This is a genomic window from Bacillus cereus (assembly GCF_015071065.1).
GTDB classification, from domain to species: Bacteria; Bacillota; Bacilli; order Bacillales; family Bacillaceae_G; genus Bacillus_A; species Bacillus_A cereus_BA.
The window spans coordinates 57,672-173,014 of record NZ_VOVA01000003.1 but is presented as its reverse complement, the minus strand read 5'-3'; the positions used below and the strand labels follow the sequence as shown (position 1 = coordinate 173,014).

Sequence of the window (115,343 nt, the reverse complement as noted above, 5' to 3'; positions counted from 1 at the left end):
ATTCACAAACTTAACGATAAGTTAGTTGGTGGAAGTATGCGATCTAGGCGATATAAACGTGGTGATCGAGTGAAAATTAATATTAATAAATCAGTATCGCCTGAAATGATTGCTTGGCTTAATAAACAATCCAATCCAACTAATTTCTTTTTCTTTGCAGCCCAGCAATTATTTAAACAAGTAGGAGATATTGATGTATCGAAAACCTTGCCAAGTAGCCATGTTTTTTCTTTATATGTAGAACCATCATCTCTATTAAAAGTTGAAATGAATCCATTTAAAAACGTACCACTAGAAAATAGTAAATCCACCGAAAGCGTAAAAAAAAAATCGTGGGAATCTGTTGATCAATTAGATTGTCCATTCTTTTGAACATAGAAAAATATAGGTAGAACCCATCACTATACATAAGGACACAGTGATGGGTTTTTGTTATTGTATCGTAATCTTTATAAATAGAAGGGGCAAAACAATTTGTGCCCCTTCTATTAGTTGTTCTTATCTTATATGGGATATATGTTCTGAAACTGCTTTAATAATTTTATCCCAGTCATCGGGATGATTCTCGTGTCCTGTACCTTCAAGGGGGAATAGCTTTGAGTTCGGAATTTCATCAATAAGTGCGAGTCCATGTTCAAGTGGAAGAGCTGTATCGTCCGTACCATGAATTACTAAACTAGGTACTAGTAATGATTTAAGTATACCTTCATAAGAATCATCACCTGTAAGGAGGGCATGATTAAACATGCTTAATAAATTGTTAGCACGTTCTATTTCTTGTTTTACTTGTTTCAAAGTTCTTGCTTCATCAAATATACGCTTTGATCCACAGAGTAGACGTGATCCTGTAACTAAATATTTCGCTATAACATCTTTATTTGTCCAATCTAAATTCGCACCAATAGCATGATGTGTCAAAATTCTTTCATCCATTGGAGGTAAATCACGAGTATTGTTATCAGATCCAATAACGCTTGTTGCTAGTAATGTTAAGGTTAAAATTCTTTCTGGGTGTTTTACTGCAGCAATTTGAGCAATCATACCTCCTAATGACATACCAAAAAGGTGTGCCTTGTCAATATGATACGCATCGAGTACCCCAATTGCATCTTCAGCCATGTCTGCTACAGTGTAATTAGAAGTCCCAGGCTCATATGTAACAGAGCGCCCAACATCACGGTTATCATAGCGAATGACAAACCTTCCTGTGCTAGCCAATCTTTCACAAAATTCTTCATCCCAATAAACCATTGAACACGTAGCTCCCATAATTAATAAAATTGCTGGATTGTTAGGATTGCCAAAACTTTCTGTACATATATCAATACCGTTTACTTTGAAAACTTGTTCACTCATAGTACACTCTCCGTTTCAATTAAAGTTCATTTCCAAATAAAGAAGGTATAATTTTGCGTTTTTCTTAACCGTAAGTTAGATTGTATGAAAGTAAGGTAAATGTTTTTTGTACCCTGGACTCTTAGTTAGTAGAGTAATATACATAGCACCTCCAAATATATTTATTTTCATTCAAAACAAAATATTTTGAAAAATAATTGTAAGTGATTAAAATAAATAACAAGGAGGCGAGGAAATGAAAGCAATTGTTATTAATCAATATGGTAGCGTTGAAGAATTACAAGAAAGACAAGTTCCAAAGCCGGTTGTTAAATGTAATGAAGTATTAATACGCATACATGCAACATCTGTAAATCCTGTTGATTGGAAAATTAGAAAGGGAGACTTACAAGAAAAATTGCGATTTTCATTTCCGATTACTTTAGGATTAGATGTCGCTGGAGTAATTGAAGAAGTTGGAGAAGATGTGAATCGTTTTAAAATAGGGGATAAAGTGTTTACGAAACCTGAAAATATAGGGAAAGGCTCTTATGGTGAATACATTACAGTAAAATCAGATTTAGTAGCACGTATGCCTGATAATCTTAGTTTTGAAGAAGCAGCATCTATACCTCTTGCAGGACTTACAGCTTGGCAAAGTCTTGTGGATTATGCACAAATAAAAGAAAATAATCGAGTATTAATTCATGCTGGAGCTGGCGGAGTAGGAAATTTTGCAATTCAAATTGCGAAATCATTTGGAGCTTTTGTCGCAACAACTGCAAGTAGTAAAAATGAAGAGTTTTTAAAGTGTTTAGGGGCTGACCTCGTTATTGATTATAAAAAAGATAAATTTGAAGAGCTACTATCAGATTATGATATTGTATTAGACACAATCGGCGGAGAAGTACAAGAAAAAAGTTTTCAAGTTATTAAATCTGGTGGCGTTCTAATCTCTATCGTCCATGAACCGCTTCATGAAGTAAAGGGCATAAAATCAGGGTTTTTATGGTTAAAACCATGCGGAAAGCAATTAGACGAATTAACTAGTTTGATCCAAGCTGAAAAAATCAAACCGATCATTAGTAACGTTGTGCCGTTTAATGAAAAAGGAGTTAGAGAAGCTCATATTTTGAGTGAAAGTCAGCATACTAGAGGGAAAATTGTAATTACAATGGAATGATATTTACATAAATATACGAGTGGTGACTATAAAAAACAAAATTTTCACTACTCGTATAAACTACAATTTTTGCACGACAAAAGTAATCGCATTCGTATTTAATTGAATGTGTGTACCGTTTCGTACAATAGCATACGTTAAATGTTTTATTTCAACTTTTACTTCTTGCCATTCGGTATAAGTGTCTTTTAGTGTACGTATCATTTCTTCCGTAGAAAGGTTAATTTCAATTAAAGCATCTAATTCTTGATTCGTTTCCAAGTCAATTTCTTGAATGTTAGAGTTAACTATTAAACAGTTGATACCGCCACTCTTTGTCCCATTTTCCATAGAGTGAAGCACTTTTTTAAAATCGTCTATTGATCTAACATGTTCCAAACTTGATACCGCAACGATGTAGTTATAAGTATTAAAGGGAATATAGTAGTCTTCAAGTGCTGATTGTTCCATTTTTATGTATTCAAATACACTATGTTCTTTGCTGTAAATTTGTAACTTCGTTAAAGCTGAATCAAGTAAATCTACACAAGTAATAGTGCCACCAGCACTCATGATTTTTTGTGCAATCGGAATACTGTTTCTGCCTACACCACAACCGAGATCCAGTACTTGTAAATTGTTCTGTTCTTCAAAAAAATCCATCATGTCCATAACTGTTTTGACAGGCTTATAAAGCCAAGATCCAGCTTCGAATAATTTATATTGATCATAGCAAAGGTTGTGATATTTTTTCTCTTCTTCTCTTATGTATTTAATTCGGTTCATTGTGTTTCAGCTCCTATATTTTTATAGCGAAATGAATATGTTGGACAACCTTTAACGTTCGTTTGAATTCGAAATATACCACCAGCATGTGGGTACTGTTTTAATTCCTCATCCGTCATTCTTGTTCTGGCTGTTGTGATATATAAATCGGTTAAATTTGGCCCACCAAATGTACACGACGTTACATATAACGCAGGAATCGGAATACTTAAAATTTGTTCTCCAGTCAAGGGATTCCATCTAGTAACCTTCGATCCTCCCCAATGAGCAATCCATAAACAGCCTTCTTCATCTATTGTCATCCCATCTGGTAAACCGTCATTTTCAGGGAAGATGATAACATCTGTTGGATTGCTAATTACACCAGTATGTATATCATAATGAAAACGGACTACTCTTTTTGTAGGTGTATCAATAAAATAAAGGTATGTATCGTCAGGAGACCATGCTATACCATTTGACGTATTTACATGTACAATTTTTTTATCTACGTTGAAATTATTGTTTAAACAATACAAGGAACCAGCCGCATTAATACCGTATAAGTCTGTAGTGCCTGCCCAAAAGCGGCCAGCTGGATCGCATTTTCCATCGTTAAAGCGGTTTTCTAATAAGTCTGGTTCAGGGTCATAAATATGTGTAAGTTTTTCTGTATTTAGATTAAGAGAATAAAACCCTTTTTCCATAGCTAAAAGTACTACACCATCTAGATATGGAACGACACAACCGATTTGTTGATCGAGAGTAATCACTCGGTTCGTATTTTCAGCAGGATTATAAATGCATAGTTTTTTCTCAATAATATCAATCCAATATAAAAGTTGCTTTTTCTCATTCCAACATGGTCCTTCAGCTAAACTTGCTTTTACATCTACGACTAATTCAATATTTCTGTGCAATATGTTTCACCTCAATTTATTACAGATACATATAAAGTTCGATAAGAATAGAGGTAAACCTTTCATTCAATGAAATGAAATTAAGATTTACGGTGTGAAAAGAGGACCTCCTCAAATAATTCGAAAATAGCGTATAACTATGGGGTGGAAAATGCATATGATGTTTTATGAAATTATTTGCTTCTCATGTAAAAATGTATTTCGCGTATATGAAGGAAGTGAAAAGTATAAGCGGTTTAAAGAGAAACCGAAAGGGGCATATTGTTGTGATGAGTGCAGTCACAAGATACAATTAGAAGCAATCAAACATTTTTTTAGATAGTGAAAAAAATGTTTGATTAACATGTGTTCAGAAAAATTTGACAATATATATATTATAAATTATCATATGTAAAAACTAATAATTAAAATGGCGTTGAAGAGAAGAGTAGTTAAGAAAGAATACATACAGAGAGCTCTGATAGCTGAGAAAGAGCGGTAAACACCTTAACGAAAAAAGACTTGGAGCTGCGCAAGGAACTAATTTATTTAGGGATGGTGCGACGGGTTCTCCCGTTATAGAGATAGGGTATAAGCATATTTTGTCGTACCTGAAGAGGTTAATATGGTGACATATTAACAAACTGAGGTGGTACCGCGAAGCTAATAACTCTCGTCCTCAAGATGAATAATCTTGGGGGTGGGAGTTTTTTTATTGCATAAAACTGAAAATGCGAAAACAAAAATATAATTGAGGTGAGTAATATATGCATTGGGCGTATGAAGTAGCACATGAATTAATTAGGAAATATCCAAACAAAGAAACTTTTGTTTGTGCATCTGGAATTAGTCCATCTGGCTCTGTTCATATTGGGAATTTTCGTGAAATAGTAACGACTTATTTCGTTGTAAGGGCACTTCAAGATTTAGGGAAAAAGACTCGCTTTATCTTTTCATGGGATGATTACGATAGGTTTAGAAAAGTTCCCAAAAATATTGATCCATCTTTTGCAAAATATATTGGTATGCCATACTGTGATATTCCTGATCCTTATGGTCACTATAACTCGTACGCAGAACATTTTGAAAAAGAGTTTGAGAAATCGCTCCAAGCATTTGGAATTGAAGTAGAATTCATTTATCAACATGTTGAATATAGAAGTGGAAGGTATAACGGAAACATATTAGAGTCTTTGTATAAAAGAAAAGAAATATATGATATTGTAATGAATTTTAAAACAGAAGTTCATCGCGAAGAAGATAGAGAAAACTTTTATCCAGTTACGTTATATTGCGAGAGGTGCGGGAAAGATGCAACAACTATTACACATTTTGATGAGGTATTAAAAACAGTTCGTTATGACTGTGAATGTGGAGATCAAAATGAATTATCGGTATTAAATACAAATAAAATGAAATTGAATTGGAAAATTGATTGGCCGATGAGATGGATGATAGAGGATGTTATTTTCGAACCGGGCGGAAGAGATCATTCATCGGAAACGGGTAGTTATAATGTATCAAAAGAAATTGCGAAGAAAATTTTCAACCGTGAAGCCCCTCATTACATTGCTTATGATTTCATTGGAATTAAAGGTAATAATGAAAAAATGTCCAGTTCTTCAGGGAATATCATTACACCAAGCGATTTATTAAAAGTGTATTTACCAGAAGTGATTCTTTTTATGTTTGCAAAATATAAGCCGGGCGCAGCTTTTCATATTGGACTTGATGAAGATGTTATCCGAAATTATACAGAGTATGAACGATTGAAGGACAGTTACCAAAATAAAACGCTGAAAAATGATGATTTATTTGATGCAATTAAACTTTCTAGAGTTGATAGCCGGTTTAAAGAATATCCGAAGTTTAATCAAGTAGCAGGAACTTTACCATTATTAAATTTTGATTCATCTATTTTAAAAAATATATTAGGGGAAATAGATAGGAGTTATGAATTACCTGAAATGATAGAGATAAGTAATCGTGCAGAGTATTGGATAAGAAATTTTCAATCTGAAAAATTGATTGCGATAAATCAAGAGAAAAATACGGAGTTTTATAACACATTAGAAGATTGGCAGAAAAAATGGGTAGTAGAAGTTTATGAAATACTTCGTTCTAATAATGACCATTCTAACCTAATGGAACAATTGTATACGATTTGTCATCATGAGAATAAAAAAATAATGAAAGAAAACCAAAAATTACTGTTTAGTACTATATATAAACTTATTATTAATCAAGTAAACGGACCGCGTATACCGCTACTTATACATGTTGTAGGTGTTGAAAAAATTGTCTCGTTATTAGATTTCTAAAAATAAATACAAAAGCACCGCAAGTACTCATATGAATAAGTACTTGCGGTGCTTAATTTGTATTACCGCGAATACATTTTTGGACATTCATCGCCACTAGGCTCATAAAAACAATGACTTTTAAATTGCCCTGCAAACGGCTGATTATACCACTGGGGCGGGCAAGCCCCGACTGGACGGAAATACCAAAGAGCCCATCTTGCTGGCCAGCGCCATTCACCTTGTAAAACTCGTCTTGCGATTTCTTTTTCCGATTCACGAGCACGTTGATAAAAGTATCCGTATTGAACCGCTTCAAATCCACCAGGGCTTTGATATACAGCATCGCGTACTGTACGGATCTGTTTAAAATCTAAGCAATCACAAAATACACGGTTTACTACAACGCAGCCGACAAGTTGTTCGCCTTGCCGACCTTCGCCTTCAGCTTCAGCACGTATTAAACGTGCTAGTAAGTCAACGTCACTTTCATTGTAGGGAATTAGAGGCATAAGGGAACCGCCTTTCTCGAGGTGCTATAGTAAAGAGTATGTATGAACGTAAGTTAAGTGTTAGTACAATTAGAAATGAAGTAGCATCATTTTATTTTTATATAAAAACAAGGAGTATGCATAAAGAAAATCTAATTGTATATAGAAATATAAAAATAAGGAAGGAGAGATTGTATGTATCGTATTAGTAAAGAACATATCATTTATGCCATGTCACCACAAAATCAACCTTGTTTACAAGTGGAGGCTGGTAGTCAAGTTGTATTTGAAACATACGATTGTTTTGGAAATCAAATTAATTCTGAAGAAGTTGGATTCCAAGGAATAGATTGGGATCATATTAATCCAGCAACAGGACCTGTATATATTAAAGAGGCAGAGCCTGGGGATATATTAGCTGTAACGATTGAAAAGATTGAAATTGCAGAACGAGGCGTTTTAATGACAGGTCCAAATTTGAGTGTCATGGATAGTGCAATTAAAGATAATGCGATGAAAATGGTATCTATTTGTAACGAGCATGTAATGTTTTCTGATAAAATACAAATTCCAATTAATCCTATGATTGGAGTAATTGGTACGGCTCCAAAAGAGGCCAGCATTTCATGTGGTACACCTCATGATCATGGTGGCAATATGGATTGTAAACAAATTAAAGAAGGAACAACATTATTATTGCCAGTAAATGTTCCGGGGGCATTACTTGCATTAGGGGATCTACATGCTGCGATGGGTGATGGAGAAGTTGGGGCGTCCGGTGTAGAGGTAGCTGGTGAAGTAACAATGAAAGTAGATGTTATAAAGGGAAAACAATGGCCACTACCGATGGCTATTCAAAAGGATCGTATAATGACAATTGCATCAGAGGAAATGTTAGATGATGCTGCAAATCGTGCAGTAAATAATATGTTTTCGTTTTTATGTGATGAACTAAAGGTTTCTAAAGTGGAGGCAACGTTCTTATTATCAGCCGCTGGTAATCTACGAGTTTGCCAAGTTGTGGATCCGCTGAAAACGGCGCGGATGGAACTTGGGATGGATTATGTGGAAAAATTGGGATTTACTCTGAGTGAATTTGATATTAAATAAGAAAAATTAAAAAAGGATACTTTTGTATAAAAGCATCCTTTTTTAATTTACGGATTTAATGAAAAGAGGTAGTATTTATTTTGTATAAGTATATTTAAGATTGTGGATCAAAAAGGAGTTCAATAATGGTTAAAATTATGATTGTAGAAGATGATATGAAAATTGCGGAGCTATTATCAACTTATGTTGCGAAATATGGTTACCAAGGAATTATTGTATCGGATTTTCAAAATGTGTTAGACATATTTTTAGAAGAACAACCAGAGTTAGTTTTATTAGATATTAATTTACCGAGTTTTGATGGATATTATTGGTGTCGTCAAATTCGTGCGGTTTCTACATGTCCGATATTATTTATTTCGGCTCGTGAAGGCACGATGGATCAAGTTATGGCGTTAGAAAATGGTGGCGATGATTTTATTCCGAAACCTTTTCATTATGAAGTTGTAATGGCGAAAATTCGTAGTCATTTAAGACGTGCTTACGGAGATTATGCACCGAAACTAGAAGAACGTATGGTTGAGCAACAAGGTCTTTGTTTATATCCCGAAAGACTTGTATTAAAACTTATGAATCAAGAAATTGATATAACGAGAAACGAAGCTATTTTATTAGAGACGTTAATGAAAAATTATCCGCGTGTTGTAAGTAGAGAAGTGTTATTAAATAAATTATGGGATAGTGAATCCTATGTTGATGATAATACATTAAGTGTAAATACAACACGTGTGCGTAAAAAGTTAAAAACGTTACATATTGAAGGGGCGATTGAAACGATTCGTAGTGTTGGATATAGGTTGCATATTACTTGGGATACTGGTATGGAAAAATGATAAAGCTGTTTATACGCGATCATATACCACTCATTTGTTTTACAGCGATCCAACTACTAGCCATATTCCTCGTATATTGGTTTGATGGGCACAACCACATAACAACAGCATTATATGCAATGTTTTTAGGTGCTTTTTTTATGGTAAGTTATTTATTATTTCGTTATTTTACACATCGTTCTTTCTATGAACGTTTGGCAAATCCAATGCAATCTTTGGATGAATCTGTTCAAAAATCTGATTTTGCAGTTTTATCTACCGCTCTCCAAGATCTGCTTGATACACAATATCGTCATTATCAAAATCAGCTGCAATTACAAGAGAGAAAAAATAATGATCATTTAACCTTTATGAATCAGTGGATTCATCAAATGAAAACACCTTTATCTGTAATAGAATTAATTACGCAAGATGAAGTAGATTCGCGTTTTGAAAGTATTAATGAGGAAACAGATAGGTTGAAAAAGGGGTTAGAGATGGCTTTGTATGTCGCGCGTTTAGAAGCATTTACACAAGATTTTTATGTAGAAAGAGTGCAGCTACATCAAATAGTGAATGATTCCGTGCATGAACATAAACGCTTCTTTATCCGAAATTTTGTATATCCAGAGCTTGAAATTGATAAGGGCATTACTGTAGAAAGTGATGCGAAATGGTTACAATTTTTAATCGGCCAAATTATATCGAATGCGATTAAATATTCATCAGGTAGTAGAGAAAAGATTAAAGTGAAAACATGTAGGGAAGGTAATACAGTTGTACTTGAAATTGCCGATAGTGGCGTCGGGATACCGAAGCAAGATTTGCCAAGAGTATTTAAACCTTTCTTTACCGGAGAAAATGGTAGAGATTTTAAAGAATCAACTGGAATGGGGTTATATCTTGTATATGAAATTACAAAACAATTAGGACATAGTGTAGAAATCCATTCAGAAGTTGGTAATGGTACCGTTGTACGAATTAAATTTTATAATGTGTAGTGATTCAGGCTAAAGAACTTTTAAGATAAGTTTTTTAGCCTTATTTTGAAATACTGATACAATTCGAGAATGAAAGATTATTTACATAAGAGAAGATAAACGCAACTGAAAAGGTAAGAGAACAACTAGTCATACATATGCTTTTTAGTCTTGAAAGTACTTTTTTGTTAATTGTTGATGACTGGGGGATTGTAATGGACATTCGAAAAATGAGATATTTCATAACGGTGGCAGAAGAATTAAACTTTAGTCGTGCGGCAGAGCGCCTATTGATGGCACAACCACCTTTAAGCCAAGAAATTCGTAAATTAGAAGAAGAATTGGGAGTTCAACTTTTTCATCGAACAAAAAGAATGGTTGAACTTACCAGTGCGGGGGAAATATTTTTAGAGGGCGCTAGGCAAACGTTGCTTCAAGTAGATAGAACCATTAAAGAGACACAGCTTGCGGATGAAGGGAAGATAGGACATTTAATAATCGGTTTTGTCGATTCTACAGAAACCGTTATAGAGATATTAAAAAAATTTCGAGAACGTTTTCCTAAAATACAGCTCATATTACGCGAGATGACAACAGACCAGCAAATAAAAGCGCTCTATGAAAAACAAATTCATATTGGGTTTATTCGTTCCAAGCAGAATAATGAAATATTATCTTCCGAAGTTTGTTCTGAAGAATATTTAAAATTGGTGTTGCATCAAGACCACCCTTTAGCTCAGTTACGTAAGATTTCAATCAAATCATTAATTGATGAACCATTTATTTTATTTCCCCGTCATTTTGGTACAAACTTTTATGATTTAATTATTAGTTACTTTTGGGAACATGGAGTAAGTTTAAATATTGTTCAAGAAGCGATTCAAATGCAAACGATTGTGAATTTAGTTGCTACAGGAATGGGGATTTCTGTCGTTCCATCATCAGTGGAAAGTTATAAAAAATCGGGAGTCATGTATAAAGACATTCAAGAAAATACACCGAAAATAAATTTATATATTGGATGGAGACAAGATGAAAAGTCTGTAGTGTTAGAGCACTTTTTAACGGTTGTTAGAGAGGTTTATACGACTTCACAATTTGAATATAAAGAGTAAAAAGCCCACCTTAATGGGATGGGCAGTAGGGAAATTTGAAAGGATAACTTCTGTTTTATTTTAAAATGAGACTACAAAGATGTTTTATGGTTTTTATTAAGAAATTTACTGGTGTCTCAACCTGTTTTGCTCGGATCGTACTCAGCGAAACCTTTTAGTACACTATCAATCTGATCCATAATTTCTGGTTGTAATGTAACACTAGCAGCAATTACGTTTTCTCTTATTTGCTCCGGATTTGACGCACCAATAATTGCAGAGGAAACAGCTGGATTTTGTAGTACCCAAGCAACTGCGAGTTGAGATAGGGTAAGACTAGTTTCTTGCGCGATAGGATTGAGTTTCTGAATAGCAGTGAGTACATCATCACTCATCCAACGTTGCACGAGTTTGTGGAAAAACGGTTTACCAGCATCTGAATTAGCCCGTGATTGAGTGGGGAGTGCTTTACCAGGTTCATATTTTCCTGTGAGAATACCTTGTGCAAGGGGGGACCATACAATTTGACCAAGTCCCTCACGTTGACATGTTGGTATCACATCAGTTTCGATAACTCGCCACAACATCGAGTATTGAGGTTGGCTAGCGATGAGTGGAATGTTCAATTCTCGTGCAAGTGCTGCACCACGGGTGATTTGTTCCGATGTCCACTCACTTACGCCTAAATAAAGGACTTTCCCTTGTCTTACAAGATCAGCAAAAGCTAACATCGTTTCCTCAAGAGGAGTTGTTGTATCAAATCTATGTGCATAATAGACATCAATGTAGTCTGTCTGCAACCGCTTTAACGACGCATTACAATTTTCTATAATATGTTTTCGCGATAATCCACGATCATTTTTTCCAGGTCCGGTCGGATGGCATACTTTTGTACATAGTTCTATACTTTCTCGGCGTATACCTTTTAAAGATCGGCCAAGTACTTCCTCGGCTATAGTGTCCGAATAAACATCAGCAGTATCGAACGTTGTAATTCCAGCATCTAGTGCGGCTTTCACACAATCATTTGCAGTATCTTCGTTTACTTTTCCACCATGGTTTATCCAGTTCCCGTATGCAATCTTACTTACTGTTAATCCACTGTTTCCTAGTTTGCTAAATTCCATCGTAGAATCCCCCCTTAAAAATGATATCTTAATTATAAGAACTGAAATGTAGTATGTATAATATATGATTAATGATTAACTTATATAAAAATTATATAAGAGGGGGTGCTTAGAATTTTACTGCTAGGGAAATATAAAGCCAGTAGTACATGTGCTTAATTGATATGAAGTGCAGAAATGATAAATAGATCTAAAAGAAAGCAATCTTTTTAACAGCACATATAATTACATTTACTCATACAGTACCATTATGGTACAATATGGTTACTAACGACGGAAAGGAATGATGGGTGGACGATGATTAACTAATCTTATTTTTAAATGTTGAAATTAAATGAATTTCAATTTACAAAAAATAGGATTAGTCTGCCCAATTCCATTCAACGGTTTTGCTATTTGATTTGTGTAATAGCTTATTTGGGTATAAATAATGTAACGACTAATCCTGCCAAAATTAATTTGGGAGGATTTTTTTGTTCTCCCTTAATGAAAGGGATCGGTAAAATGAAAGAACTTTTAAAATTAAATGATGTTTATGTTGAAATAAAGGAAAATACTTTGTTAGAGAAAATGAATGTTACAGTAAAACAAGGGGATGTTATTGGATTAATTGGTAAAAATGGTGCCGGTAAATCAACGTTACTTCAATTAATAAATGGGAAGATTGAGCCATCAAAAGGTAATGTTGAATGGCAGCAAATGAATATGACAACGGCATATGTTGAACAAGAAATAGAATCTTTTATTAGTAATGATGTGGTTGCAAAAGAAGCAGAACTTCTTGCGAAATGGGGCGTGCCAACGAACGATTTTCTTACTTTAAGTGGTGGTGAGAAGCTGAAAGTTCGACTAGCAAAAGGCTTTGCTGGAAATCCTAATGTATTAATATTAGACGAACCGACAAATCATTTAGATGAGACGAGTACGGAATTTCTCATTAAACAAATAAAAAATATGAAGGGTACAGTTATCGTTGTATCGCATGATCGATATTTTTTAGATGTTGTCGCAACAAAAATATGGTCAATTGAGGATAAGAAATTAATTGAACATAGCGGTAATTATACGAGTTATATGAAAGCACGTGAGCAAAAAAGAATGGCGCAGCAGCGTGAATATGAAAAACAGCAAAAAAAGATAGAACAAGTAGAAACACATATAAAAGAATTAAGTTCATGGTCACAAAAGGCACATGCACAGTCTACAAAACAAGAAGGAGTTAAAGAATTTTATCGTGTGAAAGCGAAGCGAATGGATGCGCAAGTTAAGTCAAAACGAAAGCGTCTCGAAAAAGAGCTTGAGAAAACGAAAGTAGAACGTGTTAAAGAAGAGTATTCAGTTGAGTTCACTATTCAAGCGAATAAAAAAGTAGGGAAACGTTTTTTAGAAGTGAAACAATTGAGGAAAGAATTTAATAGACGAACATTATTCGAAAATGTTAATTTTACAATCCAGCACGGTGAGAAGGTTGCGATTATTGGACCAAACGGTTGCGGGAAAACGACCTTATTGAAGATGATTATGGGAACGGAAACTGTTCAAGGAGAAATATGGATTTCACCATCTGCAAACATCGGTTATTTAACACAAGAAGTATTTGATTTACCACTTGATAAAACACCAGAAGATTTATTTTTTAAAGAGACATTTGAAAAAAGAGGAAAAGTCCAAAATTTAATGAAACATTTAGGGTTCCAAGCTTCTCAATGGAAAGAGCCGATTGAGCATATGAGTATGGGTGAACGAGTAAAGTGTAAGTTAATGGCTTATATTTTAGATGAAAAAGATGTTCTTATTTTAGATGAACCGACAAATCATCTAGACTTACCTTCAAGGGAACAGCTTGAAAATACATTGGCTGAGTATAATGGAACACTAGTTATAGTTTCTCACGATCGATATTTTCTGGAGAAAACAACTAACACGAAACTCATGTTTTCAAATAATACGATACAAAAGCAGCTAGAAGAGTCTATTAAGACAAGAGATGATATTGAAGAGCTACGTTTAACGTTAGAAACAGAGAGACAAGAAGTATTAGGTAAATTAAGCTTTTTAACTTCTAACGATAAAGAATATAAAGAACTTGATGAACGATTTATAGAACTTACGAAGCAGATTAAGGCGCTTTAATGTAATTAAGGGGGATTAACATGGGAGAAGAGAGTTCGACTAATTTATTTAGAATAGACTGTGGAGATATATACTTGCAAGAGTTTACTATCAAAGATGCGGAGAGCATTTATAAAATATCGAATCAACCGCAAATAGAAAAGTTTTTGCCAGACTGGAAATCAACGAAAGAACAACGAGTAAATTGGGTTGCAAATTATGAAATACCAGCAAATAAAGCATTTCTTGATGAGGTAACAAAAACAACAAACATAGATGGTTATTTTTTAAAACTGGGTGTATTTATAAAAGAAACTAATGAATTTATTGGATGGTGCTGTACAGGCATGAAAGAAGAACTCCCTTCACCGAATAGAGAAATTATGTATGCCATTTCAAGCGAGTATCAAAATAATGGATACGCTACGAAAGCGACGAAAGGGTTGATTGATTATTTGTTTAAAAATACAAATGTAGATATTCTTAATGCAGTTGCTTTAATTAACAACGTACCGTCAAATAAAGTTATTGAAAAATGCGGGTTTACTTATAAGAGTCAACAGACGATAGAAAGCCAACTATATAATCATTATCTATTGAGTAAATCAGAATGGATAAAGTGAAACTTTAATCAGTGGGGGTTTTGTCCATCCCCCACTGATTATTAGCCTTCACCAATCGGGTATTTACGGACAGTTATCTCCCATCTAACCACCTCGCATTCGCCGAATTTTGAGATGGGAGTCTTACTGCCCGTTAATACGGGGTAAAAAATATTGCTCTTTAAAAGGAGCTATAATGGAATCATTAAAAAAGCTTAGAGTTAAAACTCTGAGCTTCTTTTACGTACTATTTACTTCTTGATGTTACTTGTGAATTATAAGTTAGTATTCATCGTTTTGAAGTTGTATAGTTATTCTTTATAATATATTTCATGTTACTAATAAAGAATACAGCAACTTTTAATGATGATAAACGTCTCTTAAATCCACTTTTTTTTATATAATTAATAGGTTTACGAAGTGTTCTGGCAACCAGAAAAAAGTAGTATTGTATTTCATACTATTATAAAGATATTATAATATGAATAAACATTAATTATAGTTTGAAAACAGATTTGTTATCAGTTTTTTCAGAAACCTTACAAGCGTGTAAGATAAATGAAAGATGAATCAATATGAGCTGTAAGACAATTCCTTTACACTTTATAGTAAGCAGTACAAATGAGGGGAGAATATAAATGGAAATTTTACATGCAAAAAGTATTAGTAAAGTATATAAAGGAAAAATACCTTTTAAAGCATTGGTAGATATTGATTTATCAATTCAAGAAGGTGAATTTGTTGGGATTATGGGGCCATCTGGAAGCGGGAAAACATCGTTATTAAATATGGTATCTACTATTGATTCTCCAACATCGGGAGAAATTTTAATAAATGGTACAAATCCTTTCCAGTTAACATCAGAAGATTTAGCTTTATTCCGTAGGAAAAAATTAGGATTTGTTTTTCAATCATTTAATCTACTGAGCACACTTACAGTAAAGGAAAACATTGTATTGCCGATGACATTAGATGGTGTTTCTGTACAAGAAATGAACAAACGAGTAGAAGAAATTGCAGGGAAATTAAATATTACAGATATATTGAATAAAAGAACTTTTGAAATATCAGGGGGACAAGCTCAAAGAACAGCAATCGCTCGTGCTATCGTTCATAAGCCGCAATTATTACTTGCAGATGAACCGACAGGGAACTTAGACTCTAAATCTTCAAATGATGTAATGGAGATGTTAGATACTCTTAATAAGGAAGAAAAGGCAACGATGATGTTAGTTACACACGATCCGTATGCAGCGAGTTTTTGCAGCAGAGTCATATTTATTAAAGATGGTCAACTATATAACGAAATTTATTGTGGTGAAAGCAGGCAAGCATTTTATCAAAAGATTATGGATGTCCTTTCTTTGTTAGGGGGGAAAAGGCATGACTTTTCGTCAGTTCGCATTTAATAATATTTTTCGTAATAAGCGTACTTATGCTGCTCACTTTTTAAGTAGTGCATTTTCTATTATGATTTTCTTTACGTATGCTCTTTTATTATTTCATCCTGATTTACAAGGTGAGTTAAAATCGACAAGTGCAACAATAAGTGCATACGGTACACTGGGATTTACAATTTCGCAAGGTTTGATATTTGTATTTTCATTTTTCTTTATTTTATATTCAGTTAGCTCGTTTTTAAAAACGCGTAAGAAAGAATTTGGCATATTAATGATGCAAGGTATGTCAATGAGACAGCTTAAGAAATTATTATTAATTGAAAATATGTTAATTGGATTTGGTTCAATTTGTATAGGCATTCTCATAGGTCTCATATTTTCTAAACTAGTTTTATTGATAAGTGCAAGTGTATTAATGATTAGTAATGGCTTATCTTTTTATATACCAGTGCAGGCGGTATTATTAACAGTCATCACATTTCTTTTCTTATTTTTAATTGTTTCGCTATTTACATTTAAAATGATAAAAGTAACAGAACTTGTGGAACTTATACAAGCAGGGGAAAAGCCAAAACCTGAACCGAAATCTTCAATTATATTATCGCTACTTTCTTTAATTTGTATAGGATATGGATATTTTTCAGTATTTCGCTTTATCTCAAGTTCCAATTTTATTACGTTTGGAATGGGTGTACTTCTAGTTATTATAGGAACGTACTTTTTATATACACAGTGTAGCGTTTATATATTGCATCTTGCGAAAAGAAGTGAATCCTTCTTTTTAAAGAGAACAAATATATTAACATTTTCAGAATTAATTTACCGTATGAAAGATAATGCAACAATGTTTTTTATAGTATCTATTATTTCAGCGGTTGCATTTACAGCAATTGGTACAACAGCTGCTCTTGGAAATAAAGATTTGGTAAGGATGACAAATCCGTATACATTTCTGTATGCAGGTCCTGAAAAAGACAAAATAGCGGATAAACATCTTTCTATAATAAAAAAACATCTTGCTGATGCTAATATTCCGTATCGAATGGCTTCATCTTCAAATATTTATACAGAAAGTAACGTAAATGTAATGAAGTTAAGCGAATATAACGAGCTTGCGAGAGCGCTCGGATATCAACAAGAAACGATTGAAAAAGAAGATGAAATTTTACTAATCCCTGGAATGGTATCACAAAAACAAGAATTTAAAAATGGTGATTATAAAAAGAATATTGAAGTCATCCAAGGAGATTGGACAAAGACATTTCGTGTGAAAAAAGCTGTAGAAAATTTAGTTTTACCACATGATTCTAGAAGTATTTATATCGCTGTTCAAGATCAGGTGTATGATGGAATCCCTAATACTAGTGAACGAGATGGTATAGGTGCTCCATATCGTACTTACGGATTTGTTGTAGATGATTGGATGAAAACGAAAGAGATTTCAAACCAATTAATTAGTATATTTGATAAAAATACTAGAGAAGAAAATTTCGTATTTCGAGCTCTAACAATAGAGTTGTTAAGTGCAAAGCAAACGAATGGCTTACTACTTATGGCAAGTGTTTTAGTCGGAATCGTCTTCTTTACATTCGCTGCTAGTTTTATCTATTTCCGATTATATACTGATTTGGACCGGGATCAACAGCAATATAAAATGATTTCGAAAATGGGATTAAGTAAACGAGAGTTAAAAAAAGTTGTAACGAGACAGTTATTATTAATGTTCTTCTTACCGATTATCGTTGCAGTGATTCATACTGTAGTTGCTTATACGGCATTACAACAATTAGTCGATTTTTCTATTTTAAATAGCTCTATCGTTATTTTAATTTCATTTATATGTATACAAGTTTTATATTTCTTTATAACCCGTTGGCGTTACCTACAAAAGCTTTATAAGATTATGGAGCAATAGAGTATATTAGCTTGTAACATTACACAAAAGTATGTAAAAAAATGAAGTGAATTATGAAAGGAACCGTGATGAAAAGAACTTTAACTATTTCAATGTTAACTATAATTCTTTTAATAAGCTTTAGTGCATGCTCTAAAAATGAAAACTCATTTCCAGCAAACGGTGTATTAATAATTGGAGATGAAAATAATATTTCTCCAATTATTAATCGTTATCAGGAAATTACGAATGAAAATGAAGTGTTTTCTGTGAAAAAAGGTGATTTTGGAAATGGCCAGGTATTAATTTTAAATGAATCTACAGCACAAGCGATGATTAAAGCAAAGCTTTTTCGTAAACGAGATAATGGATCCAACTTTAGACCTATAGATACGTTGCCGAAATTCCCAAAAGAAGGCTCACTATTGTTTACACATGAAGACGAAAAGACTATGAAAAGTATTAAATTAGAAGGAAAAGAGATTCCTGTTACATACGATAGTGACGCTTGGATAGGTAACACTCGTAAATATCCAACGCAATGGTATGTGATTGTAGCAAAAAATAGCGTGTATAAAGAAATAAAAGTAAATGAAACGAAAATGCATCTTCTTCAATTTAAAAAATCTCTAGGTGATGAAAAACCTAAAATGTCGACAGATAATACATTGATTAATGAAAATGTAAAAGTAAGAAAGCTAATTAAAGGTTTTGAAGGAAAAGTATCTTTTCAGTTTGTAACGATTGGAGAAAAATCTTAAAAAAGAGTTCTAGGTTGATAGAAACTGTATCAACCTAGAACTCTTTTTGTTTATAGACCTATTAAATAACGTAGTTTACATTACTTCATTTAATCGAGTCTCGCTCGTTTCTTCAATCGCATTTGAATGTTGAACCGAACTATTTTGAGATTCCTTTTCTTTACGAAATTGCTGTAACATTTCTAAAATCATCCATAAAGGTACACCTTTATCTTTTAGCATTTTCCATAAGTTTAATTCGCTAAATTTATGGTCCGATTGTTTCATTTCTTGTTCAGATGTACGAATATCAAATTTGATTGGATTATTTGACTTCTTTTCCGCAAATTTAGAAGAAGAAAGATTAGTATTATTCTCAAGACCGGAGGGAGTTATTTTAGTAGATTGAGATAATGTATTTATGTTTAATCCAACCAATTTGCATGCTGCTCCTCCTTTTTAAGTAGTGAAGATAGTTTCATCATATCAATTTAATATGATGAAACTATCTTTAATTGTAAATCCGAACAATTGCAGAATAACTGTCCCGACTACCTAAATAGATGGTAATAAAGCGCTCTCGATGGCATTCGGGAGCGCTTTATATTATATTGAAGATGAGTGATTTGGCAAAAAATATGGGGTGATTTTATGAGAATTCAAGTTGTATTATCGGGGTATGGGACAGTTGGTAAAGAATTTGTTAAATTATTAAACGAAAAATATTTATATATAAATGAAATATATGGAATTGACTTAGTTGCTAGTGGAGTAATAGGAAGAAATATTGCAATACATAACGAGGAAGGGTTGCAGATTAAAGATTTATTGAAGTATGGTAGTGGTTCTGCTGCAATTGAAAAATATATCGAACATTATCCAGAGGACCGCGGAACGATTAATATAAATGGTACTGTATTGGTGGAATCAACTGCTACAAATCTTAAAAATGGAAATCCAGGGAAACAGTATATGAAACAAGCTATTGAAAATCAAATGGATATAGTAGCTATTTCAAAAGGTGCACTTGTTACGGCTTGGAGTGAACTAAATGAGGCAGCGCGTATTTCAGGCTCACGTATTCGATATAGCGGCGCAACTGCGGCTGCGTTACCGACTCTAGATATCGGACAATTTAGTTTAGCTGGTTGCAATATTGAAAAAATAGAAGGGATATTAAACGGGACAACTAATTATATACTTACAAAAATGTATGAAGCAAATGTTACATTTGAAGAAGCACTAAAAGAAGCGCAAAATAAAGGAATTGCTGAGACGAATCCAACATTAGATGTAAGTGGTTCGGATAGTGCATGTAAATTGTTACTTTTGACAAATAGTTTAATGGGGATAGAAAATACGCTGGCTGATATACATATAAAAGGGATAGAGCACGTTACAAAACAACAAATTCAATGTGCTAAGGAACAAAATAAATTGATTAAATTAATTGCATCAGCTTATAAAGATGATGATGGTAATGTAAGCCTTAATGTTGAACCAAATGAAATAGAAAAAGATCATCCACTAGCAAAAGTAAATGGGACAGAAAAAGGAATTACGTTCTTTACAGATACAATGGGACAAGTCACTACAATTGGTGGAGCTTCTAATCCACGCGGAGCTGCAGCAGCAGCTTTAAAAGATGTAATTAACTTATATCGAAAAGATTCGTAAGACCGTACCGCTATGCATAAAAAATACATATGTAGTGGACCTTTTGAGAATGAAATAAATATGCAAAAATAATTGCAGGGGGTAAGGAATTGTTTAAGGATTTTAAAGTTGTAAAAGACCGTCCCGTTTATATTCAATTAAAGGATTATTTGAAAAAGATGATTATGAAAGGGCATTTGTTAGGGAACCAAAAAATCCCATCAACAAGGGAACTGAGTGAATTACTATCTGTGAGTAGAAATACAGTACTCGCTGCTTATGCGGATTTAGAGCAAGAAGGACTAATTTATGCAGTTAAAGGAAAAGGAAATTTTGTTGCGAAGGTGGATATAAGTAACACCTCGTCTGTTGAAATAGATTGGAAAAATAAACTTAATACAGTTACCGCATTAGCGGATGAATTAGATTTAATGAAACATGGTGTTCGCTGGGAAAAAGGAATGATTGTTTTTAATAGTATAGCCCCGGACGAAAAGCTATTTGATGTTGAAAATTTCAAAAGAGCTTTTCTTACTCGTATGTCCATTGAAGGGGATATCGTATTGAACTACGGATATGCAAAAGGTTATAGACCGTTAATGAATTATCTACTTCATTACATGGAAATGAAAGGTGTAGATATTTCGAACAAAGATATTTTAATTACAAATGGATTTACAGAAGGGTTAGATATTGTATTATCTTCTTTATCGAAGAAATCAGGGCGTGTTATTTGTGAGAATCCAACTCACCATGCTGCACTGAAGCTTTTTCGCTTACATGGACTTGAAGTTCATGGGATTAATATGAATGATGATGGTATTGATACGAATGAAGTAGAAAAAAGTTTGCGTGAAATGGATTTTGATTTTGCGTATTTAATTCCTTCTTATCATAATCCAACTGGTATTGTTACGAGTTCGGAGAAAAGAACGGAATTGATGAGGTTATTTTCAAAATACAAAATTCCTATTATAGAAGATGGGTTTAATGAAGAATTACGTTATTCAGGTTCACATTTAGCGCCATTATTAACTTTTTCTGGGGCGGGTAATAATGTGATTTATATTAGTAGCTTTTCGAAGGTACTTTTCCCTGGTTTACGTGTAGGTTGGATTATTGCAGATAAAGAACTGATACATTATTTAGAAAGTGTAAAAAGAGCAAGAACCATTCACACTTCTACGTTAGATCAAGCTGTTCTGTTTCAATATTTACATGAAGGATATTTTGAAAAATATTTAAAAAAAGCAAGATCTGTTTATAAGAAAAAATATGAGTTAGCTGTTGGGGCGTGTAATCGGTACATTCCGTTTAAAAGAATGACTGGAGATGGTGGACTTCATTTATTTATAGAGTTGGAAGAAAAAATTCAAGCCCGCACACTTTTACAAAAGTGTTATGAGAAAGGAGTTACGTTTTCTCCTGGAGATGTTTTTTACTCTGATGGAGGAGGAGCGAACACATTCCGATTAGGATTTTCACGTTTGAAAGAAAAGGAAATTGTTAGCGGGATTCAAATAATTGGTGAAACATTAAAAAATGAAACTTGGAGTTGAGAAAATGAGAATTGGCGTTATTATGGGAGGAGTATCCTCTGAAAAACAAGTATCAATTATGACTGGGAATGAAATGATTGCACATTTAGATAAGAGTAAGTATGAAATAGTTCCAATTACGTTAAATGAAAAAATGGATTTAATTGAAAAAGCGAAAGACATTGATTTTGCATTGCTAGCATTACACGGAAAATACGGAGAAGATGGTACAGTTCAAGGGACGCTTGAGAGTTTAGGTATTCCTTATAGCGGTAGCAATATGTTATCTAGCGGTATATGTATGGACAAAAATCTTTCGAAAAAGATTTTGCGTTATGAAGGAGTAGAAACACCAGATTGGATTGAACTTACAAAAATGGAGGATCTAAAGCTTGAAGAGTTAGATAAGTTAGGATTTCCGTTAGTGGTAAAACCTAACTCTGGCGGCTCAAGTGTTGGAGTAAAGATCGTCAATGATAAAAATGAATTAATCTCAATGCTGGAAACGGTATTCGAATGGGATTCTGAAGTAGTAATTGAGAAGTATATAAAAGGTGACGAGATTACATGTTCAATTTTTGATGGTAAACAGTTACCTATCATTTCGATTCGACATGCAGCTGAGTTTTTTGACTACAATGCAAAATATGATGATGCTAGTACAGTTGAAGAAGTTATAGAACTTCCAGCTGAAATACAGGAACGTGTAAATAAAGCGTCAATGGCTTGTTATAAAGCATTAAAATGTAGTGTTTATGCAAGGGTTGATATGATGGTGAAGGACGGAATTCCATATGTAATGGAGGTTAATACATTACCAGGGATGACACAATCAAGTTTACTGCCAAAAAGTGCAGATGCGGCTGGAATTAATTATAGTAAACTATTAGATATGATAATTGAAACTTCATTAAAAGTAAGGAAAGAAGAAGGTTTTTAAGATAATTGTACAATTAAAAATTTTGATAGTTCCACGAAGTATGCTATGATAATTACAATACGACAACTAAATATTTATCCACTAGGGGGGCCTTTTATAGGCTGAGATCAAATGGGATTTTGAGACTCTTAGTACCTGATCTGGTTAATGCCAGCGTAGGGAAGTGGGAAAGACGTTGCTATTTAATGAATAAATACTGTCAATTTCACTTTCTTTACGCCTGTAAAGAAAGTTTTTTTATTTTACAGCCTTAATAATTGTGGATAAATACTTATATTGTATACATTATTGGAGGGATTTAAATGACTTTTTCACAATCATTACGTAAAGAAGTAGATTCTATTTGGGAAGCGAGTTTCAATCATCCTTTTGTAAAAAAACTGGGGGAAGGAACGTTAGATTTAGCTAGTTTCCGCTATTATGTGCTTCAAGATTCGTATTATTTAAGTCATTTTGCTAGAGTACAAACGTTAGGTGCTGCAAAGGCTCTTGAATTAGAAACGACGGCCCGTATGGCGCATCATGCACAAAATACGTATGAAGCTGAGTTATCATTACATGAGAATTTCGCAAAGAAATTAGGGATTACGAAAGAAGAAAAAGATAACTTTATTCCTGCGCCAACTGCATATGCATATACATCTCATATGTACCGTGCAGCTTATGAAGGGCATTTAGGGGATATTATTGCAGCTATTTTACCTTGTTATTGGTTATATTATGAAATCGGTGAACGATTAAAAGAATGTCAACCAGAAGAGCCAATTTATCAAGAATGGATTTCTGCATATGGATCGGATTGGTTCCGTACTCTAGTAGAAGAGCAAATCACACGATTAGATACTATTGCTGAAAAAGTAACAGAGGCAGACCGTAATCGTATGAGACAACATTTTATTTTTAGTAGTCAATATGAATATTCATTTTGGGAAATGGCATATACATTAGAAAAATGGCCGGTGAATGAAGAAGTTAAAGGTGTTATTTAATAAAGAGTATATAAAAGGTATCGCTATATAAAGAGGCGTTACCTTTTATTATATTTAATTTTTGTAAATTTTTTGTAAATAGCGGATATAAAATGTAATAATGCATTATAATGTTTTTGTGATATATAGTGACATAAGGAGGTAGTTATATGTTAATAGTAACTTTTTATTAATTCGGTTTTAATAATATATTATTCATATAATTAAATGTAATTTGGCTATTTCCTAAAATATGCTTGGTTTAAATTTGATTCGTTTATGCTTAAAAAAATTGGTATCTTTTCTAGTATTATTCATGATCAATATAAATTAAGAGAGGAAGTATTACTAATATGGAAAAATTACGGTTATTAACATTTAAAAATATAGTAGAACCCCTCTATAATGAGAAAGTATCGTATATTTACTTTCCTATTGAATGGCTTGAGATTGTAGAGATACATTATAGAACATTTTTATTAACGAGCAAATTAAAACTTGTAAATGAAAGATTGTATGATATGTTTTCTGATATATTATTCATTCAGCATAATCCATATCTATTAAAGGAAGATACACCTTGGATTGTGGCTAAGGAACCAATGAGACAAGAACAGTTAGACTATATTTTCCAAAGCTGGTATGAGGTTATTCATGATTGGAAACCGAATAAATTAATAGATCCACCACATTTAGAATGGCAGTATGATTTAATTAGTAATTTACCAGTATTACATGATAAAAAAATGTTTTCTAAATGGGTACCAGCTCTAATTACTCATATTTTTTGCGAACAGCCTTTACGTATGGAAAATAAGAATGAGGAAGAAATATATTTTTCGCCACTGAGATCACAACATGTTTCTGAAGCGATGTCTGAGCCAATTAAAGATGAAGAAACACATGATTATTTCGCTTATGTATATCGTTTTGAATACGTAACTCGTGGAGGGGAGAATATTCCGCTATTAAAAGTATCCGTAGGGATTAGGCGGTTTTATCAACAATATAATCAGAAAGATATTCCTATACTTTTAGGAAGAAAGCGGAGCCAAATACTGATTTCAACTCCTGAATTTGAATTAAATAAGAAAAAACAAAGGTTTATAAAGTTAAAAGTGCAACAAGCTGAAAAAGGAATAAAATGGATTAAACGTTTTAGAAATTTAAAAGATGATTATAGGATAGGGGGAGAAGTTAAATTAGAGCATATTCTCCAATGTCCGAAAGAGTATATTAGAGGAAGTAATGTAAGAGTGCTTCTTCCATATAACGAAAATATATATAAAGTTCAAGGAACAAAAATAAAATTTGGTATAAAGGTAAGAGAAAAAGAGAAACTTTTTAATGAATTCCAACGAAGATTCCCATATTTCACATTACTTCCAGAATGTGAAAAAGTATTAACTGATAATGAGAATGAGTTATTACCTTTATTTTCCCCAAAGGGATTAGACACAATTACGTTAGAAGTATGGTCAGATGATATAGTAATAGAGATAGAACAAGCGTTATTAGATAGCAAAATAGTTTTAGCTCAAAAGGGAGATTCCTCCTATGTATTAAATGCAAACAATCCGGTGTTGTTAAAAATAGTAAGATATAACATTGAAAAAGTATTACAAAATCCATATAGAATGCAATACAGCCATAAAAACAAAAAGAGACTTGTAGACGATGTCGTAAAAGCTGTACATGTTACGGCAGGTGAGCAAAATGAAATGAAATTAGCATTAATTGCAATGAAAAATTGTGATGGTCGCGAAAAAATTAATCCAAAGCAAATCATTCGGGAGGGATTCGCTCGAACGGAACGTATTTCAGCATTTATTAATTTATTTATTGGACAAAGTGTATCTAAAAAAGAAATTATTACTGCTATTCTTAGTTTGTTAGAACAAAAGGGGTTCTTAAAGCGTAGTTGGAATAAGATAAAATTACCGGGGATAATTGTAAATTTATCAATTGAGAAAATGTCTAAAAATGATTTCTTACCTATTTTTTCAAAAATAAATGGGAGAGAAATATTATATAAATTATATGGTCAAGAAGAATGGGGCACAATTGATTATACTTTATTAAATATAGGTAATAATAAAGTGTTTTTACCACAGCCATCAAAAAGGAATGATATAAGAGTCCGTTTTAAGCAATTTATATCAGAAACATTAGTTGAAATTTCACAAGATGCATATAAACAAAATAAAGAAGTTTATTTTATTGTAGATGCAAATATGAGGAAATATTGGATAGAAGAATTGCAAAATGAAAGCGTTAATATTGGGGTTTTACCTGAAATAATCTCGAATTTTAAAGAGGATATAAATATAATTAGAATTAATACTAACTCAGATGTACCGAACTATATTGTTAGAGACCAAGAATATGTTATGGATAAACCGAGATTATTTGTAGATCAAATGGGAATTTACTATAGCACGGCTGCATACGAATTAAATTGTAATGAGATAGTACAGCAGTACATACTCGAAGTTATCCCGTTTGGTGTAAAATCTGAAGAAAGAGAAGAAATCGCCAAAATGATACATTACATGTGCTGTAAATCAACCGTGCTCTCGGAACAAAATATTCATAATACGCATGTAATGCATATGGCTAAATTAATTAAAAATTATACTACCGATATTGATTCAAGGGAGTTTAAAGAATTCAATGACGAATTAGATGAAGATGTAATAATTTTAGAAAAAGAAGATGCATTGATATTAATATAAATAATAGTATACAAATCCTGCTAGTAATAATGAGCAGGATTTGTCATTTTTCATTGTAAATATAGATATGATTTGTCATGTATATTTTCGTTTTCATATTTACTTTATTTACTTTCGGGATTAAGATGTTTTTTAGAAATATCACAACTGCATCACAAATATTTTTCAATTACTATGAAATTTATATTTTGTGAACTGAAAAAAGAATTTGAAAGGAATGGGGAATTGTGAAGAAATTAGACGTGCTATTAATGGTACTAAGCGGCCTCTTTCCAGTTGCGGGTATTATGAAGCAAATCCCTCTAGAACAATCTTTATTTATTGGAGGACTTTTATTCTTTACTAGTTTCGGTAGTTACTTTGCGAAAAAGATATATTCACGTATATGTAGCTGGATAGCGTATGCGCCATTTATAACATTACTGTTAGTCATTTGGAATCAGGATATTTCAACAAGTTCAATAATATCGAACGCGAAAATCGCCGCTTGCATTGCGTTAATTCCGTGTTTATTCCGCTTTCGTACATACGGGCTTACAATAGGCTTACTCGCATTATGGTCCGCTTTACTATGGGATATAAAAGAAGTACAGTCGTTAGTCATACTTGAGCGTATGACGAGTTTAATGACAAGCCATTACTTATATATTCTCCTTTTAGTTGGAGGACTTATATTAGGTGGATTACTTGCGATGTTATTACATCGAAAAGAAAAAGATAATAAAGTTGAAAATACAAATATATTTAAACAAAAAAAGAAACGCAACAAACCAACATTTAAAATTCGTATTCCTAGATTACCAAAGTTTAAGATAAAATTATTAAAGTTTGGTGGGAAATCTTCTAAACGAAAAACACCAGAAACAATTTATGAGCGTAATTATGATGAACCGGCTCAATCAAATCAAATGATAGAGCAAGAACCGCAATATAAAGTAGAAGCTATCCAAGGACAAACAAGGATGGAACGTCGAAGAAATAGGCATAATGCATAGTAAAATTAGTTAACCCCTTAATGATTTATCGTAGAATTGATAAATCATTAAGGGGTTTTATATATTCCTCTGTGTGCTTTTTTATCTCTCACATGTCTATTAGCAATTATCCAGTGAAATATATAAACTACTAGTAGTTACATAATACATTTTAGTAATGAGAAGAAATTAATACTTAACAAATCTTTATGTATGGCGGTTTCTGGGTAATCAGAAACTGCCTATTTTATATGGTTGCAAACATCGACTATTTGGAAAATCCCTTTGTTTTATTTGATGGAGATATAGTACCGCATATTGGTCATTCTTATTTAGGGCTATTTATTTCGATGAAGAGGATAGAGTGATTCGAAGCAGTCAAAAAAGAGCGTATGAAATATAAATAAAAAAGGACAAGCAGTCGTACCTACTGTCCATTAAAGGAGAAAAATATTTTGGTTTAGAACTACGAATAAACAGAAAATCTGCTTGTAATTATTGTTAACCTAAGTGTATTTATCTATACAATAAAAAAGGGATAAGTAAAATATACTTATCCCAAGAAAGGAAATTCAAAACACCAAAATGGCTCGTATTGGTCTACAGGTTCAAAACTAGTATATGTAAAATATAAAATCTCATACACAAAGCAGACAACAATTTTAGTTGTCTGCCAGTTAGTCGAATGAGTTAGTCAATTGTGATAATTTGCTTTCCCATTACAAGAAGAGTGAAGCTGATAGTTCAAACAGCTTGTAGGTAGTGTTTACGATGTTTTTAAAAATATACAGAGAAAGCAGATAAGTGAAGAACCTATCTGCTTCGCTGTAACAAAAGAAAGAAGTACCAGCCGTGGATACAGCGGCTTGAAAATAGTATGTATTGTTTTTTTGAAAAGTATTCAAGGAGTGAAGTCTGGTGGAATATAAAAGAGGCTAACTAATCGAAAGTACTAAATATGGCGATCAAGGTAGCCTTGTAGATGAATGATATGAGACTAATAAAAGAATAACGAACTCAAGTCACATACGAAATTGACGATATCATCGAGCAAAAAGATTGACGTTGTTATTACAGTCATTCAGCTAATGAATAAAGCGTGCCCAACTGGTGAAGAGTTACGCCAGTTGGATAGATCCCTTGATATACAACCGAAAAAAAGAGGTGGACAAGAAAAAATACCGATTTGGGAAGATAAAGAAGAAGTGGACAAGTGAAGGGAAACGGTATGAGAGAAATTAAATAGGATGAAGAAAATGCCTGAAACCGTTGACGTGAAAGTTATGTCGGATGATGAGTTTCTAAAGAAATATAAGGGCACATTTAAAAAGGAAAGACACCAATTCAAAAACTACTATAAAGATTGCAAGCAGAAACATAACGGTTTGTTATAGAAATTTCATTTTGGTCAGATAGATTTTTGTTTGGAGTTTTAAGACTGTTGCATTTTCTTTATTTTTTTTGTTCCCAAAACACAACTAATAATTGCAAGTAATGCACTTGAGGAGATGAAATTTACGGTCCAATAAATTCCTGTTCCAGTAATTAAGTCGATAATTACAAATTTTTTAATTGCCGAACTTTTTATTGTATGAAAAACAAATTGATTGTTATTGTTATCCAATGTTGTCACGTCCCTTATCTTTTTTTAAAACATATGACAAGGTATGCTTGTTCTAGTCATTTAATCTCAAGAGAATGATAAAGAACCATAAAAAGAACAGCTAGCAAAAGCTAGCTGTTTCATAAATAAAAAACAAAAAATCAGATTGGTTTTGAAAAATGATTGAGGCGAATTATTTAAAATGTTGTAGAGAATTTAGTAAGTCATTATGGATACGTAATAAGGTTTGGATATCTTCTTCAGACAGTTGTTCTAGTGCTAGTTCCATTGCTTTATAAGAAGTAGAGTTTTCAATGGATTTCTTAGATATTTCTTGTCCTTGTGTTGTTACTTTTAATTGTATTTCTCTACGATCTTCATGTGATTGTTTTCGCTCAATTAATCCTAAATTAACTAACTCATCTACATTTACACTCATTGTGCTTTTAGGAACTGAAAGGCGTTCTGAGATATCTTTAAGAGTAGTATTAGGAGTTGCATAAATTGAATTTAAGATGCCCATTTGTTGAACTGTTAATCCTAACGTAGAAGCGTTTTGATGAGTAAACTTTATAATTTCTTTGTTTATTTTTACAAATGAATGGACAATTTCACTGGCTTGTTTGATACCTTGTTTATGTAGACTCAAAGTAATAACTTCCTTTCAAAATAAAATAATTCAACTCGAAATTGTTCATTGCTGAACTATTTTATTTTATTTTGAATCAAATTGTAGGGAAAGTCAATAAACGATATTGATAAAAAACCTAATAAAAAATTCATTTTGTAGAAATAAAAAAAGGTGATGAACGTCGCATCACCTTTTGATAAAGCAGAGCACTTTCAAAAATAAAGTATTCAAAATTAAAACAGAAGTTATCATAAATTTCTTTAATCTTTGACTTGAAACTTATCTTTAATATTAATAAATAATAAAAATAATATTATGGCAGATATTAAATTAGACAAGTAGAAATCTTGGTGGAACAGTATTTCAAAGATGACATCGAAAGTGTATAATAAAGCAACAGCAGGTAATATGCAAATGAACATAAATCTCCAATTTTTTAAATAATGTTTGTAATAAGTATGTACTTTCTCCATAGATATTGCTCCTGTAATTTTTATTTTCTATATAAATATACATTTAAATAAAAGAATTTACAAAGCGTTTTAAAAATAAATAAAAAATACCGTGAAAGTGATGTGTAATAGAAGAAGTGTACTGAAATATTAACATCTATACGAAATAAACATAAATTAACGCTAATATATCACTGTACTAATATGAAATTATAATTAGATATAATCTATAAAAAACTTTAAAACACCGTTACTAAAATGATACACTATAATCTACGTTATTTTAGTAATGAATAGAGGGATTTACATGATAGATAAAATCAAAAATGTTGTAGAGGATATGTACGAAGATGAAGCAAAACATTTACTGCAAAGCATTCTTATACAATTAGATTTATTAGAAGAGAACTATAGTGAAGATACGATTAAACACTTGATAAGTATACCTAAGCAACTAACGAGTAATACATCTTATAAAAAGAATGTAAAAGAAAGTACACACATTCATATCGCTTTTGATGATTCAACAACTGGGTGTTTAAAATATATGTTAAGTCAAGAAGAACTATTTGAGGAGAGTGTTGTTGCATTCTCTGAATTCTTTTCAATTGGACCGATTAATCAATTACATACGAATAAAGGGCAACTGGTTAGACAGCAATGGTTATTAAACAACTTAACTTCTTATGATAGTTATTTTGAAGAAGAATATTTACCAAAATTTATGGAAACTTTAGAAGAGCTACATTCTATTCCTAATGAAACACCGATTACCATTTGGAAGGCAGATAACGCACATGAACATGTAGGCCTTTGTTTTGTAATGGCGCAATTAAAAGGTAAGAAAAATATTCGAATCATTAATACATCTGAAATGAGTAGAGAAATATTAAACCAAGAGTATGATATACGTGGAACGGGAGAATTATCGCCCGAAAGTTTAGCTACTTTCCAAAATAGTTTTGCAGAATCACCGTTTTTAACTAAAAAAAGCAGAGTGAATCTTGAACACGAGTGGGATAGTTTATCGAATAGCATGGAATTTTTAAGAGTTTGGAAAGACAATGAAGTGCATTCTGTACAAGAAGAATATTTTGACCAATTCATTATTGAGTGTGCGAAAAAAGTAGGTGCTGATAAAGACTTCCTTAAAGCTCCGAGAGTAATTGGTGAAGCGCTTGGCCTTATAGAGCAATTAGTTGGGGATACTTTCTTAGAGTATCGCTTGAAAGTATTAATTAAACAAGAGGTATTTGAATTTGAAGGTTTATTAGAAGAAATGCGTTTTTATAGTGTGAAGTTGAAAAAATAATAATATATTCCGTTTATAAAAAAGCTCGTATTTTTGAAAAAAAGATACGAGCTTTATTTTTTTAGTTTAATTTGGGCTATACATAAGCTTCCGATAGGTGTCATATCACATATGAATGTTAAAGGTAATGAATGAAAAGAAGGTGATTTGTTAATATGTATAACGAACAAAATTATCCATATGATCAAACGATGTATTATAATCCACAACAATACGGATATGAACCTGATATCGAAGTTAGAGAGGTTGAACTAGAAGATTATAGACCAGATGATGCGGAAGATGCTCCAACGTCACCACCACCGTCACAAGCTCCGTCTTTACCATCCACATTTGCTTCTCCAGCACAAGCAGGGAATATGAAATCATGGATGTGTAACTGCCTTGGAAGATGGGGCTATTTACGTTTGCATCGTCCTGGACCTTTCGGAAGAGACTTATGGTTTTTTCCGACAGAAGTAAGAAGAAGTGGGGTATCCGGCTACACTTGGCAAGCTGGTCGCCGCCGTAAAGTAAGTTATCGATATCAACAAATTAGTAATTTTATGTGCTTTGCATAATGGGAAGTGAGAGGGTAGAATGATTTTACTCTCTCACTTTTTTATTTTTCAATATTAGAAGTAAGATTTTAATTGAAAATTTACAATTTTTCAGTTCTTATTGAAGTATAATTCAAATATTGGGTTGATTTTTAAAAATAATTGAGAGTGAGGGAATGTAATGTCAATTAAAAATAAGGTTGGCCGAAAAATAGAAGATGGCATTAATTTAGCTTCTGCTCAGTTTAAAGAAGATGCATATGAAATTTATAAAGAGTCACGAAAAATGCAACCTATATTATTTGTAAATGAAGTTGAAATCGGTAAAGAATGGCTCATTACAAGATATGAAGATGCTCTGCCACTTTTAAAAGATAATCGTTTAAAAAAAGATATGGCAAATGTGTTTTCTCAAGATACAAAGAACATGTATCTTTCTGTTGACAATAGTGATCATTTAACAACGCACATGTTAAATTCAGATCCACCTAATCACAGTCGTTTACGATCTTTAGTTCAAAAAGCTTTTACACCGAAGATGATTACACAATTAGACGGAAGAATTCAGAGAATAGCGGATGATTTAATAAGTGAGATAGAGCGAAAAGGTACATTAAATCTTGTGGATGATTATTCATTCCCATTACCAATCATTGTAATAAGTGATATGCTTGGCATTCCAAAAGAGGATCAAGCAAAATTTAGAATTTGGTCTCATGCTGTCATTGCCTCCCCAGTAACACCTGAAGAAATAAAAGATACTGAAAAGAAACTATCTGAATTTATTACATATCTTCAATATTTAGTTGATGTAAAACGACAAGATCCTAAAGAGGATTTGGTGAGTGCTTTAATACTTGCTGAAAGTGAGGGACATAAACTTAGTGCCCCGGAACTATATTCAATGATTATGTTACTTATCGTAGCTGGACACGAAACAACGGTGAATTTAATTACAAATACGGTATTAGCACTTCTTGAAAATCCAAATCAATTACAGTTATTAAAAGATAATCCAAAATTAATTGATTCTGCAATTGAAGAAGGATTGCGTTATTATTCTCCAGTTGAGATTACAACTGCAAGATGGGCGGCTGAGCCGTTTCAAATTCACGATCAAACAATCCAAAAAGGAGACATGGTTATTATTTCATTAGCTTCAGCAAACCGTGATGAATCAGTATTTGAAAACCCAGAAGCATTCGATATTACAAGGGAGAATAACCGCCACATTGCCTTTGGTCATGGAAGTCATTTCTGTTTAGGGGCTCCACTTGCTAGGTTAGAAGCAAAGATTGCTATTACTACTTTGTTAAAGCGATTGCCTTCGTTACAAATAAAAGGTGAGCGTGAAAAAATTAACTGGCAAGGAAATTACTTAATGCGTTCTTTAGAGGAATTACCATTGTCTTTTTAGAATAGTTATATTGAGACATGCATACACGACAAATGATTCACATAGAGTATGTATGTGTTATTTAAATTCGAAACGGAAGGGTGAAAACATCCCAATGATCAACTAATTCTATTTGTAAGAGATCTTCGTTAAAAAACGAAATATTCTTCTGAATAGGATTAGTATGTGCATGTATAGAAAAGGGGTGTATTTCGCACTGCGAATATATAGTCTTTTCATATGATTTGTGCTGCCTCTTATTCAGAACACGAAATAGGAGGCTTTTTTATGTCGACGACTTCAGAAACGAAACAAAATCATGGGGTATCACAAGTATTAAAAAATCGATTTGTGCAAGGAATTCTAGCATCAGCATTATTTTTACAAATTGGGATTTGGGTTCGGAACTTTGCGGTATTACTTTATGTTATGGAAATGACGAAAGGTGATGCTTTTGCAATTTCGATGATTTCAGTTGCCGAATTTGCGCCGATTTTTATCTTCTCCTTTATTGGTGGGACCTTTGCAGATAGGTGGAAGCCAAAGAAGACAATGATATGGTGTGAGACGTTAAGTTCTATTTCCGTATTCGCTGTATTAATTACTCTTATGTTTGGAACGTGGAAAATCGTGTTTTTTGTGACGCTTATTTCTGCAATCCTTTCGCAGTTTTCTCAACCATCTGGTATGAAGTTGTTTAAACAGCATTTATCAACGGAACAAATTCAATTAGCGATGTCTATATATCAAACAATATTTGCGATTTTTATGGTGTTAGGACCGATTCTTGGAACATTTATTTTTCATAGTTTTGGAATTTATATTTCAATCATCATAACAGGTATCGCTTTTTTACTTGCAGCAGCTGTGTTGTTATTTCTTCCGAAAGATCTTGAGAATGATAATGAGAAGAAAGAAATTACGCTGTTACAGGAAATGCTGGATGGTATTAAATATGTAAAAAAGAAAAAAGCATTAACTTTGCTAGGGTTTTGTTTTATGGCAGCAGGACTAGGTATAGGTTTAATTCAGCCACTAGGCATCTTTATTGTGACTGAGCAGTTAGGGTTATCAAAAGAGAGTTTACAATGGTTACTAACAGTAAATGGTGCGGGGATGATTGTTGGCGGAGCTCTAGCGATGGTATTTGCGAAAAACGTTGCTCCGCAAAAAATGTTAATTGTAGGTATGCTTGGTCAGGCAATTGGAATTGCTATTATAGGCTACTCTACAAATTTATGGGTGACACTTACAGCACAACTTTTCAGTGGTTTAGCCCTACCTTGTATTCAAATAGGGATAAATACACTTATTATACAAAATAGTGATACGGATTTTATTGGTAGAGTAAATGGCATTTTAAGTCCACTATTCACCGGTTCAATGGTAGTAACGATGAGTATAGCTGGTTCATTAAAGGAGATGTTTTCATTAGGTACGATGTATGAGGGGACGGCTCTACTATTTGTTATTGGATTATTGTTTATTTTGCCTATATACAATTTAAAGCCAGTAATAGCAGTAGAAAGTGAAATGAATGGTAAAGGAAGTGCTGTGCAACATGAATCCTAATCCAAATGTTAAATACCCTATTGAAGGAAATCAAAACGTTCATTTTATAAAAAATACAATAACGAAATCTAATATATTTGTTGGTGACTATTCTTATTATGATGCGAAAGATGGAGAAACATTTGAAGATCGAGTATTATATCATTATGAATTTATTGGAGATCGGCTTACCATTGGAAAGTTTTGTTGTATTGCAAATGGAGTTACCTTTATTATGAACGGAGCGAATCACCGGATGGATGGATTTTCGGCATATCCATTTAATATATTTGGAAATGGGTGGGAGAAGTATACACCTAGTTTGTCTGATTTACCTTACAAAGGTGATACAGTTATAGGAAATGACGTTTGGATTGGTATGGATACAACTATTATGCCCGGAATAAAAATAGGGGATGGTGCAATCATTGCAGCTAAATCTGTTGTGACTAGAGATGTCGTACCATATACAATTGTTGGCGGAAATCCTGCAAATAAAATAAAGGAACGATTCACAAATACAATAATAGAAGAATTATTGCAAATTCAATGGTGGCATTTTGACATTGAAAAAATAACCGAAAATATAGATGCTATTGTACAAGGAGATATTGAACCATTAAGAAAGTTAAAAAGGTAATAAAAAATGCATGACAAAGAGTATCATACCTCCGAATTTTGTTAATGATAATAGAACAAGGAGGTGTGATACTATGGCACAAGACGTTTTATGTGAAGTAAACAACTGTAAATTTTGGGCTAACGGCAATAAATGTAGTGCAGATGCAATTTATGTAGTAAGTCATAAAGGTAAACATGCATCTACAACTGAAGAAACAGATTGCAAAACTTTTGATCCAGAAGTATAAATTTTTGAAGGGTAGCCAAATCGTGGTTGCCCTTTTATTAATAATAGTATTGATAATAAATCTCATTTTCATTCATTGTTTTTAACTTTTCTTTTTATTTTTTCATATTTTCTTCATAAGTGATGCAATCCAGAGCAATTCATGTTCAATACGTGATTTACTAAATTCAATGACTTCTGTAATAAAAGATGAGCTAACATGTAAAGATTGAATAGCAGTAAGTTGTTTATGTAGTACGTCTTGGCGTATTGTTAAAATTTCTTTTCTAGCTTCGTAATCAAGTTTTTCAAATAGCGCGATACGCACAAGGAACTCAGCGTTATTTGTCGCAATCTTTTCGGGAAACTCTCTTAACATTTCAGAAAAAATTTCTTCTCCTGTTTCAGTTATGTCGTACATATTTCGGTTTGGCTTTCCGACTTGTTTATGTATTTTTTTCGTTATAGCACCCATATTTTCGAAGCGGCGAAGAGCGGGATACAGTGTATTATGATTTAATTCGAAATTCTCACCTAACCGATTTTGAACATTTTTCTTTATTTCATATCCATGTTTTGGTCCAGTCGTTAATTCTGCTAGTAATAAAATGTCAACGTACATAAAAATCCCCCTTATATATTTCTCAAGTTCTCCAATGAAAAATCTCCTTTAACATATGTTAAAATAACATATGTTAGATTATACAACTTTGAACTACCGACCTATCACTTTTATTGTAAAAGAAAAGGGAGGAAAGAACTATGGCTTCGCCTGAAAATGTGATTTTAGTTCATGAAATTTCAAAGCTGAAAACAAAAGAAGAATTGTGGAATCCGTATGAGTGGTATGAATTTATGAGGGATAACCATCCGGTTCATTATGATGAGGAGCAGGATGTATGGAATGTTTTTTTATACGATGATGTAAATCGAGTTTTATCGGATTATCGCTTATTTTCCAGTAGAAGGGAACGAAGACAATTCGCAATCCCACCTTTAGAAACTAGAATAAATATAAATTCTACTGATCCACCAGAACATCGCAATGTACGTTCTATTGTTTCTAAAGCATTTACTCCAAGAAGTTTAGAACAATGGAAACCTCGAATACAGGCTATCGCAAATGAACTTGTACAACATATCAGAAAATATAGTGAGGTTAATATCATTGAAGAGTTTGCTGTAGCTTTACCTGTTACCGTCATATCCGATTTATTAGGAGTACCAACAACGGATCGTAAAAAAATTAAAGAATGGTCTGATATTTTATTTATACCGTATAGTAAAGAAAAATTTAACGATTTGGATGTAGAAAAAGGAATTGCGTTAAATGAATTTAAAACATACCTTCTTCCAATTGTCCAAGAGAAAAGATATCATTTAACCGACGATATTATTTCAGATTTAATACGAGCTGAATATGAAGGCGAAAGATTAACCGATGAAGAAATAGTTACTTTTTCTTTAGGTTTATTAGCGGCAGGTAATGAAACAACTACAAATTTAATTATTAACAGCTTTTATTGCTTTTTAGTAGATTCACCTGGAATATATGAAGAGTTAAGAAAAGAACCTACGTTAATTTCAAAAGCGATTGAGGAAGTTTTACGCTATCGCTTTCCCATTACATTAGCTAGGAGGATTACAGCGGACACAAATATATTTGGACCTTTTATGAAAAAGGATCAAATGATTGTTGCGTGGGTTAGTGCAGCAAATTTAGATGAGAAAAAGTTCTTACAAGCTTCTAAATTTAATTTACACAGAATAGGAAATGAAAAGCATTTAACCTTTGGTAAAGGTCCTCATTTTTGCTTAGGGGCGCCACTTGCACGTTTAGAAGCTGAGATTGCATTAACTACCTTTATAAATGCCTTTGAAAAAATAGAGTTATCTCCATCGTTCAATTTAGAAAAATGTATATTAGAAAATGAACAAACATTAAAATACTTACCTATTCTTTTGAAAACTAGGTAAAACGTTCAGCAAGGTACAAAATTACTGTACCTTGTTTTTTTATTTCTCAATTGTAAATTTTTAGTGGTCTATTTAGTATGGAAGTGTGTGAAAGAAGAGTGGAGGAGGATACTTATGTTAACGTGTAATGGAAGTAAAACGTTTCAAACATTTATTAAAGCTGTAACGGATTTAATTGATAGTAATTTATTAGAAGATCAAATTGTTTGTGCGATTGAAAAATTACTAGAAGAACTTTTAGAAAAAAAAACATGGCTTCCGCTAGAAAAACAGAAGGCGAATTCGGCTCAATATGCACGACACTTGTTATATGAAGATCCTTTAAAGCGATTTGAAGTATTAGCTCTTGTATGGAAAGATGGACAATCTACACCTTTACATGATCATGATGGTACATGGGGAGTAGAAGGCGTTTTTTCAGGAAGGATAATGGTGCAGAACTTTATACAAACTAAGCAGCTTGAAAATTCACTTGTTTATTTAACCCATACAGGAAATCTTTATTTGGGAGAAGGAGAAACAGATAAAGTCATTCCACCAGCTGATTGTCATATTCTTAAAATAGCTGAATGCGAAAGCGTTGTCACGATTCATATTTACGGAAAACGTTTAGAAAAGTTTAAAGTATATGTCCCAACTGAAGAAAAGAATGTGTATATGTGTGAGACAAAATATATTAGTTATAGTTCATAGTTTAAAATCAAAAGCTTTTCTTTAAAGAGAAAAGCTTTTGATTTTATTTTTAATTATTTCTTGACCTGAAACGCTTTTCATAAATTATAAATAAGGAGTACTTCATGAGATCAGTATGAAAACGATACCTTTTGTTTATTATGAACTCGTGTATTTATAGAAAGTGGTGAAGAAATAATGAAATTAATCGCAATTGATTTAGATGGAACTCTTCTTTCGGGGAATAAAATGATTAGTAAAGAGAATGCAGAAGCAATTCGAAAATGTCAGGAAGTGGGCCATGTTGTAGCAATTTGTACAGGACGTTCTATTGTGGATATTGAACGACTATTGTTAGAAGTTGATTTGGAGTGTCCGATTATCGCGGAAAATGGTGCACTTATATATAAAGATAAAAAAATGATGAAGAGATATCCAATTCAAAATATGCAGGCACTTGAGATTGTAGAATATCTTGAAGAGAATGGCTTGTATTATCAGCTTTATACTAATAAAGGTGTGTATGTACCGGATTATGGAGTAGAGAGTGTACGTAATGAAATCGAGTATGTGAGGAATGCAAAAGAAAATTTCGATTTGAAAGAGTTAGAAACGATTGCTGCATTATACCTTGAGCATACAGCATTTCATAGTACAGAAAGTTGTAAACCAATTGTAGAAATGGATATACATGTGCATAAACTTTTACCGTTTTCTTATGACATAGAGAAATTAAAAAAATTAAAAGAAACGTTTCTGCATAATACAGATTTAGCTATTACATCTTCCTATTGGCATAATTTAGAGATTAATCATCGAGATGCTCAAAAAGGAAATGGATTATATACTTTAGCAGAACATCTTAATATTCCAGTTGAAAACACTGTAGCAATAGGTGATGGCTTAAACGATGTTTCTATGATGGAGAAAGCAAATATATCAATTGCAATGGGAAATGCAGTTGAAGAAATAAAAGTGATGTGTCAATACGAAACGTTAACAAATGAAGAACATGGTGTCGCACATGCTTTATATAAATATGTAATGTAATAAAAAAAGAAAAAAGAATCCAAATAGATTCTTTTTTCTTTTTATTAGGGGTAAGGTATTCTATGTGATTCATAGAAGCCTTATTACACCTCATTATATAGAATATATTGGAATAAATGTTTATATTTTTCATGAAAGTTGTGAAAAATTTGTGAACTATATGTTTATTGTATTTTTATACTGCTGCTAGCAGCGCGTAACACTCCCATATTATTTTCTGTTTTTAATTGAAAAATAGAATTTGTTCGAATAATTATTCTATAGCTATATACCTAGGAGCACTTTCTTCGTATAATGAAGAAGTATGAATTTTGAATTTGTATAAATTTTACATATCGAGGTGGAAAAGGAATGAATGCGCGGCTAATGGAACTTATTGATGTGAGTACAATAGAAACCATGGCAGAACAATTTTATAAATTAACCAACATATCACATCAACTTCTTGATGCTGAAAACGAATGTATATTTTCATTTGGAATTAATGAAATGAAAGTATGTAAACTTCCCAAAATCGAAATCCCCCTTTTCTTATACAATCAATATTTAGGATCTTTTGTTGTATGGTCCAAACGAAGCGAAATTTTCAATTGCCAAAAATATTTTGAAATGCTTTCTAACCTCATTATAGCTGGGGTGAAAAAAGCAGTTCAAAGTAAAAATACATCGTTACTTTCTCGAAAAGAGGAAGAACTACATACAATCTTACAAAACATGCCTGTTATGGTTGATGCGCTTGACTATAATGGAGATTTTGTTTTGTGGAATCGAGAATGCGAGATTGTAACAGGTTATACTGCTGAAGAAATAATTGGGAATCCAAACGCTCTTCAATTACTGTATCCTGACCATAATTATCGCCATCAAATACAAAATAAATTTTTGACTCGTGGAAAAAATTTTAGAGATTGGGAAATGAGTTTAACATGTAAAAATGGTGAAATTAAAACGATAATGTGGTCCAATATATCTGAGCAGTTTCCTGTAACAGGATTTAGTTACTGGGCTGTTGGGGTAGATATTACACATTTAAAAGCGATAGAAGGGCAATTAAAACAACAAACGTCTGAATTAGAATTAATTTTTAAAGCTTTACCAGATTTATGTTTTTTAACAGAAGACGATGGGACAATTATAGATTATAAAGCAGGATCTCCTACAAAATTTTACGTACCCGCAGAAGCTTTTATGGGAAAAAAGTTTTACGAAATATTACCATCTCCAGTAGCACAGCAATTTCAAGAAGCAATTCGCCAATTGAAAGAAGAAGGAAAGAATGTAATTGTAGAATATCTTCTAACAATTAATGGAAGTATTGATTTCTTTGAAGCTAGATGTTTACCATTATTACAAGATAAAATTATGATCATTGTACGCGATATCACAGAGCGGAAAAAGACAGAAGACTTGCTAAATAAATCAGATACACTTGCAGCTATTGGTCAATTAGCAGCTGGAGTAGCACATGAAGTGAGGAACCCTTTAACTGTAATAAAAGGATTTATACAATTATTCCAAATTAACAAAGAGGATCAAGAAAAATATTTTAATCTTATGCTTTCTGAAATCGAGAGAATTGAAGCAATCCTTCAGGAATTTTTGTCGATTGCTAAAACAGATGAAATCCCTACTGAGAAGAAAAATATTTGTCAAATATTTAAAAATGTTGTGTCGTTAATTAACACAAAAGCAATTATGACAAACATTCAAGTTGAGTTATTTACAGATTCCAAAGAGATGATTATTGAATGCTCTGAAAATCAATTAAAACAAGTATTTATTAATATTTTGCAAAATTCAATTGAAGCGATGCCAGATGGTGGGAAGATTTCAATTCATATTAAAGAAATGAATGAAGGCGGTATCATAATAGATGTAGTAGACGAAGGAATAGGGATACCAGAAGAAAGAATTAAGAGATTGGGTGAACCTTTTTATAGTACGAAAGAAAAAGGAACAGGAATCGGATTGATGCTAAGTTATAAAATCATTGAAAGTCACCATGGGACTATTAGTATTATGAGTGATGTTGGTGTTGGGACAACTGTAACAATTTACTTACCAAAATTTCAAAATGAACCGTCCATATCAAAGAGTGAAGATAGATCCGTAACAATACGCTCTATATAACTCGTAAATAATTAAATACGCAATAACAAAGGGCTTAGTGAAAACTAAGCCCTTTGTTATTGCGTATTTTTAAATTTTATTTAGTAAACTTTACCTTTTCTTTACCATTGCTTAAATTTCTATTAAGTTTTAAACATTATATTAATATTCATACAACGTAATGTTTAAAAAATAATATTACTTACTATATGGAGACTACATATAGTAAGTAATGAAACGAAAGTGATGTAGGGAGGAGATTATAACAAGGTGAAAAAGCAAAAAAAGAAGAACGGTCGGCCGATACCAATACGGTTAAATATTTTATTCTTTTGTGTATTTTTATTATTTTCTGGAATTATAATCCAGTTAGGTAAAGTGCAAATCTTCGATGGAGAAACATATAAAAACGAAGTAGAAAAAAGAGAGAATGCAACTGTTAATCTTACAGTACCACGCGGCAAAATTTATGACCGTGAAGGTAATCCAGTTGTTGACAATAAGTCTTTACGTACGATTACATATACAAAGGTGAAAGGTGTAAAAGCGGAAGAAATGTTAAAAACCGCAAGACAACTTGCAGCAATAATTGAAATGCCGCAAGAAGATATTGATAAGTTAACCGAGACTGATAAGAAAGATTTTTGGATGCAATTAAACCCAAAACTTACTCAAAACTTAGTATCAAAAAAAGAAATAGATAAGTTTAGAGAAAAGGATATTAACGGAAAAGAGCTAGACAAAAAAATAGAAGAGTTAAAAAGAAAGCGCATTACAGATAAAAATCTTCAAGAATTAACAGCAAAAGATATAGAAGTGTTAGCTATTAAAAGTAAAATGACTTCAGGTTATCAAATGGCACCTCAAATTATTAAAAAAGATGTTAGTGAAAAGGAATATACTATGATTAGTGAAAATTTAGCAAATCTCCCAGGTGTAGATGCATCAGTTGATTGGGAAAGGCTCTATGTAAACGATGGCTTATTCCGTTCAGTCCTTGGAAATGTTTCGAATGCTGATGAAGGATTACCACGTGAACGATTAGATTATTATTTAGTGCGTGATTATAGCCGGAATGATCGGGTCGGGAAAAGTTACATCGAACAACAATATGAAGATGTACTTCATGGTACGAAGAAAGAAGTAAGAAGTCTTGCTGATAAACAAGGTAATACGATTAGAACGGAAACAGTTTCAGAAGGGAAAAGCGGCAAGAATTTAACTTTAACAATAGATATGGAATTACAGAAAAAAGTCGAAGAGAGTATAGAAAAAATATTAAAGGCATATAAAGGTTCAGAATCAATGTTAGACCGTGCTTTCGTTGTAATGATGAATCCGAAAAACGGCCAAGTATTATCGATGGCTGGGAAAAGACTTGTAGAAAAAGACGGAAAAATGGAAGTAGAAGATTACGCTTTAGGTACGCTGACAAGTTCATATGAGCTTGGATCAACTGTTAAAGGTGCGACAATATTGACTGGTTTCGAAACGAAAGCTATAACACCAGGTACTTACTTTTATGATGCGCCTATGAAGTTTAAAGGAACTAAGGAGAAAAAGTCTTGGAAAGATTTCGGGAATATTGATGATCTAAGAGCTTTACAAGTTTCTTCTAACGTTTATATGTTTAATACAGCATTAAAAATTGCTGGTGTGGATTATGTAAAGAACAGTTCACTAGATATTAAACAAGAATACTTTGATAAGATGAGATATTATTTCAGACAATTTGGTTTAGGTGTTCCAACAGGCATTGATTTACCGAATGAAACAGCGGGGCAAATTGGGAGAAAAGATAATCAGCCAGGTTTCTTATTAGACTTTTCCATTGGTCAGTATGATACGTATACACCACTTCAGCTTGCACAATATATTTCAACTATTGCAAATGGCGGGTATCGTATGAAACCACAAATTCTTCAAGAAATTAGAGAACAAACCGTTCAAAAAGATGAGGTCGGTAAAGTAGTACAATCAATAGAACCCGTTGTTTTAAATAGAATTGATATGAAAGAAGAATATATCAATCAAGTAAAAGAAGGCTTTAGGAAAGTATTCCAAGAAGGGGATGGAACGGGAGTAAAGGCGTTCCAAAAAGCACCCTATAAACCAGCTGGAAAAACAGGAACTGCACAGACTGTATACGGTGGAGAAAGTGATATTGGGAGAAATGAGAAAGGCGATCGTAGAGAATGCTATAATTTAACATTAGCAGGATATGCGCCATATGATGATCCAGAAGTAGCGTTTTCTGTTGTTGTGCCATGGGTTATAAATGATAAATCAGGTATTAACTCTGATATTGGAAAAGATGTTTTAGATGCTTATTTTGATTTAAAAAATAAGCGATTAACTGGCGAAGCACCAAAAATAGATGACTCTAAAGAGAATTAAAATATACGAAACGTCTCTAGCAATTATATGAACTAGAGACGTTTTTTACATACGAATAGATTAGAAATGAGGTATATATGAAGCAATTGATTCTAAAAGATTGGAGAAAAATATGTAGCTATATTTTAATTATAATAGGAATTATTTTTATTAATAAGTTATTTTTATTTTGTATGGTAGAAGGAATTTCGATGCAACCTACTTTGAATGAGAATAATCGCATACTAGTTAATAAGGCTAGCATCTATTTTTCTTCTTTTCATCATGGTGATGTTGTAATAATAAAAAAAGAAGACTCGCCTACATACTACGTGAAACGAATTATTGGATTACCGGGGAATAACATACAATTAAGAGACGATGAGGTATATATTAACGGTAAAAAGCGTGATGAGTCGTATATACAGTTAGATATGTCACAAGTATCAAATCGTTTTTCAAACTGTAGAGAAATGAAAGTTCCCACGCATAAATTATTTGTGTTAGGTGATAATCGAAATCATAGTAAAGATAGTAGGAATACGCTTGGACTAATTGATGAGTCAAATATAATAGGTAAAGTGAAAATGGTATATTATCCATTTGATCAAATAAAATGGTTAAAATAATTCTATTAGATATGCACGTTTTATAAAATAAATCATATATTGATAGCATAGGACAAGCAGAAAAGCTTATCCTAACCTCACAGAACACTCCTTATCACAGTTAGGCATCTACATTTTATGTAGATGCCTTTTTCAATGTCTGATAATTATTTATCAACCTAAAGTAGTAAGTATATTGGGACTATTAAGGGAAGATTGCTTGTAATAATAACAGTACGATTAATAAGAACATTGAATTGTAAGGAGTGAGAAATAAGTGATGAATATTTTAATAGTTAATTTCCCTGCAGAGGGACATGTAAATCCTACATTAAGTTTAGTAAAGGCCTTTACTGAAAGAGGTGATAACGTACACTATATTACAACGGAAAGCTTTAAGGAAAGGCTTGAAGTTTTGGGAGCCATTGTACATACTCATCCGGATTTATTAAAGGAGATTTCTATTGATAATGAAACTTCATATGGATTAAAATCTTTCTTTCATGTACATGTTCAAACTTCTTTATACATATTAGAAATTACGAAACGATTATGTAAAAGCATTAATTTTGATTTCGTAGTTTATGATATATTTGGTGCTGGAGAGTTAGTAAAGGAATATTTACAAGTTCCAGGCATAGTTTCCTCTCCTATATTTTTAATTCCACCAGTACTATTGGAAACCTTGCCTTTTCATCCAAATGCAGAAATACAATTCCAACCCGATGAACTCTCTGAAAAGTTACTGTATCAAATGGAACATGAATTTAGAGTAAAGCCCAAAAATAATCTTCAATTTATGCATAATAAGGGAGATATTAGTCTCGTGTATACAAGTCGTTATTTTCAACCTAATAGCGATTCGTTCGGAGAAAACAATGTTTTTATTGGACCGAGTATTATAAAGCGCAAAACAAATGTAAAGTTTCCACTTGAATTGCTTTCAAAAAAGAAAGTTATTTATATTTCAATGGGAACACTTCTCGAAGGGCTCGAACCATTTTTTAATACTTGTATTGATGCTTTTTCAAATTTCGAAGGGATTGTAGTAATGGCGATTGGTGATAGAAATGATATTTCAAAAATTAAGCAAGCGCCAGACAACTTTATTATAACCCCTTACGTACCTCAATCAGAAATATTAAGTGAAGCAGATGTTTTTATTACACATGGTGGAATGAATAGTGTGCACGATGCAATCCATTATAATGTCCCATTTGTGATAATACCGCATGATAAAGATCAACCTATGATAGCGCAAAGATTAACTGAGCTTGAGGCAGCACATAGATTATTGAAAGAGCATGTTAATGTGCAAACTTTAAAAAAGGCGGTAACAGACGTTCTTTCAAATGAAAAGTATAAACATGGCATTCGAAAACTGAATGAAAGTTTTTTAGAGTGTGGTGGTTCCAAAAGAGCCATTGCAGTTATTGATGCTCTTTTAAATAAATAGTTCGGATAATATAAAAGCATAGAGGCTCTACCTGTATGCTTTTATATTATTATCCAGCAAATTGTACAGCAGTATTCGCATGTAAATAAGCAGTATCAAAAACAGGAACAGATAGATCATTTTGGGAAATGAGCAAAGGAATTTCCGTACAGCCAAGTAGAATTCCTTCAGCCCCATTATTAATTAATGAATTGGTAATTTGTATTAGTTTTTCTTTTGATGTTTCTGAAATAATTCCTCTACTTAATTCATTTAATATGACGTGATGGATAAAAGTTCTTTCTTCGTCATTTGGGATAATTGTCTCAATGTTATATTTTGCTAGTCGTGATGTATAAAAATCTTCTTCCATTGTTTGTTTCGTTCCTAATAATCCGATCCGTTTTATATTCTGTTCTACCATTTCTTTAGCACTTACATCACCGATATGAAGAAGTGGGATTGATATTGCTTGTTCTACTTCCTCAGCAAATAGATGTACAGTATTAGAACACATTAGTAAACATTCAGCTCCAGAGTGTTCTACTTTTTTTGCTACTGCGACTAATTCATTTTTCACTTCTTCGTATTGATGATTTTGTAATAATGTAGTTACTTCACCAAAGTCCATACTATATAAAACAAGCTTCGCATTTTGATCATATTGAGAGAGAGTTAGTGTATTAATATGTTTATAATATAACGATGTTGATTCCCAACTTAGTCCGCCAATTAAGCCAATTACTTTCATCATGCATTCCTCCCGTAACAATTTTGAATTTATTATTTCATAATTCCGATAAGAATACAATGATTTAATCGAACTATTTATCGAAAAATAAAAATAGTAAGAAAAGTATTGAAATTATTTATTGTTAGTGCCATAATACAGATTACAAATACATACTTATCCAGAGAGGTAGAGGGAACGGCCCTTTGAAGCCTCAGCAACCCCTATGTAATTACATAGGAAGGTGCTAATTCCGCAGAGGACACTATGTGTCTTTTGAAAGATAAGGGGATTCTTGTACGTGAAAGAAAATGACCTCTTATTTAAGAGGTCATTTTTTGTTGTATAGAAAGGAAGTGTCGATGCATAATTCATTTTCAAAATAAATATAGAGTATTAAAAGTTGAATAATACGAGAGGGGAATTGTAATGAACAAATTAACGACAAAGCTAGTAGTAGCAATTGGAATTGGAGCAGCTTTATACGGGGTATTAGGGCTTTGGGGATTTTCTATCGCACCGAATACCTTTATTAAACCAGCACTGGCTATTTTAACAGTTTTTGGAGCGTTATTTGGCCCGGTAGCAGGACTTTTAATAGGACTAATCGGTCATACCGTTACAGATACGATTGCTGGATGGGGTATTTGGTGGGGATGGGTTATTAGTTCGGGGATTATCGGATTTTCAATGGGTCTCATACAAAAAAGAGCAGGTTTTAGTGTGAAAAATGGAACGTTTAATAACCGTGATATTTCTTATTTTGCAATTGCAGGATTAATTGGTATTGTCATAGCTATTATATTTGCTGGAGCATTCGATATTATTGTGATGGGAGAACCGTTTGACAAAATCGTTATACAAGTACTAGGCGCAACAATTGCAGACGTTATCGTATTTTTAGTTCTTGGCTTACCAATCACGATCGGTCTAGCGAAATCAAATAAGAAACATACACATTTAAAAATTGAAAAGTAGGGATGAATACATGCAACCAATTATTTCTTTTGAACAATTTACCTTTCAATATAGGCATGCCACGCAGCCTACTTTAAAAAATATTACATTTCAAATATATCCTGGGGAAAAGGTACTTATCGCTGGACGAAGTGGTTCAGGGAAGTCAACATTAGCTCATTGTATAAATGGGTTAATCCCATTTTCTTACGAAGGGATAAGTACCGGTAACATTTTAATAGCTGGAAAGGATCCGAGAGAAGGTAGTGTTTTTGAACAGAGTAAACATGTAGGAACAATATTACAAGATCAAGATTCACAATTTATAGGCCTTACTGTCGAAGAGGACGTAGCATTTGCATTAGAAAACGATTGTGTAAATCAAATAGAAATGAAAAAGATTGTTACGGATTCTTTAAAAAAGGTAAGCATGCAGGAGTTTCATGCACAAAGTCCACATGAATTATCAGGAGGTCAGAAACAGACAGTCTCTCTTGCAGGTCTGCTAACGACAAATGCAGATATATTATTATTTGATGAACCGTTAGCTAATTTAGATCCTGCATGTAGTTTGAATACTATAGAACTCATTAAAAATATACATGAGAAATATAATAAAACAATTTTAATTATTGAACATCGAATAGAAGAAATTTTAAACCTTGATTTAGATAAAATTATTTTAATAGATGAGGGAGAAGTTATTACGATTGGTTCACCGGATAGTATTCTAAATTCTAATATATTACCAAATATCGGACTAAGAGAACCTATTTATATAGAAGCTCTAAAGAAATTAAATTTTGACAGTAATAATGTTGGGGTATTTCCAATTGAAAATCTACGTAATGCAGGCGTTCATAACCTATTAAAGAACTGGATGCGGAAGCAAGTGTCATCTAAAAACACGTATATTAAAAAAGCCTTATGCAAGATAGAAAATTTATCATTTACGTACAATAACAAACATACAGCCTTAGAAGATATCAACCTTCCAATAGGAGAGGGAGAGATAATAGCGTTATTGGGTCATAATGGAGCAGGGAAATCCACATTAGCTCATACTCTTATAGGAATAAATAAAACAAAGAATGGGAGAATAACATTCGATGGAGAAAATATAAATTCTTGGTCTATTCGTAAGCGTGGGGAAGTTATTTCTTACGTTATGCAAAACCCAAATCAAATGATTACACAGCCTACTGTTTTAGAAGAAGTTTCATTTTCATTAAAATTAAAAAAGGTTTCTAAAGATGAGATTGAGAGTAGAGTCGAAAAGGCTTTAAGAATTTGTGGATTATACCCATTTCGTAACTGGCCAATTCAAGCATTAAGCTATGGACAAAAAAAGAGGCTTACTATTGCATCTGTACTTATAACAAACCCAAAACTTATTATATTAGATGAGCCGACAGCTGGACAAGATTATTACCATTACAAACAGTTTATGTCCTTTATTAGAAAACTGGCTGAAAAAGGCATATCCTTTATTATTATCACACACGATATGAATCTTGCTTTAGAATACGCAGATCGAGCGGTAGTTCTGCATGAAGGGAAAATCATTGCGGACAATACTGTATCCGCTGTATTAGGGGATCAAGGAACGTTACAAAGAGCTAATCTACGGGAGATTTCATTAATAAAACTAGCTAAATTAAGCGGAATTCCAACTCCAGAAAAGTTTGTGAAACTTTATATTGAGGCTAATAGGAGGGAGGAATATGCATAATACGTATTTTTATCGTATGGATGGTGCAATTAAATTATCTTTATTTATATTTTGTATGACACTTACTTTTTTATTTTTTGATTTTCGTATATTGCTAATTTTATTTATTATTGGATGTATCGGCCTCTTAATTGCAAAAATTCAATTGCGTAAAATTATAGTTATTTTCAGCGTTATATTTACATTTAGTTTATTAAATTCCGTTATGATTCTTTTCATTACGCCCACCCATGGATCGGAATTAACGGGAACGTATACTTCTTTTTTTCATGTAGGTTATGCAACAATTACATATGAAACTCTATTTTATGCAGCTACACTTTCATTGAAATATTTTACGTTATTACCATTTACACTTCTTTTTATTTATACAACTCATCCAAGTGAATTTGTAAGCAGCTTAAATAAATTTGCAGTTCCTTATAAAATTACATATGCAATAAATATTGCACTGCGTTATATACCAAGCATTCAATCTGAATATATAATCATTAGACACGCGCAGGAAGCAAGAGGCGTACCTTTTGAAAAAGGAGAAGCGAGCTTGTGGGTTCGTATGAAAAACCGTGTTTTAATTTTTTGGCCACTTATTATTCATTCATTAGAAAGGATTGATACGGTTTCAAATGCAATGGATTTAAGAGGGTTTGGAAAGAAGGATAAACGAACGTGGTACTATGCAAAAGATGCACAAAAGGAGGATTACATCACACTTTTTGTTGGTATTATCATTTTGATTATTACAGTTTACTTAAAGCTGAATGTATTCCAAAGTTTCTGGTACCCATTTTAAAGCACTCTCAATAGAGTGCTTTTACTAATTTTATGAAGACATGCTCAAAAAAGGGAGATACACATACTGTATAATACGAACCAGTTAAAATGATCAACTACCTATTAGTTTTCAAACCAAAAGGAGGAGAAAATATGAGTTTCGGCGGTTCTTGTGGTTTTGGTGGAGGTTTCGCATTATTAGTTGTCTTATTTATTTTATTAATTATTGTTGGATGTAGCTGTTGGAGCTAAGGGTACTAATTTCTAATTAGTCTCTACAAAATGTAAACTTTAAAAAACATAGCAGATACTTTTTGTATCGAAATAAATGAAAAAGGAGCTTAATAGCTCCTTTTTCATTTATTATACGAAATCTCCTCATTACTGTATTTAGGTAATGTAATGGTTAAAGTAGTTCCTTTATTTATAACACTTCGGATTTTCAATGTGCCTTGCATCGTTTCGATAATTTTTACAGCAACCATCGTTCCTAAACCCGTACCTTTTGTTTTTGTACTAAAATATGGTTCGCCAAATCGATTAATTTGCTCTTGCGACATTCCAATTCCACTATCTTGAATCCTTATTATGACCTTATTATTACTAACAGTTGCAGAAATACTTAGATTACCGCCACTTGGCATTGCTTCTATACTGTTTTTTATTAAATTTAAAAAACATTGATGGAAGTGCTGTGTATTACCAATAATTGTTCCCTCTGAGAACTCTTTTGTAATATTAATATTATTCATGTTACAAAAAGGCAACATCATATTAATAACTCGATTTAACTCGTGCTCCACTGAAATATGATCTAGTTTTTCTGAAGCCGGTTTGGCAAAAGTTAAGTAATCATCAATAATTGCTTGTGCACGATTTAACTCTTCAAGAATATGTTCAATATACTCATCTCTAGATTGTTGAGTTATATTGGGTGTTTTTAAAAGTTGTGTAAATCCTTTTACAACAGTCAATGGATTCCTTACTTCATGTGAAATACTTGCAGCGAGTTGGCTGACAATCTCCATTTTTTCAACTTTTATTAATTTTGATCGCATGAATATTGCATCTTTTAAAACTTCATTAAAATAGATCATAAATAATATTAAAATAGTGGGTAATAGAATGAAATAAATAATGTACAAATTATTCACTTCAAAATCTGATAGAGTTAAAACAAGTACTGTTGTAAATATTGCAAGGAAAAAAGTTAAAAACATAGATGAAGTTACTTTTTTTTTCCTATTGTATGTATTAAATTTTGATGATGCGAATGCTGTAATTATTAACATCGTTCCATAAACAATGATTGTTAACAGGCTAAAACCATAAAACATAAAACGTATTATTAATAAAATCATGAGTAATGCAATACCGACTGGAAATCCACCATAAAGTGTACCAATTAAAAAGGGGATTTGTCTTAAATCGTGAATATAATTTTCATCCATATAGATGGGATACCGCATACATAAAATTAGTGGGATACTCGTACAAAGAATGATAAGTAGTTTCTTATATTTCTTCCCGAAGTACCCACTATCATAAATAAAATAAAAAACAAATATACTGCTTAAAATATAAAGAAGATTATTTAAAACATTTTGATTAATGTAAACAAAGTTCATAATACATGCCCCGTTATCCTGAATTTCAATCCCATATGTATTATACATTATAAAAGTACAAGTTTTACATGTACTTTTACAATGTATGTAGTTTTTATAGATTTTCAGTGTTATAGACTTTTAACCATGCATTATTAAACTCTTCCATTGACGCATAGCGCTCACTACGATTTTCATTTACAGCACGGTATGCTACTTCATATAAGCCTTCACTAGCTTCCCATTTTATAAAGGAACGATCTTGCCCGCCACCCAAAAGTGCAAAAGCTATAGCCCCCATATTAAATACGTTTGTTTTTCCGTCTATTATAGAGTTAAGCTGAAACTCTTCAGGTGACATAAAACGTGATGAACCCCAAAGTCTTCCCATTGTATTTACATAAGGTTTTTTACTGTATAAATCAATGTCGCAAATTTTTGTTTCATTTGTTTTAAAGTTATATAAAATACTCCCATCGTAAAAATCAATTGCCACATAGTTTTTTTGTTCTACATAAACATGGAAAGAAAAAATAGAGTTTAATGAAATTAGTCGATCCCTAACGGATAATCTCTTATATTTATAAAATGGTGAGTTAGGATCATTGTATTTCGTTGGGGGTGGGAAACTCCAGTGCGGGTGAAGACATTCACCGTCAAACCAATCAAAAATTAAAACATATCCATGTTGTACAGGGTAGTGATCAATTAAACTTATAAGAGAAACGTGTTTTAATTCATTGTATATAGTAACTGAGCTTTTTAATCTTTGTATAGCTTCATTTGTAGAAGCATTATATGCGAGTGTTTGTGCCCCTGCATATTTTATAAAGTTCTTTTTCCCATTCTTTTCAACACCAAAACTTATATTACCGGAATCTTGTTGGTCAAAAACCGCAAATACTGTACCTAGTTTTGTAAGCCAATCAAAATTATGATGTTTTTTTAGTTGGAATGTTATAGTATCTAACTGAATTTTAACTGGAATATCTTTCATAATTCACCTCAAATTTAATATAATTAAGTTGTCCATTACAGTATTCGACATATTTTGTGAAATCCCTATATTTATAAACTTAAATTTTATAAATATAATAATGTACAGTTATAAGGAGGAAAGCAAATGGATGGAAAAATCATAATTAAACCGTACCAACAATATTGGCATACAGAGTTTTTAAATGAAAAAAATAAAATTGTGCCGTTACTCCATGAAGAAATTATTGCTATTGAACATATCGGAAGCACAGCCGTAGAAGGGTTAGGGGCTAAACCTCTTATTGATATGATGATCGGCGTAACAAATTTACAAATTACCGGAAATTGGAGGGAAGCCCTAGAAGAAATTGGCTATGAATATGTTCCTAAAAAAACACCTAATTGGCGTTTTTTTAGAAAAGGTAAATGGAGAGCTGGTACCCACCATTTACATGTTTATATTTATAATAGCGAGGAATGGAGGAACAACCTTTTATTTCGAGACTTTCTAATAAATCATGAGTGGGCACGTGAAGAATATAGAGTATTAAAAGAGATGCTTGCTGCTACATATCCTTTTGATCGTGTTTCATATACAAATGCAAAAGCACCGTTTATTTGCAACATATTAGAATTGGCCAAAAAGGATATAAATAAAATATAAGTAGTTTGCAGATTCTCATTTTATTTTAATCTTTCTCTCATGTTATTCTCTCTTTTACTTGATACACTGCTGATTATAGAGCTTTTGAGTCAAAAGGAGATTATATAAAATGGAGAAAATACTTAGAAATAAATATTTCCATATATATGTTAAAATAATTGGTATTACTATTATTGTTTGTAGTGTAGAATTGCTATTTATTAATGTTTTGTACGGGAATGTATTAAATGTACAATGGCTAAATAAGAAATTAGGTTCTTTAGGTGAATACGGGGTAATTATAGCTGCATCATTATGGTTCTTACGTAATATATGGTTATTTTTAAAGAAGAAACATATTCACGGATTTAAAATAATTAAAGAGCTATATCTTTTTATAAAACATTTTCACGTATTAATTGGATACGCTGTAATAGCTGTTGCGACTACTCACGGTGTTTACTTTTTAATAAAAGGAAGTCGTCATATAATACTAATATACAGTGGTATATTTTCTCTTTTAACCTTAATAACATTAGGGGTTGCGGGATTTGTTTTACAGAAATCTAATCAGAAAACAAAATTGAAGATGTATCGAAAAGCACATCAAATTATTGCAGTCATATTCGGAATAGGATTACTTATTCATTTAATCGTATAGGAGGAAGTATCGTTGCAACATATACTAATTATTGAAGATGAGGAAAGCTTAGCAGATTTTTTAGAATTAGAATTAAAGTATGAAGGATATATAGTAGATATACAACTTGATGGAAGAAAGGGATTAGAAGCAGCGCTTGAAAATAGTTATGATCTCATTTTACTTGATTTAATGCTACCAGGATTAAATGGACTGGAAGTATGTCGTCGACTAAGAGCAACTAAAAATACACCTATTATTATGTTGACTGCTCGTGATAGTATTATGGACCGTGTGACAGGGTTAGATAGTGGAGCTGATGATTATCTTCCAAAACCGTTTGCGATTGAAGAACTTTTAGCACGTATGAGAGTTATATTTAGAAGAGAAGAAAATATAGAGCATAAGCACACATCTTCTCTTACGTTTAAAGACTTACAGCTTCAAATTGAATCTCGGACTATAACTAAAGGAAATGAAGAAATCGAACTTACAAATAAAGAATTCGAGCTATTGCTTATGTTTATGAAAAATATTAATCGAGTACTTACCCGTGATATTTTACTTGATCAAGTATGGGGATATGATGCAATGGTTGAGACGAATATCGTTGATGTATATGTTCGTTATTTACGTAATAAGTTACATAGTGTAGATAAGGAGGAGTATATCCAAACGGTCCGCGGTGCTGGATATATAATGAAATGATTAAAAATATTATGTACCGAATTCGAAATCTACCTATAAAGTGGAAATTAACACTTTGGTCCACTACACTAGTATTCATTTTGTTTATTTTGTATAGCACTTTACAATTCATTGTAATTAATAAGTGGACTATAGATTATGAACAGAAACAAATAAATAGGCAAGTGACAGAAATAGCGGCATATTTTCAAGATAAAAATGATACGCTCTCGAGCAAAACATTTGAAAATAGTAAAGAATTTCTTAACAACATGATTGATAAACATCAAATGATACGTATTATAGGAAATGATGGAAAACCAATTGTTACTGTTTCTCGAGATTTTAATGAAGCGTGGATAGAACCAAAAAAGGTTACACAAGATGAATCATTTATAAGAAGACATATAGAAGATCGAATATTAGTTGAGCGCATACCAATTCAAACAAAAGAATTTACGGGAACTATTGAACTTGCGAAAAACTTAGAGACATTTGATCATTTATTAAAAATAATTTTAGTGGTAATGGTTATCGCAGGAATATGTGGATTAGTGTTTAGTTTTTTAGGCGGGATACTTATAACGAAAAAGCTTTTATCGAGTGTTCAAAACATAACGGATACGATGAAGCGTATTAAGAAAAACGGACTAAATGAAAGGGTTCCAGTACGAGAAAATAATGATGAACTCGCAAAATTATCGATTCTTTTTAACGAAATGATGGATGAAGTAGAAACTTCTTTTACACAGCAAAAACAGTTTGTAGAAGACGCATCGCATGAATTAAGAACACCATTAACAATTATTCAAGGGCACTTATCAATGCTGAATCGATGGGGGAAAAATGATTCAGCAGTATTGGATAAATCTCTTCAATCCAGTCTAAAAGAAGTAGATCGATTAAATAAATTAGTTTCAGAATTGCTAGAGCTATCAAGAGCTGAATCAGAACAGATGCATCCAATAGCAGCCGAACGAGTCCATGTTAATAGTGTATTAAAACAAGTTACACAAAACTTTGCAGTACTTCAAACTGACTTTCAATTTGATATGAAATTGGATGCAGATGAAGCATACGTTTCAATGCCCTCATCTTACTTAGAGCAAATTATTATTATTGTAATGGATAATGCAGTGAAATATACAAAAGAAGTAAATCAGTATATTTGCATTGAATCCAGTTTACAATCGGGAATAATTAATATTCGCATAATAGATCACGGAGCGGGAATACCTGAAGCAGATTTACCCTTTGTTCTTAACCGTTTTTATAGAGTTGATAAAGCAAGAAGTCGAAAACAAGGTGGAAATGGACTAGGTTTATCAATTGCAAAACGCCTTGTAGAAAAATATAACGGAACTATTCAATTAGAGAGTAAAGAAAATGAAGGAACAGTTGTTACGATTACATTTCCTTATGCTACCCATTGATAGTTGAAGGTGGAAAATTCTTTTTGTAAGAGTTATTTAAAAGGAGGAATACATGATGTATTTCCTCTTTTTTTAATGTTTAGTAATCAAAATATTTTATTTCTTTCGATATTTTCGATACATTAATAATATAAAGGGGGATTATTAATGAAAGCTATTGTACATCAACATAAAAATGGAATAGAAGGTTTAAAATATAAATTATCACCTGAGATAACACCTAATGTTGGGGAAGTTAAAGTGAGATTAAAAGCAGCAGGTTTAAATCATCGCGACTTATTTATAATGAATAATAGAAAAGAAATGGAACAACCATTAGTTTTAGGGTCAGATGGTGCAGGTATTGTTATAGAACTAGGAGAAGGAGTTTCAAATATTTTACTACATACCGAGGTTATTATTAACCCTAGTATTGGATGGAATAATACTCATGAAATACCAGAGTTACCTGAAGTACTAGGTGGACCAGCAGATGGAACATTTGCTGAATATGTTATTGTACCAGCAGAAAATGTAGTGGAAAAGCCATCCTATCTTACGTGGGAAGAATCTGGCGTTTTATCTTTATCGGCATTAACTGCATATAGAGCGCTTTTTACAAAAGGTAGATTAAAACCTGAAGAACATGTCCTAATTCCGGGAATTGGCGGTGGTGTAGCTACTTATGCTATGTTATTTGCTAAAGCAATTGGAGCAAAGGTGAGTGTTACTTCAAGGATAGAGGACAAAAGAAAGGCTGCTGAAAAATATGGAGCAGACTTTTCTTTTAATAGTTCTGGTAATTGGGAAGAGTGCTTACATGGAGAAAAAGTAGATTTAATTATAGATAGTATAGGTCCGGCGACTTTCTTGAAATATTTTGATGTATTAAAACCAAACGGAAGAATCGTTAACTTTGGTGCAAGTTCAGGAGATAAAATCGAATTACCGTTACGAGCATTATTTTATAATCAAATTGATATTATGGGAACATCAATGGGAAGCCGTGAAGAATTTAATGAGATGGTTCATTTTATAGAGAAACATAATATTAAACCAATTATTGATAAAGTATATCCATTAGAAGAAGCAATTCAAGCTTTAAATCGAATGCAGCAAGGAGAACAATTCGGTAATATTGCCCTTCGTATGGAATGAAAATATGATTTCGTAGCTAGTATATTTAAATGAATATGTTAAGTATTATATTCATGTATAGAGTGTTTACCATACTATTTAAAATGTTTTACAATCTTTATACATATTTAGCTCGTGTAAATAGTTACACGATTGTCAAATGAATAGTAACAAAATGAGAATTAGATGAGAAAAGTTTAAGCCCATTTTCATATTGATGTTGTATACTGTGTAAATCAAGAACAACTTGTATCTTTATTTAAAGTACAATGAGAAATAATAAGGAGAGAGTAATATGAATTACACAGTATTTCAATGGATTAATAATTTTGCTGGATCATCCAAGCTATTAGATACGCTAATGATCGCTATTACAAATAGTGTTCCATATGTAGCTATTCTATTTATGCTTATCCTATGGTTCAATAATGGCAAGAAAGAGAATGCAATGAGAAAACAATATACAGTGTTATATACGACACTTTCAGTTAGTATTGCATTATTAGTAAATGTTATTATACATGCGGTATATTATCATCCGCGTCCTTTTATAACACATCATGTAAATCAATTAGTACCGCATGCAGCAGATTCATCATTTGTAAGTGATCATTCTGTACTTGTATTTTCGATTGCGTTCGTATTTATTCTAAGAGGAGAAAAACTTAAATATATCGCGCTTATATGGGCAATATTAGTCGGTGTATCACGCATGTACGTAGGTGTTCATTATCCTCTAGATATACTTGGTGCTGCGTTCTTAACATTTATTACAAGTGGATTAGTAATACAAAGCACACGTATACTTGAACCGTTAACTTGTTTTATTTTCAAAATGTATGCACTAGTAGCAAAACGAGTTCCTTTTTTAGCGAAATACAACCATATAGCTTAATCGTAAGAACCTACAAAAAGTAGGTTCTTTTTATTTGAAAATTCTTAAATTTCATTTACCGTATTTTATATAAAAAATACAAAATTAATAAAAAACAAATAGCAACAGAGCTGGCTTTCTTATTGTTATAGAGGAATTAGTAAAAAAACTTCGAAAAAGATAGTATCTAATATAATAAAGAACATATTTAGTAGTGTATCTTCGCATTAATACATTGGAAGGGAAAGGAGATTAGTATGCATAAACTTCAAACGAATAAAGGCGCTCGATATATGATGATTGCTTTTATTGTTTTGTTTCTTACTATGCTTTTACGTATATTTTATATTCAAGCAGTAGGAGTCGTGCATAATGTTAATGTAAAAGATCTTGCGAATGAACAACAAAACAAAAATGGAGTTCTTGAAGCAAATCGTGGGACAATTTATGATCAAAACGGTAAAGTATTAGTCCAAGACTCAACGACATATCGCATCGTTGTAAACTTAAAAGGAAAAGATAAATTAAAAGATAAGGAAGATACTGCACAACGTTTAGCAGATGCACTTGAAGTTGATAAAGAGGAGATCATGAAAAATTTTCATGAAGGACGTACGCAAGTTGAAATTGGTAAAATTGGACGTAACCTATCTAGAGAAGCGAAGGAAGAAATTAATAATTTGAAAATACCAGGTGTATCGTTTAGAACAGAAAAAGCCAGAGTATACCCAAATGAAGATTTCGCTTCGTATATACTTGGTTTTGCAAGACCAGACGATAAAGGTAATGCGAAGGGGAAGTTTGGGCTTGAAGAAAGTTTGGATAAATATTTACGCTCTACAAACGGAAATGTAGAATATGTAGGTTCACGAAAAGGTATCCCACTTACAAATGATATAGGAAAAGTAGAACCTGCTAAAAATGGAAATAACGTATATCTTACGCTTGATAAACAAATTAATAGTTTTTTAGAAGACGCGATGAACAAAGCGGAGCAACACTATGATCCTTCTATGTTAGTAGGAATCATTGCAGATCCAAAAACAGGTAAAGTTTTAGCAATGTCTAGTAAGCCTAGTTATAATCCTAATAAGGGAGACATTGAATATTTTTTAAATGATCCAATTGCGAACGCATTCGAACCAGGGTCTACAATGAAAGTTTTTACATTAGCTGCTGCAATTAATGAAGGCGTATATAACGGGAAAGAATATTTCCAATCAGGAAAATACGCAGTTGGTTCAGCAGAGATTAAAGATCATAATGGCGGCTATGGATGGGGCTCAATTACATTTGATGAAGGGTTTGAACGGTCATCAAACGTTGCTTTTTCTATTTTAGAAGACCAATTACTGAAACCAAATAAATTCAAGCAATATATGAACAAATTTGGTTTCAATCAAAAAACAGGGATAGATTTGCCTGGAGAAAGTAAAAATACATTATTGTTAAATACTCAAATTCAACAAGTTACTACTTCTTTCGGCCAAGGTTCAACTGTAACTCCTATTCAAATCGTACAAGCGGCCACAGCTATAGCAAATGACGGGAAAATGAAGCAACCTTATATTGTTGATAAGGTTGTAAATCCAACAAATAAACAAGTTATTATGGAAAATCAACCTAAAGAAATAGGGAATCCGATTAAAAAAGAAACTGCAGATAAGGTAAGGAACTTAATGGAGCGTGTTATAACATCATCTAAAGGAACGGGAACGATGTATAAAATTGATGGTTATCCGATTGGTGGTAAAACAGGGACAGCGCAAATTCCGAATCCTGAAAATGGACGATATATGGAAGGGAAAGATAATTATATTTTTTCATTCTTAGGAATGGCTCCGATTGATGATCCGCAATTAGTCGTATATTTAGCCATTAAGCAACCTAAATTAAAGGGGAATGAATACGGTGCTCAGCCTCTTGCTGAAATTTTTAAACCAGTTATGAAAAATAGTCTAGAATATTTAAAAGTGAAACCATATACAGAAAAGCAAATGGCAGATGCAACAAAGCAATCTGAAATAAAAGCACAAAATTATGTAAATCAAACGATGGATACTGTAAAAAATATTGCAGAAAAAGAGAAACTTCAGCCGGTATTATTAGGAGAAGGAAAGATAATAAAACAGTATCCACAGACTGGCGAAGTAATGAGTGAAGGAGATCGCATATTTCTAGTAGGAAGTAATGTGAAAATGCTTAACCTAAAAGGTTGGTCAATGCGTGATGTTATGTATTTCTCTAAGTTGTTGAAATTAGATGTAAAAACAACAGGTACAGGGTATGTAACGAGTCAAAGCATTGAAAAGGGACAATATATACAAGAAGGTGATACTTTAAAACTAGATTTGGAACCACCTCTAGAACCATTAGCAGAAGCGAGTACAAATTAATATAGAATTTTGTAAGAGTCTATAGTATAATAGGCTCTTTTTTGTTTGAGTTACAAGTAATTTCACGCACCGTATTTTTTTATAATAATATTAAATTAAGCAACCAAATTACATGGATGTTCTTTTTTATCAAAAAACTGATTATTCTTTTTAATCATTTACAATATAAAACCTATATGATACTATGAATAAAATTACATGCGATGATGAGAAGAGTAGATAAAATGAATTTTTCACAGAGAGCTCCATTTAGCTGAAAAGGAGCAAAAATTCTTTATTGAATCAAGCCTCTGAGCAGCACATCGGAACCTTTAACGAGAGGGGGGTGGTGTGACGGGAGCTCCCGTTATAGAGCTAAGGTATAAGCATTTTTAAATGCAGTACTTGATAAGGTTAATATGGAGACATATTAATAAACTAGGGTGGCACCGCGATGATAAATCTCGTCCCTAAGACTTTAAGTCTTGGGGGTGGGATTTTTTTATTGGTTTAAAACAATTTAGAAAGCGGGTGCCTAAAATGAAAAAACTACTTAAAGATTGGAAATATCCTTTATTACTACTGTCCGGAGTTGGTATTGCAAATTTAGGTGCATGGATTTACTTAATAGCACTTAATGTACTTGTCTATAATATGGGTGGATCAGCTTTAGCTGTTGCTACTTTATATGTAATTAAACCATTTGCAACCTTATTTACAAACGCTTGGGCAGGAAGCATGATAGATCGTTTAAATAAACGAAAGTTAATGATCCATCTTGATATATACCGCGCAGTATTTATCGCCATTTTACCTTTGCTTCCATCTCTTTGGATTGTTTATCTATTCGTATTCTTTATAAGCATGGCCAGTGCGATTTATGAGCCGACTGCTATGACGTATATGACGAAATTAATACCAGTAGAACGAAGACAACGTTTCAACTCACTACGTAGTTTAATAGGATCTGGTGCATTTTTAGTTGGTCCAGCGGTAGCGGGTGTATTATTAATAGCGAGTACACCAGAGTTTGCTATATATATGAATGCTATAGCATTTCTGTTATCAGGGCTAATTACATTACTTTTACCTAATCTTGATAAAGAATACGATTCTAATACATCAAGTGATAAATTGTCTCTAGCTTTACTAAAAAAAGATTGGAACATAGTTTTAAGTTTTAGCAAAAAATCTGTGTATATAGTATGTGTTTACTTCTTATTCCAAGGGATGATGGTATTAGCTACCGCAAATGATTCACTGGAATTATCATTTGCGAAAGAAATTTTATTGTTAACAGATAGTGAATATGGCTTTTTAGTTAGTATCGCTGGAGCGGGTTTTATTTTAGGAGCCATAACAAATACAATTTTATCAAAAAAATTAGCACCTTCATTTCTAATTGGAATAGGATCATTATTCATTGCAATCGGATATTTGATTTATGCTTTTTCAAATGAGTTTTTAATGGCTGCTATCGGATTTTTTATTTTATCTTTCTCTATGGCATATGCAAATACAGGATTTTACACATTTTATCAAAATAATATTCCTGTTCATATGATGGGACGGATCGGAAGTATATATGGGTTTGTTATTGCGGCAATAACCATTTTTATAACGATTCTGTTCGGCGTTGCAACTCAATTCATTTCTATACAACTTGTAGTCATTGTAGGAGTATTAGTAATGCTACTTATTACTATCATATTGTGCGTGTTTACTTTATTACCATCGCAGTCTAAGATATATTCCGCTGAATCAATAAATTCGAAATAGCCCCCTTGGTTTTTATTTGAAAATTAGGGGAGGAATAGGAGGGTTTTTTTCCCTATATATGGAAAAATGATAAGAGGAAAGAACAATACCGATAAACAAGGGTGGTTATTATGCTAAAAACAAAAGATCAAATAGAGAAAATTGTAAAAGGAATACATCAGAATATAGATTTTTCTGGGGTAGTCTTAATAAAAAAAGATGATGATATTATCTATGAAAATTCGTTTGGATATGCTAATCGAAGTGAATGTATAAACAATACACTACAAACAAGATTTGGAATTGCCTCAGGATGTAAATTATTCACTGCTATCAGTATCTGTCAACTTGTTGAAAGAGGTGTAATTACTTTTCATACAAAGTTAAAAGATTGTCTACATATTAAATTCCCAAACTTTAATGAAGATATTACAGTACATCAACTTTTAACGCATAGTTCGGGTATTCCAGATTATTTTGATGAAAGTATCATGGATAACTTTGAAGATCTTTGGAAACAGACCCCTATGTATCTTTTAAAAAGTTTAAAAGACTTTTTACCATTATTCCAAAACAGTAATATGATGTTTACACCAGGAAGTAAGTTTTACTATAATAATGCAGGTTTTATTATACTTGGATTAATTATAGAACAGCAGACAGGACTTGAATTTACGGAATATATAGAAAAAAACATATTCGTTCCAGTTGGCATGAATAATTCAGGCTATTTCTCTTTAGATAATTTACCAAAACATACAGCTCTCGGATATATAAAGGAGGTAAATAGTCAAAAATGGAGAACAAATGCATACTCTATACCCATAAAAGGAGGTTCTGATGGCGGTGCTTACATTACTGCACCAGACATGATGAAATTTTGGGAAGCTCTATTTAACAACGAAATATTAAGCCACGAATATACGAAGTTACTTTTAACTCCTCATATTTTGGTGAATAATAGCCAGTCTTACGGCTATGGAATATGGATTGAGAAAAGACAAGAAAATATTTTTAAATATCATGTAATGGGATATGATCCAGGCGTGAGTTTTCGCTCGGCCGTATACCCAGACCTAGGAATTACATTAGTTATTCCATCAAATAAAGGGGCAGGACCTGAAAAATTAATGGCAGAAATAGAAGGAGCTTTTTGATTACATGGACATTAAGATTAGGGCGTATAAACAAGACGATGAAATAGGCTGGGTACGTTGTCGTGCGTTATCTTTTTTAGATACAGCATATTATGATAATGTATTTAGAGCGAAAGAAAAATATGAAAATCCTGCTATTGAATTAGTAGCTGTACATGAAAATCAAATAGTGGGTTTAATAGATATTGAATACGAATTAGAAGAACGTACTGTTTGTTCAAGAGGAACTGGTCTTGGCGGTATGATTTGGCATATTGCAGTTCATCCCGATTTTCGCAGAAGGAGAATTGGTAATCAACTATTAAATGAAGCAGAAAAGATAGCTAAAGAACTCAAGCTAAATCGACTGGAAGCATGGACTAGGGACAATCTGTGGGTACATGGATGGTATGAAAAAAATGCTTTTGTAAACGTAGATTCATATTTACACGTATATTCTGATCATACAGATGAAATAAAAGATGTAATAAAAAGTAATATAAAACAGTTAAATCCGGTTCAAACATTTGCTCATTACACAGGTGAAAATAAAGAAGAGATAAGAAAACAATTTAAACGGGTTCATGATTGCATCTGCTTTGAAAAGTATTTTAGTTAATGTGTGATAAGCGATAAATTAAAAACCTTCATTTAATTTACAAAATGAAGGTTTTCTTTAATGAACTGTAATTCTATACAGATAAAAATCAAATTATACGCATTTAAATTTTCCAGTTTGATATTTAAGTTGCAATTTACATTATTATATATAAGAATAATGATGTATAGTTTTGATATTGATCTGAAGGGACGTGTTAGCAATTTGCATATGATAAACGGTAGTTTATTTATTATTTTGGGAGTTATCTGTTATTTGATTGTACGAAGTATTTTAATTGGGATGAAAAATAAAAAGCATGTAAATTGGTGGAAAGAATTAATTAGTTTTCTATTTGTAGTATACATTTGTATGGTTGTTTCAGTAACTTTATTCCCTTTACCAATTGGTTTTCCTTCTAGTGTTGAAAATCTTAGTCGTTCAGTCAATATTATCCCCTTTGCATCAATTATTAAAGATATTGGTCAAATAGGGAGTGCTTATGATGGTGATGTCCTATTTATGACTAGTTTAATCGTAAGAAATGTAGGCGGAAATATTTTATTATTAATGCCTTTAGGATTTTTAGCACCAATAATATGGGATACATGTAAAAAGATCAAAAATACAATTTTATTAGGTTTTGTTATATCAGTTTGCATTGAATTATTACAATTAATTGAGTCGTTATTTAGTGGATGGGGTCGCATTACTGATATTGATGATGTAACCTGTAACGTTCTAGGCTCTATTATTGGATTTACTATTTATAAAATGGCTTTAAAACTAGCTGCTAAACTTAACATTCAAGTATTAGATAAAGCTAATTCTAAAGGTGTAGAATCTATTGATAACTAAAAGTTTAAACGAGTTCATGGATGTACTTGTTTTGAATAAAGGTACTAAAAGACGTACGAGTAAAAAGTACGTCTTTTTACTTTTATAAATAATGCTTAAGACTGATGGAAGATTACATTCCATATTTTACAATTAAAAGTAGCTATTGTATTTCAAGTATGGAATAAAGAAAGGAGAATATAATTTTTAAAGGGAAACGTGTAAATAGGGGGGATTTAATTGGATATTATCGTTGTTATTCTTATTATCGTTTTAATGCAAGGGAAAGAACGTAAAGTGAAAATTAATCGTATTTGGCTTGTTCCAGCTTTATTGTGCTATGTAACAATTCAGTCCATTGTTCACATGGAGCAAGTAACTTTATTGCAAGGACTTCTCTTCGTTGCAATGCTTGGAATTGGATTGGCCCTTGGAATTATTAGGGGGAAAGCTTTAACATTTCGGTTAGATAGTGAAACGGGTCATGTATTACGAAAAGGAAATTGGTTAAGTACAATTATTCTCCTTGTTATTTTAGGTGCAAAAATCGTGATTAAGCAAAGTATGTTTTCTGGCAGTACGCACTCCACATTAATGGTTGTAACGAATGCCTTCCTCTGTATCACATTAGGTACAGTAATTAGTAGACGATATTATATTTGGAAAAAATATAATGAATTAACACAAAGAGTATAAAAAAATTCATCCCTTGTTTAACAATCTTTTGAATGGTGATACTAATTAACATTGAACTTTTTACAATAAGGGATGATATTATGATTTTTATCTATACAGACTTCGGTGGAACACATACAACCTCGCTAGCTGCAGCTTATCATTTAAATAAATTACCAACTGATCGAAAGTTAACGAAAGAAGAAATTTTAAATGTGGAGTACTTTAATCAATTGAAAACAGAAGATATGGGGAAAATTATTTTTCATGGACAAGATGAATATGGGAATCCCGTATATACAATTGGATGCGGGGCATCAAAGGTCGTTGTACCTGCGATGAAGCATTTAGGAGAGATTCTGCAAAAACATTATCAAAACAATGATAAGATTATTTTTTCTAATACATCACCAACAGTTCCATTGCCAATGACTTTAGGCGGTTTGTTTTCTAGAAGATTTCATATTGATTTTATTGGTGTACCGTTACTCGTATGGGGAGCAAAAATTTGCTGCGATAATATACAACGACTTGTCAGTTACACGAAAGAAGCTGGGCAAATGACGAATGATTATGTTGTTATTTTAGATAACGAAACATTTAAGTAATGTAATGTTAAAAGAAGACCGGGAAATTTTACGGTTTTCTTTTTTTTGACACATAGACAAAAAATATTCACATTTATTATACATCTACTATAGCCAAAATAATAAAGTCCTGTTACTATTACAGGGGATATTCTCTTTTCATAAGATAAATATATAGAAAAGTCAGAAAAGAGGAACAGAATAAGGGAGGAACAACATGAAGCGTGTTGCTTGGTTTACTGATAGTACAACTGCGAGTTTTACAACAGATGGTGATAACTTTGTTATCCCAATTGAAGTTATTATTGATGGAGTGTCTTATAAGGATTGTGAAGAAGGAGTTCATAAACGTCTTTATGAAGCGTTAAATGACGGAAGAACGGTTACTACTTCGCAACCTAACATAGGGGAAATGGTAGAATTATTTACTAAATGCAAAGAAGACTATGAAGAAGGCTTTGCAGTTGCTATTAGCGGAAAAGTAAGTGGGACCTATCAAAATATGAAGCTAGCTGCTGATATGGCAGGTTTCCCTTTAACTGTATTAGATAGTGAAACGACAAGTTATCCAATGGATGAACTTTTGAGAAAAGCTAAAACGTTATACAATGATGGTATGACTTTACAAGATATACATAAAACATTAGTAGATGAAAAAAGAAGGCCTTTTTATGTATTTCCAAAAAGCTTAAAAGGTTTATATGCAAGTGGTCGAGTAAAGGGAGTTCAATTTTTACTTGGAAGTCTATTAAGTGTTAACTTAATCTTAGAAGTAAAAGGTGGAGAACTTTTACTTGAAAAGAAAGTGCGTAAAATCCAAAAATGTAGAGAATACATTAAAAATGAGCTTGAAAAAGAATTACCTAAAGTACTTCATATGTTCTATGCTAACGATAAAGATGGAGCTGAAGAATGGATTTCAGATATTAAACAAGCATTCCCTGAAATGGATTTCAAACTTTATCCATTGCCAATTTCATTTGCTGTTCATGCCGGTGAGGGCACAATAGCAATTAGTTATTAAAAGTAAAACCCGTGAATTATTCACGGGTTTTTTACTATATAAAACCTTAATTACATCATCCTCGTATCATAAATAATAATGTATAGATAAAAGGATTTTCTACTTTTAAAAAAGAAGTATGTATAAACAAAAATTATAATGGTAGTGATATTATGAAAATCGGAAAGTTTGGAGAAATAAATAATATAAGTATAGATACGATTAGACATTATATGGATCTTGGACTAATTATTCCCGAAAAGAAGGGTGGCCACTATTTTTTTGATGAGTATTGTCAAAAAGATGTAGCGCTTATATTAGAGTATAAATGGCTAGGTTTTAGCTTGAATGAAATTAAAGAAATTTTTCTTTATAAAAATTTAGCAAAGTCTATGAATTACGAAAAAGATACTTTTTACCAATCTTTATTTAAAGTGAAATATGAACAGATTGAGCAGGAAATACAAATTTTAGAGCAGAGAAGAGATAAATTAAAGGAAGTGTTAAATGATTTATCTATAACAAATGAAACTCCGAATTCTATTATAGGGATAGATTTAAGCGTACTTCAGTTACTTACATGTTCTAAGTGTAGCGAAAACCTAATTCTTCAAAATGGAATTATTAATAGCAATCAAATTATAGAGGGGAATTTGACTTGTAACTGCGGCGAAGAATACGTTATTACTTCAGGGATTATAACAGCAGGTAAATCGTTTGAAAGGTCTGACAGGGCTTATTTTGAAGATCATATTTCAGATTATATCCATGCAACTGATTCTTCTTATTTGGAGAATATACATAGAGCAGGAGAATGGGCGAAAAAGAAACTAAAACAACTAGATATAAATGACAAAGTACTGCTTGATATAGGATCGGGTCTTGGGTTCTTTTTACGAAATATTTATGAAGAGCTGCCAGAAGATTGCTTATATATTGCTGTTGATCGAGATTTGAATAAACTTCTATTTTTAAAAGATATAATTGAAAGAAGAAACTCCAAAAGAAACATTCTTTTTATTTGCGCTGATTTTTTAAGTATACCTATTCAGAACCATTCTGTTGATATTGTAATTGATCAGTCTGGTACAAGTAATTATAGTTTTGAGAATGAAATCTTTTTGCTGCATGAATTAAATACCCTTTTTAAACATGATTGTTATATGCTAAGTTCATTTATTTTATTTAAAAATTTCAGCATAAATAGCCAAATTCCAACTAGATTCCGAGAAAATTTTATGTCTTCAAAAGTTAAGGAAGAAATACAAAAGTTACAGTTTAATTCCATAGATGAAAGAACTTCAAAATTTATGGAACGCGGGGGGAAATACGAAAATTTCTTTGTCAAAGGAGAAGAAATTTATACATATTCATTTTTTGGAAAAAGACGGGGTTAACCCCGTCTTTTTTAATTTTCCCTCTAAAAGTTTTTAATAATAGCATATTGATATTGGGTTGACCCGAGAACTTACACTGTACGTAATACAAAGTTAAGCGGGAGGGAAAAGTTATGGAGAGTTTACGAATACATTTACAAAATGCAAAAAACAATCAAGAACTAAGAAATATTTGTCTCTATGTAATTGGGAAAACAGTATCAATATTTGGTAGCTCTATTTATAGTTTCGCATTAGGGTTATATGTTTTACAAATAACCGGATCAGCATTAAATTTCGCGATTACGCTCATATTAGGAACTATTCCAATGATTGTTATGAATCCATTTGCCGGCGTAATCGCAGATAAGGTTGATAAAAAGAAGCTGGTTATTTGTATGGATCTACTAAATGGTGGCTTATTCATCGCTGTTTATATATTAAGCAGCAATTATGGATTAAACTTATTCATCATTTATGCTACTACCTTTCTTATGTCTGTATTTACAACATTCTTTGGAATAGGGTTAGAAGCCGCAAAACCAAATATCGTCTCTAAAGAGAGATTAATGAGTATTAACTCTATAAGTAAAATTATCGATTCTGTATCTTTAATTCTCGGTCCTATGTTAGGTGGCATCGTTTTTGCTGTATTAGATATAAAAACTTTTATAATGATAAATGGTATTTCATTTATTCTTTCGGGCATATCCATATTGTTTATTCACTTTAAATTGTTCGAGTACAACATAAATGTAGAATGTCCAAAAAGAGAAATTAATTTTATTAAAGATATAAAGGAGGGGTTTTCTTACTTAATTGAAAAGGAAAGCTTAAAGAATACGTTTAGTATTTTAACTTCACTTAATTTCTTCTTAGGTTTTGCTGTAACTGTTCCATTGCCATACATTATAAACACGGTTCTTGATCTCAGTTCTAAAAAATTAGGTATGATACAAGGGACTTTCCCTATAGGGATGATATTAGGGGCCCTATTAGTTAGAAAGATAACTGATCGTTTTTCTTACTCTTATCTTTTGAGACAGCTAAGTTTTATGTTGGCAGTTTTTATGATTATTTCAGGGATACCAGTTTTATTCAAAAGTTTTGAAGTAAATGATTTTATATATGTTTTTACGTATTGTATTATTATGTTCTGTTTAGGACTAATTATAGCGCTAATAGATATCCCTTTAGCTTATTTCATGCAAAAAGAGATTCCTGATGAATATAGGGGAAGAGTACTCAGTATTCTATAGCAATGGCATTATCAGGTATATTATTAAACTATGTTCCAGCCTATACTATTCCAATTGTAGGAGGAATCTTTTATCTAATATTGAATAAGGTTTCTTCAAATCGTTTAATATTAGAAATTCATTCTAAAGATTATAGTGTTTAGTAGCTTCTTAAATTATTTATTAAGAAGTGTTATAAAATTAATTATAGAATAGTATCTGATTGTCCATAATTTTACTAGAGGAGTATGTTTCAGTGTGGAAAGAAACGAATGCAGTAATTCTTGAAAGTGAGTTTTCGAGATGCACCTTTGGTAATGAGTTTACACAAGAAAACTATAAAAGAAGAGAACAGAGAAATAGGCTTAGAAATGTTCGATTTAATTTGGAATGTATGTGATTTAGCGAATAAATTAGAAATTGATTTGGATGAAGCATTTCAGGAGAAGATGGAAATTAACCGAGATAGAGTGTGGTGAAGATACATATGATAATTTCTTATGTGAAAGTTTAAAACGCTCAGGCACTATGCTCAGAGCGTTTTAATTCGTTAGATAAAAAAGAGTTTGTGAAATGCTAGTTGTTTAGAGGGTGTTAAATATTGTAAAATGAAAATGGTACCAAAAAAAACATATGGTTACCGAAGGTTTAGGGGGCGGAATATGAAACAAAGAATCTTAACAGAAACAATTCATCAAATTCAAACGAAGGGATTTACATTTACAATTAATGACTTAGCAAAACAATTAGCTGTGAGTAAGAGGACAATCTATGAGCACTTCTCTTCAAAGGATGAGATAGTAGATGAAGTTATTCGTAATGTAATAGAAAGTATTCAAGAAACGGAAAAAAATATCGCTGAAGATGATGCGTTACAAACAGTTGAAAAAATAAGATGCATCTTAATTTGTATTCCACAACAATTTAAATTCATGGATGCACGTTTATTAGTAGAACTAAAAAAATACCATTATAATCAATGGTTGAAATTAGATCAGTTTTTACGTGAAGGTTGGTCTACTGTAATCGGATTAATAGAAGAGGGAATGAGAGAAGGGAGTATTAGACAAATTCAAGTTCCATTTTTTATTGAAGTATATTTAGGAGCACTGAATCGCATATATGATCCTATGTTTATTGAAAAGAGTGATTATACATTGGGGAGTATGCTTGAATCTATTATGGACATGTTACTGTATGGAATTTCTAATTCAAAATAGAAGGTGGGAGAATAATGCAGTGGATTTATTTATGCTTAGCAATTTTATTTGAAGTAGCGGGTACAACTGCGATGAAACTATCTGATGGATTAACGAAATTTGTCCCAAGTATTCTTATTTTTGTATTTTATGTAGTAAGTTTTTCATTTCTGTCATTTGCATTAAAGGGGATGGAGGTGTCCGTTGCGTATGCGGTTTGGTCAGGTATGGGAATTGTTACGATTACAATAATTGGTTTCTTTTATTTTGGAGAAAGTATCAATGTAATTAAGATACTAGCGATTCTTTTTATTTTAATTGGAGTCGTGATCTTAAATTTTAATAGTGCGGCACATAAAGAGAAGAACAAAGAAATGGTGGAGGAGCGTGTACATTGAACCGTTTAAAATATTTTTTCCTTATTACTGATATTGGGTTTATTATATATTGGTTCATAACAATTTTTCATATGATTCCACAAGAATATTTGTTTAAAGATTATCAAAATCCTATTTTAGTTGCATGGAACTGGTCTTTTCTACCTTTAGATTTATTAATCTCATTGACGGGATTTTTAAGTTTGTATTTGTATTCTAAACAAAAGCATATTTGGAGCCATTTTGCGTTCTTATCATTAATTTTAACTTTTTGTTCAGGATTGCAAGCTCTAGCATTTTGGACAATCCGTTTAGATTTCGATATTTCTTGGTGGATTCCAAATTTATATTTATTAGTTTATCCATGCTTTTTCTTAAAAGGTATTTGGAAAGAGTGTGGATGGTATGATACTAACATGAGATAATAGAGAAAAGAATTCAATAGGTATAATCGGAGCGGAAGAAGAAAGTGAACTTAAAATAGGGGTATCGCCATCAAGTTAAGAAATACATTGCTCCTCAAAACGAAAAAAACGAACTGAATTCCCACGGACAACTATGAAGAGATAAAATTTTCGTTTTGGGGATACTTCAAAATCTTAGCTTAATGGGCATGGGGTACCACCAACATTTTGATACAAAACCCACACTAATACGTTTTATAGAATTTAAAAAACAGCCTTCCTTACGTTAAAGGAAAGCTGTTTTTTAAATTGAACTCAAAATTTCATAAAAAAGAATACTGTGTAAGTTACAATTTAAATGTGCAAATTATCAAAAAAATCGATGGACCTGATTTTGGAATTAACGATGTCTTAAATTCAATATTTCCAAATGAAATGAAAATGAAGATTTACATACCTATTGAGGAATAATTTTAAGGAGAGAATAACATGAATTTAGAAATGATTTTTGGAGATTTTCCAGTATTGGAATCTGCTAATCTAGTATTAAGAAAAATTGAAGAGGAACACTTACAAGAAGTATATATGATTTATGACAACGAAAATGTATTTGAATATTGCGGGATTATTCCTAAACATAATATACAAACGGTAAAGAAGATGATTGGTCATTTTGATAGAGATTATCATAAAAAAAGTAGAGTTAAGTGGGGTATCTTTCAGAAAAAGCAAAGTAATAAATTGTTAGGAATTATAGAAACTATGGATTTTAATCAAAAAGTGAACATGGTATCTATTGGTTACTTTTTAGCAGAGGACAATTGGGGGAAGGGAATTGCAACTGAATCTGTTCGTATGCTATTAAAATTTTTATTTGATGAAGTGAATGTAAATAGAATTCAAGCAGAGGTCATGCCCGCGAACGAAGCTTCAACTAAGGTTCTCTTAAAAAACGATTTTGTAAAGGAAGGACTGTTAAGACAAGCCACATTATGGTCTGGTAAGGGAGTTGTCGATTTAGAAATATTCGGCATCCTTAAAGAAGAATACACGAATATTTAAAATTTCTAACCCGTTCTCTTTTGAACCGGTTTATATGTTTGAAAGTTAGTGGGAACGATTTTTGGAAATCCCCGTGTTTCATAAATTATAAAAAAAAACGCAGAAGCATCATCCTGCGTTTTTTTATCGTAATTCAGCTGTTTTCCTAATAACAATCTTATCAATATCATCCTCTTCATCACCAATAAATAATCCGCGTTCTTTTAAATATGTTTCAAAGTATAAATCTGCTTCAGCGCGTTCATCGTATGGCTTTACAGATAGAACGAAACCTAATTTGTTTTGCTCTTCTAAATGAGAAGTAGAGATGTATGCCGGTACATTATGTCGTAAAAAGAGCTCTTTAACAGGAATGATCATATCTTTCATTAATTTTGATAACATGCCCATTTCAAACTCAAAATTAAAACGCTCTATACTAGATAAATCCGCGAATACTACACCAATAAAACCTGTATTAAATACTTCTTGATATTCAACGTCTTCGTTACCGTAAAAATTCTTTTCAATTAAATAATTTATAAAGTAAGCAACGCCATCACTTTGTTCAAAAGGTTTTGTTGAAAGAACAAAACCAATTTTCTTTTGTTTATGTAAATACACACATGACATGTATGCAGAGATATTATGTTCTTTAAATAACGCACTCGTTGCTCCAGATAGACCATCTAGTACGTGATGAACAATTTGAAGTTTTTTACGAGCGAAATAATAGGATTTCTTTTGTAACTCCAATGTATCAATAAAGACAGAGCCAATAAAGCCTGTATTTGAAATAATAGGTGTTTGCTTTTTTCTTCCTCTGCGCTTCGCTGGAGCCATTGTTAAAATCATCCCTTCATGTACGACTAAAATAAAAAGAACGTTTGTTCGTATATTTATATTTTACTATTAAAACGCACTAAAGTAAAGGGTTTTCGACGAAAAAACAACAAAAAAGACACCTATAAAAGGTGCCTTAAACGCTGTAGGGAATAGGGTTCGTCCCGATTATTTATATTATGATACAGATACAATCTCTTCTGTATCTTCTACATCTAAATGACAGTCCATTGTACGAACATCTTGATCTTCATGACTTCCGAAATAAATAGTAATTTTCATATGTATCGCTCCTTTATTCTAGGAATACCTAAAATAATTACTAGTAATATTAATATTTATTATATACCACTTTTTTCATTCCGACAATGTTATATCATTTTTTATTCTTTCATACTAAAACGTGTGATTTAAAGGCGTTAAAATGAGCGTTTTCAAAAAATAAGTAAAATTCCTAATATGTTATATTTAATATAGGAGTTATTAAATTATTACTTTTTATGAAAGGGGCACAATTGATGAATTATCAAAAGTTACTTATAGATAATTTCACATATAAAACTACATATGTTGCTCGTCATGTACAAGGGATGAGTGTAAAGGAAACGAAAGATTATATTGCCGTTGACTGTGGGTTACCAGCAGATACATTTAATATCATCACTATACTAAACAACAACTTAACGGACGGAAACGAGGAGTTATGTGCGGAGATTGAACATTTTAATCAAAAAAGATTTCCTGTGAGTGTCTGGTATTGGGATGAAATGCAAGAGAATAATTTTAAGAACGAGTTACTAAAACTTAATTTAATAGAAGCAGAACATAATATTGCAATGATCGCAGATTTAAAAACTATTCGTCCAACAATAGACGTACCAACAGATTTTACAATACAAAAGATTACTACGCTGTTACAATTACAAAAGTTTGGAGAAACGTTAGCAGCTTTATTTGGTACATCGATGGGAGGTACTCATGTTCAAGCATACTATAATCAAATTTCTTCTTTAAATTTATGGAATAGTGAAGACCTGAAACTATATATAGGCCTTTATAAAAATCAAGTTGTTTCTGTTGGTTCATTGGTATGTACAAAAGAGAGTGTTGGTATTTATGATATAGCGACTATAGAAGAAATGAGAGGGAAAGGATTCGGCTCAACTATGTTTAATTTCCTGCTGCAAGAAGCAAAGCGACTAAAAGAAACTTACTGTGTATTACAAGCTTCGCCTGATGGAATAAACATCTATAAAAAATCTGGCTTTCAAGCTGTAGGACAAATGACTGTTTTTGAAAATCGACATTTATTTGAGTAAATCCTCTAAGTCAAATTGCATTAAATATGGGAGTTAATATTTTGTTATGAAGAAAATATCTATCATTACAATCATTTGTTTCTTTATTGTAATAAGTATTTTTGTTTTTCATCCAGTAAATGAACAAAAATACACAAAAGCTATTAATCAACCAAATCATATTAAAAACATTGCACATAGAGGTGCTTCTGCATATACACCTGAACATACAATAGCATCTTATAAATTAGGACAACAATTAAAAGGTGACTATATAGAAATAGATCTCCAAATGACAAAAGACGGACATTTAGTAGCCATGCATGATAAAACATTAAACCGTACAACAAACGGTACGGGCTTAGTTAAAGAACATACATTACAAGAAATAAAGCAACTGAATGCAGGTTCTTTTTTCAATGAAAAATACCCAAATTTAGCAAAGGAAGAATTTAAAAGTGCTAAAGTGCCCACATTAGAAGAAATTATTGTAACGTTTGGACGTGATGCTAACTATTATATTGAAACAAAATCACCTGATGAATATCCAGGTATGGAAGAAAAATTACTAGAGATTATGAATCACTTCCAAATAAATGATAAAGTTATAATTCAATCATTTAGTGAAGAAAGTTTGCGAAAGATTCATAGTTTAAATGCTAATATACCTTTAGTGCAATTATTATCATATAAACAAGCAGTTCAATTAACCGCATCAGAAATAGAAAAGTATAAAACATACTGCATGGGTCTTGGTATGAACTACAAGTATATTGATGCAGCTTATGTTAAAAAAATAAAGAAATACGAATTAGAAGTTCATCCATTTACAGTAGATAATGAAAAAGATATGAAAAAATTACTTTCTTGGGGCGTCGATGGAATGTTTACTAATTATCCAGATCGTTTGCATTCAATATTGAATTTAAAAAATCATAAGTAAAAAGAATCCTCCGCTAGGAAATGATGTACAGCTGTTTTCCTGACGGTAACATAATTGAATACCTTGAGCCGAAGTTTAAATAACTATGCAAAAGAGAAACCAAAAAGAATCCAATAAAAATATTGGATTCTTTTTATTTAGTTCTATGCACCCATCGTGAAACAATAGGATAATGAAATTCTTTATTTTGTAATTCATATAAAATCCCTTTAAGTGGTCCTAAAATTACAGCAGCTAAAAGTATTATATATAGTGGAATTGTTCCAAAAATAACAAATAAGGAATTTGTACTCAAGTCAATGTGTAATAAGGAAAGCATGATCGTACGGATTACTATGAAGTTCCAAAGAGGTAAAAGGCCAAGAAAGATAATAAAGTAATTCCATGTATCATTAGTTTAATGTTTTTATCTTGTGATAGTATCATTAAAATCCTCCTATATTTAATTTAAATGGAATAATATAACCCATTATATCATCGGAAACATGGAATCAAAATAATAATACTACTTGCAGTATTAAGCATAATTTTTCATAAGCTTACTTAGAAAGTAATCAAAATGTAATTAATTCTTCCTTTGTTTTTTATATTTTTTTGATACACTGGCTACGAGAGGAATGCCAATTAAGGTAGGTAAAAACCAAAACCATATAGGCGGCAGTAAATTAATAATTGGAATATGAATGCCGACGTTTACTAAAAGCGCGGTTACGGCACCGATATAGGAGCCTAACATACCTCTAATATGGTGGCGAATCCAATTTTTCCAACGCTTTTTTCTTGCAAGGTAGCCATAAATCGCAAATGAATAAGAGAAAATTGCTACATAAAATAAATATGCGATTTTATCCCAATTTATTATGGACAATATAATTGCAGTAATGGTTATAACAACATACGATGCATGATATATTTCGCCCCATTCCGTATGTTTGCCTTTCTTTTTTTGAGCAACCATCGCTACAATACCAGTAATTAAACATATGGTTCCAAATAATATGTGTATGGTCAAAAGAATGTTGAAAATGCTCATAAAAGTTCCTCCTTTTTTATTTTTATAGTATTGCAGTATAGGAGAAAAGTTGAAAAATATAGTTAGTTCGCCTTAATATATTGAAATAAGGGTACTCCTAGAACAAAATGAAATGATTAAATTTTTTCTCGAATTTAGTGAGATGAGTATTACGTTAAATGAAGGAGAGACTTTTATGTTTACATCTATCACATACTTACAATCTGGGAACGATAAACAACAAAAAGTTTACGACGTTATGAATAAACTAAACATAATGGCGGATTTAGCTTTATATAGTCCTGTACTTTGCGGGACAATCCCTATTAGAATTGATACCCTTCACTCTGACTTAGATATTGTAATGGAAGTACATAATTATGATGTTTTTGAACAGGAAATTAGATCTTTGTATGGTTCATATGAAGGTTTTGAAATGAAAAAGAAAAACATTAGAAATATCTTAACAATAAAGGCAACTTTTCAATTTGAAGGTTTTGAGTTTGAATTATTTGGTCAACCGCAGCCAGTGCGTAACCAAAATGCATATAAACATATGATAGTGGAGCACATGCTATTAATGCAGCATCCACACATAAGGGAAGAAGTTATTCATTTGAAAGAAAAAGGTTTAAAAACAGAACTAGCTTTTGCTCAAGTATTAAAGATTGACGGAGATCCTTATGAAGAACTTATTTTATTGGGACAGGAAATGCGTTTGTGGTAAATAAGGTACATAAAAAATCCTCTTATAAATAAAAGAGGATTTTTTGTTATGTCATTAACTTACGGATTAATCCACTTAACAATTTAATCCCGTGAGTTATTTGTTCTGGCGAAGCATATCCATACGATAAACGTATATATTGATCTGATTCTTCTTCATAAATACGTCCTGGATTTAATAGAATTCCCTTTGATAATGCTTCTGAAAACAGTTTTTTCATCGGAATGTTAGGTACCACCCTTAGCCATATAAAAAATCCACCACTAGGAATATCCCATGTAGCAATATCTGCACAATACTTATCTAAAGCTTGTAATATCATTCGTCTGCGCTCTTTCAGGTGGATCCTTACGTTCGCAACGTGTTCTTCATAAAATCCTTTACTTAACCATTCTGCAGCAACTCTTTGAGATAAAGAACTCGATCCATAGTCTGTTTGCATTTTTATGTCTGATAATCTATCAATAACTGGTTGTGGTCCGATAATCCAACCAATTCTAAGTCCTGGACTAAGCGTTTTAGAGAGACTACCAATATATAATACATGTCCATGTTTATCCATTGATTTTAACGGAAGTGGAGGTAGTTCATCAATCCATAACTCACGATAAATATCATCTTCAATGATAGGCAATTGTTCTTTTTCGCAAATTTTTAGTATTTCTTTTCGGCGCTCTATGGACATTAATGCACCCGTCGGATTTTGAAAACAAGGAATCGAATATAAAATATTTTTCTTTTGACTATAATTAATTCGTCTTATCAAGTCATTAGGAAAAATGCCATGATGATCCATCTGTATTCCAGAAAGGTGAATATTAGCCGATTGAAATACATGTAGTGAATATAAGTAAGATGGTTGTTCAAGTAAAACAGTTGATTCTCTATGTAAGAGACCGATTGATATTAATTGTAATGCCTGCAATGCACCAGAGACTATTAATACAGAACTTGGAGATGTATTTATTCCGAATGATTTTACATAATTACTTATCGCTTCACGTAAAGGGAAATATCCTTTTTGTTCCTCGTATCCGAAATAATCTAGCTCCTCACATACATTTCGCATAATAAATTGCATAGTTTCTAACGGGAAAAGATGAGGTGCAAGTTCTCCTTTACTAAGATGAATGAATTTTTTGTTTGTTTCTGCTTCATTAATTTCTCGAACCATTAATTTACTTGGTTTATGAATACCGGCTTTCACATATTCACTCCAATCAGGCGGGGGATTAGTCGCTAATAATGACCATGTATTATTCATTACAATTGTTCCCGCTCCAATTTTCCCTTGAATTAAACCATCTGCCATAAGTTCTTCTAGCGCAGTTATTACAGTACTACGATTGACATGAAATAATTTCGCTAACTGCCGCTGACTAGGAATCTTACTTCCAATTGTCCATTCTCCGTTTTCAATTTTTTCTTTCATATAGTCTATTATTTGTCGATATTTTGGCGGTCTTTTATCGGTCGACATATTAAAAAGCTCCCTCATTCATTTTAAAAATGCAAAGTGGTTGGTTTTTTCGAGGAATAACTGGTTGAAGACATTGTATCAACTATTAAATATGATGAAAAGAAATAATTGGTAATAGGAAAATGGCTGGTTTATTGGAGAGGGAGAGAAAATATGCATAATAAAAAATGGGATTTTCGTATTGTATGTGCTCACGCTTTTACGATTCTTATATGGGGGACAGCTTTTCCAGGAATTCGTATGGGGCTTGAAGCTTACACGCCTGAACACCTTACACTACTACGATTACTGATTGCTTCTTTAATTCTTATTCTGTTTTCGTTAATATACAAATTACGTTTACCTGACTTAAAAGACATTCCAGTAATTTTTATATTTGGCGCTCTAGGATTTACTATTTATCATATTGCACTGAACTACGGTGAGAAGAGTGTGGATGCTGGACCTGCTAGTTTAATTGTATCTGTAACACCTATATTAACGGCAATTCTTGCTTCTGTTTTTTTGAATGAAAAAATGAAATTAAATGGTTGGATCGGTGGTGTAATTAGTTTAGCAGGAATTGCTTTTTTATCATTAAGTCAAGGAGATTCCATTCAATTGAATAGTGGGGTATTCCTTATATTATTTGCGGCATTTTCAGAAAGCCTATTTTTCGTTTTCCAAAAGTCGTACTTAAAAAAGTATGGTTTCTTGCCATTTACAATATATACAATTTGGTCTGGTACTGTATGTATGCTTATTTTTTTACCTGGGATTTATCAAGAAATCGTAGCAGCTCCTATTGTGGTTACTTTGAGCGTTATATATTTAGGTGTGTTCCCGACAGTCCTTCCGTATATTGCATTAGCATATATTACATCCCATGCCGGTGCATCTGAGGCAACAAGTTCTCTATATTTAACACCAGTAACTGCATGCTTTATTGCTTGGGTATGGTTAGGTGAGGTGCCAACCTTTGTTTCGATAATTGGAGGGATAATTACTATACTTGGAGTTGTGATTGCTCATTTAACATTTAAAAAAGATAATTATAAGCAAATCGGGAGCGAAAAAGTATGGTAAGACACCTCTGCGAGTAGTTGCACAATATTGAACTAATATGGGGTTTTTAATATAGATATAACGGAAAATATCTATATTAATCTGCACTAATCCAGCATTTGTACGGAATTTAATTATACTGTTAGATGATTACCAAAGTAAGAACTAGTATAATACTAGTTCTTTTTTATCGACACACTACACACCATTAATATTTGCTTAGAATTGTATAGATTTAAATTTTTTCCACATATACATAATTATCTTACCTATGAAAGGGGAACGTTTCTTGAAGAAAGTTTTATTTTTCGGAGACCCAGGTATTGATGATTCATTTGCAATTATGTACGGATTACTACATCCTGAAATTGAAATTGTTGGTATCGTAACTGGATATGGAAATGTTGAACATATACATGCCGCTCATAATGCAGCTTATATTTTACAGTTAGCAAACAGACAAGATATTCCTGTAATTAGCGGGGCAACAAAGCCACTTACAAATAAAATTACAACGTATTACCCTGAAATTCATGGACCAGAAGGATTAGGACCCATACATGTACCGGAAAGTGTATTATCTATTCCGATATACAATTTTGGTAGTATTGCTGCGATTCTTATAAAGTATGGAGAAGATTTAACAATTATCGATGTAGGAAGATCTACCTCGTTAGCAATTGCTTTTAATTTATGGAACGACTTGATGTTAAATGTAAAAGGAATTTATTTTATGGGCGGTGTCTTTTTAGAAGCAGGGAATGTTACTCCATTAGCAGAGGCGAACGTGTACGGAGATCCTATAGCAAGTAAAATTGTATTTCAGCAAGCGAAAAATATAACGTTATTCCCTTTAAATGTAACAAATCAAACAGTTTTAACACCAAATATATTTACTTATATTGTAGCTAATACAAAAAATCCATTTAAATCGATTATGAAACCCATGTACGATTATTATTTATCAGCATACCAAAAGCTCAATCCATCTATTGAAGGGCCATTATTACACGATGTACTTGCTATAAGCGGTTTGGTGAATCCTACTTTTTTAAATTACACATCCCGAAAAGTGACTGTGGATATATACGGCGAAACGAAGGGACAAACTTCCGCTGATTTTCGCCCGCACTCTAAATCTGAAGGGGCTCGTATAGCGTTACAATTAGATGAGGAAAAGTTCATTCAAGATTTTATTAAAGTTATGTTGTAAGGTGCTGTCGAAAAAGGGATTTATTTCACTTCGTTGAATATAAAAAATACATTCTCTTTATAAAGGAGCTTAAAATATTGAACGTTCAATTAAAAGTTGTTACGAGAGAAAATTGGGAAGAGGCACTAAAGTTACAAGTTAAAGAAAATCAAACAAAATTTGTTCCGGCGGTGGCAGTATCTCTTGCTAAAGTATACATAAAACCAGATGGTGAAAACGTTGAATATATTCCCTTCGCTATATATGACCGTGATCTTATAGTTGGTTTTGTTATGCACGCTTTTGTACAGGAGACAACAGACATGTATTGGATAAATGGATTTATCATTGATAAAAAACAGCAAGGAAAAGGGTACGGAAAAGCAGCATTACAAGAAATCATTAATTTAATAAAAAATAGATTTAAAGAGTGTAAAGAAATTAGATTAACTGTACATACGGATAATGTTTCTGCAAAAAAATTATATGAACGGTACGGTTTTCAGCCATTAGGACATGATTATGACGGTGAACAAGTGTATCGTTTATTTGTTTAACTTTAAATAAGGTAAATGACTAGGAGGAATATCAATTGAGCAGTAAATTCCATCATATTGTACGAGCTGTTATGATTAAAGAGGAAAAATTGCTAGTTGCTGAATACATAGGACATCACTATTTTTTACCTGGCGGTCATGTTGAAGTTGGTGAATCAGCAGAGAATGCATTAATAAGAGAGTTACGGGAAGAACTTGGAGTAAATTGCAGTATAAAACAATTTTTAGGAGTCATTGAAAACCAATGGCGAGACAAAGAAACGATTCACCCTGAAATTAACCACATTTTTGAAATAGATTCAGAAGAGTTAAATTATGATTTAGTGCCAATATCTAAAGAATCACATCTAGCATTTCATTGGATTGATTTTAATAATGAGAATATTAATTCTTATAAAATAATGCCGTCGCCTTCAGTTAAAGAATTACTTGAAAGAAGATTAAGTGATGAACTACTAAATTGTTGGATTAGTAATCTTTAAGTCTCTCTATTTATAGTAAATACGTCCACCGAAAAGATATAAAGAAAATAGGCTCAAAAACAAGGTACATCACCTAATGTAAAGTCATATTTTGTTGATGTACGCATTTAGTCTATAGCCTTGTTTCTACTTTATTTTAGGAAATATATATACTTAAAATTTTGGACGGAATTTATATTTATAAATGGAGGGGTTCGTAATGAATGAGTTTCAACAAGAACTACAATCATTAAACCTTAATGCTTATCAACCTGGTAATGTTGTGTATTGGGATCAACAACAAAGTCAATATCCTTATTACTACATTCAAGATGATGCGCGTCGTTGTGGTGGATGCGGTGGCGGCGGACGTTGTGGTGGTGGATGCGGTGGCGGAAGATGTGGTGGTTGTGCGGGTCGTTGCGGCGGATGTGTAGGCTGTGGTGGTTGTTTCAGCTGCTTTAATTGCTGGAACTGGTGGATTATTTAAGTATAGTAAATCAATAATATTTTACATGAAAGAAAAGTGTAGATATCAGTTTATACTGTATTGACGCTTTTCTTTCATACTGTCATTTTTATACGTTTTAGGGGGATGTTCGTTTGTACACATATGAGAAGTTAATTTCATGGGTAGAAAACATTAAAGAGACAAATCAAAGTTCTGCGGCAGCACTTTGTATTATAAAAGATAATACGCTTGTACTAGAGCACTATAGTGGAAGGCAATCAAACACATCAAATAGTAAAAAGATAACAGCAACTTCACAGTTCAATGTTGCTTCTGCTAGAAAAAGTTATTTAGGACTAATGGTAGCTTATGCACTTTATGAGGGGAAAATAAAATCTCTAGATGACGAAGCAGTAATTTATTTTAAAGACTATAATCCTTCGTTACTCGGTAAAACAACGATAAAACATTTAGTAACCCATTCGCACGGTTTAAATGAAACCGATGATGGGATAGTTTTGCGTGAATTTGAGCCGGGACAAGCTTGGGCGTATAGAGATATTAATGTAAGAATGATTACACGTCTTATTTATCAGCTTTATAATAAAAGTTTTCCTGAATTGTTAAAAGAGCGTGTATTTAAACCATCTAACTTCAAAGAAACAGGATGGAGGATACAGCAAGATGATAATTTAGTTAATGTTGTCGTAAATCCAAACGTGGACGCGATATGTAGTATTGGCACAGTAGATGATGGTACGGAAAAAAACCTTTTTGTCTCTGCTAGGGAATTTGCTTATTGGGGAAACCTTCATTTAAATCAAGGTGTCATAAATGGTAAACAAATTGTGCCAAAAGAAGTTATAGCACTTGCTACGAGCGTACAAAGTCCAGAGTATAAAAATAAAGAACTACCTCAAAACGGGTTGTTTTGGTTCGTTCAAAATGAACCTGCTTTATTTAGCGAACTTGGTGAGCGAGTTCCTAAAGGTTCCTATCAAATATTAGGAATTACAGGACCAACGATATTAGTCATTCCAGAATATAATGTCGTCGTTGCTAAAATGTACAATAAAAGATACAACTATGGTGGGGATAATTATTTATATTATTTACGTGAATTTAGCAATTTAGTCGCTGATACATTTAGTAGCAGTAAAAATAATATGGTTAGGGCATAACTACTCCTATAATAAAAAGGAGTGAACTTTAATGAAAAATGAAGTGAATAAAAATAAAAAGCAAAATATAAAGGATGTAGACACAGAACAAAACGCGATTTATAGCGATCCGAAAGATGCAGCTAATATGCAAACTGTACCGCAACCGAAAGACTTCGAGGAAATTGAATATTAATTTTCTCTCCGACTTATTTATGAAAGAAAAATACGTCTTAAGTCTCATCACTTTCAGCAAATTATTTGATAACATATGTACATAAGCATTCGAAAGTGTCTTATCTTAACAAAGCTTTCTTTAAATGCTGTATATAACCTACAAAAAGGCACTTCTTGATGAAGTGTCTTTTTGTGTAAGCTAACTTAATTTCCATTTTCCGTACAGTATCTTGCAATTTATCATGGATATACTAACTGTGAAAATTCATGTCATGATAAAAGAAGGGGACAGTTAGCATGAAACAAAAATCTATAAATCCGTTGCTAATTGTTCTAGGTACAATCATTGTTCAAATTGGCCTAGGAACAATTTACACATGGAGTTTATTTAATCAACCCCTTGTAAGTAAGTTTGAATGGAACCTCAATTCAGTCGCGATCACTTTCTCAATTACGAGTTTTTCTTTATCATTCTCAACTCTATTTGCAGGAAAGCTACAACAAAAATTTGGACTTCGTAAACTTATCGCTACTGCAGGAATTGTTTTAGGACTCGGTTTAATACTAAGTTCACAGGTTTCCTCATTACCATTACTTTATTTATTAGCCGGTGTTGTCGTTGGATATGCTGATGGAACAGCATATATTACCTCACTATCTAATTTAATTAAATGGTTTCCAAACCGTAAAGGACTCATTTCTGGTATATCTGTTTCAGCATACGGAATGGGTAGCTTAATCTTTAGATATATAAACGGGAATCTTATTAATAGTCTTGGTGTATCACAAGCATTTTTATATTGGGGTATTATCGTCTTACTTTTAGTATTGATTGGATCGTTCTTCTTACGCGAAGCAAATGTAAGTAACACCGTAACTGAAACATTACACAATGACTATACTCCGCGTGAAATGATGCGAACGAAACAAGCATATCTCTTATTTTTTATGCTGTTCACTTCCTGTATGGGTGGTTTATATTTAATCGGTATGGTAAAAGACATTGGGGTGCAGCTCGTGGGTCTTAGTGCAGCGACTGCCGCTAATGCCGTCGCAATGATCGCAATCTTTAATACAATAGGTAGAATTATTCTTGGAACGTTATCAGATAAAATAGGTCGATTAAAAATCGTCTCTGCTACATTTATTATTATTGGATTGTCCGTCTTCACTCTAAGTTTTATTCCACTAAATTACGGGATTTATTTTGCTTGTGTAGCAAGTGTTGCTTTTTGCTTTGGTGGTAACATCACCATCTTCCCAGCAATTGTGGGCGACTTCTTCGGATTAAAAAATCATAGTACAAATTACGGTATTGTTTACCAAGGTTTCGGATTTGGTGCACTTGCAGGATCATTCATCGGTGCAATACTTGGCGGATTTCAACCAACCTTCATTACAATTGGTGTTTTAAGTGTTATTTCATTCATTATTTCTATAGTAATTCGTCCACCAAATGCAGAGAAGAAAAAGGAAGTAAAGCAGTTACATCGAAAAATAGCTTAGTTTTAGAAAGAGTCCTTATGGTAGGGCTCTTTTTCATTACAACGTTAACTTTGCTGTGTTAATTGATCAGTAAAGACAGGACAATACAATTATGAAATGAAATGGAATAGAATAGATAAAATAAAAGGAGCGTGATATTTAAAATGAAGATAGTAAAGCAATGGGTCAAAGAAGATAGTGATTACATACGAGAAAAAGTAATTGAATATAATCAAAAACATCTTTCAAATGAAGAAAAAACTCCTTCAGAGCAGGTTAGTTTTATAGTTAAAAACGAAAAAGAAGAAATAGTAGGCGGGATAACAGCAATAACATTTTGGCACCATGTACACGTTGACTTCCTATGGGTTTCTGAAGAATACAGACACGAAGGATACGGAAGCAAATTAATAAAGCTTATTGAAGAATTCGCAATTGAAAAATAATGTAGGCTAATCAATGTAGATACGTTTAGTTTTCAAGCTCCTGATTTTTATAAAAAACATGGATATAAAGTAATTGGAGTGAGTAAAGATTTTCCCAAAGGACATAATCATTATTATTTAGAAAAAAGATTATAAAGTGTATAGAATTTATAATTCAAAAATAAAAAGAACGTACTTTGAATAATTTCTTCAAAATACGTTCTTTTTATTTTTATCAGTAGCGATCGCTTATTAACTAAGCCATTATCAGGTAAATGAAAGACTCAACTAACTTATATATATTAAAACGAGTTAATGATAGAATGTGATAAAGACAGAAAATTCCTTTTATTAAAATTAGAGGAGGTATGTATGAAAAAAGTCAATGTTACATACGCGCTTTTGTACAATAAAACTAACGAAAAGATCTTAATGGTAAAAAACAAAGGGGAAAATGGTTCTTATTACACATTACCAGGCGGTGCAGTTAAATTCGGGGAAACGCTAGAAGAGGCAGTAATTAGGGAAGTGAAAGAAGAAACAGGGTTACATATATCTGTAAACGGGATTTGTTCCATCAGTGAGGCCTTTTTCGAGGAGAGAGGTCATCATGCAATTTTCTTTAATTTTTTAGGTGAAATAATCAGCGGAGAAACATATATATCAAGGCCAAAAGAAATCGAAGAGATTACTTGGATGGAATTACATATAGCAGCACCCTATTTACGTATACCAGAACATTTACTAGATTTTTTACAAAGAAAAGAAACAGTACCTTATTTTTTTAACGGAACAATCGTTCATCAATCTTCATAAAAAATATTATCTTATTTAATTTAAGGCGGGGAAAAAATGGAGTTTATCGTTAAGCACAAACATTTCACTCAAGCACTTTCAGAAGTAAGTAAAGCCATATCAACAAAAGCTTTAATTCCTATATTATCTGGTATAAAAATAACAGCAGATCAATCTGGAATCACTTTAATCGCAAGTAACTCGAATATTTTCATCGAAAAATTCATCCCTATTTCAATCGAAGACGAACAAATTACAACTATCTTAAAAGCAGGAACAATTGTTGTACCTGCAAAATATTTCATTGAAATTATAAAGAAAATGCCAAGTGATATAGTAATAAAAAGTAAGAACGAGCAAATAATTACGATACAATCAGAAGAAATCACATTAAACTTAAATGGCTTTCCAGCAAATGAGTTTCCGAACGTACCACTTATAGACAATCATACAGAAATACAAGTAGAAACAGAGCAATTGATTGAAGTATTTAAACAAACTGTCTTTGCAGTAGCTAAAAATGAATCTAGACCTGTTCTTACCGGAGTACATATAGAGTTAGACCATAATAAATTAATTTGTGCTGCAACTGACTCGCATAGACTCGCTATACGTGAAACGCTAATTTCTACAAATGTGAAATCAAATTGTATTGTACCAAGTGCAACCATTAGTGAACTTTTAAAATTAATGAACAGTAATTCGGAATTCATATACATCTATCTTTCAGAGAGTCATATTATTTTCACATTCGGCACAACTACGCTATATTCAAGATTAATTGAAGGAAAATATCCTAATATATCTAGTCTCATTCCAAATGAATTTCAAACGGTGATTAACATAGATAGAAAAAAGATTTTACAAGGTGTAGATCGATCAAGTTTGTTAGCAAGTGAATGGGCGAATAACAACGTCAATTTAGAGATTATCAATGAATCGACAATTAAAATATCTTCTAACGCTTCTCAGATTGGTAAAATATCTGAAACACAACAAATAGATGCGATTCAGGGCGAAAAACAATTAAATATATCTTTCGATGGGCGATTTATGGTTGATGCTTTAAGGGCAATAAAAGAAGAAACAGTTACTTTAAGTTTCGATGGTTCTATGAGACCGATATTGATTGAAGCAGGAGAGCAATCTGCAGCAGTACATCTTATATCCCCAGTTAGAGCTTATTAGGACTAAAGGAAGGAATTACATTATGTACAAGCACACTTTATGTTTTATAAAAAGAAATGAAGAAATCCTTATGCTAAATAGAGAATATGACCCTGTAAAAGGTTTATGGAACGGGGTAGGAAGGAAGATAGAAACGGGAGAAACACCGTTAGACAATGCGATTCGGGAAATAAAAGAAGAGACAAATATAGATGTTAAGCAAAATCAAATCCAATTTAAAGGAATTATTAAATGGGAGGACTCTTCATACTCTGGCGGCATGTATGTTTATGTAGTAGAACTACCGTATGAATTTACATATCACACACCTAAAAAGGTATCCGAAGGGATTTTAGATTGGAAAAATGTGTCCTGGATATTAAGCGACTATAATTACGGTGTAGGAGAGATGTTACCTAAACTTTTACCTGAAGTATTTCATAATGAATTAATATTAGAGCACTCTTTTATATTATCTAATCATAAATTAATAGATTATAAGAATGAAGAATTGGTTAAGTTGGACAGTTAATTGTAATAGGAAGAAGCAGATGTAATTATTTAAGAAATAAATTTAAAGAAGTAAATCTTCTAACATAAAAGAGCGGGTAATTCTTAACTAATAGGTTCGCTTAAATGCAGAGAAAGAAACTTAATTATAAAAAAGAGCGAATCCCTTATAAGAAGGTTCGCTCTTTTTCACATATATAATTAAACTTCTCGCCACCAAGCTGATGAAGGATAATCTGCAGATTTTAAAGTAATAGATTCACCGATTTGTGGCGTTGTAATTTTAACTCCTAAACGATTTGCTTCTTTCGTAGCTCGCTCAATTGGATCACTCCATTCATGTAATGCTAATGTAAAAGCACCCCAATGGATTGGAAGAAGTAATTCTCCTTTAACGTCAATATGAGCTTGTACGGTCTCTTCTGGCAACATATGAATAGCAGACCATCGTGTATCATATTGCCCACATTCCATTAATGTAAGATCGAATGGACCGTATTTATCGCCAATTTCCTTAAAGTGAGGCGCATACCCGCTATCTCCACTAAAGAAGACTTTCGTTTCTTGACCAAGGATAACCCATGAACACCATAACGAACTATCTCTATCTGTCATACTACGTCCTGAGAAATGCCTTGCAGGTGTACAAACTAATTTAATATTATCAAACGTAATTTCATCCCACCAATTGTGCTCACTAATTTTACTAGGTGAAACACCCCATTTAATAAGATAACGCGCAACTCCAGTCGGAACATAAAAGTGTTTTGCGCGATCTTTTAACTGCATAATACTTTTATAATTTAAATGGTCATAGTGATTATGAGAAATGATAATCGCATCAATTTCCTGAAAATCTTCACGTTCTAAAGAAAAAACACCACTATAACGTTTACTATTAAAGACAGGAAATGGGGAAGAGGCATCGCCAAACATAGGATCTAATAACAGTTTTTTACCTTCTATTTTTAAAAGCGAGGCAGAATGGCCAAACCATGTAACACTCTCTATAGATTCAGTATGTAGATTCGGTAACACAATAGGTAAATTCTTTATAGGACGCAGCTTTGTTTTCATTTTAAAGTAATCAGTCATTAAACCTATAATATCTTTTGGTTTAAAACTTACATCAGTATGAATTTGATTTATATATTTCTTTTTCATTAGTTCTCCTTTTTACGTTTAACAATATACGTATGTTGTTATTCTAGCTGTTATTAGTGTAAACTATATCGTTTTACCTTTCATCTTTAATGCAGTACATTTCATAAATTCTTCAAATTTATTATTTATATATAAAACCGAATTCATTTAGCAGCAGCTAAAACTAATATATGTATTTGTAGATTGTTTTAATTTAGTAAATTCCTTCTCATATACAACAAAGAACATACGCCCTGATTTATATTAAAGAAGCAGGTAGATATTTAGTCATTCAAAGGAAGGAGAGTTTGTACATGCATAAGGAAAGTAAAAAGAAGTCAAAATGTAAACTATCAAAATCTGAAATAATTCATCTGTATGCAGAAGGGAAGAGCACTTCAGAAATCGCCTTACTTGCTAATGTCTCTGCTAGGTATATCTGTATGGTTCTAACAGACAACAACGTACCACGGTGAGCTATAGGTAGCTGGAAGAGAAAGTACGAATTAAAAGAAGATTATTTTAAAAACTGGTCAAATAATATGGCATAATTCCGGAAAGAAAGTCTAAGTTTAGACCAATTACAAGATCGAAAACTTAAAAGAACTCGAGCTGCTGTTAATCAAAGAAAACAAAATCCCCTTAAAGAATATATGGAAAATAAATGCATTACTACAGCTTGTTCCAATTTAGATATAAGCGAATTAACTTTTAAAAGTTGGTTAAAAAAAGATAATCAATTTAAAACAGACTATGAACGAATTAATTTAATGAATAGCAATAATTCATTATAAAAATTCAAAAAACCTTAGTATACCTATGCTAAGGTTTTTAATTTGAGATTATTAGAGGATACTTACTTTTAATTATAGAACTTAGCAAATACATAGATTTTACAATTAACTTATTTAAATAGGAGGGATGTAATGGTGCTTGCTAATAATACTCCAGAGAAAATACTACAAACAGCTTATGAGACTAAAATGATTTCATCTGGAGATAATTCTCCAACTATAAAAATAAGTGAAACAAATCTTCAATATTTACTTGTTATGCTTCATCTTAGAATTGAATCAAATACTATAAAGACAATACTAAATTGGACTAATGAAGAATTTGAAAAGCACATTTATTCATTAGAATTAGAAGGTTTATTGAAAAGGACAGGAGAGGGCTACTATCCGACGTGTATGGTTATAACAGCTTATGAAGGGGATAAATTGTATAACCTATGTAAACCTCTAATTAAACCTACACTTAAAATAATTGAGAAATATTCTAATCAAATTGAGATTATTTCTAAAAGAATTGAAACATTTAATCATTTACCTAAAGAATCGTATAGTCTATTACTTTATAGTGGTGTGTTACTAGATTTTAGACAAATAGATAATATTGAAGAAAACTATTTAGAAACGGAACGACCTTTGAGAAATGGGAAAAGATATTATTATGCGATCCAAGAACAAAAACAAACAGACATAGAGGCCTTTGGGATGTATGGTAATACGTTTTTGGATTTAGGAGAAGTTCAAATTGGACTTTATGGAAATAATCGATTATCCCAGTGTTTAAAGCAGCAGACTTATCTATACTTAGCGAAATCGCGAACACGATCAGTGAAGATTTAGTCTTATTGTTCAAAGAAAATGAGCAACCTTTAAAAGAATATTACGTAAGCAGCAGATACTCAAAAGAAATAACTTATGAAGAATTTTTTATATGGTGGTATCACTTTTTTTATACAAAAGTAACTGAAGAAGTAATAAAACAAGACGTAATTAGAAGCAGCCCTCGAGGGAATCAAACATATATAATCTTTTAAAATGTATGTAACATTGTAGCAGGAGGATAAGTGTATGACTGTTATATGCTTAGTTAGGCATGGGGAAACTGAGTGGAATGCTATTGGAAAGCTCCAAGGTCGCGAGAACATTAAGCTAAATACAAATGGAACAACAAGCTGAAAAATGTGGTTTATATTTACGTGAAAAACAATGGGACATTATTATTTCTAGTCCTTTATCAAGAGCAAAGCAAACAGCTGAAATCATAAATACATACATGTTAATACCAGTAAACCTTATTGAAATGGAGAATTTTATAGAACGTGATTATGGTATGGCTTCAGGATTAACGACAGAAGAGCGGACGAAAATATTTCCAAATCGTAATTATATAAATCAAGAACCAAGAAAACTACTAAAAGCAAGAATTATAACCGGTTTAAATTTAATCTTAAAAAAATACCCAGGTAGTAATATTATTTTAGTTACTCATAGTGCTGTCATAAATACAATCCTTGCTCTCATATCAAATAATGAAATTGGTTCAGGAAAAACAAAAATTTTTACCGCTTGTATCAGTAGCATCTATTACCATCAAGAACAATGGAAAATAAGTGAATACAACAAAATAAATCATTTGTGAACAGATAATAATTCAGAAATCAATTCGAATTAAAATATACGGAAAATGCGATATAAAAAAGGAGAGAAGGACCTTGCGAAAGAAATTTATCAATCCGAAAACTATGCCAACAACTTTTGGATACTCACATATAGTTGAGGTTAATAACGCTAAACGGACAATTTACATATCTGGACAAGTAGCGATTAATACGGATGGTCACATAGTTGGGATTGGAGATTTAGCTACACAAACGCGACAAGTATTTAAAAATATCAAACTTGCATTAGAAGCTTCAGAATTAAATTTTAATGATGTAGTAAAATTAACATTTTTCTTAACCGACATTTCACAGATGGCCATTGTTAGAGATGTTCGAGATCAATATATCAACACTAAAAATCCTCCAGCAAGTTCAGCTGTAGAAGTTAACAAATTGATTCACGATGAACTATTAATCGAAATCGAAGCAATTGCTGTAGCAAACTAATTTAAAAACTTATTATCAATTAAATTAATATCGAAGCAATTTGTTTAAAATTAACGATTAAACAAATTGTTTTTTTGTCCTAACTAAAATTTGTTTGCGGTAGTATTTATGAAAATAAACAACAAAAATATATTAGAGCAACTTATCCAAGTTATTAAGCTTTATCAATTCATATAACACACAGCCAATCATGAACAAACAAAGAAAAGGGAAGTGTAACAGCCTTTACTGATATATAATGAGTTTATTACTTTTTTCTAGTTAACATAATATATATTATACAAAGTTGTATAGAGTAAGTGTTTATCTGTATCAAAAACCAAGTAAACTATACTTAATGAGACGAAACGGAGATTTTCAATGAGATTTATACTAACTCAGACTTAAATGATTTTTTACGTTTTTATCACTAAATTTATATTTAATCCGTTCATAGCAAATTCGAATTTAAAATTCATGAATCGTTCTATTTACAAACACAAAAAATTTTACGTAACGATACATTTAAAACAAAAATTTAAATTCGATTAAAGTGTTTTTATTACGAATAAATTTTCCACTGATTGATTTATCATTTTTAGCTACATATATGATTTGCTACATTATTTTTATTTATTTCATATCATTGCTTGACTTTTATTACGATTGCTATCTTTTAATTTAGTTAACATAATTAAATATTCTTAAAACAAAAATCTTCCTAACTGTTAGGAAGATTTTTTAGCACTTAAACATATATACACCAATAACTTGGGTCCTATTCCCTATTTAAACATAAGCAATGCTCTAAATTGTTATTTTAATAGCAATCCCAATTGTAAATTACATTAGAAAAATCCAAATTCACTAAGTCTTCCATACGTATAAAGAAATTAGCAACACCGGAATCTCCCCACATAATATTTAAAGTATCATCCGTATCGATTTGTAATAACAAAACATTATGTTCTCGATACTTTTCTTCCCATTCTCGTGGATCTGTCTGTGTAAAAAACGGATAGCCACCAATTTTATGCCCTTGACCCTCGAAATAGTCATCGTACAGTTCACCTAGCTCTATTTCATTTTCACCATCAATAATTTCTTCTTCTAAATCAATTTTATCTTTAAATATCTCTTCAAATCGATAGTCTCTTGTTGTTACAGGTTGATAACCTAATTCAAATGTTAGTTTAGCTGCTTCAGGTATGATAAAATCCTCTAAATTTAAAGTGTTTAAATAACTAAAATCAGTGACAATTTCGGTTAAATCTTGCGTTATTTCAGGATGATAAATAATACGAAAATCCTTTTGTATAGCTGGCTGATCAAAGTCTGCTCCGAAAAGTTCATCTTCTGCACTAATAAATAATTGTAGCAGTCCCTTATTTGGCATGAATTCAATATGAGGTATTTCTTCAAAGTTTAACTGCGCAAGTAACATCATATGTTGTCCTGCTGAATCTTTAGGATGTTCATCCTTTATAGGCAAATACGGAAATCCACCAAATTTACTCTCAAAAAATGTTGTTTCTGCTTGAGTCCCAAACATTTTAATATAAGGTTTCACACTTTCTTCCAAATTACTTCGATACTGCTCGAGTTCTTTCGGTATCTTAAGCTGATACGTATTCTTCATTTCTCCTGCCTCCCTTTAAAGATAAATAATAAATGCCTACCTCGATTATATTGCAAAAGGTGGTTGCATTAAAAAAAGCTAAAATTCCGTTTTCACCCTCATTTTTTGCGCGCTTGGCGGACAAAGTAAATTATGTTCTGAGATCTTTTTATTAATAGTTGTAATTAACTTAGCTGCTTCTGCAGTATCCGTTTGTTCTTTTAATTTTTCTTTTAAATTATCAATTTCCTTTGAAAGCTCAATCCACATAGGCAAAACATGATTATTTTTCAAAGTTCTATAAAGCTGCTTTTCAGGATTGTATGAAAGGTCTTTATCAAGATTAAGAGGCTTACCTTTACCAGGCAAATTATCAAATGCTCCTTTCTTTTCTGCTTGTTTTACGATAGAACTAATATGATCCTCATACGTATAGGACCAAACTTTCTCATCTTTTACTAAAATTTCTTGTTTTTTTAATTTTTTATCTAGTTCTTCTTGATTCATAGATTCAATCCTCCTTACATTTTACAGCGTTGTTTTTATATGTTTTAATGCTCTCAATCCATCAAATAACTTTTCACGCCACCAAACACTGTCGTGACCACCTTGAAACTCTTCATAAGTAATTTGGTATCCCTTTTCTTTTAAAGCTTCATACAGGCGTCTATTAGCCGTTAAAAGAGGTTCGTTTTCAAGTTCTCCTGCTGCAATATAAAAATGAGGTTGAGACGTATTGGGATTTACAGATGGAATTTCTTTTTCAATCCAAGAAATATCATTTTCAAAACCATCCTTTTTCCAATGTACGGATCCAGACATTGACAACACATTCCCGAAAATATGTGGATTTTGAATCGCTGCATAAAAAGCTGCTAAGCCACCAAGACTGAAACCAGCAATTGTTGTATGCTTCGCTTCTTGATATACACGATACCTAGATTGAATCCACGGAAGTAATTCCTTAGTTAGAAATGTATTCATTTTATCGTTATATGTTAGCTCTTCTAGCCGATCGACAGGATCTATAGCAACAGCAATACAAGATGGAATTTCTTTTTTATAAATTAAATAATTGAGTGTTCTTGCAATCGAAAGGTTTTTAATAAAAGAATTCCCATCAAATACAATGAGAAGTTCATGAAGGTGTGAAGTTTGAGAATAATTATGAGGCGTATAAATATGAATCTTACGTGTATTATTTAAAGTTGAACTATAGAAAGAATATGTTTCAATTTCTCCAGATGGAAAATGATTTAAAAGAAAGCGACTACCATACTGCACTTCCATGTCTATTTTTAACACTGATGCTTTTTTATCACCCTCTCCAAATGTATTTTCGTTAAGGCGGTCTAGTCTATAATGCTCACTGCGTGTTATCCAGTCATTTTCAAAATAATCGTTAACTGAAAAATAGTAAGTTGAAATAAAAGCCTTATCTGTTCTGAACGTTTTATACCAAATATTTGTGTGTAACAATCGTTTTAATTGATTCATAGAAAGTTCCCAACCAGGAAAGCTACCGAATACATAGACGTTTTCAGTTATTTGATCCCCTAACCAAATATACGTTATAAGCTTATATTGATTATCTACAGGACACTGTTCTATTAATGGCGTATTATTTGACTTTATTTCATGCAAAAAAGTATATAAAGCGTTCTCCTTTGCATTTTTTAATTGATTAATAAGTTCCTCTAACTTAGGACTAATTATTGAGCACACTCCTCTTCCCTCCTTTGCAGTATTCTATATATACTTCTTTCTTCTCATTAGAATATCTATATAAAAATAGCCGTAGTATTTTATGTAGTTAGATGAGTTATTGATTAAAAAATTTATCAATTGCTTGAATAGCAAATTCCAATGCTTTTATTCTTCTTTCTAAAAGTGTTCTTTGAGGACTACCAGCCTTTGACTTTTCATACGCCCTCTCAATTGATGGAAGCAAACCAGTAAGAATATGGCGAGCTTCTGCTAGATCTTCTTGTGTGTAATGATGAGTTCCTTGATTCCAAACGGTTTCTAACGCTGCTAACCCGATGCAAACAGCTTTAAGTCTTTTCTTCACTAAAGTCGTGTTTGTGCCTTTCTGAGTCATCTGTGACAAAGCATTTTCAAGTTTACGGATTGTCGACTGTAAAGATTTGAGTGATTCTAATTTATCTACATTTGATACGTTTTTCATGTTAGTACTGTCCCTTCTGCGTTTCTAACTTATTTTGTTTAATGTTTGATAAAATCGTTAAGAACTTGATTTTACTCGAAATATTTTAACATAAATAACTATATTCAAGTTGGACAATATTTTAAAGGAAAACGACTATTAAACTTATCCTCCCTCCCTTACATCATTCTATATGTACTTCTTTCTTCTCATTAGAATTCCTATATAAACAAGTTGTTAATATTGTATATTTTATGAACGAAAAAACGCACAAGCTATTTTGTCTGTGCGTTTCCGATATTATTCAGTTAGGTAGTAAAGTAACAGTTTCCGAGCCTTCTCATAATTCATGAAATCTCTATATAAAATGGGATACCTTACAATTTCTGTTTCAAGAAAACGATATTGTGGAAACCATTCGAAAAACGATTTTCGTAGCCACTTTATTTGCTGAAACGTAATATTCTCTTCGTTTTCATTTAGTACAGAACTTAAAGTTCCTGCTGTATGCATCCAATAATGATTAAAATCAGCATTTATCACGTCATCTTCTGTAAATTTACTTTTTAAGTCTTGCTGCAATTTTCGTGTATCACGATACGGAAACGGTTTATGCAGTGGACTATGCATTTTCTGCAATTCATTAAAAATAACCTTTTTTCCTAATATCAACGTTCCACCCCTTTATTTCTTCATCCAATTCAATAAGTTTTCATAATGATTATGAGCATCCTTAAACCCGAGATTATATAAATTAACGAGCTTTTCTTTATTTCTTTCTATTCCGCTTATAGGAAGCTGTGCGCTTGGCTGAATTACATAAAAATTATCTTTTTGTTCGTTGTGATTCATATAAGAAACAGTTTCATTATAAAAACGATAATGTTCTACTAAATGCTCTGCGATTTTCGGATATCTTCTATATAAAATTTTAGCAAGTCCAGAAAGTTTATTACGCTGCTTCTCGTATCCTTCTGGCTTTGTCATAATAACAACGTTTTTTAAATAACCATCATTTTGTGCTTTAAAAACTGGAATAGGATCTATAATCCCTCCATCTAACAATTTTCGATTATCATATTCTACAGCAGGTGCTATAAACGGCACAGAGCTTGATGCACGAATAATTTTTAAAATATCATTTCCATGTTCTGTTTTATTATAATAAACTGCCTGTCCTGATTCGCAATCAGTCGTTCCGATTACAAACTGTTCATTTGAATTTAGGAAGGTTTGAAAATCAAACGGTACAATTTTGTTTGGTACTTCATCAAATAAAAAATCCATTCCAAATAATTCACGTTTTCGAATTAAGTTTCGATAAGATATATACCTGTGATCTGCTACTAGCTCTGTATTTACTTTCTTATTTCTTCCTTTTTGACGTGACAAATATGTCGCTCCCATACACGCTCCAGCGGATACACCGACTACATACGGAAAGAATAAGTCCCTTTCCATAAAATATTCGAGTACTCCTGCAGTATATAACCCTTTCATTCCGCCGCCTTCTAATACTAAACCGATATTCTTCATGCTCAATCCCTCTGCTTCTGTTTTCTTAATTACATGTTAGCACAAGATTTTAGGATGAGGTTATATAAATTAATTGCAACAATAACGAAAAACTATTGAACTTATGTCATAATGTCTTATCCAATAGCATGGTACAATATAAGAAACTCATTCCACATATTATAAAGGAGGAATTTCATATGGGTTTATTTAGTGGTATTTTAGGAAATGCATCAAGTGCGAGTACAGAAAGCGTTGAACGTGATTTAGAAAAGATTATGCTAGATGATGAGAAAGTTGAGCATGCTTATAAATTAATTCGTGATTTAATCGTATTTACAAATCGCCGTCTTATTTTAGTAGACAAACAAGGAGTAACTGGTAAAAAAACAGAATACCATTCTATCCCTTATAAAAGTATTACACAATTTAGTATTGAAACAGCTGGGCATTTTGATTTAGATGCAGAACTTAAAATATGGGTGTCTAGTTTGAGCTCGCCAATTACGAAAGAATTTAAAGGCGATGATAGCATATTAAGTATTCAAAAAGCGTTAGTAACATATACGACAAAATAGTTCATTTTTGTATATTTATTCGAATTCCAAATTACTAACCCGAATATTTTGGAAGAATATACATTAATTTTGCATATTTAATCTAAAACGATACAAAAAGGTAAAGCATTTAAAATGTGCTTTACCTTTCTTTTTTATAATAAATTAAAGTTGCTTTATCATTTAATTTATTTTTAAATTCCGTTCTTATATATCCCATCTTTTCGTATAGAAAACAATTTCGTTCTTCCTCTAAAATTGTAGCAAGCTCCCAAGTCGTTGCTTCCGGAAACATCTCCTCGATTAAAATTAATACTTTTTGAGCAATTCCGTTCCCTTGATAGTTTGGAATAATAAACATCGGGCTTATCCAAAATTTAGATGCCTCTTCTTTACGTGATATACATATCGCTCCGACAAGATTCGTATTTACGAAAACTTTATAAAATCCACCGTCCGGATTATTTATTCTTGAAACTGTTCTTTCAATGGGTTCACTTGCTGGATTTGTTTCATAGTCCTTATACTTTTCTAATAATGAGCTAAATGCTTCTACTTGCATTTGAAATATAACTTCTGCATCGATCGCTGTCGCCTTCTCTAATGTTACCAATTTAAACGCTCTCTTAAAGAAGTAATATGAGCTGTATGATGACGACCGTGCCATGCATATAGTCCAATTGCAGCAGCAAGTTTTGTTTCTCCTGATTCAGGATGATTAAATGTCTTTTCTAAATCTGCTGGTTCTAAAGAATATAATAAGTTAACCCATCTTTTATGTAATGAATCTAGCATTACAAGTGAAACATCTACTGGTAATTTCGAGTCAGGTAGCTCTGCCCATTTTTCTTCTTTGTACGGTTTAATAGTTGGATTCTTTTCTGTCAGTGCTAATTTAAAGCGTATGTAGCTATTCATATGACTATCAACAACATGATGAACAACTTGACGAACAGTCCATCCACCAACGCGATACGGTGTATCTAACTGCTTCTGATCTAAATCTTTTATTGCTCTTGCTAATTCATTAGGTAAATCCTCAATTTCTTGAATCCATTTATCAATTATTTCTTCTGTAATAGTGCCTACATAAGTAAATTGGCCTATTGGATAACGTAAATCCTTCATGTACATGTCCCCCTATTATTTTTAATCCTTAGTAGTCCTCCAAATATAATGTACGAAATTTACGTTTTCCCCGTTTAAATCTACAGTGGTTGTATCCGCTTCCTTTTCACGAGAAAATCCGCTCTTTTCTAATACAATTTGTGAAGCTATGTTATTTGTTGTTGTCTTAGCATGTATTTCATTAATTTCATAGACTCTTGCTTGAGCCAAAATCAATTTTACAGATGCTGCCGCAACTCCTTTTTTAGTAAACTTCTCTCCAACTCGGTAGCCTAACGACCCAATTCGTTTTCCCTTATCTAAATCAACTAAATTTATACGTCCTACAATTTCTTTTTCTGTATTACGTATGATATGAAAATAAGAAATCCCCTCAGTTTGTTCTTTTAATAGTTCATCAAATTGATTTTGAAAGTATTCATACACGTAATAATTAGAGCCACGACTTGGTACCATTGTTTCAAAAAATGATTTGTTCGTGAGTTCAAAATTAAATAAATCTTCAGCGTCTTGATTCTTTAATTGTTCTATGTATATTTCCATCCCGTTTACCCCTTCTTAATTTACTAACTGTTATATATTCTTTTTCAAACGATAATTTCCCTGCTATTTCTTGCGTCTGAGTAATACAGTAAGTAATACTCTAGGATGAAAAAGATGAAAAGGACAATGAAAAGAGATCCTGTCGTGTATGAATGGCACAGGATCTTAACTAATAATCCCTTGATAAGTATATTTAAAAAACCTTTGTGAATTGCAACGTTAAAATTAAAATACCTAATCCCCATACGTAATACGCGAATACTTTTAAAGAATGACGTTTTAAATATTGAATCATCCATGAAACTGCTATGTAACCAAAGAACGCTGCTGATAATGTTCCGACAATTAATGATGTACTAGAAATAGATTCTGCTTTCCCTTGAAAAACATCTGCAAATTGCAAGATGATAGCTCCGACAATAGCTGGTGTTGATAATAAAAATGAAAAGTACGCTGCTGTTTCGCGGTCTAACTTTCTCCATAATGCAGCGACAATTGTCATTCCAGAACGAGAAATTGCTGGAAATATAGCTACTGCTTGAAATGAACCAATTATGAATGCATCTTTATATGTAATATCATTCATTTTTTTACGACCGTTCTTTTGTTTATCGGCCATATAAAGAAATAAACCCGTCACTAAAAACTCCCAACCTATTGTTATACCTGTTTTTGAAATATCTTCAAAAAAGTCTTTAAATAATAAGCCGATTACAACCGCAGGTATCGTCCCGACAATAAGTAAAAACATAAGCTTTGAAAACGGATTTTTAATTAAATATATAAATTCTTTCTTATAATAAATAAACACCGCAAGTAACGTTCCAATATGCAGCATCGTATCTAAAAATAAACCTGCTTCATCTAATTGAAAAAGATGTCTCCCTAAATAAAGATGCCCTGTACTACTTATAGGTAAAAACTCTGTCAGTCCTTGAATAATTCCTAAAATAAAAGCTTCTAGCCAATTCATGATGATCTCCTTTCTTATTTGCTTGTACCAATATATGATGCTTTAATTTTTGTTATGAAAAAAAGTATATTTATCTAGGAGAGTTACCTTAACTTTTATTTAGAAGTTATGTGTTGCAATACCTATGGATATATATGTACAAATAAAGGAGGGTTTATATGGAGAAACACACAAAATTAGGCAACATATTACTTTGGATTGGACCTATTCTTGTGTTCTTAGGCTTATGTATGACAAATGTAATTACAGACATACCTTTTTTCGAAGGAAAGCATAAAACTCTTGGAATTATTATGTTATTTATAGGGGTACTTTGCTTAATTGTCGCTAATTATTTTAAAGTACGAAAAAACTCTGCCGGTTAAGAAGTACATTCTCATATAAGGAAGAGTAAATGCAGGAGGGATCATTAAGGACAAAATTACAAAGTTATATAAATAAAAACAATCCTAGTGTATTTGCTAGGATTGTTTTTATTTGCTAATGTTGTTTATTTGTAAAACACTTTATCAACGTTATATTTTGCTTTATATTTATTAATGATATATGTTTCGTAAATTTCTCTTTCTGTTGGATCTTCTACGATACATGCATCGATGCGGTATACTTCATCACGATGATTTTTGATTGGTGAAACATTATCTTCAAAATGCTTTTTAATACGTTGTCTAGTTTTACGAGCTTTTCCTACGAAAAGAAGTTCGTCATTAATATTGTAAAACATAAAAATGCCGCCTTTATCTCTAGGGAATAAGTGGAAATCGATAAAACCATTAATTGGCGTAATTATTGGCTCGTCTCCTTTAATAACTTGTTTACGTTCAGTAATTGTAACATCAATTTCAGGGATATTAATTTTAATCAAGTTCATTCACGTCCTCTTTTGTTATAAAGATAAATAATAGCATAAGTATGTAAGAAAAGCTATGTTCAGAGACATATTTCATTTTATAATTCAAATATTATAGGTATATCATACAAACTTTTTTTCCAAATCATATGATCGCTTGATTCGCCCCAATAATCCTTCAGTACATAACTAGGCTCTCCAAATTTCTTCTTCCATATTTTTTGTGCATTTTTATATCCACTATCCAAATAAAATTCTGTTATTCCTTTACCTAGTAAAGTAAGAAACATGGCATTTAACAGCAAACTCCCTATACCTTTTCTTTGATACTCCTTAAGTACAAATACGGTTCCAATTTCATATAAGTCCTTTAGTACACCGCCCGTACAACTATTAATCAATGCGCTAGCTGGACCGACTTCAATTGTTCCGATGATTTTATCGTTACCTTTATCGATTGCTAATAAAAAGTAACGATTTTCTCCATTACTTTCAAAATCACTTTTTAAATATTGCTTTTTCGTGTTAATTTCATTTTCTATGTCATCTAATAATTGTGATAACCCTTCATTTTTATATGTATTCATAATAACTATACGGAAAAACAAGTATAATTCATCTATATCATCCGAATTCGGCCTTCTAATTTCAACGTTATACATGACTTAAATCTCCAATCTTTGAAAATATATGAGAAAGTGTATTTGTTCTAAAAGATTTAATGTGCTTGCTAAGACTATACTTTATATAATCTACTCATCATTATTCTGCACAGCTCTGCATAGATCCAGCAGTATAGAAAACTCAATATAAATATTAATGAAATAATTTTTATATCCACAGTTGTATGAATAGTAGGACCAAGTACTGGAAAACGGAAGATATCGAGAACAATCATAATTCCAATAAGTAAACATATCGCCGAAAAGGAAACCACCCAAATTCTCCTCTTGAATTGTAAAAAGGATACCCCTAACGCTATACCTAATAAGCCTGTAGTAAAGGGAAAGACAATTAGTTCACTTGGCTGAATAATGAATAATAGGAAAATAGTAAGGATATAAGAAAGTATTCCCTCACGAATAGAATAACAAATAGCAAAAAAAATTGGTAACGTTGCAAAAGGACTAATAAATAACCCAATTCCAGGGATTAAGTTCCCCGCAGATTGAAAAATAGCAGCAAATGAACCTAATAAAGCTGTAATGACTAACCTACTTGCAGGAGTCATCTTTCTTTTATGAACAAAATTCGCATCATGCTCTATCATCCATTGATACCAATAGCATCTAAAGCGATTCATCAAAATACCTCCTAAAGATACCTAATTCATCACTTTCTATAGTATTCATACACTTATAGTTTATGTGTTACTTTCTGCTAGTCGTTTATACATAGAAGTTTTTTAGGGGGACAACAGGTCGTGCATTTTGAAGAAGAATGAATTTCTTATATTTTTAGACTTAGAGTTTATATCGTATCAAGGAACAATTTCATAAATAGTACCTTTGTTAAAATCAGTTACTTTCATAGAACCGTAAGCTCCTAAATATAATCTAGTTTGATCTAAGTTTGTTCCTAAACTAACATAATAAGTTGATTGAGAACCAAAATCATAATTGGTTTCAATAACATGAAAATCATTACGTTTATCGTCTATACTTGCCCTAGTATATGCTAAAACACCTTTAACTGGAGACCGAGATTCTTCTTTTTTGGCAAGATCGGTAAACACGACGCTACTAGTTAAATTTGGTATTGCAGTTCCCATATAAGGCTGAACCCCTGTAAGTGAAGTTCCTCCAAACTTATCCGGTCTGGAATCTTTATGAAAATAACTAATTAGAGGCTGAATACGTCTCACTGACGTTTGAATTGTTTCATTATAATAAGCCATTGTTCTCTCATCCAAAGTAGGATTCTCAGAACAGTGCCTTATAAAAGAAGTAGGTAATTCTCCTTCCCATCCTCGCCAACCAAAATTAATAAATCCATCTTGATTGGGAGTGGATCTCATTAAATGCGTTTGAACAAGTTCGGTAACCGGTATGGGTTTATAATGAACAAACGAAAAAATAGACTCTACAATATCCTGTCCGACATTTCCAGCATATTTGATGTATTGATTATAAAACCTTTGGAATGAAATACCTGTTATATTACGAACCCCTTTCGCAATTACTGTAAGTGTTTCTTGTATAGATAAGGGAAACTCATTAAAGCGCGTAACTACTGGAGGGGTATTTATGAATGTATTTTTACTTACATCGATTTCAATTATTTTACCCGCTATTTCTAAATCATCCTGGCTTAAATTAAATGGATCATAACCCGATCCACCATCTCCATTTGTAAAAACAAGTTTTCCAGTCTCAGGTGAAAAGTTTAAACTATTGACTCCGTTATGATTAAAAAATGGCCTTCTTATGTTCAATAATGTCCGTCGTTTTTGAGGTAGACCATTCGATTGCAAAACCCATTCTTCAACTGTATCAATATGATCATATTGAGTTTCTCTATTTATCCATTTTAAGTTTAAAGTTCCGGGATCACACGGATTGGGCTTGAAAGGTTCAGAAAGAGCCCCTGGTCCTTGTGTTCCTACTACTGAATAATGAAGATAAAACAAACCATTATTATAGAATTGCGGATGAAACGCTAGCCCTAGCAATCCTCGTTCATCATATCCACTACCAGCAACACCTTCTTCAGACTTACCTAATTTTATGATTTGAGGGCGAATATCTAAAAAAGTCCTTATAACTCCGTCTCCTATGTAAAAGATTTCTCCTACCTGGGTTGCAATAAATAACCTTTCAATTGATTCACCTGGTAGTATCGTTGTTTTCAAAACAGTGGGCATATTTATCTTACTAACAATAGGTCGTAAACTAACCTTTACCTTTATCAACTAACTTTACACCCCTTTTTATTCTTTTCTATTATAAGAATATGATTGGAACTGTTCTGTTAGTATCAAATTATAGCCAAGGAATTGGCGGGATTTCAAAAAGATTAGATTCATCTTTCAGGACCATTCTTGATATTCGGGACTATTTCTTGCTGCGCTGCATTTCTTGCTTCTCCATATAACTGCGCATCCGTAGCATATATGGAGGCGCGTCCATCGGATTCCCTGCGATCATTTCAATGATACAGAGTCTTTCGGCACTTTCCTTTTCAGCCTGGATTATAGCCTGATCAAGCTCTCCATAGGTTCGGACCGTAACGGTAAACGCATTGCCTCCAAAAGCTTCGGCCAGTTTGGTGTAAGACCATTGAGGGATTTGATTGTACTTTTGCCCCACTGTTTTGACATTCAAATATTTCTCAATCGTATAACCATCATTGTTCAAAACGAAGATTATAGGCTTGCAGCCATAATAGAGCATGGAACTGATCTCCTGAGCTGTTAGCTGCAGGGCGCCGTCGCCTGTAAACAGCAACACTCGGCGTTCAGGCGCGGCCATACTAGCACCGAACGCCGAGGGGATTGCGTAACCGATAGACTGCCATCCACCTTGCCCAATATATGTTACATTGCAAGGCAGTCTCACCTCAGCCATTCCATTATAAAATGTCCCGGTCTCGGCGATCACAATATCGCCCTCTTTCAGCATGCGCTGAAAACGTGGATAATAGCCGGATGCCATTAGAGGCCCGTCAGAATTAGTTGTGAATTGATCGTAAGGGAATGACAATTTCTCTGCCAAACCTTGACCCATGCAATCCACCTTCTGCAAGGCAAGTAGCATGTCAGCCGCAAGAACATTCGGATATTCCGCCTCAGCGACCTTAACCATATCTGGTTGAATATTGACAGTCACTAGTGGGTTCAGCTTTGCGGTAAAATTTGCGGTGTTTGTGTCCGCCCATACCATGCCAATCGCAATGATACAATCTGCATTTTCCACCATACTTTGGACTTCAGCCCTCCCGAAAGAGCCTAGGTACATTCCGATATAATTTGGATGGGTCTCGTCGAATCCTCCCTTCCCGTACATCATCGTTACAACAGGCACATTCATGGCATCGGCCAGCTGCCGAGCTGCTGTCTGAAGGCCGAAGCGCATAGTTTTCACGTCCACCAAGATAACCGGTTGGTGGGCACGTTCTAAAAGCCGATGGGCATGATTCACCGCAGCCTGAAGGGTATTCGGCCTGGACGTTGGACGTGGTGGTACCGGCTCTTCCCAGACCTTAATCGGCTTGGTCACTAAATCATTGGCCACAACCAGGTATACCGGCTTTTTCTTTTCCTTAGCAATGCGAATCGCAGTCTGAATTTCAATCTTGGCATTTTCCGGTGTAAGCACCGCGGTATAAGCGGTGATCTGCTCATACACCTTGCGAAAAACGTCAAAATCCCCATCCATTAGGGTATGGTGCATCAGCTTATGTTCTTTTTGATCCTTCTCAGGAGGCGCACCCACAATGTGTATTATTGGCACATGCTCGCTGTTGGCTCCCGCTATCGCATTGCAGGCGCTGAGCTCCCCGACCCCGAAGGTCGTAATAAGAGCCGCTATTCCTTTGATTCTTGCATAGCCATCTGCAGCATAACCCGAGTTTAGTTCGTTTCGTCCTTCTATAAAACGGATGCCGTTATAACACTCCAAAGTATCAAGAAGTGTAAAATTATAGTCCCCTGCGACGCCGAAAATGTCGGTAATGCCCTCGAGTTTCAGGCGATCGAACAAATACTGACCAACCGTTTTTTGAGCAATTCCGCTATGCAAACCAAAATTGCTCGCATTTATCATGTTGTCCATCGCTTGCTCACTCCTTATCTATTTCTTGGGCTTGTTCTGTTTTATAGTACCCTTTTTGATAATTCTAAACCGGTTATCCGTTGTGCAACAATTAATAGAGAAGAAATAATCATTATCTCTGGAGAAAGTCATAAAACAAGAGAAGGAGGAGAAACACTAAAACATTACGAGGCTTCGGAAGTTTTCGGACTTGAAAATATTGCATATCGGTGGTCAGCTCTAAATTTAATTACACTGGACAAGATTCCTTACATCGGTGAAATCACCTCTGGTCAAAAGAATGTATTTATTAATACTCTAATTCTTTCTTTAACTCTTCTCGATCACTTTTAGCCCACTTTGTTTTACGATGAAGATTTTTGTACAACCATATATTACAACTACATTCTTCGTATTTTATATATTATCAATAAAGAGTTCAGAAAACCCATAAATAAAAAAAAGAGTGCTGTGAAGAAACGCACTCATTGAAAGAAATTTACCAATCTCGACGATTATCGCAATCACAGTCACGATCATGATTACGTCTACGACGACATTCATTACAATCACAGTCGCGGTCACGTCTACAACGACGGTCATCACAATCTCTATGTCTGCGTCTGCAAAACATTAAATCATCCCAAAATCTATCACAATCTCGGGAACGTCTGAAATTATCATTACATCCCATAAATATAATTACCTCCTCTTAACTCTAGGATTCATCATATTCTATGCTGAAAAACAAAAATAGCTTGTTTACTAGCCTGCTTTCTACATTTTAAAGTAATACTATTATTATCTAATCTTTAAGTTTCAAATCTATTTCATCCCTTAACAACAAACAAGACGCTAAACCGATCACGGCAGCGCCTAAAACAGTAAATATAAATTTAATCAAAAATCCTTTATCATCGCTTTTACTTATTCCTTTGCTTCCATAGCTCATTCATGAAGTCAGCTGTATTACTAGGAACCCTATATTTCTTATTCTTTTTCTTAGCCTTCTTCTTCAGCTTCACATCGCATCGAATTTGTACCATTTGGATTAAAATGGGAATCAAATAATTAGATTCTAGCTACTTATATAATACATTTAACCCAAATGTCCATTTTGTTCAAATTTAATAGAGCCCCCTGTGCCGTGGGGGCTCTTAATGTGATAAGTGGTTTACTATGAGTATTGAATGAGACACGAAAAACTTGTCCCATAATTCCATATATCTTACTTTTAAAAACTTTGTAACAGAACCTTAAAAATAATAAAAACCCACGAAGAAAATGGATTTTCACCGTGGATTTTAGTCATTTAAATGGACTTTCGGGACACCCTCATCCCACCTTAACTCAAGAAGCATCCGCACCCTCAAACTGACTATTATAAAGCGAAGCATAGAAGCCATCAGACTTCAATAACTCTTCATGATTACCTTGTTCTACAATATCCCCGTCTTTCATGACAAGGATTAAATCTGCATCACGGATTGTTGATAATCTATGAGCGATGATGAAGCTTGTTCTGCCTTCCATGAGGTTTTCCATTGCTTTTTGAATCAGCACTTCTGTACGAGTGTCAATGGAGCTTGTTGCTTCGTCTAGTATGAGTATTTTCGGATCCGCTATAAGGGCGCGTGCAATTGTTAGTAGTTGCTTTTGTCCTTGGGATACGTTGCTTGCTTCTTCGTTTAGTTCCATTTGATATTTATTTGGTAATGTTTTTACGAAGTTGTGAACGTGAGCTGCTTTCGCTGCTTCAATTACTTCTTCGTCTGTAGCATCGAGTCTACCGTAACGTATATTTTCCATGATGGAGCCGTTAAATAGCCAAGTGTCTTGAAGTACCATACCAAACATGCTGCGCAGGTCTTCTCGCGTGAAGTCTTTTATATCGTGACCGTCGATACAGATCGCACCGCTGTTTATGTCATAGAAACGCATTAACAGTTTTACAATCGTTGTTTTACCAGCTCCGGTTGGTCCGACGATTGCTACTTTTTGTCCAGGTTTAATGTTAGATGAGAAATTATTGATGATGATCTTATCTGGATTGTATCCAAATTGAACATCTTGGAAGGTAACTTCTCCTTGAATTTTTTGCAGCTTCACTGGATTTTCTGCTTCTGGCACTTCCTCTTCTTCTTCTAAAAATTCGAAGACTCTTTCTGCAGCAGCTGCAGTGGATTGAAGTACGTTCGCGATTTGCGCTACTTGAGCGATTGGTTGTGTAAAGCTTCTAACATATTGCACAAAGGCTAAAATGTCTCCAACTGCGATGGTTCTCTTTACCGCAAGCCATCCGCCTAAAATAGATACAGCGACGTAACCGATATTACCGATAAATGTCATAATCGGCATCATCATTCCAGATAAAAATTGAGATTTCCATGCGGAGTGGTAAAGGGTATCATTTACCTTTTCGAATTTTTTTACTTCTTCTTCTTCTTTGTTAAAGGCTTTTACGATATTGTGACCACTATAAATTTCTTCGACCTGACCGTTTACGTGTCCTAAATATTCTTGCTGGGATTTGAAGTATTTTTGTGATCGTTTTACGACTGCCATGATGAGAATCATCGATACTGGCAATATTAACAGCGCCACTAATGTCATTTGCCAGCTGATTGATAACATCATGATAAGTACACCGATGATTGTAATAACGGATGTGATGATTTGCGACATACTTTGGTTTAAAGTTTGGCTCACCGTATCTACGTCATTTGTAATTCTCGATAATACTTCGCCGTGCGTTGTTTTATCAAAGTATTTCAGCGGCATACGGTTAATTTTTTCATCGATTTCTTTTCTGAAGTTATAAGATACTTTTTGAGCTACTCCAGAAATAATGTACCCCTGGATAATACCAAACACAGTGCTCAGTATATATAATCCAAGGAGTAAAATGACAATGTTTCCGATATAGGTAAAGTCAATGGCCGCACCGGGTGCTCCTGATACTTTGCTTACGAGCCCTTCGAAAAGTTTTGTTGTCGCTTTTCCTAAAATTTTTGGACCAACGATTGTAAAGGCTGCACTACCGATTGCGAAAAGGATAACGATTAAGATTGATAATTTATAGGGCTTCAAGTATTGAAGGAGTTTATTCATCGTTTCTTTGAAGTTTTTTGCCTTCTCAATCTTTCTCATGCCGCCGCCCATATGACCGCCACCGCCAGGACCAGGGCCGCCTTGTTTTCTATTTTCTATTTTTCTATCACTCATGATGACAACTCCTCTCTTGAAAGTTGTGATAAAGCAATTTGCTTATAAACTTCACAGTTTTCCATAAGCTCTTCATGAGTACCAGTTCCAACTATTTTTCCTTCGTCAAGTACAATAATCTTATCGGCATTCATGATTGTACTGATTCTTTGGGCAATAAGTAAAATAGTACTTCCTGTAATCTCATTGTTTAAAGCTCTGCGCAATGCTGCGTCTGTCTTAAAGTCAAGAGCTGAGAAACTATCATCGAATATGAAGATTTCCGATTTTTTCGTAAGAGCACGCGCAATAGAAAGTCTTTGTTTTTGACCACCGGAAACGTTCGTACCACCTTGTGATATTTCTGTACGGAAGTTTTCAGTTTTCGCGTTAATAAACTCCATAGCCTGCGCGATTTCTGCCGCTTGTTCGAGTTCTTCTTCAGTTGCTTCTTTTTTACCGTATTTCAAATTACTCTCGATTGTACCTGAGAAGAGAACTCCTTTTTGCGGTACATAACCAATTTTCTCTCTTAATTCCTTCTGAGATACTTCTCTAATATCCGTGCCATCTATTAATATTTGGCCGCTTGTGACATCGTAAAAGCGTGGAATTAAGTTGATTAATGTTGATTTACCACTACCTGTACTTCCGATAAAAGCTGTCGTTTCACCAGGTTTTGCAGTAAAGGTGATATTGGAAAGCACATCTTCTTCTGCACCTGGATATCTAAAACCAACATTTTTAAATTCAACGTAACCTTTCTTGTCTGAAGCAAATGTTTTCGGCTCTTTTACATCACTAATGGTAATGTCAGTATCTAAAACTTCTGCGATACGTTGTGCGGAAACTGAAGCACGTGGAACCATAATAGATACCATTGAAATCATTAAGAAGGCCATGATGATCTGCATTGTATATTGCATAAATGCCATCAAATCACCAACTTGCATATGTCCCATATCCACTTGGTGTGATCCAACCCAAATAATAAGTACAGTAACAGCATTCATGATAAACATCATCATTGGCATCATAAATGACATTAAACGGCTTACAAATAAATTTGTGTTTGTTAAATCTTGATTTCCTTTTTCAAATTTCTTTTCTTCATGTTTTTGATTATTAAAAGCACGAATAACGAGCATACCTGTTAAAGATTCACGAGTGATTAAGTTAATTTTATCTACTAACTTTTGGATACGCTTAAACCTAGGAATCGCGATGCTAAATAAACCAATGACTAGGCTTAAAATCGCGATTACCGCAACTGCGATAATCCATCCCATTGAAAGGTCTGTAGTAAGTACTTTAATAATGCCGCCGATACCTAAAATTGGTGCATAGAATACAATGCGAAGCATCATAACCATAAGTGTTTGAACTTGTTGGATATCATTTGTACTTCTTGTGATTAGAGATGCAGTGGAAAACTTATCAAACTCCGCATTCGAGAAGTTTGTAACTTTCCGGAATACTTTCTTTCTAAGGTCTCTGCCGAGTCCTGCAGCTACTTTTGCAGCAAGTAAACTCACGATAACGGTAGCTGCCATACTTACTAAGGATAAAAGCAGCATTTTCCCGCCGGAAGTAAGAATGAAATTAGATTGAAGCTTATCTATATTGATACCGATCTTTTTATACTCATTCTCAATGAATGAAACGGCTGATTGTGTTACCATGCTGCCTGGCATATTCTTAAACTTTTCATCTGCCTTTTCTTTTATTGCATTGATTTGATCTTGAGGAAGTTTCGCAATGACTGCAAAAGGATCAGTATTTGACGGAAGCTTCGCTGGTGTGTTGTTGTCACCTGTCGCAGCAGGAGGGAAAGCAGATGGGCCGCCTTTTTCGATTCCTTGTGTAATTAACATTGGTTTCCCAAAGATATTGTTAAGTTCATTAATTATATTTTTATCTTCTGTATGTAGCTTATAAAGTGGCTCTTTATCAAGCTGCGGATAATCTTTTAAGTCATTTTTCAGTTCACTTTGAGAGAGGTTGTTCTTATCTAAAAGCACATAGTTGTCAGCTACTTTTTTCTTCTCATTTTCATTCATAAAGAGCGTAAGTTTATCCAGTTCACTTTTACGAATAACCTCAGGTACTGCATTTTCTACACCTTTTTGTTGAATCCCTACATTGACAATGTTAGACATGTAGTCTGGCAGTGATAGATCACATACTGCCTGCACAGTTAAAAGACATACAACTGCAATGATGGAAGCAACAAATGGCTTTAAATGTTTGATAATCTTTAACATTTAATTCATCTCTCCATTTTCCTTGTCTAATTTTTTTAGTTTTTACTCCGTTTCTCTCCTTTATTCTTCATATTCTCAGTAATTCATTCCAGCAGCTCTTTACGTATTTTCGACCACAGATTAATTTTATGACTATATGAAGATATGATGCAACTTTTAGGGTGTAGATGTTGTTTTATATGACTTAAATACCAAGATAGAACGCACATGTTTCTTAATAAAACGATGATCTTGTTCCACTATATAATTAAGATATCTAACTAATCTTTTCTGGCGGAAAATCAATTTTTTGTAAACTACTTGACTTGATTGATGAATATCGAATTAATATGTTTCCTGTAGTCTTAGGCAATGGACTACCTTTATTTAAAGAAATTACGGACAAGATTAATCTTAAACTTATAAAAACCAATACATTTAAAACAGGAGTGGTTGGTCTTATCCACCAACCGGAGGAAAATGCTTGACTACTCGGCACTTCAACTATCGGGTGCTAATGTTCAACAACGCGTACCGAAAATGATCAAACATATTTTATAAAAAGTGATTCTATAAAATATGTTTAGAGCCTATTTTGATAACTCTTTTTTTCAAAAACGTTTTTTTATATTAGGTAAATCAGCAGTAATAGACTTGCCTTTGATCAAACATGTTTATAAACCAACATAACGTACAGGAAATCGGCTTTTCTCTTGTCGAAATTTCCTTAGCATACAGTGGTCATATATTTTCAAGAATAACGGAAGAATATATAGAAATTGCTACATAAATGTGAAGTTTGATCAACTTAGGGGGGACAACCTTGTTCAATCATATAGTAAAAGCTGTACCCAATTTATTTACGATTGGAAATTTATTGTGTGGTGTTTTTTCAATTACCATGAATATGAGTGACTATTTGAAAGCGGCTTCCATTTTTATTTTCTTTTCAGCTGTTTTAGATCTCCTTGATGGAAGAATTGCGAGAAAACTAAAAGTGAACAGTGAGTTTGGTGTACAATTGGATTCCTTAGCTGATATTGTTAGTTTCGGAGTTGCTCCTGCACTTTTATTTTATTCGATAGCAACACCATCTATTTTAACTTCTTTGGCATTTATCCTTTTCCCAACGATGGGTGCTTTAAGATTAGCTAAATTTAGTGTAAAACCAACCATTGGATATTTTAAGGGATTACCTATTCCAGCTGCTGGATTACCATTGGCTGGTATGGGATTGTTTTCATATAGCAATGCATGGATTACATTAATCCTCGCTCTCTTAATGGTAAGTCCAATTAGGTTTAAAAAACTTTAATTGGGATCCCGCCTATCGCTTTAATTTCATTTGTGAAGCGGTTCGCTAATATCCATCAAGTTGAGGTTTTTGATGTTATTCATCATTTTACGAATACAGCGATGGGACAGACTTTAAAGAGCTTACCTATTGTAATTGCTCATAATAGATTGTGAAATTGAATAGCCTCCAGTTTTTGAGGCTATTGTTTATATTTCTGATATGTTTGAACTACCCCCAAAAATACTTAGTTACGCCCAAATAACATAACAAAAAGATTAGGAAATCACTCCTAATCTTTTTTGTTTATTACTATTCCATTGCCCCAGCAACATCATAATCATTTAAATCTAATTCAATCGGTTGCCCTAACGCAAGTTTCGCAAGTTCTGATCCTAAGTATGGACCTGCTGTTAATCCTGAAGCACCTAATCCATTTGCAACGAGAATACCTTCAAACTTAGGTAGTGGTCCAATAACAGGTAAGAACCCTGGTGTAAACGGTCTAAAGCCAACTCTTGTTTCAATCATTGTACCATCTTCTAAACCAGGCGCTACTGTTAACGCTTTATGGAATACTTCATGTAAACCACCTGCAGTTACACGGTGATCGAAACCAGTATCATTCTCATGCGTTGCACCAATTACGACATGGCCATTGTCAAATGTTAAAATATATTGATCGTTCGGCGGCATAACAACTGGCATATTTTCTGTTGCTGTATTTTCCATTTGTAAATGAACAATTTGTCCTTTTTGGAACGTAACTAAGAAATTAATTCCTAATGGGTTCAAGATTTCGTTCGCCCATGCGCCTGCAGTTACCATTACCTTTTCCGCTACAATTGTTTCGTCATTTACTTTAACTCCCGTAATATGATTCCCTTCACGGACTAATACTGCATCACCTTTTATGAAAGTTGCACCATGCTTTTTCGCAGCGCTTATTAATGCGTTGCGTAATAATCTTCCATTTACTCGTGCAGCGCCACTAATATGAACAGAACTATATTCTTCCGATAATGCTGGGAATAACTTTTTCGTTTCTTCAGCTGATAAACGAGTGATTTCACCAATCTCCGGTGCATCTTCACGGCGTTTATACGCTCGCTCTTCCATTTGATCTAGTTTTTTCTCATCAGTATGTAAACTAATTGCGCCTACACGGTTGTAACCTGTATCCGTTTCACCGTCTTCTTCTAATTGCTGAATTAATGAAGAATAGTAACGCGCACCGCCTTTAACGATTTTATACCATGCTTTATTACGACGTTGCGACAGCCACGGACAGACAATACCTGCTGCTGCGTCAGTTGCTTGACCTAAATCTTGACGATCTACAATAGTAACCTTCGCACCAGCCTTAGCAAGATGATAGGCAGTAGATGCCCCTAAAATTCCAGATCCAACTACAATATACGATTTCATTTCAAACACCTTTTCTCTTTTGCTAATTATTTAAATATAAGAACATACTTTAGTATACTGAAAGGAATCCTCTTTTCAATGTACTCTTTGCAATTAATTGTTGCATCATTGTGACATTCCTAATTATTATTTTTTCTTCTTACGGAATAATTCAATTGTTTTATAGCCTTGTGAAAGGATTTCAATCATTTTCTCAAGACGTTTATCGCGTGTTTTTTCTTGTTTCACAGAAAATAAATTACGTGCCCAATCTTTTTGATAACCAGGAGTTAAACTTTGATAAAACTTAAGTTCAGCTGGATGATTAGCCAATAATGCTTCAACATCTTGAATACGATCTGCATAATCAGCAACACA

General features: G+C 32.7%; 116 protein-coding genes, 8 pseudogenes, 2 riboswitches and 2 other annotated features (2 of these 128 cut by a window edge). Of the genes and pseudogenes, 84 read left to right on the top strand and 40 right to left on the bottom strand.

Going from position 1 to position 115,343, the window contains the following annotated elements:
* Together FT637_RS11475 and FT637_RS11470 are read left to right on the top strand one after the other, a co-directional pair.
* On the top strand, positions 1-25 hold the final stretch of the coding sequence (locus FT637_RS11475) for a ParM/StbA family protein (RefSeq protein ID WP_193646398.1). It extends 1,145 nt beyond the left edge of the window; 25 of the gene's 1,170 nt are visible here — the last part of the coding sequence; its start codon lies beyond the left edge, outside the window; its stop codon occupies positions 23-25.
* 11 nt (positions 26-36) lie between these two features.
* Positions 37-372 (top strand): hypothetical protein, encoded by a 336-nt coding sequence (locus tag FT637_RS11470; RefSeq protein ID WP_193646397.1) that lies wholly within the window; start codon positions 37-39, stop codon positions 370-372.
* Positions 373-498: 126 nt separating this feature from the next.
* On the opposite strand, the gene FT637_RS11465 is transcribed toward FT637_RS11470, so the two are convergent.
* Positions 499-1,356, bottom strand: coding sequence for an alpha/beta fold hydrolase (locus FT637_RS11465; RefSeq protein WP_193646396.1), 858 nt, complete (start codon positions 1,354-1,356; stop codon positions 499-501).
* A gap of 235 nt (positions 1,357-1,591) precedes the next feature.
* On the opposite strand from FT637_RS11465, the gene FT637_RS11460 reads away from it, so the two are divergent.
* Complete coding sequence (locus tag FT637_RS11460) at positions 1,592-2,518, top strand: NADP-dependent oxidoreductase (protein ID WP_193646395.1); 927 nt, start codon at positions 1,592-1,594, stop codon at positions 2,516-2,518.
* Positions 2,519-2,578: 60 nt separating this feature from the next.
* Here FT637_RS11460 and FT637_RS11455 read toward each other — a convergent pair whose 3' ends face one another.
* A complete protein-coding gene (locus FT637_RS11455; RefSeq protein ID WP_193646394.1) occupies positions 2,579-3,283 on the bottom strand; it encodes a class I SAM-dependent methyltransferase in 705 nt (234 codons plus the stop codon).
* Complete coding sequence (locus FT637_RS11450; RefSeq protein WP_193646393.1) at positions 3,280-4,182, bottom strand: SMP-30/gluconolactonase/LRE family protein; 903 nt, start codon at positions 4,180-4,182, stop codon at positions 3,280-3,282. The genes FT637_RS11455 and FT637_RS11450 overlap by 4 nt, the downstream gene beginning before the upstream one ends.
* A gap of 151 nt (positions 4,183-4,333) precedes the next feature.
* Between FT637_RS11450 and FT637_RS11445 the strand changes: the two genes are divergently transcribed.
* Both FT637_RS11445 and lysS read left to right on the top strand, forming a co-directional pair.
* On the top strand, positions 4,334-4,504 hold the full coding sequence (locus FT637_RS11445; protein ID WP_193646392.1) for a DUF2197 domain-containing protein: 171 nt from the start codon (positions 4,334-4,336) through the stop codon (positions 4,502-4,504).
* Between the two features lie 84 nt (positions 4,505-4,588).
* Positions 4,589-4,845: a binding site (T-box leader), on the top strand.
* A gap of 83 nt (positions 4,846-4,928) precedes the next feature.
* Positions 4,929-6,482, top strand: a complete 1,554-nt coding sequence (lysS, locus tag FT637_RS11440; RefSeq protein WP_193646391.1) for a lysine--tRNA ligase — start codon at positions 4,929-4,931, stop codon at positions 6,480-6,482.
* A gap of 62 nt (positions 6,483-6,544) precedes the next feature.
* Here lysS and FT637_RS11435 read toward each other — a convergent pair whose 3' ends face one another.
* Positions 6,545-6,973: a cell wall hydrolase gene (locus tag FT637_RS11435; protein WP_193646390.1), complete on the bottom strand. Its 429-nt coding sequence runs from the start codon at positions 6,971-6,973 to the stop codon at positions 6,545-6,547.
* A gap of 174 nt (positions 6,974-7,147) precedes the next feature.
* Here FT637_RS11435 and FT637_RS11430 point away from each other — a divergent pair, with 174 nt between their 5' ends.
* The 4 genes from FT637_RS11430 to FT637_RS11415 all read left to right on the top strand — a co-directional run bounded on the left by FT637_RS11430 (position 7,148) and on the right by FT637_RS11415 (position 10,969).
* Positions 7,148-8,062: an acetamidase/formamidase family protein gene (locus tag FT637_RS11430; RefSeq protein WP_193646389.1), complete on the top strand. Its 915-nt coding sequence runs from the start codon at positions 7,148-7,150 to the stop codon at positions 8,060-8,062.
* A 125-nt stretch (positions 8,063-8,187) separates the two neighbouring features.
* Positions 8,188-8,895: a response regulator transcription factor gene (locus FT637_RS11425; RefSeq protein WP_002200292.1), complete on the top strand. Its 708-nt coding sequence runs from the start codon at positions 8,188-8,190 to the stop codon at positions 8,893-8,895.
* Positions 8,892-9,875: a sensor histidine kinase gene (locus FT637_RS11420; RefSeq protein WP_193646704.1), complete on the top strand. Its 984-nt coding sequence runs from the start codon at positions 8,892-8,894 to the stop codon at positions 9,873-9,875. Before FT637_RS11425 ends, FT637_RS11420 begins: the two co-directional genes overlap by 4 nt.
* Positions 9,876-10,069: 194 nt before the next feature.
* Positions 10,070-10,969 (top strand): LysR substrate-binding domain-containing protein, encoded by a 900-nt coding sequence (locus tag FT637_RS11415; protein WP_193646388.1) that lies wholly within the window; start codon positions 10,070-10,072, stop codon positions 10,967-10,969.
* A 116-nt stretch (positions 10,970-11,085) separates the two neighbouring features.
* Here FT637_RS11415 and FT637_RS11410 read toward each other — a convergent pair whose 3' ends face one another.
* Complete coding sequence (locus FT637_RS11410; protein ID WP_193646387.1) at positions 11,086-12,075, bottom strand: aldo/keto reductase family protein; 990 nt, start codon at positions 12,073-12,075, stop codon at positions 11,086-11,088.
* Between the two features lie 504 nt (positions 12,076-12,579).
* On the opposite strand from FT637_RS11410, the gene abc-f reads away from it, so the two are divergent.
* The 5 genes from abc-f (at position 12,580) to FT637_RS11385 (ending at position 18,844) form a co-directional block, all read left to right on the top strand.
* Positions 12,580-14,208: a ribosomal protection-like ABC-F family protein gene (abc-f, locus tag FT637_RS11405; protein WP_193646386.1), complete on the top strand. Its 1,629-nt coding sequence runs from the start codon at positions 12,580-12,582 to the stop codon at positions 14,206-14,208.
* Between the two features lie 20 nt (positions 14,209-14,228).
* Positions 14,229-14,810, top strand: coding sequence for a GNAT family N-acetyltransferase (locus tag FT637_RS11400; protein WP_193646385.1), 582 nt, complete (start codon positions 14,229-14,231; stop codon positions 14,808-14,810).
* A 617-nt stretch (positions 14,811-15,427) separates the two neighbouring features.
* Positions 15,428-16,198: an ABC transporter ATP-binding protein gene (locus tag FT637_RS11395; protein WP_193646384.1), complete on the top strand. Its 771-nt coding sequence runs from the start codon at positions 15,428-15,430 to the stop codon at positions 16,196-16,198.
* On the top strand, positions 16,173-18,104 hold the full coding sequence (locus FT637_RS11390; RefSeq protein ID WP_193646383.1) for an ABC transporter permease: 1,932 nt from the start codon (positions 16,173-16,175) through the stop codon (positions 18,102-18,104). Before FT637_RS11395 ends, FT637_RS11390 begins: the two co-directional genes overlap by 26 nt.
* Before the next feature lie 68 nt (positions 18,105-18,172).
* Positions 18,173-18,844, top strand: a complete 672-nt coding sequence (locus tag FT637_RS11385; RefSeq protein ID WP_193646382.1) for a lipoprotein BA_5634 family protein — start codon at positions 18,173-18,175, stop codon at positions 18,842-18,844.
* Between the two features lie 75 nt (positions 18,845-18,919).
* On the opposite strand, the gene FT637_RS11380 is transcribed toward FT637_RS11385, so the two are convergent.
* The gene (locus FT637_RS11380) at positions 18,920-19,261 is read right to left on the bottom strand and encodes a DUF3914 domain-containing protein (RefSeq protein ID WP_193646381.1); all 342 of its coding nucleotides are present in this window, start codon (positions 19,259-19,261) and stop codon (positions 18,920-18,922) included.
* A 213-nt stretch (positions 19,262-19,474) separates the two neighbouring features.
* Between FT637_RS11380 and FT637_RS11375 the strand changes: the two genes are divergently transcribed.
* The 8 genes from FT637_RS11375 to FT637_RS11340 all read left to right on the top strand — a co-directional run bounded on the left by FT637_RS11375 (position 19,475) and on the right by FT637_RS11340 (position 29,028).
* The gene (locus FT637_RS11375; protein WP_193646380.1) at positions 19,475-20,500 is read left to right on the top strand and encodes a homoserine dehydrogenase; all 1,026 of its coding nucleotides are present in this window, start codon (positions 19,475-19,477) and stop codon (positions 20,498-20,500) included.
* A gap of 89 nt (positions 20,501-20,589) precedes the next feature.
* Positions 20,590-22,038, top strand: coding sequence for a PLP-dependent aminotransferase family protein (locus FT637_RS11370; RefSeq protein WP_193646379.1), 1,449 nt, complete (start codon positions 20,590-20,592; stop codon positions 22,036-22,038).
* A 4-nt stretch (positions 22,039-22,042) separates the two neighbouring features.
* Positions 22,043-22,957 carry a D-alanine--D-alanine ligase gene (gene ddlB / locus FT637_RS11365; RefSeq protein ID WP_193646703.1) on the top strand — a complete coding sequence of 305 codons (915 nt, stop codon included), beginning with the start codon at positions 22,043-22,045 and terminating at the stop codon, positions 22,955-22,957.
* Between the two features lie 73 nt (positions 22,958-23,030).
* Positions 23,031-23,136, top strand: a riboswitch (TPP riboswitch).
* Positions 23,137-23,259: 123 nt separating this feature from the next.
* Positions 23,260-23,946: a thiaminase II gene (gene tenA, locus FT637_RS11360; protein ID WP_002032475.1), complete on the top strand. Its 687-nt coding sequence runs from the start codon at positions 23,260-23,262 to the stop codon at positions 23,944-23,946.
* A gap of 332 nt (positions 23,947-24,278) precedes the next feature.
* Complete coding sequence (locus FT637_RS11355; RefSeq protein WP_193646378.1) at positions 24,279-26,660, top strand: pPIWI_RE module domain-containing protein; 2,382 nt, start codon at positions 24,279-24,281, stop codon at positions 26,658-26,660.
* Between the two features lie 227 nt (positions 26,661-26,887).
* Positions 26,888-27,655, top strand: a complete 768-nt coding sequence (locus FT637_RS11350) for a DUF3959 family protein (RefSeq protein WP_193646377.1) — start codon at positions 26,888-26,890, stop codon at positions 27,653-27,655.
* 1,013 nt (positions 27,656-28,668) lie between these two features.
* Positions 28,669-28,851, top strand: coding sequence for a hypothetical protein (locus FT637_RS11345; protein WP_193646376.1), 183 nt, complete (start codon positions 28,669-28,671; stop codon positions 28,849-28,851).
* A gap of 30 nt (positions 28,852-28,881) precedes the next feature.
* The gene (locus FT637_RS11340; RefSeq protein WP_002013144.1) at positions 28,882-29,028 is read left to right on the top strand and encodes a hypothetical protein; all 147 of its coding nucleotides are present in this window, start codon (positions 28,882-28,884) and stop codon (positions 29,026-29,028) included.
* 38 nt (positions 29,029-29,066) lie between these two features.
* On the opposite strand, the gene FT637_RS29870 is transcribed toward FT637_RS11340, so the two are convergent.
* The 3 genes from FT637_RS29870 to FT637_RS11330 all read right to left on the bottom strand — a co-directional run bounded on the left by FT637_RS29870 (position 29,067) and on the right by FT637_RS11330 (position 30,341).
* Positions 29,067-29,258: a hypothetical protein gene (locus FT637_RS29870; protein WP_000369808.1), complete on the bottom strand. Its 192-nt coding sequence runs from the start codon at positions 29,256-29,258 to the stop codon at positions 29,067-29,069.
* Positions 29,259-29,430: 172 nt separating this feature from the next.
* A complete protein-coding gene (locus FT637_RS11335) occupies positions 29,431-29,886 on the bottom strand; it encodes a MarR family winged helix-turn-helix transcriptional regulator (protein WP_193646375.1) in 456 nt (151 codons plus the stop codon).
* Between the two features lie 242 nt (positions 29,887-30,128).
* Positions 30,129-30,341 carry a hypothetical protein gene (locus tag FT637_RS11330; RefSeq protein ID WP_193646374.1) on the bottom strand — a complete coding sequence of 71 codons (213 nt, stop codon included), beginning with the start codon at positions 30,339-30,341 and terminating at the stop codon, positions 30,129-30,131.
* 286 nt (positions 30,342-30,627) lie between these two features.
* Between FT637_RS11330 and FT637_RS11325 the strand changes: the two genes are divergently transcribed.
* The 6 genes from FT637_RS11325 (at position 30,628) to FT637_RS11300 (ending at position 35,987) form a co-directional block, all read left to right on the top strand.
* Positions 30,628-31,632: a DUF1835 domain-containing protein gene (locus tag FT637_RS11325; RefSeq protein ID WP_193646373.1), complete on the top strand. Its 1,005-nt coding sequence runs from the start codon at positions 30,628-30,630 to the stop codon at positions 31,630-31,632.
* A gap of 155 nt (positions 31,633-31,787) precedes the next feature.
* Positions 31,788-32,192 (top strand): hypothetical protein, encoded by a 405-nt coding sequence (locus tag FT637_RS11320; RefSeq protein ID WP_002127656.1) that lies wholly within the window; start codon positions 31,788-31,790, stop codon positions 32,190-32,192.
* A 160-nt stretch (positions 32,193-32,352) separates the two neighbouring features.
* Entirely contained in the window at positions 32,353-33,588 is a 1,236-nt protein-coding gene (locus FT637_RS11315; RefSeq protein ID WP_193646372.1) for a cytochrome P450 family protein, read from the top strand.
* 267 nt (positions 33,589-33,855) lie between these two features.
* Positions 33,856-35,139, top strand: coding sequence for an MFS transporter (locus FT637_RS11310; protein ID WP_193646371.1), 1,284 nt, complete (start codon positions 33,856-33,858; stop codon positions 35,137-35,139).
* The gene (locus tag FT637_RS11305) at positions 35,129-35,758 is read left to right on the top strand and encodes a Vat family streptogramin A O-acetyltransferase (protein ID WP_002127653.1); all 630 of its coding nucleotides are present in this window, start codon (positions 35,129-35,131) and stop codon (positions 35,756-35,758) included. Before FT637_RS11310 ends, FT637_RS11305 begins: the two co-directional genes overlap by 11 nt.
* 73 nt (positions 35,759-35,831) lie before the next feature.
* Entirely contained in the window at positions 35,832-35,987 is a 156-nt protein-coding gene (locus FT637_RS11300) for a DUF1540 domain-containing protein (protein WP_000046089.1), read from the top strand.
* Positions 35,988-36,089: 102 nt separating this feature from the next.
* On the opposite strand, the gene FT637_RS11295 is transcribed toward FT637_RS11300, so the two are convergent.
* A complete protein-coding gene (locus FT637_RS11295; protein WP_088033681.1) occupies positions 36,090-36,587 on the bottom strand; it encodes a PadR family transcriptional regulator in 498 nt (165 codons plus the stop codon).
* A 140-nt stretch (positions 36,588-36,727) separates the two neighbouring features.
* On the opposite strand from FT637_RS11295, the gene FT637_RS11290 reads away from it, so the two are divergent.
* The 7 genes from FT637_RS11290 (at position 36,728) to FT637_RS11260 (ending at position 46,213) form a co-directional block, all read left to right on the top strand.
* Positions 36,728-37,942 (top strand): cytochrome P450, encoded by a 1,215-nt coding sequence (locus FT637_RS11290; protein WP_193646370.1) that lies wholly within the window; start codon positions 36,728-36,730, stop codon positions 37,940-37,942.
* Between the two features lie 114 nt (positions 37,943-38,056).
* Complete coding sequence (locus FT637_RS11285) at positions 38,057-38,635, top strand: cysteine dioxygenase family protein (protein ID WP_002136626.1); 579 nt, start codon at positions 38,057-38,059, stop codon at positions 38,633-38,635.
* A 177-nt stretch (positions 38,636-38,812) separates the two neighbouring features.
* Positions 38,813-39,664, top strand: a complete 852-nt coding sequence (locus FT637_RS11280; protein ID WP_016105007.1) for a Cof-type HAD-IIB family hydrolase — start codon at positions 38,813-38,815, stop codon at positions 39,662-39,664.
* 351 nt (positions 39,665-40,015) lie between these two features.
* Positions 40,016-41,794, top strand: a complete 1,779-nt coding sequence (locus tag FT637_RS11275; RefSeq protein WP_193646369.1) for an ATP-binding protein — start codon at positions 40,016-40,018, stop codon at positions 41,792-41,794.
* 249 nt (positions 41,795-42,043) lie between these two features.
* Entirely contained in the window at positions 42,044-44,170 is a 2,127-nt protein-coding gene (locus tag FT637_RS11270) for a peptidoglycan D,D-transpeptidase FtsI family protein (RefSeq protein WP_193646368.1), read from the top strand.
* A 77-nt stretch (positions 44,171-44,247) separates the two neighbouring features.
* On the top strand, positions 44,248-44,778 hold the full coding sequence (gene lepB / locus FT637_RS11265) for a signal peptidase I (protein ID WP_107886837.1): 531 nt from the start codon (positions 44,248-44,250) through the stop codon (positions 44,776-44,778).
* Positions 44,779-45,034: 256 nt separating this feature from the next.
* Positions 45,035-46,213, top strand: a complete 1,179-nt coding sequence (locus FT637_RS11260) for a macrolide family glycosyltransferase (protein WP_193646367.1) — start codon at positions 45,035-45,037, stop codon at positions 46,211-46,213.
* 49 nt (positions 46,214-46,262) lie between these two features.
* Here FT637_RS11260 and FT637_RS11255 read toward each other — a convergent pair whose 3' ends face one another.
* Entirely contained in the window at positions 46,263-46,946 is a 684-nt protein-coding gene (locus FT637_RS11255) for an aspartate/glutamate racemase family protein (RefSeq protein ID WP_002127641.1), read from the bottom strand.
* Between the two features lie 150 nt (positions 46,947-47,096).
* Positions 47,097-47,212: riboswitch (SAM riboswitch) on the top strand.
* Between the two features lie 139 nt (positions 47,213-47,351).
* Here FT637_RS11255 and FT637_RS11250 point away from each other — a divergent pair.
* The 4 genes from FT637_RS11250 (at position 47,352) to FT637_RS11235 (ending at position 50,637) form a co-directional block, all read left to right on the top strand.
* The gene (locus FT637_RS11250; RefSeq protein WP_193646366.1) at positions 47,352-47,900 is read left to right on the top strand and encodes an ECF-type riboflavin transporter substrate-binding protein; all 549 of its coding nucleotides are present in this window, start codon (positions 47,352-47,354) and stop codon (positions 47,898-47,900) included.
* A gap of 10 nt (positions 47,901-47,910) precedes the next feature.
* Positions 47,911-49,611: an ABC transporter ATP-binding protein gene (locus FT637_RS11245; protein ID WP_193646365.1), complete on the top strand. Its 1,701-nt coding sequence runs from the start codon at positions 47,911-47,913 to the stop codon at positions 49,609-49,611.
* On the top strand, positions 49,604-50,404 hold the full coding sequence (locus FT637_RS11240; RefSeq protein ID WP_193646364.1) for an energy-coupling factor transporter transmembrane component T family protein: 801 nt from the start codon (positions 49,604-49,606) through the stop codon (positions 50,402-50,404). The genes FT637_RS11245 and FT637_RS11240 overlap by 8 nt, the downstream gene beginning before the upstream one ends.
* Before the next feature lie 134 nt (positions 50,405-50,538).
* Positions 50,539-50,637 (top strand): YjcZ family sporulation protein, encoded by a 99-nt coding sequence (locus FT637_RS11235; protein ID WP_000007808.1) that lies wholly within the window; start codon positions 50,539-50,541, stop codon positions 50,635-50,637.
* Between the two features lie 104 nt (positions 50,638-50,741).
* On the opposite strand, the gene FT637_RS11230 is transcribed toward FT637_RS11235, so the two are convergent.
* Positions 50,742-52,061: a LytS/YhcK type 5TM receptor domain-containing protein gene (locus FT637_RS11230; RefSeq protein ID WP_193646363.1), complete on the bottom strand. Its 1,320-nt coding sequence runs from the start codon at positions 52,059-52,061 to the stop codon at positions 50,742-50,744.
* Positions 52,062-52,107: 46 nt separating this feature from the next.
* The gene (locus FT637_RS11225) at positions 52,108-52,989 is read right to left on the bottom strand and encodes a serine/threonine protein kinase (RefSeq protein ID WP_193646362.1); all 882 of its coding nucleotides are present in this window, start codon (positions 52,987-52,989) and stop codon (positions 52,108-52,110) included.
* A gap of 126 nt (positions 52,990-53,115) precedes the next feature.
* Here FT637_RS11225 and FT637_RS11220 point away from each other — a divergent pair, with 126 nt between their 5' ends.
* From FT637_RS11220 to FT637_RS11120, 21 genes and pseudogenes are all read left to right on the top strand, one after another.
* Positions 53,116-53,634, top strand: coding sequence for a GrpB family protein (locus FT637_RS11220; protein ID WP_002013175.1), 519 nt, complete (start codon positions 53,116-53,118; stop codon positions 53,632-53,634).
* A 109-nt stretch (positions 53,635-53,743) separates the two neighbouring features.
* The gene (locus tag FT637_RS11215) at positions 53,744-54,274 is read left to right on the top strand and encodes a hypothetical protein (protein WP_193646361.1); all 531 of its coding nucleotides are present in this window, start codon (positions 53,744-53,746) and stop codon (positions 54,272-54,274) included.
* 12 nt (positions 54,275-54,286) lie between these two features.
* Positions 54,287-54,961: a response regulator transcription factor gene (locus FT637_RS11210; RefSeq protein WP_193646360.1), complete on the top strand. Its 675-nt coding sequence runs from the start codon at positions 54,287-54,289 to the stop codon at positions 54,959-54,961.
* Entirely contained in the window at positions 54,958-56,373 is a 1,416-nt protein-coding gene (locus FT637_RS11205) for an ATP-binding protein (RefSeq protein ID WP_193646359.1), read from the top strand. The genes FT637_RS11210 and FT637_RS11205 overlap by 4 nt, the downstream gene beginning before the upstream one ends.
* 147 nt (positions 56,374-56,520) lie before the next feature.
* Complete coding sequence (locus FT637_RS11200) at positions 56,521-57,510, top strand: zinc-binding dehydrogenase (RefSeq protein WP_193646358.1); 990 nt, start codon at positions 56,521-56,523, stop codon at positions 57,508-57,510.
* Positions 57,511-57,784: 274 nt separating this feature from the next.
* Positions 57,785-58,384, top strand: coding sequence for an undecaprenyl-diphosphatase (locus tag FT637_RS11195; protein WP_193646357.1), 600 nt, complete (start codon positions 57,785-57,787; stop codon positions 58,382-58,384).
* 236 nt (positions 58,385-58,620) lie between these two features.
* On the top strand, positions 58,621-60,759 hold the full coding sequence (locus FT637_RS11190; protein ID WP_193646356.1) for a penicillin-binding protein: 2,139 nt from the start codon (positions 58,621-58,623) through the stop codon (positions 60,757-60,759).
* 194 nt (positions 60,760-60,953) lie between these two features.
* Positions 60,954-61,213, top strand: a binding site (T-box leader).
* 65 nt (positions 61,214-61,278) lie between these two features.
* Positions 61,279-62,517 (top strand): MFS transporter, encoded by a 1,239-nt coding sequence (locus FT637_RS11185; protein WP_193646355.1) that lies wholly within the window; start codon positions 61,279-61,281, stop codon positions 62,515-62,517.
* A gap of 110 nt (positions 62,518-62,627) precedes the next feature.
* Entirely contained in the window at positions 62,628-63,653 is a 1,026-nt protein-coding gene (locus FT637_RS11180; protein ID WP_193646354.1) for a serine hydrolase domain-containing protein, read from the top strand.
* A gap of 4 nt (positions 63,654-63,657) precedes the next feature.
* Positions 63,658-64,251, top strand: coding sequence for a GNAT family N-acetyltransferase (locus tag FT637_RS11175; RefSeq protein ID WP_193646353.1), 594 nt, complete (start codon positions 63,658-63,660; stop codon positions 64,249-64,251).
* 204 nt (positions 64,252-64,455) lie between these two features.
* Positions 64,456-65,088: a VanZ family protein gene (locus FT637_RS11170; RefSeq protein WP_193646702.1), complete on the top strand. Its 633-nt coding sequence runs from the start codon at positions 64,456-64,458 to the stop codon at positions 65,086-65,088.
* A 219-nt stretch (positions 65,089-65,307) separates the two neighbouring features.
* Complete coding sequence (locus FT637_RS11165) at positions 65,308-65,763, top strand: DUF1453 family protein (RefSeq protein WP_193646352.1); 456 nt, start codon at positions 65,308-65,310, stop codon at positions 65,761-65,763.
* Positions 65,764-65,843: 80 nt separating this feature from the next.
* The gene (locus tag FT637_RS11160) at positions 65,844-66,350 is read left to right on the top strand and encodes a DUF3189 family protein (RefSeq protein ID WP_193646351.1); all 507 of its coding nucleotides are present in this window, start codon (positions 65,844-65,846) and stop codon (positions 66,348-66,350) included.
* 196 nt (positions 66,351-66,546) lie between these two features.
* Positions 66,547-67,353: a DegV family protein gene (locus FT637_RS11155; RefSeq protein WP_193646350.1), complete on the top strand. Its 807-nt coding sequence runs from the start codon at positions 66,547-66,549 to the stop codon at positions 67,351-67,353.
* Positions 67,354-67,505: 152 nt separating this feature from the next.
* Positions 67,506-68,729 carry a methyltransferase domain-containing protein gene (locus tag FT637_RS11150; protein WP_193646349.1) on the top strand — a complete coding sequence of 408 codons (1,224 nt, stop codon included), beginning with the start codon at positions 67,506-67,508 and terminating at the stop codon, positions 68,727-68,729.
* Positions 68,730-68,842: 113 nt separating this feature from the next.
* Positions 68,843-70,110: pseudogene (locus FT637_RS11145) on the top strand (MFS transporter).
* A 183-nt stretch (positions 70,111-70,293) separates the two neighbouring features.
* Positions 70,294-70,425 (top strand): annotated as a pseudogene (locus tag FT637_RS11140) (pyrophosphatase); the annotation flags it as partial.
* 183 nt (positions 70,426-70,608) lie between these two features.
* Positions 70,609-71,166 carry a TetR/AcrR family transcriptional regulator gene (locus FT637_RS11135; protein WP_193646348.1) on the top strand — a complete coding sequence of 186 codons (558 nt, stop codon included), beginning with the start codon at positions 70,609-70,611 and terminating at the stop codon, positions 71,164-71,166.
* A 14-nt stretch (positions 71,167-71,180) separates the two neighbouring features.
* Complete coding sequence (locus FT637_RS11130) at positions 71,181-71,543, top strand: DMT family transporter (protein ID WP_193646347.1); 363 nt, start codon at positions 71,181-71,183, stop codon at positions 71,541-71,543.
* Complete coding sequence (locus tag FT637_RS11125; RefSeq protein ID WP_193646346.1) at positions 71,540-71,947, top strand: YvaD family protein; 408 nt, start codon at positions 71,540-71,542, stop codon at positions 71,945-71,947. The genes FT637_RS11130 and FT637_RS11125 overlap by 4 nt, the downstream gene beginning before the upstream one ends.
* Before the next feature lie 468 nt (positions 71,948-72,415).
* A complete protein-coding gene (locus FT637_RS11120; RefSeq protein ID WP_193646345.1) occupies positions 72,416-72,988 on the top strand; it encodes a GNAT family N-acetyltransferase in 573 nt (190 codons plus the stop codon).
* Positions 72,989-73,111: 123 nt separating this feature from the next.
* Here FT637_RS11120 and FT637_RS11115 read toward each other — a convergent pair whose 3' ends face one another.
* A complete protein-coding gene (locus FT637_RS11115; protein ID WP_193646344.1) occupies positions 73,112-73,810 on the bottom strand; it encodes a hypothetical protein in 699 nt (232 codons plus the stop codon).
* Between the two features lie 518 nt (positions 73,811-74,328).
* On the opposite strand from FT637_RS11115, the gene FT637_RS11110 reads away from it, so the two are divergent.
* Both FT637_RS11110 and FT637_RS11105 read left to right on the top strand, forming a co-directional pair.
* A complete protein-coding gene (locus tag FT637_RS11110) occupies positions 74,329-75,129 on the top strand; it encodes a GNAT family N-acetyltransferase (RefSeq protein ID WP_193646343.1) in 801 nt (266 codons plus the stop codon).
* A 46-nt stretch (positions 75,130-75,175) separates the two neighbouring features.
* The gene (locus FT637_RS11105; protein ID WP_193646342.1) at positions 75,176-76,051 is read left to right on the top strand and encodes a glycerophosphodiester phosphodiesterase; all 876 of its coding nucleotides are present in this window, start codon (positions 75,176-75,178) and stop codon (positions 76,049-76,051) included.
* A 133-nt stretch (positions 76,052-76,184) separates the two neighbouring features.
* Here FT637_RS11105 and FT637_RS11100 read toward each other — a convergent pair.
* Both FT637_RS11100 and FT637_RS11095 read right to left on the bottom strand, forming a co-directional pair.
* Positions 76,185-76,477 (bottom strand): annotated as a pseudogene (locus tag FT637_RS11100) (hypothetical protein).
* A 139-nt stretch (positions 76,478-76,616) separates the two neighbouring features.
* Positions 76,617-77,084, bottom strand: coding sequence for a DUF2306 domain-containing protein (locus FT637_RS11095; protein WP_193646341.1), 468 nt, complete (start codon positions 77,082-77,084; stop codon positions 76,617-76,619).
* A gap of 175 nt (positions 77,085-77,259) precedes the next feature.
* On the opposite strand from FT637_RS11095, the gene FT637_RS11090 reads away from it, so the two are divergent.
* Positions 77,260-77,790 (top strand): DUF4269 domain-containing protein, encoded by a 531-nt coding sequence (locus tag FT637_RS11090; RefSeq protein WP_193646701.1) that lies wholly within the window; start codon positions 77,260-77,262, stop codon positions 77,788-77,790.
* Positions 77,791-77,836: 46 nt separating this feature from the next.
* On the opposite strand, the gene FT637_RS11085 is transcribed toward FT637_RS11090, so the two are convergent.
* Positions 77,837-79,270 carry a PLP-dependent aminotransferase family protein gene (locus FT637_RS11085; RefSeq protein ID WP_193646340.1) on the bottom strand — a complete coding sequence of 478 codons (1,434 nt, stop codon included), beginning with the start codon at positions 79,268-79,270 and terminating at the stop codon, positions 77,837-77,839.
* A 153-nt stretch (positions 79,271-79,423) separates the two neighbouring features.
* On the opposite strand from FT637_RS11085, the gene FT637_RS11080 reads away from it, so the two are divergent.
* The 12 genes and pseudogenes from FT637_RS11080 (at position 79,424) to FT637_RS11025 (ending at position 88,716) form a co-directional block, all read left to right on the top strand.
* A complete protein-coding gene (locus tag FT637_RS11080) occupies positions 79,424-80,335 on the top strand; it encodes a DMT family transporter (protein WP_193646339.1) in 912 nt (303 codons plus the stop codon).
* A gap of 268 nt (positions 80,336-80,603) precedes the next feature.
* A complete protein-coding gene (locus FT637_RS11075; RefSeq protein ID WP_193646338.1) occupies positions 80,604-81,527 on the top strand; it encodes a nucleoside hydrolase in 924 nt (307 codons plus the stop codon).
* 77 nt (positions 81,528-81,604) lie between these two features.
* Positions 81,605-82,063: a GNAT family N-acetyltransferase gene (locus tag FT637_RS11070; RefSeq protein ID WP_193646337.1), complete on the top strand. Its 459-nt coding sequence runs from the start codon at positions 81,605-81,607 to the stop codon at positions 82,061-82,063.
* Positions 82,064-82,098: 35 nt separating this feature from the next.
* Positions 82,099-82,545 carry an NUDIX domain-containing protein gene (locus FT637_RS11065; protein WP_193646336.1) on the top strand — a complete coding sequence of 149 codons (447 nt, stop codon included), beginning with the start codon at positions 82,099-82,101 and terminating at the stop codon, positions 82,543-82,545.
* Between the two features lie 199 nt (positions 82,546-82,744).
* Positions 82,745-83,014, top strand: a complete 270-nt coding sequence (locus FT637_RS11060) for a heterocycloanthracin/sonorensin family bacteriocin (protein WP_193646335.1) — start codon at positions 82,745-82,747, stop codon at positions 83,012-83,014.
* Positions 83,015-83,127: 113 nt separating this feature from the next.
* Positions 83,128-84,156: a serine hydrolase domain-containing protein gene (locus FT637_RS11055; RefSeq protein ID WP_193646334.1), complete on the top strand. Its 1,029-nt coding sequence runs from the start codon at positions 83,128-83,130 to the stop codon at positions 84,154-84,156.
* A 31-nt stretch (positions 84,157-84,187) separates the two neighbouring features.
* Positions 84,188-84,331 carry a hypothetical protein gene (locus FT637_RS11050; RefSeq protein WP_193646333.1) on the top strand — a complete coding sequence of 48 codons (144 nt, stop codon included), beginning with the start codon at positions 84,188-84,190 and terminating at the stop codon, positions 84,329-84,331.
* 278 nt (positions 84,332-84,609) lie between these two features.
* The gene (locus tag FT637_RS11045) at positions 84,610-85,818 is read left to right on the top strand and encodes an OFA family MFS transporter (RefSeq protein ID WP_193646332.1); all 1,209 of its coding nucleotides are present in this window, start codon (positions 84,610-84,612) and stop codon (positions 85,816-85,818) included.
* A gap of 143 nt (positions 85,819-85,961) precedes the next feature.
* Positions 85,962-86,378 (top strand): annotated as a pseudogene (locus tag FT637_RS11040) (GNAT family N-acetyltransferase).
* 216 nt (positions 86,379-86,594) lie between these two features.
* Entirely contained in the window at positions 86,595-87,038 is a 444-nt protein-coding gene (locus FT637_RS11035; protein ID WP_193646331.1) for an NUDIX hydrolase, read from the top strand.
* Between the two features lie 36 nt (positions 87,039-87,074).
* On the top strand, positions 87,075-88,205 hold the full coding sequence (gene dnaN / locus FT637_RS11030) for a DNA polymerase III subunit beta (RefSeq protein ID WP_193646330.1): 1,131 nt from the start codon (positions 87,075-87,077) through the stop codon (positions 88,203-88,205).
* Positions 88,206-88,227: 22 nt separating this feature from the next.
* Positions 88,228-88,716: an NUDIX hydrolase gene (locus FT637_RS11025; RefSeq protein WP_193646329.1), complete on the top strand. Its 489-nt coding sequence runs from the start codon at positions 88,228-88,230 to the stop codon at positions 88,714-88,716.
* 179 nt (positions 88,717-88,895) lie between these two features.
* Here FT637_RS11025 and FT637_RS11020 read toward each other — a convergent pair whose 3' ends face one another.
* On the bottom strand, positions 88,896-89,858 hold the full coding sequence (locus tag FT637_RS11020; protein WP_193646328.1) for an MBL fold metallo-hydrolase: 963 nt from the start codon (positions 89,856-89,858) through the stop codon (positions 88,896-88,898).
* A gap of 293 nt (positions 89,859-90,151) precedes the next feature.
* Between FT637_RS11020 and FT637_RS11015 the strand changes: the two are divergent.
* The 4 genes and pseudogenes from FT637_RS11015 (at position 90,152) to FT637_RS11000 (ending at position 92,736) form a co-directional block, all read left to right on the top strand.
* Positions 90,152-90,631, top strand: a pseudogene (locus FT637_RS11015) (hypothetical protein).
* 135 nt (positions 90,632-90,766) lie between these two features.
* Positions 90,767-91,662 (top strand): annotated as a pseudogene (locus tag FT637_RS11010) (hypothetical protein).
* 34 nt (positions 91,663-91,696) lie between these two features.
* Positions 91,697-92,267: pseudogene (locus tag FT637_RS11005) on the top strand (histidine phosphatase family protein).
* A 73-nt stretch (positions 92,268-92,340) separates the two neighbouring features.
* Positions 92,341-92,736: a RidA family protein gene (locus FT637_RS11000; protein ID WP_193646327.1), complete on the top strand. Its 396-nt coding sequence runs from the start codon at positions 92,341-92,343 to the stop codon at positions 92,734-92,736.
* Positions 92,737-93,535: 799 nt separating this feature from the next.
* Here FT637_RS11000 and FT637_RS10995 read toward each other — a convergent pair.
* From FT637_RS10995 to FT637_RS10970, 6 genes are all read right to left on the bottom strand, one after another.
* A complete protein-coding gene (locus FT637_RS10995; protein WP_193646326.1) occupies positions 93,536-94,354 on the bottom strand; it encodes a YwqG family protein in 819 nt (272 codons plus the stop codon).
* A gap of 78 nt (positions 94,355-94,432) precedes the next feature.
* On the bottom strand, positions 94,433-94,840 hold the full coding sequence (locus FT637_RS10990; protein ID WP_193646325.1) for a DUF1992 domain-containing protein: 408 nt from the start codon (positions 94,838-94,840) through the stop codon (positions 94,433-94,435).
* A gap of 21 nt (positions 94,841-94,861) precedes the next feature.
* A complete protein-coding gene (locus tag FT637_RS10985) occupies positions 94,862-96,058 on the bottom strand; it encodes an alpha/beta hydrolase (protein WP_193646324.1) in 1,197 nt (398 codons plus the stop codon).
* A gap of 97 nt (positions 96,059-96,155) precedes the next feature.
* Entirely contained in the window at positions 96,156-96,521 is a 366-nt protein-coding gene (locus FT637_RS10980; protein WP_193646323.1) for a hypothetical protein, read from the bottom strand.
* A 279-nt stretch (positions 96,522-96,800) separates the two neighbouring features.
* On the bottom strand, positions 96,801-97,172 hold the full coding sequence (locus tag FT637_RS10975) for a YxiJ-like family protein (RefSeq protein ID WP_193646322.1): 372 nt from the start codon (positions 97,170-97,172) through the stop codon (positions 96,801-96,803).
* Positions 97,173-97,184: 12 nt separating this feature from the next.
* Positions 97,185-98,036, bottom strand: coding sequence for a patatin family protein (locus FT637_RS10970; protein ID WP_193646321.1), 852 nt, complete (start codon positions 98,034-98,036; stop codon positions 97,185-97,187).
* Between the two features lie 179 nt (positions 98,037-98,215).
* On the opposite strand from FT637_RS10970, the gene FT637_RS10965 reads away from it, so the two are divergent.
* Positions 98,216-98,593, top strand: coding sequence for a PH domain-containing protein (locus tag FT637_RS10965; RefSeq protein WP_105584794.1), 378 nt, complete (start codon positions 98,216-98,218; stop codon positions 98,591-98,593).
* A gap of 121 nt (positions 98,594-98,714) precedes the next feature.
* Here the strand turns inward: FT637_RS10965 and FT637_RS10960 are convergent, their stop codons facing one another.
* From FT637_RS10960 to FT637_RS10945, 4 genes are all read right to left on the bottom strand, one after another.
* Complete coding sequence (locus FT637_RS10960) at positions 98,715-99,239, bottom strand: GNAT family N-acetyltransferase (RefSeq protein ID WP_193646320.1); 525 nt, start codon at positions 99,237-99,239, stop codon at positions 98,715-98,717.
* Complete coding sequence (locus FT637_RS10955; protein WP_002065716.1) at positions 99,179-99,700, bottom strand: YfiT family bacillithiol transferase; 522 nt, start codon at positions 99,698-99,700, stop codon at positions 99,179-99,181. The genes FT637_RS10960 and FT637_RS10955 overlap by 61 nt, the downstream gene beginning before the upstream one ends.
* A gap of 21 nt (positions 99,701-99,721) precedes the next feature.
* Positions 99,722-100,243, bottom strand: coding sequence for a GNAT family N-acetyltransferase (locus FT637_RS10950; protein WP_193646319.1), 522 nt, complete (start codon positions 100,241-100,243; stop codon positions 99,722-99,724).
* 193 nt (positions 100,244-100,436) lie between these two features.
* Complete coding sequence (locus FT637_RS10945; RefSeq protein ID WP_002110135.1) at positions 100,437-101,216, bottom strand: undecaprenyl-diphosphate phosphatase; 780 nt, start codon at positions 101,214-101,216, stop codon at positions 100,437-100,439.
* A gap of 158 nt (positions 101,217-101,374) precedes the next feature.
* Between FT637_RS10945 and FT637_RS10940 the strand changes: the two genes are divergently transcribed.
* Complete coding sequence (locus FT637_RS10940) at positions 101,375-101,581, top strand: hypothetical protein (RefSeq protein WP_193646318.1); 207 nt, start codon at positions 101,375-101,377, stop codon at positions 101,579-101,581.
* 125 nt (positions 101,582-101,706) lie between these two features.
* Here FT637_RS10940 and FT637_RS10935 read toward each other — a convergent pair whose 3' ends face one another.
* From FT637_RS10935 to FT637_RS10915, 5 genes are all read right to left on the bottom strand, one after another.
* A complete protein-coding gene (locus FT637_RS10935) occupies positions 101,707-102,087 on the bottom strand; it encodes a nucleotide excision repair endonuclease (RefSeq protein WP_193646317.1) in 381 nt (126 codons plus the stop codon).
* A 77-nt stretch (positions 102,088-102,164) separates the two neighbouring features.
* A complete protein-coding gene (locus FT637_RS10930; protein WP_193646316.1) occupies positions 102,165-102,728 on the bottom strand; it encodes a GNAT family N-acetyltransferase in 564 nt (187 codons plus the stop codon).
* Between the two features lie 74 nt (positions 102,729-102,802).
* Entirely contained in the window at positions 102,803-103,369 is a 567-nt protein-coding gene (locus FT637_RS10925; protein WP_193646315.1) for a hypothetical protein, read from the bottom strand.
* A 177-nt stretch (positions 103,370-103,546) separates the two neighbouring features.
* Positions 103,547-104,977: a PQQ-dependent sugar dehydrogenase gene (locus FT637_RS10920; protein WP_193646314.1), complete on the bottom strand. Its 1,431-nt coding sequence runs from the start codon at positions 104,975-104,977 to the stop codon at positions 103,547-103,549.
* A gap of 142 nt (positions 104,978-105,119) precedes the next feature.
* Positions 105,120-106,838, bottom strand: a complete 1,719-nt coding sequence (locus FT637_RS10915) for an alpha-keto acid decarboxylase family protein (protein WP_193646313.1) — start codon at positions 106,836-106,838, stop codon at positions 105,120-105,122.
* Here FT637_RS10915 and FT637_RS30595 point away from each other — a divergent pair.
* Positions 106,800-107,171, top strand: a complete 372-nt coding sequence (locus tag FT637_RS30595; protein ID WP_227493768.1) for a hypothetical protein — start codon at positions 106,800-106,802, stop codon at positions 107,169-107,171. The genes FT637_RS10915 and FT637_RS30595 overlap by 39 nt on opposite strands.
* Positions 107,172-107,316: 145 nt before the next feature.
* Here FT637_RS30595 and FT637_RS10905 read toward each other — a convergent pair whose 3' ends face one another.
* The 5 genes and pseudogenes from FT637_RS10905 to FT637_RS29860 form a co-directional block, all read right to left on the bottom strand.
* Positions 107,317-107,511, bottom strand: a complete 195-nt coding sequence (locus FT637_RS10905; RefSeq protein ID WP_193646312.1) for a hypothetical protein — start codon at positions 107,509-107,511, stop codon at positions 107,317-107,319.
* A 111-nt stretch (positions 107,512-107,622) separates the two neighbouring features.
* A complete protein-coding gene (locus FT637_RS10900) occupies positions 107,623-107,769 on the bottom strand; it encodes a hypothetical protein (protein WP_193646311.1) in 147 nt (48 codons plus the stop codon).
* 398 nt (positions 107,770-108,167) lie between these two features.
* Positions 108,168-110,042 carry an ABC transporter ATP-binding protein gene (locus FT637_RS10895; protein WP_193646310.1) on the bottom strand — a complete coding sequence of 625 codons (1,875 nt, stop codon included), beginning with the start codon at positions 110,040-110,042 and terminating at the stop codon, positions 108,168-108,170.
* Positions 110,039-112,285 carry an ABC transporter ATP-binding protein gene (locus FT637_RS10890; protein ID WP_193646309.1) on the bottom strand — a complete coding sequence of 749 codons (2,247 nt, stop codon included), beginning with the start codon at positions 112,283-112,285 and terminating at the stop codon, positions 110,039-110,041. The genes FT637_RS10895 and FT637_RS10890 overlap by 4 nt, the downstream gene beginning before the upstream one ends.
* 162 nt (positions 112,286-112,447) lie before the next feature.
* Positions 112,448-112,552 (bottom strand): annotated as a pseudogene (locus FT637_RS29860) (IS6 family transposase); the annotation flags it as partial.
* Between the two features lie 38 nt (positions 112,553-112,590).
* On the opposite strand from FT637_RS29860, the gene FT637_RS10885 reads away from it, so the two are divergent.
* Together FT637_RS10885 and pssA are read left to right on the top strand one after the other, a co-directional pair.
* Positions 112,591-112,752 carry a dihydrofolate reductase family protein gene (locus FT637_RS10885; RefSeq protein WP_227493767.1) on the top strand — a complete coding sequence of 54 codons (162 nt, stop codon included), beginning with the start codon at positions 112,591-112,593 and terminating at the stop codon, positions 112,750-112,752.
* A 335-nt stretch (positions 112,753-113,087) separates the two neighbouring features.
* The gene (gene pssA, locus FT637_RS10880; RefSeq protein ID WP_193646308.1) at positions 113,088-113,579 is read left to right on the top strand and encodes a CDP-diacylglycerol--serine O-phosphatidyltransferase; all 492 of its coding nucleotides are present in this window, start codon (positions 113,088-113,090) and stop codon (positions 113,577-113,579) included.
* A gap of 291 nt (positions 113,580-113,870) precedes the next feature.
* On the opposite strand, the gene FT637_RS10875 is transcribed toward pssA, so the two are convergent.
* Entirely contained in the window at positions 113,871-114,986 is a 1,116-nt protein-coding gene (locus FT637_RS10875; RefSeq protein ID WP_193646307.1) for an NAD(P)/FAD-dependent oxidoreductase, read from the bottom strand.
* Positions 114,987-115,112: 126 nt separating this feature from the next.
* A protein-coding gene (locus tag FT637_RS10870) for a YdeI/OmpD-associated family protein (protein WP_193646306.1) crosses the window boundary here: on the bottom strand, positions 115,113-115,343 show its 3' end. The gene runs 423 nt beyond the window's last position; 231 of the gene's 654 nt are visible here — the last part of the coding sequence; its start codon lies off the right edge, out of view; it ends in the stop codon at positions 115,113-115,115.

Bases quoted from the DNA above. Each gene is read 5' to 3' on its own strand.
- FT637_RS11330 (WP_193646374.1), bottom strand. From the start codon at position 30,341: ATGGAGAAAGTACATACTTATTACAAACATTATTTAAAAAATTGGAGA.
- FT637_RS11120 (WP_193646345.1), top strand. From the start codon at position 72,416: ATGAATTTAGAAATGATTTTTGGAGATTTTCCAGTATTGGAATCTGCT.
- FT637_RS11410 (WP_193646387.1), bottom strand. From the start codon at position 12,075: ATGGAATTTAGCAAACTAGGAAACAGTGGATTAACAGTAAGTAAGATT.
- FT637_RS11310 (WP_193646371.1), top strand. From the start codon at position 33,856: ATGTCGACGACTTCAGAAACGAAACAAAATCATGGGGTATCACAAGTA.
- FT637_RS11325 (WP_193646373.1), top strand. From the start codon at position 30,628: ATGATAGATAAAATCAAAAATGTTGTAGAGGATATGTACGAAGATGAA.
- FT637_RS11305 (WP_002127653.1), top strand. From the start codon at position 35,129: ATGAATCCTAATCCAAATGTTAAATACCCTATTGAAGGAAATCAAAAC.
- FT637_RS11355 (WP_193646378.1), top strand. From the start codon at position 24,279: ATGGAAAAATTACGGTTATTAACATTTAAAAATATAGTAGAACCCCTC.
- FT637_RS30595 (WP_227493768.1), top strand. From the start codon at position 106,800: ATGCAAACCAAAATTGCTCGCATTTATCATGTTGTCCATCGCTTGCTC.
- FT637_RS11110 (WP_193646343.1), top strand. From the start codon at position 74,329: ATGAATTATCAAAAGTTACTTATAGATAATTTCACATATAAAACTACA.
- FT637_RS11445 (WP_193646392.1), top strand. From the start codon at position 4,334: ATGCATATGATGTTTTATGAAATTATTTGCTTCTCATGTAAAAATGTA.
- FT637_RS10970 (WP_193646321.1), bottom strand. From the start codon at position 98,036: ATGAAGAATATCGGTTTAGTATTAGAAGGCGGCGGAATGAAAGGGTTA.
- FT637_RS11470 (WP_193646397.1), top strand. From the start codon at position 37: ATGCGATCTAGGCGATATAAACGTGGTGATCGAGTGAAAATTAATATT.
- FT637_RS11375 (WP_193646380.1), top strand. From the start codon at position 19,475: ATGAGAATTCAAGTTGTATTATCGGGGTATGGGACAGTTGGTAAAGAA.
- FT637_RS11400 (WP_193646385.1), top strand. From the start codon at position 14,229: ATGGGAGAAGAGAGTTCGACTAATTTATTTAGAATAGACTGTGGAGAT.
- FT637_RS11340 (WP_002013144.1), top strand. From the start codon at position 28,882: ATGAAGAAAATGCCTGAAACCGTTGACGTGAAAGTTATGTCGGATGAT.
- FT637_RS11205 (WP_193646359.1), top strand. From the start codon at position 54,958: ATGATTAAAAATATTATGTACCGAATTCGAAATCTACCTATAAAGTGG.
- FT637_RS10915 (WP_193646313.1), bottom strand. From the start codon at position 106,838: ATGGACAACATGATAAATGCGAGCAATTTTGGTTTGCATAGCGGAATT.
- FT637_RS11160 (WP_193646351.1), top strand. From the start codon at position 65,844: ATGATTTTTATCTATACAGACTTCGGTGGAACACATACAACCTCGCTA.
- FT637_RS10965 (WP_105584794.1), top strand. From the start codon at position 98,216: ATGGGTTTATTTAGTGGTATTTTAGGAAATGCATCAAGTGCGAGTACA.
- FT637_RS11025 (WP_193646329.1), top strand. From the start codon at position 88,228: ATGTACAAGCACACTTTATGTTTTATAAAAAGAAATGAAGAAATCCTT.
- FT637_RS11295 (WP_088033681.1), bottom strand. From the start codon at position 36,587: ATGTACGTTGACATTTTATTACTAGCAGAATTAACGACTGGACCAAAA.
- FT637_RS10950 (WP_193646319.1), bottom strand. From the start codon at position 100,243: ATGGAAATATACATAGAACAATTAAAGAATCAAGACGCTGAAGATTTA.
- FT637_RS10930 (WP_193646316.1), bottom strand. From the start codon at position 102,728: ATGTATAACGTTGAAATTAGAAGGCCGAATTCGGATGATATAGATGAA.
- FT637_RS11315 (WP_193646372.1), top strand. From the start codon at position 32,353: ATGTCAATTAAAAATAAGGTTGGCCGAAAAATAGAAGATGGCATTAAT.
- FT637_RS11435 (WP_193646390.1), bottom strand. From the start codon at position 6,973: ATGCCTCTAATTCCCTACAATGAAAGTGACGTTGACTTACTAGCACGT.
- FT637_RS11280 (WP_016105007.1), top strand. From the start codon at position 38,813: ATGAAATTAATCGCAATTGATTTAGATGGAACTCTTCTTTCGGGGAAT.
- FT637_RS11245 (WP_193646365.1), top strand. From the start codon at position 47,911: ATGCAACCAATTATTTCTTTTGAACAATTTACCTTTCAATATAGGCAT.
- FT637_RS11080 (WP_193646339.1), top strand. From the start codon at position 79,424: ATGCATAATAAAAAATGGGATTTTCGTATTGTATGTGCTCACGCTTTT.
- FT637_RS11395 (WP_193646384.1), top strand. From the start codon at position 15,428: ATGGAAATTTTACATGCAAAAAGTATTAGTAAAGTATATAAAGGAAAA.
- FT637_RS10895 (WP_193646310.1), bottom strand. From the start codon at position 110,042: ATGAGTGATAGAAAAATAGAAAATAGAAAACAAGGCGGCCCTGGTCCT.
- FT637_RS11180 (WP_193646354.1), top strand. From the start codon at position 62,628: ATGCTAAAAACAAAAGATCAAATAGAGAAAATTGTAAAAGGAATACAT.
- FT637_RS10980 (WP_193646323.1), bottom strand. From the start codon at position 96,521: ATGAAAAACGTATCAAATGTAGATAAATTAGAATCACTCAAATCTTTA.
- FT637_RS11390 (WP_193646383.1), top strand. From the start codon at position 16,173: ATGACTTTTCGTCAGTTCGCATTTAATAATATTTTTCGTAATAAGCGT.
- FT637_RS11275 (WP_193646369.1), top strand. From the start codon at position 40,016: ATGAATGCGCGGCTAATGGAACTTATTGATGTGAGTACAATAGAAACC.
- FT637_RS11290 (WP_193646370.1), top strand. From the start codon at position 36,728: ATGGCTTCGCCTGAAAATGTGATTTTAGTTCATGAAATTTCAAAGCTG.
- FT637_RS11250 (WP_193646366.1), top strand. From the start codon at position 47,352: ATGAACAAATTAACGACAAAGCTAGTAGTAGCAATTGGAATTGGAGCA.
- dnaN (WP_193646330.1), top strand. From the start codon at position 87,075: ATGGAGTTTATCGTTAAGCACAAACATTTCACTCAAGCACTTTCAGAA.
- FT637_RS11455 (WP_193646394.1), bottom strand. From the start codon at position 3,283: ATGAACCGAATTAAATACATAAGAGAAGAAGAGAAAAAATATCACAAC.
- FT637_RS11105 (WP_193646342.1), top strand. From the start codon at position 75,176: ATGAAGAAAATATCTATCATTACAATCATTTGTTTCTTTATTGTAATA.
- FT637_RS11220 (WP_002013175.1), top strand. From the start codon at position 53,116: ATGGATGGAAAAATCATAATTAAACCGTACCAACAATATTGGCATACA.
- FT637_RS11045 (WP_193646332.1), top strand. From the start codon at position 84,610: ATGAAACAAAAATCTATAAATCCGTTGCTAATTGTTCTAGGTACAATC.
- FT637_RS11130 (WP_193646347.1), top strand. From the start codon at position 71,181: ATGCAGTGGATTTATTTATGCTTAGCAATTTTATTTGAAGTAGCGGGT.
- FT637_RS10925 (WP_193646315.1), bottom strand. From the start codon at position 103,369: ATGAATCGCTTTAGATGCTATTGGTATCAATGGATGATAGAGCATGAT.
- FT637_RS11135 (WP_193646348.1), top strand. From the start codon at position 70,609: ATGAAACAAAGAATCTTAACAGAAACAATTCATCAAATTCAAACGAAG.
- FT637_RS10900 (WP_193646311.1), bottom strand. From the start codon at position 107,769: ATGAGCTATGGAAGCAAAGGAATAAGTAAAAGCGATGATAAAGGATTT.
- FT637_RS10935 (WP_193646317.1), bottom strand. From the start codon at position 102,087: ATGAACTTGATTAAAATTAATATCCCTGAAATTGATGTTACAATTACT.
- FT637_RS11095 (WP_193646341.1), bottom strand. From the start codon at position 77,084: ATGAGCATTTTCAACATTCTTTTGACCATACACATATTATTTGGAACC.
- FT637_RS11460 (WP_193646395.1), top strand. From the start codon at position 1,592: ATGAAAGCAATTGTTATTAATCAATATGGTAGCGTTGAAGAATTACAA.
- FT637_RS10995 (WP_193646326.1), bottom strand. From the start codon at position 94,354: ATGAAGAATACGTATCAGCTTAAGATACCGAAAGAACTCGAGCAGTAT.
- FT637_RS10940 (WP_193646318.1), top strand. From the start codon at position 101,375: ATGGAGAAACACACAAAATTAGGCAACATATTACTTTGGATTGGACCT.
- FT637_RS11300 (WP_000046089.1), top strand. From the start codon at position 35,832: ATGGCACAAGACGTTTTATGTGAAGTAAACAACTGTAAATTTTGGGCT.
- FT637_RS11285 (WP_002136626.1), top strand. From the start codon at position 38,057: ATGTTAACGTGTAATGGAAGTAAAACGTTTCAAACATTTATTAAAGCT.
- ddlB (WP_193646703.1), top strand. From the start codon at position 22,043: ATGAGAATTGGCGTTATTATGGGAGGAGTATCCTCTGAAAAACAAGTA.
- FT637_RS11240 (WP_193646364.1), top strand. From the start codon at position 49,604: ATGCATAATACGTATTTTTATCGTATGGATGGTGCAATTAAATTATCT.
- FT637_RS11420 (WP_193646704.1), top strand. From the start codon at position 8,892: ATGATAAAGCTGTTTATACGCGATCATATACCACTCATTTGTTTTACA.
- FT637_RS11090 (WP_193646701.1), top strand. From the start codon at position 77,260: ATGTTTACATCTATCACATACTTACAATCTGGGAACGATAAACAACAA.
- FT637_RS11175 (WP_193646353.1), top strand. From the start codon at position 63,658: ATGGACATTAAGATTAGGGCGTATAAACAAGACGATGAAATAGGCTGG.
- lysS (WP_193646391.1), top strand. From the start codon at position 4,929: ATGCATTGGGCGTATGAAGTAGCACATGAATTAATTAGGAAATATCCA.
- FT637_RS10875 (WP_193646307.1), bottom strand. From the start codon at position 114,986: ATGAAATCGTATATTGTAGTTGGATCTGGAATTTTAGGGGCATCTACT.
- FT637_RS10905 (WP_193646312.1), bottom strand. From the start codon at position 107,511: ATGGGATGTAATGATAATTTCAGACGTTCCCGAGATTGTGATAGATTT.
- FT637_RS11320 (WP_002127656.1), top strand. From the start codon at position 31,788: ATGTATAACGAACAAAATTATCCATATGATCAAACGATGTATTATAAT.
- tenA (WP_002032475.1), top strand. From the start codon at position 23,260: ATGACTTTTTCACAATCATTACGTAAAGAAGTAGATTCTATTTGGGAA.
- lepB (WP_107886837.1), top strand. From the start codon at position 44,248: ATGAAGCAATTGATTCTAAAAGATTGGAGAAAAATATGTAGCTATATT.
- FT637_RS11020 (WP_193646328.1), bottom strand. From the start codon at position 89,858: ATGAAAAAGAAATATATAAATCAAATTCATACTGATGTAAGTTTTAAA.
- FT637_RS11215 (WP_193646361.1), top strand. From the start codon at position 53,744: ATGGAGAAAATACTTAGAAATAAATATTTCCATATATATGTTAAAATA.
- FT637_RS11385 (WP_193646382.1), top strand. From the start codon at position 18,173: ATGAAAAGAACTTTAACTATTTCAATGTTAACTATAATTCTTTTAATA.
- FT637_RS11155 (WP_193646350.1), top strand. From the start codon at position 66,547: ATGAAGCGTGTTGCTTGGTTTACTGATAGTACAACTGCGAGTTTTACA.
- FT637_RS11060 (WP_193646335.1), top strand. From the start codon at position 82,745: ATGAATGAGTTTCAACAAGAACTACAATCATTAAACCTTAATGCTTAT.
- FT637_RS11425 (WP_002200292.1), top strand. From the start codon at position 8,188: ATGGTTAAAATTATGATTGTAGAAGATGATATGAAAATTGCGGAGCTA.
- FT637_RS11415 (WP_193646388.1), top strand. From the start codon at position 10,070: ATGGACATTCGAAAAATGAGATATTTCATAACGGTGGCAGAAGAATTA.
- FT637_RS11225 (WP_193646362.1), bottom strand. From the start codon at position 52,989: ATGAAAGATATTCCAGTTAAAATTCAGTTAGATACTATAACATTCCAA.
- FT637_RS10955 (WP_002065716.1), bottom strand. From the start codon at position 99,700: ATGAAGGATTTACGTTATCCAATAGGCCAATTTACTTATGTAGGCACT.
- FT637_RS10990 (WP_193646325.1), bottom strand. From the start codon at position 94,840: ATGAATCAAGAAGAACTAGATAAAAAATTAAAAAAACAAGAAATTTTA.
- FT637_RS11255 (WP_002127641.1), bottom strand. From the start codon at position 46,946: ATGATGAAAGTAATTGGCTTAATTGGCGGACTAAGTTGGGAATCAACA.
- FT637_RS11115 (WP_193646344.1), bottom strand. From the start codon at position 73,810: ATGGCTCCAGCGAAGCGCAGAGGAAGAAAAAAGCAAACACCTATTATT.
- FT637_RS11085 (WP_193646340.1), bottom strand. From the start codon at position 79,270: ATGTCGACCGATAAAAGACCGCCAAAATATCGACAAATAATAGACTAT.
- abc-f (WP_193646386.1), top strand. From the start codon at position 12,580: ATGAAAGAACTTTTAAAATTAAATGATGTTTATGTTGAAATAAAGGAA.
- FT637_RS10890 (WP_193646309.1), bottom strand. From the start codon at position 112,285: ATGTTAAAGATTATCAAACATTTAAAGCCATTTGTTGCTTCCATCATT.
- FT637_RS10945 (WP_002110135.1), bottom strand. From the start codon at position 101,216: ATGAATTGGCTAGAAGCTTTTATTTTAGGAATTATTCAAGGACTGACA.
- FT637_RS10960 (WP_193646320.1), bottom strand. From the start codon at position 99,239: ATGGCACGGTCGTCATCATACAGCTCATATTACTTCTTTAAGAGAGCG.
- FT637_RS11465 (WP_193646396.1), bottom strand. From the start codon at position 1,356: ATGAGTGAACAAGTTTTCAAAGTAAACGGTATTGATATATGTACAGAA.
- FT637_RS11035 (WP_193646331.1), top strand. From the start codon at position 86,595: ATGAAAAAAGTCAATGTTACATACGCGCTTTTGTACAATAAAACTAAC.
- FT637_RS11050 (WP_193646333.1), top strand. From the start codon at position 84,188: ATGAAAAATGAAGTGAATAAAAATAAAAAGCAAAATATAAAGGATGTA.
- FT637_RS11195 (WP_193646357.1), top strand. From the start codon at position 57,785: ATGAATTACACAGTATTTCAATGGATTAATAATTTTGCTGGATCATCC.
- FT637_RS11190 (WP_193646356.1), top strand. From the start codon at position 58,621: ATGCATAAACTTCAAACGAATAAAGGCGCTCGATATATGATGATTGCT.
- FT637_RS11150 (WP_193646349.1), top strand. From the start codon at position 67,506: ATGAAAATCGGAAAGTTTGGAGAAATAAATAATATAAGTATAGATACG.
- FT637_RS11235 (WP_000007808.1), top strand. From the start codon at position 50,539: ATGAGTTTCGGCGGTTCTTGTGGTTTTGGTGGAGGTTTCGCATTATTA.
- FT637_RS11185 (WP_193646355.1), top strand. From the start codon at position 61,279: ATGAAAAAACTACTTAAAGATTGGAAATATCCTTTATTACTACTGTCC.
- FT637_RS11200 (WP_193646358.1), top strand. From the start codon at position 56,521: ATGAAAGCTATTGTACATCAACATAAAAATGGAATAGAAGGTTTAAAA.
- FT637_RS11430 (WP_193646389.1), top strand. From the start codon at position 7,148: ATGTATCGTATTAGTAAAGAACATATCATTTATGCCATGTCACCACAA.
- FT637_RS11230 (WP_193646363.1), bottom strand. From the start codon at position 52,061: ATGTATAATACATATGGGATTGAAATTCAGGATAACGGGGCATGTATT.